Source organism: Mesorhizobium sp. M0185 (assembly GCF_040322175.1).
Lineage (GTDB): Bacteria > Pseudomonadota > Alphaproteobacteria > Rhizobiales > Rhizobiaceae > Mesorhizobium.
The window spans coordinates 56,737-170,141 of sequence record NZ_JAMYSY010000004.1; the positions used below are offsets into that span (position 1 = coordinate 56,737).

Genomic DNA, 113,405 nt, shown 5'->3' on the forward strand with positions numbered 1-113,405 from the left:
GCCGCACGATGCGCGAATCGATCGACCGATCGAAGGCTTCGGCATTTTCGGCGGGCGCGGCGGCGATGATGTCGTCCCGCGTCAGCACCTTGCGCGGGCTGGCCAGGAACAGCCTGAGCAGCGCCACCTGCCCGGGGGACAGCTGTTCTTCCGTGCCCGAGCGGTGCATGACGATGGCCGATCGGAGATCGACCGTCGCGTTCTCCAGCACGATCAGTTCCCCGGCGCTCCTGCCGCGCCGAGCCAGAAGGCCGCCTACGCGAGCGGCAAGCTCCCTGACATTGAGCGGGCTTTCGACGACATCGGCGGCGCCGAGTTCGAGCGCCAGAACCTTGTCGACCAGATCGGCCGGGCGGCAGATCAGGATGAAATCCGGTCCACCTTCGCCGCCATGTCGCCTGAGCAGGTCGCGCCCCTCTGCCTGGCTGACGCTGTCGCCGACAACCACGACATCGATACCCTTTTCCGAAAGCAGCGATTCGGCCTCCCACGGCTGTCGCGCCGCGCGGACGTCATGACCGCGCCGCTCGAGATGATCGGCGAGATCGGTCGCAATTACTTCAGCGACGGAAACAAGCGCGATAACGGATCGTGCAGCCATGTTTTTCTACCCCGCATACGGCAACCCAAGAAGAGTGCTGGACATCATGTTTATACCCAATCTACTTTCCGCTGAAAGCGGGAGCGAAAGCATCGTGCGGGCACGAATTGTTATTGTCGAGGACGAGCCCGACCTGAGGGATGCGGTCGCCGAGTATCTCGGCGCCAGCGGCTATGATGTGGCCACGGCCGAAAGTGCGGCGGCGGCGCGCGACCTTTTGAAAACCCAGTCCTTCCATCTGGCCATTCTCGACATCGCCATGCCGGGCGAGGACGGCCTGTCGCTCGGCCGCTGGATGCGGTCGAAAATGCCGATCGGCATCATCTATGCGACGGCGGCCGGTACCGCGCTGGACCGCATCGTCGGACTGGAGCTCGGCGCTGACGACTACATCGTCAAGCCTTACGAATTGCGCGAAGTGCTGGCCAGGGTGCGCAGCGTGCTGCGCCGCGTTCCGGAGCCGACGGAGCCACAAAAGGCCAAGGCTGAAACATCCGGCCGCCGGTCCGTGAGCTTCGGACCCTTTCACGCCGATCTCGACGGCAGGCTCGTCACCGGCGCCAACGGCGCGGTCATCGACATGGCCAAGAGCGAGTTCGACGTGCTGGAGGTGTTCCTGACGCGCGCCAACCGGCTGTTGACGCGGGCGGCGATCTCCGAGGCGATCGGTTTCGTCGAGGACCCGGAGTCGTCCCGCGCCGTCGACATCCGCATCATGCGGCTGAGAAAGAAGATCGAGGCGGATCCGGCCAATCCGAAATTCCTGCGCACGGTGCGCGGCGAAGGCTATATCTTCTCACTGCCAGTCGGGGAGAACAACTAAGGCCCGGCGGCTTGAGCAAGCCACGGCCAGGAAATGACGGCTGACCATGACGGCTGAAACAACACGCGCGGACATGCAGGGCGCCAGGCAGGGCGCGGCGATGGTGGCCGTGCATGTGGTTCGCCGGCTGCGCGAAGCCGGCGATTGGCAGCGCGAGATGGAAGGTATTCTCCAAACGCTTTGCGAAGCCATGGATTGTCACCGCGGCATCCTGTTTCGCCTGCGCGAACTGCCCGGCCAGGGCTTCGCCCAGTCGGTCGCCGCTTATTGGATCGCCCCCCGGTTTGGCGGCGAACTGGCGTCACCGACCGTCATCATGCAGTCGGTCGTCGATTCGGACCCATTGCTGGAACGGCTGGCGGAGGACGAGCGTCAAGGCAAGATCTTCGCCGGGCACACACGCGATCTCGAAGGCTTTCTGCGGACCGATTTCGAAAAGCAGAACATCAAGTCATTCCTGTCGGTGTCGGTCTTTTCGCACGGCAATTTGTGGGGCACGCTGGCGGTCAACGACTGCATCCACGAACGCGAATGGACCGACCAGGAAGAGGCGGCGCTGCACATGGTGGCACTCGCCATCGGCGATGCCATCGAACGGTCGCCCTCCGACGCGCATGCCAGCGACGTCATTCGCCGCACCATGCTGCAGGCCTCTCTCGACGCCATCATCGTCATCGACGAGACCGGCTCGATCATCGAATTCAATCCGGCCGCCGAGAAGATGTTCGGCTATCGGCGCAGCGATATCCTCGGCAAGGACCTGCTCGATACGGTCGTGCCGGAATATTACCGCAAGGGCTATGCGTCGGGTGCCGAATACATGTCGGGCCGCGGCGCGCCGATGGTCGGCCAACGGCTTGAAACGGTCACCCAGAATGCCGCCGGCGAGGTTTTTCCGATCGAGCTGACGGCAACCGAGATGCGGGTCGCCGATCGCCAGCTGATCTTCGGCTCCATCCGCGACCTGCGCGACAGATTGCGGGCCGAGGAGGAAATCAACCGCCAGCGCGAAAAACTGCACCAGAACGAGAAGATGGCGGCAATGGGCTCGCTGCTTGCCGGCGTTTCGCACGAGCTCAACAATCCGCTGGCCGTGGTTGTCGCCCAGTCGACGCTGCTGCACGAATTCGCCGCCGATCCCCAGACCAAGGTGCGCGCCGAAAAGGTGCGCGCCGCTGCCGAGCGCTGCGGCCGTATCGTCAAGAGCTTCCTGTCGATGGTCCGCCTGCACCCGGCCGCACAAGCCGAAACCGACCTCAACCAGGTGATCCGCGCCGCACTCGAAGTGACCGCCTATGGTGCACGGTCGAGCGGCATCATCATCGACACCGATTTCGCCGGCGGCCCGTTGCTGGCCATGGCCGATGCCGATCACGTGACGCAGGTGGCCGCCAACTTCCTCATCAACAGCCAGCACGCCTTGGCCGGCGTTGCCGGCGACCGCAGGATCAAGGTCCGGACGTTTCGCAGCGACCGCGGCAATCCCGGATTCTCGGTCGAGGACAACGGGCCAGGCGTGCCGGAAGCGATACGCTCACGCATATTCGAATCCTATTTCACCACCAAGCCGGTCGGTGTCGGTACCGGCATCGGCCTGTCGATCTCGAAATCGATCATCGAGCGGCACAATGGCAATATCTGGTTCGAGGAGGTTTCGCCGAGAGGTGTGCGTTTTGTCGTGCAGCTGCCGGCGATCGCTGCCGGCGCGGCCGCCGCCGGCGAAGCTCCGTCGCGGTCCAGCGGCTTGCGTCACGCGCTGATCATAGACGATGAGCCGGATGTCGCCGCGTCGCTGTCCGATATTCTGGAGCTGATGGGCATCAAGTCGCGGGTCGTGCCGGCCTGGATCTCGGCCGCCGCGACGCTGAGCGGCCATGTGCCGCCGGACATCGTGTTTTCCGATTTGCGCATGCCCGGCAGCAGCGGCATAGCCGCCTATCGCGAGCTACTCGCCGAAATGCCGGGTCTGGCGCGGCGCTTCGTGCTTGTCACCGGCGATCTGATCGGCGCGAAAGGCGAGATCGAAGCGCTGCCGGCGCAGCAGCGACCGCCGATCCTCGAAAAACCGTTCAGCACGCTGGATGTGCGCGGCGTGCTCTCGGCCATTGCCGAGCAGGCCGCTCTGGGCGGCTAGACTCCGCGATCTCGCCCCGGAAGAAAAAGGCTCCCGGCCGACATTGCGGCGGGAGCCTGACTGGAGTGCTGGAGGGCGCTCGCAAAAAAATCAAAAAACGTTCGGCGTATCAGCCAACGGGGCGGTATTGGCGATCATGCGGACCGGTCGTGCCTTGCCCGACTGGGCAGCGATGACACGCAGGCAATCCAGGCTCTCGGCGCCCCAGGCCTGCCCCTTGCAGGCAAAATCGATCTCCGGCATCGGCAGGCGCGCCGTCTTGGTGGTGGTTGTCGCGCCATCGATGAGGTTGGCCGGCGGGTTCAGTGAGGCGAAGGCCGGACCGACGGTCGGCGTCAACGCCATGCCGGCAAATGCGGCAGCCGCCAGCAGCATGAACATCGCCATCGGATGATCACTGGCGCGCTGGCGCAGCGCCAGCTTCGGGCGTCGGTCGTTACGCTGGGGACCCTGCTGGCGAAGGTCGGTATCGGTGATCTGGATTTTCGTACGCATCGTCGTTTCCTTCGGTCTTCTTCTTTTCCCTGTTGAAACGAACTTAATCGCACCTTGTAACCGGCTAACGGTGATGGATTAACGATTGTGTAACCGGCATGAAACCAAGCCCGCGGCCATTCCTGGGCAAACCGATCCGGCGTAGCTGGCAGCACCGGTGGCATTCTCGTTTTCCGCTACCCACGGCACCAGATCCACGTCGCCTTTCCAGGCCCACAGAGCGTCGGGCGCTCAACAAGCGTAAGGGGATTAACGTCTGGAATTCCCGGGATTTTCCCGGCTTCGATCGTTCGGACTGGGCTCTCGAATCCCGCTCGATTTCCCGTCAAGAATTCGCCCCGTTTTTCCAAGCCATTGCATTTCAACGGAAAATATGCTTTTATTGAACGATCATTCAATAAATGAAGAGCCTTTTATGAACCCGCATCTGCGTGACGTGGCAATCCCCAACGATTGGGATCGGCGGGGGCTGCCGGGCTGGAGCTATCATTCCGACGCCTTGTTCGAACTCGAGAAAGAGCACGTCTTCCGCAACCATTGGCAGATCGCCGGCCATGTCTGCGACGTGCCGAACGCCGGCGACTATCTCACGATGGATGTGGTCGGCGAGCGGGCGCTGATCGTGCGCGGCAAGGATGGCGTTGTGCGCGCCTTCAACAATATGTGCCGCCACCGCGGCAGTCGCGTCGTTGCCGACAGCCAAGGCACTTGCAAGAATGCGCTGGTCTGCCCCTTTCATGGCTGGGTCTACAATCTCGACGGCACGCTGCGCGGTGCTGCCCGCCCCCGTTCCTTCCCCGACCTCGACAAGACCGATTTCGGCCTGATGCCGCTCGAGCTCGAAATCTGGATGGGCTTCATCTTCATCCGTTTCCGCAAGGGTGGGCCGCAGCCATCGGTGGCCGAGCTGTTGAAGCCGATCGAAGCCGAGATTGCCCATTACGGCGTCGCCGAGATGGTGCCGTCCTGGGGCATCTGGACCCAAAAGACGCCGGTCAACTGGAAGTCGGTGCGCGATGTCGACAATGAAGGCTACCACGTCGCCATGGCGCATCCGGCGCTGCAGGACCTTTACGGTGCGACCTATTTCGACGAGCCGTTCGTCAACGGCGTGTCGCGCTCGTTCGCCACCTACAATCCGCATGCCGGACGGCGCTGGAGCGTCGCGCAGTACATCAAGCTCGCACCCGAGGCGAAGCACCTGCCGGAACACCTGCGCAAGGCCTGGATCTACTACGGCATCTTCCCGAACAACGTGCTGTCGATCATGCCGGAATCGGTGCAGTTCTATCAGGAATTTCCGCTGTCGACGGGTGAGACGCTGCTGCGCGGCGCCATCTACCGCTATCGCGACGAGACCAGGGAACAGGCGGCAGCCCGCTACCTATCCTACCGCATCGACCGCGACACGCTGGCCGAGGACGTGCAGCTTTCGATATGGTCCAACGAATCCATGCTGTCCGAAGCCTTCGGAGGTTTTTACCTCTCCGATCTCGAATATGGCGTGCGCACCCACCACGACCATTTGCGTAAGCAAGTTCCCGTGCTCGGATTGGAGACCGCGCCCGAGGAGAAGGATATGTGGGCACTCAACGAGGCGCTCAGATCACGCTCCTGACGCCCCCGGTCCTCAGGCCCAAATGGCGACCGGAATGCCGAAACGATCGGCGAGCGGCGGATCCGGAAACGGCATTGCCTCGCCTCTGACGATGCGTCCGGCAACCACCATCATCGCCGCGGCATCGAGGAAATCGTCGGCGGCCGCGCCGCGCGGCGGCGTCTGGTCGAGAAAATCCTGGCTATAACCATGCCGGGCAAGCAGCGCCTTGCGTTCGGCCATGCCGGCCGGATTGATGTTGCCCCTGATCTTCTTTGGCAGGCGCATCGCCCGGTCGCCGTTCAGTTTGCAGAAGGCAACTTCCGGATGCGATTCGAACACGCGGCTGCGTAGTTCGGGGCGCGCGATCAGCAGCGAATCGATCTCACGGATCTTGGCGAAGATGCCGAAGGCCTGGATCGAGACACCGCGCGGCGGATCTGAGGTCGTCTTGGCTACCTCACTTGCCTTGCGATGTGCGGCGTACCAGGCGTCGACCGTGGTGAAGGCTTCGATCTCCGCGTAGAGCGCGGCGCGGGAGGGGGTGGCAAAGACACTGGACTGCCGGGCCCCAAGCAGCGGCCGCACCAGCGCCTCCGGGCCGCGACCGCCTCTTTGGGAGAAATCGGGCAGGCCGATTGGCATATCGACCGCTACCAACGAGTCGGCGGGCAGTCGGTCGAGCAACGCCGCGAAGCTTGGGAAAACGGCTGTCGACGGTGCCGCACCGGGATCGCGGCGGACGGCTATCCAGCCGGCCTTGCAACCGTCGACGCCGACAAGCACAACACCCCAGGGCATAACATCGTCGGGCGCAACGTCCTTGGGCGCACCATCCTGGGGCACGGCGTCTTCGGCCTGCGTCACGCCCGGCGGTCCCGTTCCGGATGCAGGAGATGGCGAAGCTGCACCATCGCCATCGGGTGCGACAGGCTCTGGGCATCGGTCTCGAGCTGCAACTCGTCGCCGCCGCGCTTGGCGGTCCGCGCCAGGATCTCGTAGACCGCCGCCGTGGTCGATTGCAGCGCCTTGGCGGCCGCCTGGCCGGACAGGATCCGCGCCAGGTAGACGGCCGCCGTTAGGTCGCCGAGCCCATTCGGCGGCTTGTCGATGAGCCGGTGTTCGGCAAGCAGTGCCTCTCTGCCGGCGAGCAGTAAATTGCCGGTGCCGCCGGCCATCATCGCCGGCGCCGATGTGACCAGCATGGCCGGTGGGCCAGCCTGCAGGGCTGCAGCCATTGCCGATTTCAAGTCGGGCAGCGGCGCTCCGGCCATCCATTCCAGCTCGTAGCGGTTGGGCGTGGCGATATCGGCGATCGGCATCAGCCGGTCGCGCATGGCGATTGCGGTCGGCTCAGGTACGTAGAGCCCGCCCGAATCGCCCATCACCGGATCGCAGATATAGAGGGCGTCCGGCGTCTTCGCCTTCACTGCGCCGACCAGCGAAGCGACGGCTTCGGCCTGGCCAGCCTCGCCGAGATAGCCGGACAGCACGGCGCCGACCTCGCCCAGCCACGGCGCGCGCTCGAGGTCGGCCATCAGCGCCTTGAACTGGTCCAGCGGCGGCACGATGCGGGTGGCCCGGCCATGGCCCGGATGCCAGGGCAGGATGACGGTCGGTACCGCCCAAACCGGAAAGCCGAGCGTCTCCAGCGCAAAGACGGCGGCACGGTTGCCGACCGAGCCACGGGCGACATGGCTGGAGACGACGATGACCGCGCGCGGCGCCTCGGTTTTTTCGGCACTCATTGATTTTCCTAACTGCCCCTGGTGACGAAAAACACGAGCCAGATCAACAGGCCGATGGCAATAAGCAAGCCCGCTGCCCGACCGATGCGGGTGCCCCAATATTCGATCGGGTCCGACCGGTCGGCATCGGCCGCGGTGACGTGGTCGCGCGCGCCTTTAGTGGTTCGTGCAAGGAACGAGGTGCCCCCCGGGTCGGTCTCGCGCGCCACCCGTTCGATGATGCGGCGCGATTCCGCGTCGCTGTCGTGGCGTTTCGCCATGGTGATGTCCCGTTTTATGCCGAGCTTAACCCGTTCGCCTCGTCTGTCACAGGGCCCGACGGCGAATGGCAGAAACCAGTAACACTTCTCGGCCGAAGTCATTTTCTTACGCAAGGATTGTGCTAATGCTTCGCCTGCCAATGCTATCGAGGGGACTTATCATGCTTGCCCAGCGCCTTTCTTCGCCGCCAATCTTCCGTAATTTAGCTGCGTTCCTGGTTATGGCCGTCATGCTGCCGCTGCTTGCCGGCTGCGGCTACAACACCATTCCAACAGCTGAGGAAAACGCCAAGGCCGCATGGAGCGAGGTGTTGAATCACTACCAGCGCCGCGCCGATCTCATCCCCAATCTGGTCAACACGGTCAAGGGCTACGCGGCGCACGAGAAGGACACGCTCGATGCCGTGGTCGAAGCGCGCGCCAAGGCGACGCAGGTGACCGTGACGCCGGAAACGCTGAACAATCCGGAAGCCTTCAAGAAATTCCAGGACAGCCAGGCCGGCCTGACCAGCGCGCTGTCGCGCCTGCTGGCGGTGGTGGAGAACTATCCCGATCTCAAGGCCAACCAGAACTTTCTGGCGCTGCAAGCACAACTCGAAGGCACCGAGAACCGGATCACGGTCGCCCGCCGCGACTATATCCAGGCAGTGAGAGAGTACAATCTGACGCTGAGGACCTTCCCGTCGGTGATCTGGGCGACCTTGTGGTTCCGCGGCAACCAGCCGTTTGCGAATTTCACCATCGAGGAGGATAAGATGCAGCCGCCGAAGGTCGATTTCGGCACGCAGCAGGGCGGGTGAAGAACAGCCGGTGAGCGTGGTCCCTATTGGCCTTGCACTCCGTAGCGCCCCCCTCTGCCCTACCGGGCATCTCCCCCTCAAGGGGGGAGATTGGCAGCTTTGGCCTCACCGCCCATCCTGCAACGTTGGAGATTGGCGAAAACAGCCGTGACAGCCGATCTCCCCCCTTGAGGGGGAGATGTCCGGCAGGACAGAGGGGGGCGCGACAGAACGCCAGCCTGGCCTTCCTGCTCGTCTTCCAAAGCCTTCTCCTCCTCCCTCTCATCGCCTTCGCCGCCGACCTGCCAACCCTCACCGGACGGGTCGTCGACAATGCCGGCATCATCGATGCCGCGACCAAGGCGGCGCTGACGCGGAGGCTTGCCGAGTTCGAGACCAAAGGGTCCGACCAGATCGTCGTCGCGACCATCCCCAGCCTCGACGGCGAGGAGATCGAGCCTTACGCCAACCGGCTGTTCCGCGCCTGGAAACTGGGCCAGGCGAAGGAGAACAACGGCGTCCTGCTTCTGGTGGCGCCGAACGATCGCAAGATGCGCATCGAAGTCGGCTATGGGCTGGAAGGCACGCTGACCGACCTGCACACCAAGCTGATCATCGAAAACGACATGGTGCCGGCCTTCCGTGCCGGCGATTTCTCAGGCGGCATCAGCAAGGCCGTCGACGACATGATCATGGTGCTGGAAGGCAATCCCGAAGAACTGGAGGCGCGCGGCGAACGCAACCAGCAGCCGCCGTTCAACAGCGACGATCTGTTCTTCACGATTTTCATAGCCATCTGGGCAATCATCTTTTTCGGCGGCCTCGCAGCCTCCATCCTGCCGCCGATCTTCGGCCAGAAGATCGGTCCCGGCCGCTATCGCTGGCTGGGCATGACCTTCGAGCCAAACCGGCGGTCGTCCGGCGGCTGGTCGGGAGGTTCCGGCGGGGGATGGTCGTCGGGTTCAAGCGGTGGCGGGTTTTCCGGCGGCGGCGGTTCGTCCGGCGGCGGCGGCTCCTCGGGAAGTTGGTGACGAGATGACAAGACACGCCATCAGCCCGGTGGAATCCGGCCGTTTCATCAAAATAATCGGCACCGCACTGTTGGCCATGGCGGTGCTGCTGGTCGGCTTCGCGGCCTTCGCCGCCGCACTGCCGGCGCTGACCGGACGGGTCGTCGACAATGCCGGCATCATCGATGCCGCGACCGAGGCGGCGCTGACGCGGAGGCTTGCCGAGTTCGAGACCAAAGGGTCCGACCAGATCGTCGTCGCGACCGTCCCCAGCCTCGACGGCGAGGAGATCGAGCCTTACGCCAACCGGCTGTTCCGCGCCTGGAAACTGGGCCAGGCGAAGGAGAACAACGGCGTCCTGCTTCTGGTGGCGCCGAACGATCGCAAGATGCGCATCGAAGTCGGCTATGGGCTGGAAGGCACGCTGACCGACCTGCACACCAAGCTGATCATCGAAAACGACATGGTGCCGGCCTTCCGTGCCGGCGATTTCTCAGGCGGCATCAGCAAGGCCGTCGACGACATGATCATGGTGCTGGAAGGCAATCCCGAAGAACTGGAGGCGCGCGGCGAACGCAATCCGGCGAATGACAATCCTGTCGATCCCATCTTCATGCTGTTCATTGTCTTGTGGGCGACGATGTTCTTCGGCGGCTTGGCAATGGCGTTCCTGCCGCCGATCTTCGGCACGAAACTGTCGCCGGGCGTGTACAAGTGGCTGGGCATGACGTTCCGCTACGGCCGTGGGCCAGCTTCGTCATCCTCCGGTGGCGGTGGCTGGACGTCGGGGACCTCGTCCGGCAGTGGCTGGTCGTCTGGAAGTTCCGGCAGCGGTTGGTCGTCCGGAAGTTCGGGCGGCGGGTTTTCAGGCGGCGGCGGTTCGTCCGGCGGCGGCGGTTCTTCAGGAAGCTGGTGAGACATCAATCATGGCAACACGACCGATCAGCCCCGAGGATCATGAGCACATCGCCGGTGCGATCCGCGCTGCCGAATCAAAGACCGACGGCGAGATCTACTGCGTCGTGGCGTATGCCAGCGACGGCTATTTCTTCCCGGCCGCCTTCATGGCGACGCTCGGCATGCTCGTCGCCAGCCTCGCCGTCGGTTATGGGCTGGAAGCCTGGTGGCTGTCGATCCGCTTGCCGCATTTCGTCATCGCCGAGCTTCTGGCGCTTGCCAGTGTGCTCATCCTGTTGTGGGCATTGCCGGCATTGCGCATCCATTTGGTGCCGAGGCGGCTGCGCTACCAGGCCGCCCACGCCAATGCGATGAAGCAGTTCCTCGCCCGCAACGTCCACCGCACCACGGCGCGCACTGGCGTGCTGGTGTTCGTCTCGATTGCCGAGCGCTACGCCGAGGTGGTCGCCGACAGCGGGATCGATTCTCGTGTCGGCCAGCATGTCTGGGACGGTGTCGTCCGCGACCTTACGGCGCATGCCGGCGACGATCGGCTTGCCGAGGGGTTCGTCAAGGCGATCCAAGCAGTCGGTGCGGTACTGGCCGAGCATTTTCCGGTCTCGACCGGCGACAGCAACGAACTGGACGACCATCTGGTCGAGATTTGATCTCGCCAAAAGCGGTTTCGCAGCGTCTCAAGGACGCACCGTCCGGCTGTGTGAAAGCATCGCGGCGGTTGACCGGACTCTTGCAATCGGGCGCAGCGGGTTTATGGTTAACCAATCATGAATACGCTGAGCATCGACATCAGGAAAGCCGAACCGCGCGATGCAGCCGCCATCGCCGACGTGCATCTCGAGGCCTGGCGCGGCGCCTATTCGGGCATCATCCCGCACCGCACGCTGACATCGATGATCAACCGCCGCGGCGCCGACTGGTGGGCGAATGCCATTCGCCGCGCTGCCACCGTCCTGGTCGTCGAAATCGGCGGCAAAATTGCCGGCTATGCGACGATCGGCAAGAACCGCGCCCGCGAACTCAGGCAGCAGGGCGAGATCTACGAACTTTACCTGCGGCCGGAATATCAAGGCATCGGGCTCGGCAGCCGGCTGTTCTCGGCCGCGCGGGCACGGCTGGCCGACCATGGCCTGAAAGGCATGGTGGTCTGGGCGCTGGAAGACAATCAGAACGCACTTGCCTTCTATGCCGGCGCCGGTGGCCGCGATGTCGCCGAAGGCGTCGAGATATTCGAGCAGAAGGCGCTGAAGAAGGTCGCTTTCGTCTGGGAATGACGGCCAGCGTATGATCCGGCCGGTTTTCGGTTCGGACGATCTCCCCGTACCATTCGCCGCATTGCACCATTCGCCGTCGCCCGCTATCGATCTCCAATCGAGAGAGGGATAAAGCGATGCGTATCGAAGCGATTGCCAGCGGAAAGAACCCGCCCGAGGACGTTAACGTCATTATCGAGGTGCCGATCGGCGGCGAGCCGATCAAGTACGAGATGGACAAGGAGGCCGGCACGCTGTTCGTCGACCGCTTTCTGCACACCTCGATGCGCTATCCCGGCAATTACGGTTTCGTACCACACACGCTATCGGGCGACGGCGACCCGATCGACGTGCTAGTCTGCAACACGCGCGCGCTGGTGCCAGGCTGCGTTATCAATGTGCGGCCGATCGGCGTGCTGGTGATGGAGGACAATGCCGGCCAGGACGAGAAGGTGATCGCGGTGCCTTCACCCAAGCTGACCTTGCGTTACGAGGACGTCCACGAATACACGCAATTGCCTGACATTACCCGCCAGCAAGTGCAGCATTTCTTCGAGCACTACAAGGATCTCGAACCCGGCAAATGGGTCAAGATCGAAGGCTGGTACGATGCGGCCTATGCCAAGAAGATGATCGTCGAGGCAATCGAGCGGGCCAGGCGCAAGTAATTATCGGGCGCAAATAATCAGTTGTCGACGCGGCCGAAAGCGGGCGCGTCGCCAAGCACCTCACGCTTGTCCTTGCCGCAGGCGAAGGTGCGTGCCTTCTCGTCGGCAAGCTTGCGCGCCTGATCGTTGGCGGCGGGATTGCCGGTGGCGAGCACAAGGCCGATCGTGCAGCCTTCGTGGGCGTCAGGCTGGGCAACCTTGGCGACGATCAGCACTTCCGTCGACTTGTTCCCGCCCTCGGTATCGCTGATCGAGCGACGTTGAATGACGGCGAACGGAATGGTAGTTTTGCCGTTGGTTTCGATCCGCCACTCGACTTTGGGTCCAGCCGAATTGAGGCCCGAAAAGCTTTCCCAGACAGTGGTCATATCGCCGGGTGGAAAGCCGTAGAACAGCGATTCCCGCGCGTCGTCGTAGGAAACCAGCACCGGGTAGCCGCGATAGCCCGAACAGGCGAGATCGGCCCAGTCGCCGTCGCCTTCTTCCGCTTGGGCATAGATGACGCAGTCCTTCTCCCAATCGAGATCGGTATAGACGCTGGATATGTCGCCGGCCCGGGCCGCCTGGCAGAAACCGGCGAGGGCAAGCGGGATCAAGAGAGCGCGCATGGCGGAACAACTCAGTTCGGGGGGCGCAGCGTACCGTCAAATTTAGCAGCAGCCTAGAGGAAGTCAGGCTGCGCACAGTGGTCTGGTAAAACGGACCACTATTTCTTCAAGCTTGCCTCTATGAGAAGATCGGCGTTGCGGGCCACCGACTGCGCCGGTCCGCCGGCACCGAACAACTGACCGCTAATATAGGCGCCCTCGATCAGCAGCAGCAGCCCGTCGCCCAGCGTCTCGGCGTCGCCGGCGCCCATCGCCGCCGCCATGGCACGCAGGCGGCGGCGCAATTCCTGCTTGTTGGCCTCGCTCACGACGCGGGCCGGATGGCCATGTTCGGGATATTCGACCGCGGCATTGGTCATGCCGCAGCCACGATAATCGGGCCTTTGCGTACGCTTGCCGACACGCGTCAGGAAGGCGACGATCTGCGCGCGCGGATCGCCCGGATGGGCATTCACCGCCTCGTCGAAGCGCTCCCAGAATTCGAGGTCATAGTGCCGAAGGTAGGATGCGGCCAGCTCGTCCTTGGACGGAAAGCTGCGGTAGAGGCTGGGCTTGGTGACGCCGGCACGCCGCACGATCTCGTCGACGCCGATCGCCCTGATGCCTTGCCGGTAGAACAGATCGCGCGCCACCTGGAGAATCCGTTCGGCGGCGCGAGGCGGCGGTGCGTCATTGGCCTTGATCGTTGGTTCAATGCTTTTCATGCCTGGTCTGCCGATTAGCTGGTTGACAATGTTACCGGTCGGTACGTATGTTTCGCGCTCCTGCAACGTACCGGTCAGTAACATGATAACTCAATCCCGCCCGTTTGGCCAGCGCTACGCTTTCGTCGTGGTCGCCGTCATCTTCCTCTGCCTGCTGATCGCAGCGGGCCTGCGTTCGGCGCCGGCAGTCATGATGCTGCCGCTGGAGAACAGTTTCGGCTGGCGGCGCGACGTGGTGTCGCTGGCGGCGGCCACCGGCATCTTCCTCTATGGCCTGACCGGGCCGTTTGCCGCGGCGTTGATGGAGCGGATCGGGCTGCGCCGCACCTTGCTTGCCGCGCTGCTGTTGATGTCGGGATCGACCGCGCTCAGCCTGTTGATGACCAAACCGTGGCATCTGCTCCTCACCTGGGGCGTGTTTTCCGGCGTCAGCTCGGGCGCCGTCGCCACCGTGCTCGGCGCGACCATCGTCAACCGCTGGTTCAAGACCAATCGCGGCTTGGTGATGGGACTGATGTCGGCGTCCAGTGCCACCGGGCTGCTGGTCTTCCTGCCGCTGCTCGCCTCGCTCGCCCAGTCGGGCGGCTGGAGGCCGGTTGTCATCGCGGTCTCGGTTGCCACCGCCTGCCTGCTGCCGCTGGTCTGGCTGCTGGTGCCGGAGCGGCCGGCCTCCATCGGCATGGTGCGCTATGGCGCCGAGCTCGACGACGTGCCGCCGTCACCACCTGCCGCGCAAGGCAATTTCCTCGCGCATACGATGAGCACGCTGCGCCGCGCCGCCGGCACGCGCGTCTTCTGGTATCTGTTCGCCACTTTCTTCGTCTGCGGCTTCACCACCAACGGGTTGGTCGGCACGCACCTGATCGCCTTTTGCGGCGACATGGGCATAGGCGAAGTGCAAGCCGCCGGCCTGCTGTCGATGATGGGCATCTTCGATCTTATCGGCACGACGCTGTCGGGCTGGCTCACCGACCGTTTCGACCCGCGCAAGCTGCTCGGCGTCTATTACGGTATTCGCGGCCTGTCGCTGATCTATCTGCCCTATTCCGGCTTTTCGGCAACCAGCCTGATCATCTTCGCCGTGTTTTACGGACTGGACTGGATCGCCACGGTGCCGCCGACGCTCAGGCTTTCCAACGAGGCGTTCGGCGACCGCAGCGGACCGATCGTCTTCGGCTGGATCGTCGCCGGCCATCAGGTTGGCGCCGCGACAGCGGCCTTCTTCGGCGGCACCATGCGCGAGCTGCAAGGCAATTACGAGCTTGCCTTCCTGATCGCCGGTATGACGGCAATAGCCGCCGCCTGCATCTCGCTGCTGATCAATACCACCCGCCCGGCGTTTGATCCGGAACCGCAGGCGGCATAGGGCGCAATCGGCCGTGCTAATCTCCCCCTTGAGGGGGAGATGGCCGCGAAGCGGCCAGAGGGGGTCGGTCCGACTGGGCTCGGCCCCTTATCGCCGATGCAGGAGGCCGGCGCTCCGCGCGAGACGACCCCCTTCTGTCGCCTTCGGCGACATCTCCCCCTCAACGAGGGAGATTCGCCAGCCTGTTCACTGTTATCAAACCTTCATCGTTTCGAAATGTGCCTGAAACATTGAAGCTGGAGCTTGGCGGCGACGTTCAATGCCATCCAGGAGACAGCCATGAACAAGATTTCGATGACGCGGCGCGCTTTCGTCACGTCGGCCAGCGCCGTTGGCCTGGTCGGCGCCTCGGGCCTCGCCCTTCCCTATTACTCGCGCGCCAATCAGCGCCCGGCGTTCACCCATGGCATCCAATCCGGCGACGTCGATGCCACCAGCGGCATGGTCTGGACACGCACCGACCGGCCGTCGCGCGTCATGTTCGAGGTGTCGTCGACCGAAAGCTTCACCAATGCCGTCCGCCTGGCGCCGCTCGATACCTCGCCGGCCAGCGATTATACGGTGAAGCGGCTGCTTACCGATCTCGCCTCCGACCAGGACATCTTCTACCGCATGGTCGCGGCCGATCTTGCCGACATCAACGCCGTTTCCGAGCCGGTCGTCGGCCGCTTCCGCACGGCACCTGCCTCGAAGCGCGACATTCGCTTTGCCTGGTCGGGCGACACCGCCGGCCAAGGCTGGGGCATCGACGAGACCGGCATGAAGACCTACGCCACCATTGCCAAGCACACGCCCGACTTCTTCCTGCATTCGGGCGATACGATCTATGCCGATGGTGCGATGAAGGACGAGGTCGACCTGCCCAACGGCGGCAAGTGGAAAAACAAAGTGCTGATCGACGAGAAGCGCAAGGTTGCCGAAACGTTGGACGAATACCGGGCGCAGTGGAAATACAACATGATGGACAGGCATGTGCTGGCGCTCAGCGCCATCTGTCCGACCTTCTATCAGTGGGATGACCACGAGGTGCTGAACAACTGGTCGGACTCGAAGGACCTGAGCGCCGACGATCGCTACACTGAAAAATCCATCCATGTGCTGGCGGCACGTGCGGCGCGCGCCTTCCACGAAATGACGACGATCCGTTACGAGCCGTCGGAGCCCGGCCGCGTCTACCGCAAGATCGCCTATGGTCCGCTGCTCGACGTGTTCTTCCTCGACATGCGTTCCTACCGCGGCCCCAACGGTCCGGATATGCAGGAGACGATGACGCCGCAATCGCGCATCCTCGGTGAACAGCAGATCAAGTGGCTGAAGCGTGAACTGGCGAATTCCAACGCAACCTGGAAAATCATCGCCGCCGACATGCCGCTCGGCCTCGTCGTCTGGAACGACGGCACCAAGAAGGTAGGGGCCGAGGCGGTCAGCAATGGCGACAATGGCCCGGCCAAAGGGCGTGAGCTGGAAATTGCCGACCTTCTTCGCTATATAAAGAATGCGGGTATCAGCAACACTGTCTGGCTCACCGCAGACGTGCATTACACAGCCGCGCATTACTACAATCCGGACAAGGCGCAGTTCCAGGACTTCAATCCGTTTTGGGAATTCGTTTCGGGTCCGATCCATTCCGGCACGTTCGGGCCTAATGGTTTCGATATGACATTCGGCCCGGAGCTGAAGTTCATAAAGGCACCAACTGCCGAACAGGGTCAAAACCTGCCGCCTTCGGCCGGCCTGCAGTTCTTCGGGCTCGTCGAAATCGATGGCGCCACCGAGCAGTTGACGGTGCGGCTGATGGATCGCGACGACAGCGAACTCTACAAGGTCACGCTCGATCCGGTGCGGTCGGCGTGAGCGACGGCGTCACTACCCTCGGGCCAGCCCGAGGGTAGGACGTATATCAATCGGGATAGCAGACGACGGGAATGTTGGGCCAGACGGCGCTGTCGCATCCGGCATTTTGCTGCCGCTGCTTGAAGGCGGCGCTGACCGGCCCGGTCACCACCGGATCGACGCCATCGGGAGCATCGGCAAAAAGCTGCTCCGCCGACGGCTTGTCGGACGGCAAAGCAGACCGCGTCTCCTTGTACGACGCCGCCGACTGCGCCGCGCCGGCCGCGAGGAGGACGGCGAGCGCGGTACATGCCAAAATCGGCCGGAGTTTGATGCCTATCTCGATCATGAAATTCGAACTGTCCGGACCATGAAAGGTTCCGCCTTGGTTAATAATTCCACTTCACACCAAGACATTTAAGATTTGGTGACTTTATTTGGTGGCTCGCCTCCTCTTTCGCAATTGCGAAAAACCCTGTATGAGCCGCCCAACCGAAAGAGGCAGCGCCTTTTGGCCTGCTGCCTGCAACGCTCCCGAGACCGAAACATGAAAATCCGCAATATCGCGATCATCGCGCACGTCGACCATGGAAAAACCACCCTCGTCGACCAGCTTCTGAAACAGTCCGGCTCGTTCCGCGACAACCAGCGCGTCGCCGAGCGCGCCATGGATTCGAACGACCTCGAAAAGGAACGCGGCATCACCATCCTGGCCAAGGCGACCTCGGTCGACTGGAAGGACACCCGCATCAACATCGTCGACACGCCCGGCCACGCCGACTTCGGCGGCGAGGTCGAGCGCATTCTGTCGATGGTGGATTCGGCCATCGTGCTGGTCGACGCCGCCGAGGGGCCGATGCCGCAGACCAAATTCGTGGTCGGCAAGGCACTCAAGGTTGGACTGAAGCCGATCGTCGTCATCAACAAGATCGACCGGCCAGATGCCCGCCACGTCGAAGTGGTCAACGAGGTGTTCGATCTTTTTGCAGCACTTGACGCCACCGACGAGCAGCTCGACTTCCCTATCCTTTATGGTTCAGGCCGCGACGGCTGGGTCTCGGAAAACCCCGAAGGTCCGAAGGACCAGGCTCTGGCGCCGCTGTTCGACCTCGTCATCAAGCACGTGCCGGCGCCGACCGTTCATCCCGGCCCGTTCCGCATGATCGGCACCATCCTGGAAGCCAATCCGTTCCTCGGCCGCATCATCACCGGCCGTATCGAATCCGGCACGCTGAAATCCAACCAGGCGGTCAAGGTGCTGCACCATGACGGCACCCAGGTCGAAACCGGCCGAATCTCGAAAATCCTTGCTTTCCGCGGGCTCGAGCGCCAGCCCATCGACGAGGCGCAGGCGGGCGACATCGTCGCTATTGCCGGCCTGTCGAAGGGCACCGTCGCCGACACGTTCTGCGACCTGTCGGTGACCGAGCCGCTGCACGCGCAGCCGATCGATCCGCCGACCGTGACGATGTCTTTCCTGGTCAACGATTCGCCGCTGGCCGGTACCGAAGGCGACAAGGTGACCAGCCGCGTCATCCGCGACCGCCTGCTGCGCGAGGCAGAAGGCAATGTCGCGCTGAAGATCGAGGAATCACCTGACAAGGATTCGTTCTTCGTTTCCGGCCGCGGCGAATTGCAGCTGGCCGTGCTGATCGAGACGATGCGCCGCGAAGGTTTTGAGATCGCCGTGTCGCGGCCGCGCGTCGTCATGCAGAAGGGCGACAGCGGAGAATTGCTGGAGCCGGTCGAGGAAGTCGTCATCGACGTCGACGAGGAGCATGCCGGCGTCGTCGTGCAGAAGATGTCGGAGCGCAAGGCCGAGATGGTCGAGCTTCGCCCTTCGGGCGGCAATCGCCAGCGCATCGTCTTTCACGCACCGACGCGCGGGTTGATCGGCTACCAGTCGGAACTGTTGACCGACACGCGCGGCACCGCTGTGATGAACCGGCTGTTCCATGCCTATGAACCTTACAAGGGTGAGCTGCCGGGCCGTACCAACGGCGTGCTGATCTCCAACGAACAGGGTGAATCGGTGGCCTACGCCATGTGGAACCTGGAAGACCGCGGCCCGATGGTCATCGACCCCGGCGTCAAGGTCTATCAGGGCATGATCATCGGCATCCATTCCAGGGACAACGACCTCGAAGTCAACGTGCTCAAGGGCAAGAAGCTGACCAACATCCGCGCCGCCGGCAAGGACGAGGCGGTGAAGCTGACACCGCCGATCCGCATGACGCTGGAACGCGCGCTGGCCTGGATCCAGGACGACGAGCTGGTCGAAGTGACGCCGAAGACCATCCGCCTGCGCAAGCTCTATCTCGATCCGAACGAGCGCAAGCGTTTTGAGAAGTCGGCGAAAGTGGTCGGCGCGGCATAAAGGGCAATACCGCGCAATGAGCGGTAAACTCGTCATGGCTGTCATATACGACAATCGACCCGAGGCCGAAGTTTGCGTGTCGATGCTCGACGCTTATGGAATTTATGCTCTCGCGAATTATCTTCTCGACACGGGCAGGCTTGGCTTGATCCATGTGCAAGTCGCCGACAGCGATCTCGATACGGCCAAGGGTTTGATTGGCTCGGCCTCCAAAGAGGGCGACTGACCCCTGGCCGTAACTGTCTCTGATTACGGGTGCCCTTGCCGTCGCCTCATCCACCTGCAGCCGAAATGATTTCGTCCCGGTCTGGTTCGCCAGACAGGTGGATCCGGATCGCCGTTCCCGCCCGCGCCGGCCGGCGCAAGGCTTTGGCCCCGTCCGGACCAACCACCTGCAATCGCTTCTCTTCCCAAACCTGTAGCCGCGATCGCGGGACACCGAGTTCGCTGGCCAGCAACCGGTCGAGCCGCAGCGTTGTCGGCATTTCGAGCCAGAGCTGAAGTTCGAGAGCGCTGGTATTTTCCGGCCTGTCCCCGAGCACCTGCTTATGAACGATGGCTTCGGGAAACTCCTCGACGCGCCCGATACTGCTTCGCAATGCGGCAACATCGAAAGCATGGCGCCGCGCCAGGACCGGATCATTGCTTTCGAGCGCCTGCAATATTGCCGGTTCGATATCGCGGCGGCTGCAGCGCTCCAGAATGCCGAAATTCCAGGAATTGTCGCAGTCGATGCAGCGGTAGATCAACCAGGCGTGAATGCGCTTGCCGTTGGCATTGACCCGGAATTTGCCGCTGCAGCGATAGGCTTTCAGGCCGCCGCAGCGATTGCAGTTGAGGTGAGGTCGAGGTGCGGTCTTGGGTGTGATCGCCCAGCGGATACGCAGTATCGAAGGCATGCCGAAAAGCCCTTCCCGTCGGGAAGTTCGTCAGATCGGCGATATCGAGAACCCTTGCGGGCACGGCGTGGCGAGAGACTGCGGTAGTTGGAAATCAGGTGTCGCGGGTGGTTATGCGCGACAGCGGTTCAGCAGTGCCAAACCGGTCTCGAACCGCCACCCGAGGAACACATGATGTGAAAACAGGCATCGCGACTGCGACGCCCTGCTCTGTGTTGGGGGAGTTGACGAGACCGGCGGTTACGTAGGCAAAGTGAAGCTCGGAAAGGATTTCGGAACGACATCTCTAGCCGTGAGGTGCCTGGCCGACAAGCCTTCTTTCGGTAGACGCTACCGTCGCCGGAACAGTTGGGTTATGTTGAACGACCCAAACATTTCAAACGAGACCGCGTTATGCATTTCACGTCGCTGCTGATTTTTGCCGGCGCCCTGCTAGTTGCAGCCGGCTCGCCCGGCCCATCGATCGCCGCTCTTGTGGCGCGGGTCATCTCGAAAGGGTTTCGCGACGTGTTTCCGTTCCTGCTTGCCATGTGGATCGGCGAAGCGATCTGGCTGTCCCTGGCGGTGTTTGGCCTCGCCGTGGTGGCGCAGACGTTCCATTTAGCCTTTGTCGTCGTGAAGTGGGTCGGCGTCGCCTATCTCGGCTGGCTTGCCTGGAAGATGTGGACGGCACCGGTCGAGACCAAGGAAGGCGCGCTGCCGCGCGAAGATTCGCCCGTCAGACTGTTCTTTGCCGGCATGGCGGTGACGCTCGGCAACCCCAAGATCATGATGTTCTATCTGGCGCTGCTGCCGACCATCATCGACCTCGGTTCGGTCAGCATGATCGGCTGGGTCGAGCTGACCGCGACCATGGCCGTTGTCCTGGTCGCTATCGATTTGACCTGGGTGCTCGCCGCATCACAGGCGCGCAAGCTGCTCAAAAGCAAGCGGGCGATGAAGATCGCCAACCGCGTCAGCGCCGGAACCATGGCCGGCGCTGCGGCGGCTATCGCGGCGCGGTCCTGAGCCGGCGCGTCAACCCATTTCGATTATCGGCGCAATCTCGACGCTGAAACCCGGGTCCGTCAGGATAGGACAATCCTTGGCTTTGCCGACGGCATCGTCGATGTCTTTCGCTTCGATGATGGTGTAACCGGCGGTCGGATTGCTACCGCCATTGTTCTCGACCTTGCCGCCGGGCAGCAGGGTCTTCGACATGCCGACTGGATTGCCACCGTCGACCACCGCTGAGCCAAGCTTGCCGTACCAGCCGTTCCAGGCATCCATCGCTGCCTTCCGTTCGGCCTCCTCGGTCGGCATCTTGCCCGAGCCGTGATAGACGTAGAGAAATTTCGCCATGTTCTCCTCCTTTGATCGGCGGCATCGAACCGGCATGCGGTCATGCCGCATGCCGATCATCGGACCAAACCGGCAAACAAGCAACGAGAATGCGAAGTAGCTAATATAATGTGCGGTTGGCTCGCAACGGCGGTGCCCTATCGCGCCATCGCATGGTATTCATCGTTCGGCCGCATATCGATTGCCGATGCCAGCCGGTTCGACATGTTGAAGAACGCCGCGGTCGAGGCGACGTCCCAGATGTCGCGGTCGGAAAAGCCGACTTGCCGCAGCGCCGCCCGGTCCGCTTCGACGATCTTTGCCGGCTGCCCGGTCAGCTTCACCGCGAATTCGAGCATGGCGCGTTGCCTGTCCGAAAGCTCGGCGGCGCGAAAATTCATCACCATCATCTCGCCGAAGGCCGGGTCGCCGGAAAGCTGGCGCACCGCCGCGCCATGCGCGACCAGGCAATAGTAGCAATGGTTGACCGACGAGACGGCCACCGCGATCATCTCGCGCTCGAGTTTCGACAGGCCGGATTCACCCAGCATCAAATCATTGTACATGTCGGTGAAAGCGCGCAGCTTCTTCTCGTCGAAGGCATAGGCGAGCAGCACATTGGGAACGAGGCCGAGCTTCTCCCGGCACTTGGCGAAATAGGCCTTGGGTCGCGTCGCTCAGCTCCGCTGGTGCCAGGTCAAGCGCGGTAATTTTCTCCGTCATGGCGGATTTCTCCTCGTTTTCGCCAGGCTGCCGGTGAATTCCGACATTTCGTCGCAAGCCGTCAAACCTTTGTCGCCAAATACCCGTCATCTGTTAGCATAGCCGCAAAAACATGTGACGGGAGGGACTCATGGCCAGCGTAAAGTCAGCGAGCCGGTTGAAAAAAGCCGGCGTGACGAGGGGTGAAGCCGCGGGTGGCGAAAAGCCCGGCAGGCTTGCCGACTACTTGCTGGCCCGAGCTCCGGCCGAAGATGTCGCCGCCTATGACGTCATCGATCTCGAACGCGCTGCCGAACTCGCCGGCCGCGCAGTGGCCAGGCACAAGAAGGACGACTGCGTCGTTGCCATAGACGTCGATTCCGGTGTCGTCCGCCAGGGCCGGCCGATGACGGTGATCACCGTCGTCAACGACAACATGCCGTTCCTATTCGATTCCGTCCTCGGCGAGATTACAGAAAGCGCTGGCGAGCCGCTGCTGGTTACCCATCCGGTCATAGTCGTCAGGCACGGCAAGGACGGCGTCGAGGAAATCCTCGGCGATGGCGGTTATGCCAAGGGCGACCACAGCCATGACCGACTGAGCGTCATCCATGTCCATATCGGCCGCCTTTCGGCCGAGCAGGCCGAAGGCCTGGCCGCACGCCTGACCAAGCTGCTCGGCCAGGTGCGAGCCGCCGTCACCGACTGGAAGCCGATGCTTGCCCGCCTCGACCAGGCGATCTCGGAATTCCGCTACTCGCCAGTGCCGCTCGACAAGGCCCATGTCACCGAAGCGATCGCCTTCCTCGAATGGCTGCGCGACGACAATTTCACCTTTCTCGGCATGCGCGAATTCAACTACACCGGCGGCGAGACGAGCGGCATGCTCGAGCGCGCCGAAAAGCCCGGCCTCGGCATCCTTTCCGATCCCGACGTGCTGGTGCTCAGGCGCGGCACCGAAGCGGTGAGCACGACGCCGGAAATCCGTGCCTTCCTGCATGGGCCGGAACCGCTGATCGTCACCAAGGCCAACGCCAAGTCATCGGTGCACCGCCGCATCTACCTCGACTACATCGGCGTCAAGACCTACACCGGCAAAGGCGTGCTTTCAGGCGAGCTCCGTATCGTCGGCCTGTTCACCTCGACTGCCTATACGCGCTCGGTGATGAAAATCCCCTACCTGCGCTCGAAGGCGGAAACCGTCATTGCCAAATCCGGCTTCAATCCAAGCGACCATTCCGGCAAAGCTTTGATCAACGTGCTGGAGAGCTATCCGCGCGACGAGCTGTTCCAGGTTCCGGTGCCGATCCTGCGCAAGCATGCCGAAGCCATACTGGGCTTGATCGAGCGACCGCGCGTCAGGGCATTGGTGCGTGTCGACCAGTTCGACCGCTTCGTCTCCGTGCTCGTCTTCGTGCCGCGCGACCGCTACGACAGCGTCGTGCGCGAGAAGATCGGCACCTATCTGAAGACCGTCTTCGAAGGCCGGCTGTCGGCCTATTATCCGGCCTTCCCGGAAGGCGGGCTGGCGCGCGTCCATTTCATCATCGGCCGCTCCGGCGGCAAGACGCCGAAGGTCGAGCAGGCGACGATCGAGGCGGCGATCCGCGACATCGTACGGACCTGGGACGATGCACTGCGCGAGACCGCGACAGAGACCGGCGCCGATGCGAGACTCACGGCCATCGCCTCGCGTTTTTCGGAAAGTTATCGCGACAGTTTTCCGCCGGCCGTGGCGCTGGCCGACGCCGGGCGCATCGCCAAGCTCGATACGTCAAATCCGATCGCCATCGACTATTACCGTCACACCGTCCAGAAGCCGCATCAGGCTGCGCTGAAGATCTATCACCATGGCAGCCCGGTGGCGCTGTCGCGGCGCGTGCCCGTGCTGGAAAACATCGGTTTCCGCGTCATCAGCGAGCGCACTTTCGAGGTCGGCGACATTCAATCCGGCATGGTCTTCATCCACGACATGGAACTCGAGAACAGCTACGGCAGGCCGATCGACCTCGGCAATGGCGGCGCGCTGTTCCAGGATGCGTTCCTTTCCGTCTGGCGCGGCGATGTCGACAATGACGGCTATAACGGCCTTGCCCAGACCGCCGGCCTGTGGTCGGGCGAGATCACTGTCCTGCGCGCCTATGGCCGCTATCTGCAGCAGGCCGGCATCCCGCAGAGCCAGGATTTCATCGCCGCCGCGCTCAAACGTTATCCCGAGATCGCCCGCGGCCTGCATGCGCTGTTTGTCGCCCGCCTCAGCCCGACGGCCGAGACGGAAGGCGTCGTTCAGGCCAAACATCTGAAAGCCAAGATCACGGATGCGCTGGAAGACGTTCCCAACATTGACGACGACACCATCATCCGCCGTTATCTGAACCTGATCGAAGCCTCGCTGCGCACCAATCATTTCGTTGCCGATACGAAACAGAAAGGCCAATCGCTGGCGATCAAGCTCGATTCGCAATCGGTCGACGGGCTGCCGGCGCCGCGGCCATGGCGAGAGATCTTCGTCTACGGCTCCGAGGTCGAGGGTGTGCATCTGCGCTTCGGCCCGGTCGCGCGCGGCGGCCTGCGCTGGTCGGACCGTGCGCAGGACTATCGCACCGAGGTGCTCGGCCTGGTCAAGGCACAGCAGGTCAAGAATGCGGTGATCGTGCCGGTTGGCGCCAAGGGCGGCTTCTACCCGAAAAAGCTGCCGATGAGCGCCGGGCGCGACGCAATTTTCGAGGCCGGCACGGCCGCCTACAAGAATTACGTTTCCAGCCTGTTGTCGATCACCGACAATATCGGGCTGGACGGCGTCATCCCGCCAGCCGGCGTCGTGCGGCGCGATCAGGATGATCCGTATTTCGTCGTCGCCGCGGACAAGGGCACGGCGACCTTCTCGGACATCGCCAACGCCATCAGCGAAAGGCACGGCTTCTGGCTCGACGACGCTTTCGCCAGCGGCGGTTCGGCCGGCTACGACCACAAGAAGATGGGCATCACCGCCAAGGGCGCCTGGGAAGCGGTCAAGCGGCATTTCCGCGAGATGAACCGCAACATCCAAACCACGCCGTTCACCGTCGTCGGCGTTGGCGACATGTCGGGCGACGTGTTCGGCAACGGCATGCTGCTGTCGGAGCAGACCCGGCTGATCGCCGCCTTCGATCATCGCGACATCTTCATCGATCCCAATCCCGACATGGCGGCTTCGATGGCCGAGCGCCGGCGTATGTTCGCTCTCGCCCGCTCAAGCTGGCAGGATTACGACAAGACGAAGCTGTCCGAAGGCGGCATCGTCGTCTCGCGCAGCCAGAAGTCGATCACCTTGCCGGCCGCCGCGGCCGCAGCTATCGGCCTCGGCAAGACAACGGCCACGCCGGTCGAGATCATGAGTGCCATCCTCAAGGCGCCGGCAGATCTTTTGTGGTTCGGCGGCATCGGCACCTATGTCAGGGCATCGGGCGAGACCAACCAGGACGTCGGCGACCGTGCCAATGACGCGATCCGCATCACCGCGCTCGACCTGCGTGCCAAGGTCATCGGTGAAGGCGCCAATCTCGGCGTCACGCAGCGGGCGCGCATCGAATTCGGATTGAATGGCGGCCGCTGCAACTCAGATGCGATCGACAATTCGGGCGGCGTGAACTGCTCAGACGTCGAGGTCAACATCAAGATCGCGCTGGCTTCCGCCATGCGGAAGGGATCGCTGACGCGGCCGTCGCGCAACAAATTGCTGGCCGAGATGACCGACGAGGTCAGCGCCCTGGTGCTGTCCAACAATTACCAGCAGACGCTGGCGCTGTCCCTTGCTCGCAAGCGCGGCCTTGCCGACATTGCCCATCAGAGCCGCTTCATGGAGGCGCTCGAGGCGCGCGGGCTGCTCGACCGTGCCGTCGAGACGCTGCCGTCGCCGGCGGCTCTTGCCGAGCGCGAACCGCGCGGCGAGCCGCTCACCCGGGCCGAGCTCGGCGTGCTGCTTGCCTATGCCAAGATCGTGCTGTTTTCCGATATCGTCGCCAGCGACGTGCCGGACGATCCGCATTTCGACCGCGACCTGATGGGTTACTTTCCCGACCGCATGGCAAAGAAATATGCGGCGGAAATCCACGGCCATCGCCTGCGCCGCGAGATCATCGCCCGTGTCGTCGCCAATGATCTGGTCAATCGCGGCGGCCCGTCCTTCGTCAACAGGCTGCAGGAAGCGACCGGGCGCAGTGCCGCCGATGTCGTGCGCACCTTCGCCGTGGTGCGGGATGGCTTTGCACTGCCGGCGCTCTATCGCCAGATCGATGCACTCGATAACCAGATCGACGGGCAGATCCAGCTCGACCTCTATCAGGCGGTCAGCCGGCTGATCTATGTGACCAGCGGCTGGTACCTGAAGAACGATGCCGACACTGCACTGCTCGGGCAGCGGATTGCCGAGTTGCAGGATGCGCGCAAGGCGCTGGAGCCGAAGCTCGTTTCGCTGCTGCCGGCCTTCTCGCGCGAGCGGATCGAGGAGCGGCGGCACAGCCTGTCGAAGGGCGGCGCGCCCGAGAGCCTTGCCGAGCAACTGGCGTTGACCGATGTGGCGGAACTCATCCCCGACATAGCGCTGACGGCGCGGACGGCAAATGCCGGCATCGTCGCTGCCGCCAAGGCGTTTTTTGCAGTCAGCGATGTCTTCCGCATCCCGCGCGTCGAAGATGCGGCGCGCTCGATCACGCCCTCGGATTATTACGATCAACTGGCGCTTTCCCGCGCCACCGACACGATCGGCGCGGCCAGGCGCGGCATCGCGGTGGCGGCGCTGACCGGCCATGCCGAGGCGGCGGATCCGGTGTCGGCATGGTTGGAGGCCGGCGGCGAACGGGTCGGACGCATCCGCGAGCGGTTGCAGGCGCTGACCGAGGGCGGCGACATCACCGTGTCGCGGCTGTCGGTGGCATCCGGCCTGATGAGTGATCTGACGCAGCTGTGAGACGTCTTCCATATCGCGCGGGATTGCCGGGAAGAACTGCGCTATTGAGCGAACGGCGCCCTGCTTTGGGGGGCGCCGGAGCATGATCCCAAAAAGTGACGATCGGCTTTTGGACAAGATCGTGCTCAACAGAAGACGGAGCGTCATTCCGATTCGATCGGCATGGAGCAAGCTCCAGTGGAGGGGACATGGCTGAGATGGCAGTGCAGCGGGCATCGGGACGCGGCATCTGGGGATGGATGCTGTTCGACTGGGCGGCACAGCCGTTTTTCACGGTCGTTACCACCTTCATCTTCGGTCCTTATTTCGTCTCGCGCATGGCCAGCAATCCGGAGACCGGGCAAGCGGCCTGGGGCTACGGCATTGCCGCCGCCGGCCTCGTCATTGCCGTTTTGTCGCCGGTCCTCGGCTCGATCGCCGATCAGACCGGACCACGCAAACCCTGGATAGCCTTCTTCGCCGCGGTTAAAATCACCTGCCTCACCCTGCTGTGGTTCGCCGCGCCCGGCTCTAATCTTTTTCTGGTCGTGGCGTTGTTCTCGCTGGCGTCGGTCGCGGCGGAATTCTCGACCGTGTTCAATGATTCGATGATGCCCCGCCTGGTGCCGAAGAGCGACATCGGCAGGATCTCTAACATGGCCTGGGGACTCGGCTATCTCGGCGGCATGATCGCACTGATCTTCGTCGTTACCGTCATGGCCGGCTCGCCTGAAACCGGCAAGACCGTCGTTGGGCTCGATCCGATCTTCGGCCTCGACCCCAGGCTCGGCGAGGACGCGCGCGCTACCGGGCCGTTATCGGCCGCCTGGTATTTCCTGTTCATCCTGCCGATGTTCTTCTTCACGCCTGATGCGATCAAAGGCATTCCAATCGGGCCGGCGGTGCGCGAGGGACTATCGGAACTGAAGTCGACGCTGGCCGAAGTGCGCAAGCGCAGCGGCATTTTTCGCTTTCTCGTCGCCCGTATGATCTATCAGGACGGCGTCAACGCACTGCTGGCGCTGGGCGGAACGTTTGCGGCGGCAATGTTCCATTGGTCGATTACCGAGATCGGCCTGTTCGGCATCATCCTCAACGTCGTTGCCATCGTCGGCTGCCTGGTTGCCGCACGCCTCGACACAGCGCTGGGTTCCAAGACCATAGTGATGATTTCGCTGGTCATGCTGAGCATTGCCACGATCGGCATCGTTTCGACCGGACCGGGCTATACGCTGTTCGGCGCCTGGGTGATGCCCGGACTGGATGGTGGCGGATTGTTCGGCACGGCGGCGGAAAAAGCCTACATTTTCTACGGCCTGCTGATCGGGCTTGCCTTCGGGCCGGTGCAGGCATCGTCGCGCTCCTACATGGCGCGCAGCGTCTCCGCTGCCGAATCGGGCCGCTATTTCGGCATCTATGCGCTGGCCGGCCGGGCAACCAGTTTTGCCGCACCCTTCATGGTGGCCACGATCACCCTGGCCAGCGGCTCGGCGCGGCTCGGCATGGCGGCGATCGTGCTGTTCCTTGGCGCCGGCATGGCGATCCTGATCGGCACGCCCTATCCGGCGGATCGGCCGGCGGAGTGAGCTGCTCTTGCCTTCTCCCACAGCGGGAGGGTAACGCGTTCAATGCCGGAAATGCCTCACTCCGGTGAAGACCATGGCAATGCCGTGAGCGTCGGCGGCGGCGATGACATCATCGTCGCGCATCGAGCCGCCGGGCTGGATGACGGCTGTGGCGCCGGCTTCGATTGCCGACAAAAGCCCATCCGCGAACGGGAAAAAGGCATCCGAGGCGACGACCGAGCCCCTGGTCAAAGGCTCCGTCAGGCCGGCAGCCTCGGCCGCGTCGAGCGCCTTGCGCGCCGCGATGCGCGAGGAATCGACCCGGCTCATCTGGCCGGCGCCGATGCCGACTGTAGCGCCATCCCTGGCATAGACGATGGCGTTCGACTTGACGTGCTTTGCCACGCGAAAAGCGAATTTCAGATCGGCCAATTCGGCCGGTGTCGGAGCGCGCCTGGTCACCACTTTCAGCTCGAGGTCATCCACCACCGCGTTGTCGCGGCCCTGGACCAGCAAACCGCCAGCCACCGATTTCAAGCCAAGGCGCGCCGCGCGCGGGTCGGGCAGACCGCCGGTGACCAGCAGGCGTAGGTTCTTCTTGGCGGCAATGATGCGGACTGCTTCTTCGGACGCCTCCGGTGCGATGATCACTTCGGTAAAGGTCTTGACGATCTCTTCGGCGGTTCCGGCATCGAGGATGCGGTTCATGGCGACGATGCCGCCGAAGGCCGAGACCGGGTCGCAGGCCAGCGCCTTGGCATAGGCCGCCTGCAGCGAAGCGTCCTCAGCGACGCCGCACGGGTTGGCGTGCTTGATGATGGCAATTGCTGCGGAGCGCGACGGGTCGAACTCGCCGACCAGCTCGAAGGCAGCGTCGGTGTCGTTGATGTTGTTGTAGGAAAGCTGCTTGCCCTGAAGCTGGCGCGCCGTGGCGACGCCCGGCCGCCTGTCGCCGTTGACATAGAAGCCGGCGCCCTGATGCGGGTTTTCGCCATAGCGCATCACCGACTGCAGCTTGCCGCCGAAGGCGCGCCATGTCGGATGCTCGATCTCAAGCGCCTCGGCGAACCATCCCGAAATCGCCGCATCGTAGGTGGCGGTGCGGGCAAAGGCCTTGGCTGCCAGCTTCTTGCGGAAATCCAGCGACAACGACCCGAAATTCATCTCCAGCGCGTTGAGCACCGAGGCATAGTCATCGGGATCGGTGACGATGCCGACATAGGCGTGGTTCTTGGCCGAGGCACGGATCATCGCCGGGCCGCCGATGTCGATGTTCTCGACGATCGCCGCGTAGTCGGCGCCGGAGCGACGCACCTCTTCGAACGGATAGAGATTGGAGACGACGAGATCGATCGGCTCGATGCCGTGGTCGCGCATCGCTGCGGCGTGCTCGGGATCGTCGCGCACGCCAAGCAGTGCGCCGTGCACCGACGGGTGCAGCGTCTTGACGCGGCCGTCCATGATCTCGGGAAAGCCGGTGAGCTCGGACACGTCGCGCACCGCCATGCCTGCCTCGGCAAGGGCCCTTGCGGTGCCGCCGGTCGAGACTAGCTCGACGCCGGCCGAAGCCAGCGCCCTGGCGAAATCAATCAGGCCGGTCTTATCAAAGACGGAAAGGAGCGCGCGACGGATGGGTACAAGGTCGGGCGCGGGAATGTTCTTGGCGGCGACGGCCATGGGCTGGCGGCCTTTCCAGTTCTGGTTGGAGAGCGTCCGCGGGCCGTAGCATATGAGGCCCGGAAATCAAGCCGCAAGACTTGATCAGTGTCTGCCGTTGCCACCGGCTTCAGCTTTTTCCGGACGGCCGGCGATGATGGTGCGCGTCAATTGCCAGTGGACCTCGGCAATTTCCGAGGCCTTGAACGCAAGCACGATCTGGCGGCTGCGGCGCGGGCCGCCAAGCCCTGCGAAATAGATCGATTCCTCGACCTCGGGCACCACTTCGGTAGAGGTAAACACCCAGGTGTCGGCATGGTCGGCGGCCAGCACCAGACGGTCATGCTCATCCTGGAGCAGGCTTATATCGGGATGGACATGGAAACGCACCGTGACGAAGTCACGGCCATTGTTGCGGATAGAAGCGCCGCCCGGGCGCAGGAAACGGTCCCTGCCGGCAAGCACATTGCCTTCGGTCGATAATTTCAGCTCGCGCTCATGCAGGAAGCCGAAGCGCGCCACATAGCCGTCATGGCGGGCGATGAAGCCCTGGCTGCCCTTCTGGTCGGTGCGCTTGCAAGGCACATGCTGAGGCCCGCCGATCAAAGGCGTGCCGAGCAGGTCGTTGACGCGCAAGGAGTGATTGAAGCGCGCCGACGACGTGTCGTTGATGGTGGCGGTCGAGTGGGCGGCGGTGGCTCGGGCAAGCGGCCGGAACTCGGCGGCGCCATAAGTGTCTATTCCGGCGTTGACGATATAGTGCTGGCGGCCCGACGACAATTCGAAGGCGAGGCATCCGGCGTGAGCGGCATTGGATACGTCGACGGGGGGCGGCGGGCCGGTATCGGCGATCACAGTGACACCGCCCATCGACAGGCGCTCATAACCCGAATGCGGCGCGTGCAGCAACGGTGCGCCGGCGGTGTCGTCGTGATGCAGGATGCTGGCGATACGGTCGTGAATGGTGGCGCCCATGCCGTTGAAGCGGGCAAGGCTGCCGTCCTGATGGCGAAAGAAGCGCAGTGCCGGCAGCATCCGGTCGATGGCGCCGATCAGGGCGGCCGGCGGCGTCTCGGCCTGATTGGCGTATGTCTGGCGCAACGGGAGAAGGTCGGCGAGGATTTCAAGCACGGTCATCGGATTACGCGAGATATGGCCGCCGTCAGGCAGGATCTGGCGGTCGAGCTCCTCGGCGAGATTGCGGGTAGCACCGCGTAGCGCCGAGGCCGGCGCCGGCAGCGACAAAGCGGCAAAGGCCAGCGCAATGCGGGCGCGCAGCCTGTCCTTGCCGTCCGGCATCTCGCGCACCATGGCGCGCAGATAGCGGATCTGGACGGCGAGCGATTTCAAGAACGCGCGGTAGAACGGAAATTCGGCGCCCTGCAACACGATCGAGGAATGCTGCAGCCAGGCAATGACACGCTTGGCCGTCGTGCCGGGCTCCCACGCGACGCCGGAAATATGGCTGCCATGGATTGCAATCCAGTCGGAAACCAACGCCCGGGCGTTGGCGGCGGCGAGCTCGGTACCGGCGGCACGCATATGGCGCAGCCAGCGAAAGCCATGCAGCGTTTTTTGCCAGCCGGGATTGGGCACGTCGATCTGGAAGGGCGATTTGCCGCCGGTCTCGACCAGATGCCCCGAAAGCGGATAGCGGCCGTAATAGATCTCGAGCGCGATCTGAGGATCGGCGAGCCGCAGGTCCGGTGGGGCGATCAGGACGCGCTCCGGCGTGCGGCCTGAGTAGCGCCAGCGATAGAGTGGCCCGGCGCGCAAGCGCCGGCGCGTCTTGCGCCAGAACTCCCTCGCGACAAGCGTCCACAGACGCGTCGTGTTACCGGCAGCGATTGCCAAAACCCCTCCTGATCGTCCTCACCCAAGCACAAGTTTATATGATTCAAGAACTTGTGCGAAGGCGAATTCCGCGGCAGTGGGGCCGTTCAGCCTGTTTTCCATGCCTCCTCGCCCCAAGAAGCCGGACGGCGCTTCAGGATCGGCCCTTAGCCGGCTCTGCGCATGCGGGCGGCGAAGAAGCCGTCCAGCCCGGAGCGGCCCGGCGAGCCTAGCTCCAGATCGGCAGGCGTGGTGCGCAACGTGCCTTGCGGCGTCAGAAACGGGTCGATGCCGGCGATCTCACCCGGCCGAAGCGGGTCGTCGACAATCTCCGCATTGCCGGCGAGAAAGTCGCGATAGAGCTCTTCGCCTTCCAGCGGATCGAGCGAACAGTTGGAAAAGACGATGCGTCCACCAGGCTTGACCAGGGTGACGGCGCGGGCAAGCAGCCGGCGTTGCAGGTCGGCCAGTTTTTCGACGTCGGCCACCGTCTTCGTCCAGGGGACGTCGGGATGCCGCCGCACCGTGCCGGTCGAAGAGCAAGGTGCGTCGAGGAGGACGGCGTCGAAGAGGTCCTTCGGCTCGTATTTGAGCAGATCGGCCTGGACGATCTCGGCGGCCAGACCGAGCCGTTCGAGGTTCTGCGTCAGCCGTGCCAGCCGCGTTTTGGACATGTCGAGCGCGGTGACGTGGGCGCCGGCGAGGATCAGCTGGGCGGTCTTGCCGCCCGGCGCGGCGCAGAGGTCGGCGATTCGCAAACCATTGATGTCGCCGAACAGCCGGGCCGGCAGGCTGGCCGCTGCATCCTGAACCCACCAGGCGCCTTCCCCAAAGCCGGGCAGTTCGGTCACGGAAGCGCTGAGCTTTTCCACCCGCACCGTGCCGGTCGGCAAGACAAAGCCGCCGAGCCGTTCGGCCCACAGCGCCGGGTCCGACTTGACCGAGAAATCGACCGGTGCCTCATGGCGATGGGCGAGCAGTATCTGCCGGGCCTTGTCGAGGCCGTAGACTGTTTTCAAACGGTCGGAAAACCATTTTGGCGCCTCGTCGGTAGCGGCAAATGCTGCGGCGAGCTCGTCCTGCTTGGCCCGCGCCAGCGTGCGCAGCACGCCGTTGACGAGGCCGGAAAAGCGCGCCGTGCGCGGATCGGACTTGGCGTGTGTCACGGCGAGGTCGACGGCGGCGCTGTCGGGAACATCGAGGAACAGGATCTGCGCTGCCGCCACATGCAAAATGTGCGAAAGCGCCGTGGCGTTGGGCGGCAGCGGCTTTTCCAGGCGACGGGCTAAAAGGCCTGATATGGTCATGCGGTAGCGCAGGGCGGTGACCAGAATGGCGCGCACCAAAGCGCGGTCGCGCAGGTCGAGCGCCTTGTATTGTGGATGGCCGTTTTCATGGTCGGTCAGCCCGTCGAGCGGCGTTTTCGCGTCAATGACGGCGGCAAGCAGGCGCGCGGCTGCCTTGCGCGCGGCGAGACCGCGAGCTTCTGAAGCCTCACTGTGAGTTGGCCTCATTGTGTCGGCGATCGGTTGACTAGTTTAAATATGGCGCTGACAAAATCTTCTTTGCTTCCTAGGGGGGAGATCACCTGAATGTAGTCTTTTTCAACCGTGCCGACATAGTCCGCGACTTGCTTTGGAGATGCACCATCCCCGACAAGTCGGACGATGTGGCGGAGATAGGTGTCATATTCATCTTCAGGAAGTGGGCGAAAGCCCAGATCACTTGATGTTGCTATGCTCGCCATCGGTATGCCGATAGGGTTCCAGTGCCTTGCACAAAGATCGCGCATTTCCGCCAGCGAGATCCCGCCTTTTTTGTCTGTCGCGCTCGTCACGACCACGGACCTTTGGGTCCGGTCGGATTGCGTCCCCAGGGATTGGGTCTCGGCTTGGCCGGCTCAGGGGGCCTCTCGGGCCGCGCGGCCCTGTCCCACGGACCAGACGGCTGCTGCCCGGTCCCTTCCGGCGCCGGCCTTGACGTCGTGGCCGCTTCGGGTGCGCCGGCCATTTCGCTCGCCATCCTCTGCAACGCGGCGATGCGGTTTTCTGTGCTCGGGTGAGTGGAAAACAAACTGTCCATGCGCTCGCCGGAAAGAGGATTGATGATGAAGAGATGGGCGGTTGCCGGATTGCGCTCGGCATCCGGGTTGCGGATGCGTTCGGCGCCCCGCGCGATCTTGTCAAGTGCCGAGGCGAGCCACAGCGGGTGTCCACAGATTTCGGCACCGCGCCGGTCGGCCTCATATTCGCGGGTGCGGCTCACCGCCATCTGCACGATCATGGCGGCCAGGGGCGCGACTATCATCGCCACCAGCACGCCGACGATGCCAAAGGAATTGTTATTGTCGCGGTTGCCGCCGAAAAAGAAGGCGAAATTGCCGAGCATCGAAATTGCGCCGGCAAAGGTGGCGACGATCGTCATGGTCAGCGTATCGCGGTGCTGCACATGGGCGAGCTCGTGTGCCATCACCGCCGCGACTTCTTCATGCGATAGCCGCTCGAGCAGGCCGGTGCTGGCGGCGACAGCGGCATTTTGCGGATTGCGGCCGGTGGCGAAGGCATTGGGCTGCGGATTGTCGATGAGATAGGTTCTCGGCATCGGCAGGCCGGCACGTTGCGCGAGACCCTTCACGATGGCGTAATATTCAGGCGCGTTGCGTTCGTCGACTTCGATCGCACGGTGCATCGACAGCACCATCTTGTCGGCGTTCCAATAGCTGAACAAATTGGTGCCGGCGGCGATCAGCAAGGCAATCATCATGCCGCCGGATCCGGCGACCAGATAGCCGACGCCCATGAACAGGGCCGTCATTGCGGCCAAAAGCATGGCGGTGCGAAGGGTGTTCATCGTCTGCTCCATTTTGGCCCAACAAAGGGATCGATCCTTGTGGGCCCATCGCTATATGATGGGAAACAGCGGTTCCCGTTTCAATCGGGGCCTGTTTCAATCTAGCGGAAGATCGCATGATCGACAAAACCAGCCAAACGCATGCTAACGGCTCGCCGCAAAAGCCGCTGACCCCGGCAGCCAGGCGCGCCTTAGTCGAGGCCGAGGCCCGGCGGGAGAAATATCGCGAGCAGGAAGCCACGCTGCCGAGGGAGATCGGCGGGCGCGGCGGCAAGGAGCCTGGCCGCTATGGCGACTGGGAGGTCAAGGGCCTGACCAGCGACTTTTAGCGCAAGCAGGGTGCTAGTCAAACAGGCAGCGCGGCCCGCTCCACTCCGATGGCAATCCAGCCGCTGGAATCGACGGCGATGCCGATCGCGTCATAGCCGGCGATGGTGGCATGCGGCGTCTCCAACGGATGCCGGTGCGTGGCGCTGATCACCACGATTGCAGCGCCCGCGGCTTCGGCCGCCGCTATGCCGGCCGGCGCGTCCTCGAAGACGAGGCAGTCGCCCACATCGACGCCGAGCCGTTCGGCCGCCAGCCGGAAGCAGTCGGGCGCCGGCTTGCCGCGCGATACATCCTCCGCCGCAACAATCACGGCGGGAGCCGGAATACCCGCGGCCTGCAGGCGCAGCAGGGCGAGCTCGCGCGGTGCCGAAGTGGCGATCGCCCAGCTTCCAGGCGGCAGCGACGCCAGGAAGGCCGCGGCGCCGGCAATCGGGCGAATGCCCTCGACATCGGCCGCCTCGGCCTGCAAAAGCGAATCGGCTTCGCGGGCAGGATCGACGCCTGGGAGCGCCAGCCGGCCGATGGTCTCGATCGCCCGCACGCCGTGGATGGTCGGCAGGAATGCGGCGACGTCAAGACCTTGCCGATGCGCCCACGCTGCCCAGACCCTTTCCGCCGCGGCGATCGAATTGAGAATCGTGCCGTCCATATCGAACAGGAAGGCCGCGAATTTTCTGCCTGCAAACATCGGTTTCCCGGGGTCATCTTGGAGGGATTATTTCGAAAGACGCGTGTCAATCGACCGTAACGTTGCCGCGTCCGTATGGGAAGCCGCGAGGCGTCGTTTTTGACGACCACAAGGAACCGCCACGCACTGTCCCGCGTTGATCGGCACTATCTTCCATGACGATCGTAGGGGAGGGCGATGCTGATTCGGCTCGGCTATGAAATTGCCATTGAATGCGTTGCAGCAACGCCGGTCGTTTCATTGCTCGATATCCACAGGGATCGCCAGGCCGACATCAAGCGGCAGACGCGCGTGCTGACCTCGCCGTCGGTCCCGACCAGGGTCTACCACGACCTTTTCGGCAATAGCTGCCGCCGCTTCACGGCACCGGCCGGAAGCTTTCGCATCCTCTATGACGCGGTGGTCGAGGACAGCGGCGAGACGGACGAAGTCAACACGCTGGCCAGGGAAGTCCCGGTTGCCGAATTGCCGGACGAGGTGCTCGGCTATCTGCTCGGCAGCCGTTACTGCGAGACCGACCATCTCGGCGACCTGGCCTGGCAACTTTTCGGCCAGCTTCCGCCGGGCTGGGCGCGGGTGCAGGCCATCGTCGACTATGTCCACAACCGCCTGTCCTTCGGCTACGGCTATGCGCGCTCGACCCGCACGGCGGCGCAGGCGCATGAGGAACGCGTCGGCGTCTGCCGCGACTTTGCCCATCTGGCGATCACGCTCTGCCGCTGCATGAACATCCCGGCCCGCTACGTGAACGGCTATCTCGGCGATATCGGCGTGCCCGCCGATCCGGCGCCGATGGATTTCTCGGCGTGGGTGGAAGTGTTCCTCGACGGCAGGTGGTACACTTTCGATCCTCGCCACAATGTGCCGAGGATCGGCCGCGTCGTCATCGCCCGCGGCCGCGATGCCACCGACGTGCCGCTGCTGCACAGTTTTGGCCCGCATCGGCTCACCCTGTTCAAGGTCTGGACGCACGAGCAGGAAGGTAATCTGTTCAAGCCGCCTTATCGTGGCGTCGACAAGACGGTCAGCGCACGGATGCTGGCCTAGTCTTTCGGGACACATTCACAGTCCGTATTTCCATTTCCCGCCACCGCGATCGTGCTGAACCGGTTCGATACATCTCGTCTGTACCGGATTGGGACGCAGTCCAGTCGTCCTGAATTGCGAGCCTGTTCGTGGTAAGCGCTTTGTCAACAAAGCCGTGCCGGCGCAGCTTTCGTTTACCCGCTGTTTACCCTGCCGCCGCTCGAAACCGTTTGGAAACAATGACCTGATCGCGGGCCGGTCGCTTTCCCGGGCCTGGCGGCGCGATCCGGCCGGATTCCTGCAATGCGCGTTCGGACAGCTGCAGGCTGTAGCGAATGGAGGCGGAAGGAATGCGGCGTTTCGGGGGTCTTGTTCAGACGATCGGCGGCTTTGCCGGGGATCGCAGCGGAAATTTCGCGGTCCTGTTTGGGATAATCGGCTCAGTGCTGGCACTGAGTGTCGGCTTTGCGGTCAACGTGTCCCAACTCTACAATGTAAAATCGAGCCTGCAAGGCGTGGTCGATGCAGCGGTCACCTCGACGGCCCGCGACCTGACAACCGGCGTCATCAGCGAGGCCGACGCCGGCAAATCGGTGCAGGCCTTTCTCGATGCCAACAGCACGGCGGGTATCCTCCAGGACAACCAGATCGTCCTCGACAATCTGGTTGTCGACAGGACAGCCAAGACTGTCCAGGCGGACGTCCATGTCAACGTCAACTACTATTTCCCGCTTTTCAGCACGGGTGGCATGCAACGCGTCCCCGCATCGACGACGGCGCTCTATTCGGACAAGCAGATCGAAGTCGCGATGATGCTGGACGTGACCGGGTCGATGGCCGGCCAGAAAATCATCGATCTACGGGCGGCCGCGGCGAATGCCGTCGACAGTTTCCTGGGCGGCCAGGACCCTGCCAAGCCACGTGTGCGGGTTGCCATCGTGCCTTATGCCAATTCGGTGAATGCCGGTACACTTGCCGCCACCAGCGTCTATGTGGAAACCACCGCCAGTCAACGCAAACAGGCGCCGGCCAATGACGCCGTGCAGTATGTCTCGGGCTTTATCCGTCCCGATAATTGCGCCACCGAGCGCAAGGGGATTTATCAATATTCGGACGCGGGCCCCGACGCCAGCATGGTCAACCGCGACTACCTGCTGTCGTCCTTCGCGTGGCAAACCGGCACCGCCGCCTGCCCGAGCGCCGCGCTGATGCCGCTGACAGCGGATGCGACGGCGCTCAAGACGGTCATCAAGAATTTCGTCGCCTCCGGCGGCACCGCCGGCCATATCGGCGTGCAGTGGACCTGGTACATGCTCTCGGAGAACTGGGGGGGCATCATGAGGACTTCGCAGCGGCCGGCCAAGATGGATCCAAAGAAGGTTGCCAAGATTGCGATCCTGATGACCGACGGCGAATTCAACCTGTCCTACTTCGATGCGAGCACGGTGAGCGACGTCTACAATGACGCCGGCAAGGAGCCGACCCGCACGGCCGCCAAGACACTTTGCGCTGCCATGCGCGACAAGGGCATCGAGGTCTTCACCATTGGCTTTGACCTAAACGAAACGAATGCCAAGGCGACGCTCCAGGATTGCGCGAGCCCGGACACCGCCAAGATCAAGCACTTTTATCAGGCGGCCAATGGAACGGAACTCAACCAGGCTTTCCAGGATATAGCGCGCAACGTCGAGATGTTAACCGTAACCAAATAGGGGACAACAGCCCAAAAAGGAAAAGGCCGCCGCTTCTCGCGAAGCCGGCGACCTTCCGTGTTTCCGTCCATGGCGCGGCTCCTGGCGGCGACCCTGGTCGCCAGCCGCGCATCTCGCGCCTTAGCGGGAAGACTGCTTCCCGAAAGTGCGATCCGCTGAGGCCACGTTCTGGAAAACGAAATCACTCGACATCGGATCACCTCCTTTCGATTTGTTGAACACTTCCTCATGATGGGGTGTCATCCGGCAAATGGCAAGGCGCGGCACCCGAAAATCCTGAACAACCGTGCTTGCGCACCCAAGCGGCTTGCGGCCGGCCGATCGGGCAGGCAAGATCGAGCCGCTATTGTTCCGGGCCACTATTTTGCCGGGTAAGGGAGGACGGGGATGGAGGCAGCCGAGAGAGCGGCCCGGATTGTTCGGACGGTCATCGAGACGCTGAAGCCGGGTTTTGCGGTGAGGCTGTGGACAGGCGAGCGGATCGGCCCGGCTGCCGGCCCGGTGCTCACCATCAACGACCAGGACATCGTCTGGCAGATCGTACGTCGGCCCTCTTTATCGACGCTGATCGAGATGTGGATTGCCAAGGCGGTCGACGTCGAAGACGGATCGCTGTTCGATTTCTACGCCTTGCCCACGCAGGGCAAGCTCAGGACGAAGCTCAAGACATTGCCGAAGCTGGCGATCCTGCGCGACCTGCCGGCGGTGCTGTTTTCGCGAAAACAGATGACGACGCGAACCGATCTTTCCGGCCGCAATCCTTTCGTCAGCGGTTCGAGCAAGGAGGCGATCCAGCATCATTACGACATTTCCAACGCATTCTACCGGCTCTTCCTCGACGAGCGCATGGTCTATAGCTGCGGCTACTTCAAGGATTTCGCCAACGATATCGATCAGGCCCAGAGAGACAAGCTCGACCATATCTGCCGCAAGCTTCGGCTGAAGCCCGGCGATAGATTGCTCGACATCGGCTGCGGCTGGGGAGCGATGCTCATCCATGCGGTGAAGAATTATGGCGTCGTCGGCCACGGCGTCTCGCTATCGGAAGCACAGACCGAGCTCGCCCGTGAACGCATCCGCGCCGAGGGGCTGGAGGACCGCATCACCATCGAGATAAAGTCCTATGCCGAGCTGTCCGGCTCCTTCGACAAGATCTCGTCGATCGGCATGTTCGAGCATCTGGGGCTTGCCAACCATGCGGCCTATTTCTCGAGGATCCATCGCCTGCTCAAGCCGGGCGGCATCTATCTGCACCACGCCATCACCCGGCGCGACAAGGGCAGCTTGAAGAAGACGCTGCGCAAGGGGCCGGAATTCAAGGCGCTGATCAAATACATTTTTCCGGGCGGCGAACTCGATACGATCGGCATGACGCTGGGCAATCTCGAGGCGCACGGCTTCCTCGTCTACGACGTCGAAAATTTGCGCGAGCACTATGCGCGCACCTGCAGGCTATGGGCCGAGCGCCTCCACGCACGCTTCGACGAAGCTATCGCCGAGGTCGGCGAAGCCAAGGCGCGGCTCTGGCTGCTTTATCTCACCGGCTGCTCGATTACCTTCGAACGCGCATCGGCGCAGGTTTTCCAGACCGTCGCCACAAGGCGCGCGCGTGGGCCGAGCGGCCTGCCGCCGACGCGGGCGGATTTGTACCGATAGCTACAGGAGGCGCATCGTGGCGCCGATCTCGACGCGGCCCGGTCGATCGACGGTGCAGTAGACGCCGAGGTTATGGGCGTTGTGGCGGACCAGGCTGCGCAGGATTGCCGGGTCGTGGTCGAACCCGTCCTGGCCAATGATGGTGAAGCCGCAGCGGCGGCACGGCTCGGAGATGGTCAGGAGCAGGTCGCCGATTGCCAGCTTGCGCCCGATCCATTCCGTCTCGGGGAACGATCCCTCGACCTCCGGCATATCGACGACGATGTTGGGGCGGAAGCGGCGCGCGTCGGCGGTGCCCTCTGGATGCAGCACTTTCAAACGCGCCAGTGAGGCGGTGGTCAGCAGATGAATAGGGGCTTTGACGTAGCGTTCCGTCAGCAGAGGGCCGGCGTAATCCGGAGCCGCATTTTCCCGACGGAACGGCCGGATGGAAGCCGCAAAGCCGAGATAGGCGCAAATGGCGCGGTCACTTTGCGCGCCAGGTGCCGAAAGCCAGCGTCCGTCGGGGATGGCGACCTCCAGCCTGCCGGCCTGCGACAGCCGGGTGCGGATGCGGGGCACCTTGTGCCATTTCGCTTCGCGGTCGGGCCGTGCGATTTCATCGGTCGAGGTATCGACAAGACCAAACAGGCGGTCGCCTTCGACGGTATGCCAGTCGACGGAGATCGCCTGCTGAAACTCGCCGGCGAGCGAGCTCGCGGGATAGCGCCAAAGCTCGGTGACGGCGCCCAATGCGGGTTGCATCAGCCCTTCTTGTTTTGCCGGTTGGCGATAAGGTCGTCGACGACCGCCGGATCGGCCAGCGTCGAGGTATCGCCGAGCGCGGCAAAATCATCCTCGGCGATCTTGCGCAGGATGCGCCGCATGATCTTGCCGGAACGCGTCTTCGGCAGGCCGGGCGCGAACTGGATCTTGTCGGGCGAAGCGATGGCGCCGATCTCCTTGCGGACATGGGCGACGAGCTCCTGGCGCAATTCCTCGCTTGGCGTTTCGCCGGCCATCAGCGTGACATAGCAGTAGATGCCCTGGCCCTTGATATCGTGCGGGTAGCCGACGACGGCGGCCTCCGAGACCTTCCCATGCGAAACCAGCGCCGATTCGACCTCGGCGGTGCCCATGCGGTGGCCGGAGACGTTGATGACGTCGTCGACGCGGCCGGTGATCCAGTAGTAGCCGTCAGCATCGCGGCGGCAGCCGTCGCCGGTGAAGTATCTGCCCTTGTAGGTCGAGAAATAGGTCTGCACGAAGCGGTCGTGATCGCCATAGACGGTGCGCGTCTGGCCCGGCCATGAGTCGGCAATACAAAGATTGCCGCTGGCTTCGCCTTCGAGCACCTTGCCGTCGGTATCGACCAGCAGCGGCTTGACGCCAAAGAAGGGCCGCGTCGCCGAACCCGCCTTGAGGTCGGTGGCGCCCGGAACCGGCGTGATCATGATGCCGCCGGTCTCGGTCTGCCACCAGGTATCGACGATCGGCACCTTGCCGTTGCCGACGACGTTGAAATACCACTCCCAGGCTTCCGGATTGATCGGCTCGCCGACGGTGCCGAGCACGCGCAGCGACTTGCGCGACGTTTTGGTGACATGGGCATCGCCGGCGCCCATCAGCGCGCGCAGCGCCGTCGGCGCCGTGTAGAAGATGTTGACCTTGTGCTTGTCGATCACGTCCCAGAAACGCGACTGCGACGGGTAGTTCGGCACGCCTTCGAACATCAGCGTGGTGGCGCCGTTGGCGAGCGGCCCGTAGACGATATAGCTGTGGCCGGTGACCCAGCCGACATCGGCGGTGCACCAGTAGATATCGCCGTCATGATAGTCGAAGACATATTGGTGGGTCATCGAGACATAGACGAGATAGCCGGCGGTGGTGTGCAGCACGCCCTTCGGCTTGCCGGTCGAGCCGGATGTGTAGAGGATGAACAGCGGGTCCTCGGCGTTCATCTTCTCGGGCTTGCATTCGGCCTTAACCGTGGCGACCTCGTCATGGTACCAGACGTCGCGCCCGGCGGCCCAGCCGGTCTTGCCGCCGGTGCGGCGCACGACCAAGACCTTTTCGACTTTCGTTCCGGCCTTGGCGGCGATCTCGATCGCCTTGTCGGTGTTCTCCTTCAGCGGGATAGGCTTGCCGCCCCGCAGGCCTTCGTCGGCGGTGATGACGAAGGTCGACTTGCAGTCGTCGATGCGTCCGGCCAGCGCATCCGGCGAAAAGCCGCCGAAGACGACCGAATGAATGGCGCCGATGCGCGTGCAGGCGAGCATCGCATAAGCGGCCTCCGGGATCATCGGCATGTAGATGGTGACGCGGTCGCCCTTCTTGATGCCGTGCTTTTTCATCACATTGGCGAGGCGGCAGACATGCGCGTGAAGCTCGTTATAGGTGATCTTCCTGTCGTCGTAGGGATTGTCGCCTTCCCAGATGATGGCGGTCTGTTCGCCGCGCTTCTTCAGATGCCGGTCGATGCAGTTCCAGGAAACGTTGGTCTGGCCATCCTCGAACCATTTGATTGAGACCTGGCCGTCGAAGGACGTGTTCTTGACCTTGCTGTAGGGCTTGAACCAGTCGATGCGCTTGCCGTGCTTGCCCCAGAACTTGTCCGGGCTCTTGACACTGTCGGCGTACCATTTCAGGTAGGTGTCGTTGTCAATCAGCGCGTTCTTCTTCCACGCCGGCTGGACGCGATGGACATGAACATCGGACATTTCTTCGCCTTCCTCCCCAAAACCAAACCGCCGGCTTGACTGCCGGCAGGATCGCGGCGATGCGGCCGCGAATTCGCGCGCATTATTAACAGTTCGGCCGCGACGGCAACATTAGACGTTGGATTCGCGCGGCGGGATGCCGCAGGTGCTTTGCCGGGTCGTGTCAGCACTCTCGTGAGGCGGCTGCTAAGCGCATGTTTTTGCGGGAGGAATCTGGTTCGATCATAGAAATATCAATAGACGATTAAGCAAATGGGGTGCACAATTTCAGCCTGGGAGGAAGGAGAATCAACCAGGGGACCGCAATGCGCGACCATTCCGAAATGGACCTGATGCTCAAGGGCTATGGCTTGACCACGGCCAAGATTCTTTATCATTTTCCAGATCATCCGCATCTGCTGCAGAGCTTCATCTGGCAGGATTACGACATCGCCCCGAAATTTCCCGTGCTGATCCGTTTCATCGAGTTCTGGAAGGCCAAGCTCGAAGGCCCGCTGCATTCGGTCAGCTACACGCACCAGAAGCTGATCGCGCCGAACGAATGGCGCAAGGTCGACGGCGAGTTCGTTCTGCATTAGCCGGGCGGGCGGCAGCCTGGGAGCCGCCGCCCAGCTTTTGGAGCGTCAGACTGCGGGCGGGTTCAGCCGGGCAAAACCCTCCTGCCGGCGATAGGGAAAATACGGATAGGGTGCGGTGACCTCACTTGCCGTGTCGAGCTTCTTCATCTGCTCGGCTGTCAACGACCAGCCGACGGCGCCGAGATTCTGGCGCAACTGCTCCTCGTTGCGCGCGCCGACGATGACGGAGGCGACGGTCGGCCGCTGCAGCAGCCAATTGATGGCGATCTGCGGTATGGTCTTGCCGGCTTCCTCGGCGACAACATCAAGCGCGTCGACGACCCGATAGAGATGCTCATCCTCGACGGGCGGTCCGAAGCTTGCCGTGTCGTGCAGCCGGCTTTTCTCAGGCAGCTTCTGGCCACGGCGGATCTTGCCGGTCAGGCGGCCCCAGCCGAGCGGGCTCCACACCAGCGCACCGACACCCTGGTCGAGGCCGAGCGGCATCAACTCCCATTCATAGTCGCGTCCGACCAGCGAGTAAAAGACCTGATGGGCGACGTATCGGGGATAGCCGTATCTGCCCGCCAGGCCGAGCGATTTCATCACTTGCCAGCCGGAAAAATTGGAGACGCCGACATAACGCAGTTTGCCGGCGCGCACGAGACTGTCCAGTGTCGACAGCACCTCCTCGATCGGTGTTGCTGCGTCGAAGGCGTGCAGTTGCAGCAGGTCGATGTAGTCGGTGCCAAGGCGCCCCAGCGCGTCTTCGACGGCCTTGATCAGGCGTGAACGTGACGATCCGGCATCGTTGGGACCGTCGCCCATCGGCAGCGAGGTCTTGGTCGAGATCAGCACGGCGTCGCGGCGGCCCTTGATGGCAGCGCCGAGCACTTGTTCGGAAGCGCCATTCGAATAGACGTCGGCGGTGTCGAACAGGTAGACGCCGGCCTCAAGGCAGATGTCGACCAGCCGCCGTGCTTCCGTCGCATCGCTGTTGCCCCAGGCGCCGAACAGCGGGCCTGAACCGCCGAAGGTTCCAGCGCCGAACGAGAGCGCCGGGACCTTCAGGCCTGATGCGCCAAGATTTCGATAATCCATGGGTTTGCTCCTTGTGGAAGGATGGCTGTTTCAAAGATTGGTTGAGGTTTGCGTTCTATGACCGCGCGATTTCCGGTGTAGCGAGGACAGGATCTCGGTCGAGACGCAGCGCAAACGCCGCCACGGCAAGCGCTGAAAGTGGCAACAGCGCCGCGACCCAGGTGACGGCACCGAGGCCGGGACCATGGGCGATGACCACGCCGCCGAGCCAGGCGCCGGCCGCATTGCCGAGGTTGAAGGCGGCGATGTTGAAGGATGAAGCTAGGCTCTGGCCGGCGCCTTGCGCTTTCTGCAACACCCATAACTGTAGCGGCGCGACGGTGGCGAAGGCGGCGGCGCCGAGCAGGCCGACATAGATAACGGCCATGACCTGGCTGTGCAGGGCGAAGGTCATGGTGCCGAGCACCAGCGCCAGCACGACGAGACTGCCGAGAACGGACGGTACCAACCAGCGGTCGGCGAACTTGCCGCCGGCGAGGTTGCCGGCGATGAGGCCGCCGCCGAAGACCAGCAGGATCGGCGACACCGCTGCCTCGTCAAAACCGGTGATCTCGGTCAGCAACGGGGCGATGTAGGTGAAGACGGCGAAGACGCCGGCATAGCCAAGCACGGTGGTAGCAAAGCCAAGCAGGACCGGCGTGCGGCCGAGCAAGGCGAGATCGGCGCGCAAATTGCTCTTCTCAGGCTCTGTTCGGCTGCGCGGCACCAGCAGCAGAATGATGGCAAAGGCGGCGATGCCGACCAGGGTCACCGCCCAGAAGGTCGCGCGCCAGCCGAAGGCTTGGCCGAGCCATGTGCCGAAGGGCACGCCGAGGATGTTGGCGATGGTCAGGCCGGTGAACATCAGGGCGATCGCCGAGGCTTTCTTGTTGGGCGCCACCAGTCCGGTCGCCACGACCGAGCCGACGCCGAAGAAGGTGCCGTGGGCGAAGGCGGTCAGTACGCGCGCACCCATCAGCGTCCAGTAGTCTGGGGCAAGCGCACAAGCGAGGTTGCCCAGCGTGAAGATCGCCATCAGCGCCAGAAGCACGGTCTTGCGCGGCCAACGGCCGGTCGCGATCGTCAGCAGCGGCGCGCCGATGACGACGCCCAGCGCATAGCCGGAAATCAGCTGGCCGGAAGCCGAGATCGAGACGCCGAGATCAGTGCTGACGTCGAGCAGCAGGCCCATGATGACGAATTCGGTGACGCCGATGCCAAAGGCACCGGCGGCAAGAGCGTAAAGAGCAAGGGGCATGGCGGTTCCCACTTCGATGACGACCAGTTTTGACGACGGGCGCCGTGTCCTCCCACGCCCCGATCCGGAAGATCGTGCCGCGATGTGCTGTGAACCAGCCTTGCATCGGGCACATCGTCTGTGAAATAGATTCACCAATGGCCAGGCCCGACATCAATCGCTCCGGCGAGATCGAAGTGTTCGTCCGCGTCGTCGAGGCGGGCAGCTTTTCAGCCGCTGCCCGCGCGTTGCGGATGACGCCGTCGGCGGTGAGCAAGCTGATCGCGCGGCTGGAGGCGCGGCTTGGTACGCGGCTGGTCAGCCGTTCGACGCGCAAGCTGCAACTGACGCCGGAGGGGGCGGCATTCTTCGACAGCGGCGTGCGCGTCCTGGCCGACATGGCGGCGGCCGAGCGCGAGGCAGCGGCGGGTGCCGCGCCGCGTGGCCGGCTGCGGATCAACAGCTACGTGCCTTTCGGGCAGCATCGGCTGATCCCGCTTTTGCCGCGTTTCCTAGAGCGCTACCCCGAAATCTCGGTCGATCTGGTGTTGACCGACGATGTCATCGACCTGATGGAGGAGCGCGCTGACGTCGCCATCCGCGCCGGGCCGCTCGGCGAATCACGGCTGGTGGCGCGCAAGCTCGGGCAGAGCCGGGTGGTCGTCGTTGCGGCGCCATCGTATCTCGAAGCGCGTGGCACGCCCAAGACGCCCGCCGACCTCGATCGTCACAACCGGATGGGCTTCCGTTTCGTTCGTCACCTCGAGGGCTGGCCTTTTATCGACGCGGCCGGCAAACCGATCACCCTGTCGATCATCGGAAATACGCTGGTCAGCGACGGCGAGGCGATGCGGCTGATGGCGCTCTCGGGGGCGGGCATCGCCCGGCTGGCACGCTGGCATGTGGAGGCCGACATTGCCGCCGGCCGGCTGCTGCCGCTGCTGGAAGAGTTCAATCCCGGCGACGAGGAACTCACCCACGCCGTCTATGTCGGCCAAGGCAAGTATTTGCCGGCGCGGGTGCGGGCGTTTTTGGACTTTTTGGTCGAGACTGTCCGGCTGACTTGAGCCCAAAAAAAGATCGGGAGCCTGCCGGCTCCCGAAGCATCGAATCGAAGGTAAATTGAACTACTTTTTCGGCACAAAGGGCGCCGGCCGCCGGCCGGCCGCCTGACGCTCCAGCATCCAGCCGGGGTATTCGGCGGGCAGGGCACTGACTTCGTCGAGGCGAACAAGATCATCGGCATCGAGCTGCAACTCGGTGGCTGCAAGGTTCTGTTCCAGCTGCTCGATGCGGCTGGCGCCGATGATGACGCTCATCACGAATGGCTTGGCCAGGACATAGCCGAGCGCCACCGTGGCGACGCTGACGCCGTGCTTGACGGCGATCTCGCGCATGACAGCGACCGCTGCCCAGGCACGGTCCTCATTGACCGGCGGGAAATTGAAGCTGGCGCGGCGGCCCTCGCCATTGCCGGGGGCGCCCGGTCCGTATTTGCCGGAGAGCAGGCCGCCAGCCATCGGCGACCAGACCATCAGCCCGAGCTTCTCCTCGTTGAGCAGCGGCACGATTTCGCGCTCGAGATCGCGGCCGGCGATCGAGTAATACGACTGCACGGTCTCGAAGCGGGCAAAGCCCTTGCGCTCGGCAATACCCAGCGCCTTGGCGATGCGCCAAGCCTGCCAGTTCGAGACGCCGACATAGCGGACCTTGCCGGCGGCAACCAGGTCGTCGAGCGCCCGCAGCGTTTCGTCGATCGGCGTCACCGTGTCGGTGCCGTGCAGCTGGTAGAGATCGATGTGATCGAGCTGCAGCCGCTCGAGGCTGCCTTCGACCGAATCCATGATGTGGCCGCGCGAGGAACCGCGCTGGTTCGGGCCGCCGCCCATGGCGCCATGAACCTTGGTGGCGATGATCACGTCCTGACGGTTGACGCCAAGGTTCCTGAGCGACTGGCCGAGAAGCCGTTCCGAGGCGCCGAAGGAATAGACATCCGCCGTGTCGAAGAAATTGACGCCGGCGGCGAGCGAGCGGGCAACGATCTCGTCGACGCCCTTCTGGTCGAGGCTGGCGATCAGGCCCCATTGGGCATTCTCGCCGGCCGCGCCGAACGTCATCGTGCCGAGGCAAAGTTCGGAGACGAACATCCCCGTATTTCCAAGTTGATTGTAACGCATGGTGGCTCCAAACGGGTTGAGAATAACTCGACCGATATAGGAACGAAACGTTCCGTTTCTATACGCTGGCTTAGTCAATGTCAGCCTGTGGCCTAAGGTCGGCTGCGCCTCATCTGGCGCCGAAAATCGCCGATCCAACCCTGACACTGGTCGCGCCGAAGGCGATCGCGATTTCGTAGTCGCCGGACATGCCCATGGAGAGCTTGTCGACGCCGGCCTCGAGCCCAAGCTTTTCCAGCAGCGCGAAATGCGGACCGGGGTTCTCGTCGGCCGGCGGAATGCACATCAGCCCTTCGATGGCGAGGGCGTGAACCGAGCGGCAACGGGCCACGAAGGCGACAGCCTCGCGCGGCTCGATGCCGGCCTTTTGCGGCTCGGAGCCGGTGTTGACCTGGACATAGAGCCTTGGTGACCGGCCTTGCCTGGCGATCTCCTTGGCCAGCTCTGCGGCGATCTTTTCACGGTCGACGGTTTCGATGACGTCGAACAATGCCACCGCTTCCTTGGCCTTGTTCGATTGCAGCGGACCGATCAGATGCAGCTCGATGTCGGAAAATGCCTCCTTCAGCACCGGCCATTTGGCTTGTGCTTCCTGGACGCGGTTTTCGCCGAAGACGCGCTGGCCGGCCTCGATAATCGGGCGGATGTCGGCGGCGTCGAAGGTTTTCGAGACTGCGACCAGCGTCACCGCTCCGGCCTCGCGGCCTGCCTCGCGCTCGGCGGCAGCGATCCTTGCCTTGACCGTGAAAAGCTGTTCGACGGCGCTCGCCATGCCTATATCCTGCCTGTGTTTGGCTTTTCGCCGGATCGCCGCAGTTGACGGGTCCGGCAATCCATGGTGAACACCGCGACGACATTTCCTGAGCCGCCCGGGCATTGTCCGGCGGCTCGCGCATGCTTTTAAGTGAAAAACACCCGATGGCAACCGAACGATACAATCCGCGCGCGTCAGAGCCCAAATGGCAGAAGGCCTGGGACGCCAAGAAGCTGTTCGAAGCCGACAATGACGACCCGCGCCCGAAATACTACGTGCTGGAGATGTTCCCGTATCCGTCGGGGCGCATCCATATCGGCCATACCCGCAACTATACGATGGGCGACGTGGTGGCGCGCTACAAGCGGGCCAAGGGTTTCAACGTGCTGCACCCGATGGGCTGGGACGCCTTTGGCATGCCAGCCGAAAACGCGGCGATGCAGAACAAGGTCCATCCCAAGGACTGGACCTATCAGAACATTGCCGCCATGCGCGAGCAGCTCAAGGTCATGGGCCTGTCGCTCGATTGGGCGCGCGAGTTCGCCACCTGCGATGTCGACTACTATCACCGCCAGCAGATGCTGTTCCTCGATTTCGTCGAGAAGGGGCTGGTGACGCGCAAATCCTCCAAGGTCAACTGGGATCCGGAGGACATGACGGTGCTTGCCAACGAGCAGGTCATCGACGGACGCGGCTGGCGCTCAGGCGCGCTGGTGGAACAGCGCGAGCTGACGCAGTGGTTCTTCAAGATCACCGATTACGCGCAGGATCTGCTGGATTCGCTCGATCAGCTCGACGACTGGCCGGAAAAAGTAAAGCTGATGCAGGCGAACTGGATCGGCCGTTCGGAAGGGCTGCTGATCCGCTGGCCGCTGGCCAAGACAGTCGGCGGCGAGCATGAGCTCGAAGTCTATACGACCAGGCCCGACACCATCTTCGGCGCGTCCTTCATGGCGATTGCGGCCGACCATCCGCTGGCCAAAAAGGCCGCCGAGGACAATCCGGCGGTGGCAAAGTTCATCGACGAAGTCCGCCATATGGGCACTTCGGTGGCGGCATTGGAGACGGCCGAGAAGAAGGGTTTCGATACCGGCATTCGCGTCGTCCATCCGTTCGACGAGAGGTGGACGCTACCCGTCTACGTCGCCAATTTCGTGCTGATGGACTATGGCACCGGCGCCATCTTCGGCTGCCCGGCACATGACCAGCGCGACCTCGACTTCGCCAACAGATACGGCCTTCCGGTCATCCCGGTGGTGATGCCGGAAGGCGAGAATCAAGGAAGCTTCCAGGTCATCGACGAGGCTTATGTCGATGATGGCGCGATGATCAATTCGCGCTTCCTCGACGGCATGAAGCCGGATCAGGCATTCGACGAGGTGGCAAAGCTGCTGGAACAAAGGACCATCGGCAACCGGCCGATGGCAGAGCGCAAGGTGAATTTCCGCCTGCGCGACTGGGGCATTTCGCGCCAGCGCTATTGGGGCTGCCCGATCCCGATGATCCATTGCGAGGATTGCGGCGTGGTGCCGGTGCCGAAGGCCGACCTGCCGGTCAAGCTGCCGGACGACATCGAGTTCGACCGGCCGGGCAATCCGCTCGATCGCCATCCGACATGGCGGCACGTCAAATGCCCGCGTTGCGGCAAGGATGCGCGGCGCGAAACCGACACGATGGACACATTTGTCGATTCTTCGTGGTATTTCGCGCGCTTCACGGCGCCGTGGGCAAACAATCCGACCGACCCCGAGGCCGCGACTGAATGGCTGCCGGTCGACCAGTATATTGGCGGTATTGAGCATGCGATCCTGCATTTGCTCTATTCGCGCTTTTTCACCCGCGCCATGCGCGAGACCGGCCATGTCGATCTCGCCGAGCCGTTCAGGGGCCTGTTCACGCAAGGCATGGTGGTGCACGAGACCTATCGGGTTGGCGGCGCCTCGAACGGCCGCTGGCTTGCGCCAAGCGAGGTCAGGCTGGAAGACGCCGACGGCAAGCGCCGCGCCTTCGAAATCGCCACCGGCGAAGAGGCGGTGATCGGTCCGCTCGAAAAAATGTCGAAGTCGAAGAAGAATACGGTGAGTCCGGAAGAGATCACCGACGGCTACGGCGCCGATACGGCGCGCTGGTTCATGCTGTCGGACTCGCCGCCCGAGCGCGATGTCGAATGGACCGACGAGGGTGCGGCCGGCGCGCATCGCTTCATCCAGCGCATCTGGCGCCTGGTGTCGACGGCTGCCGAATCGCTCGCCGGAGTCCGGCCAGAGGCGGCGAAGGACGGCGAGGCCGGGACAGTGTCCAAGGCCGCGCACAAGATCCTGAAGTCGGTCGGCGAGGATATCGAAAAGCTCGCCTTCAACCGCGCCATCGCCCGCGTCTACGAGCTCGCCAATGCCTTGACCGTGCCGCTCAACGAGGCGGCAGAGGGCAAAGCCGGTCCGGCGCTGCAAGCGGCCTGCCGTGAGGCCGTCGAGATCCTGGTGCACCTGATCGCGCCGGTCATGCCGCATCTGGCCGAGGAGTGCTGGCAGACGCTCGGCGGCACCGACCTTGTCGCCGAACGGCCCTGGCCGGACTACGATGCCTCGCTTGTCGTCGACGCCGAGATCGTGCTGCCGGTCCAGGTCAACGGCAAGAAGCGCGGCGATTTGACAATTGCCCGCGACGCGGACCAAGGTGCGGTCGAAAAAGCGGTTCTGGCTCTCGACTTCGTGCAGAAAGCGCTCGAAGGTAAGGCGCCGCGCAAGGTGATCATTGTGCCGCAGAGGATCGTCAATGTCGTTGCCTGAGCCGCGAAAGACAGAGCTGACGCTGCGCCGTGTCGTGCTTTGCGGGCTGCTCGCCTCGGTGGCGCTGGTTTCCGCCTGCACGGTGCGGCCGCTCTATTCGAGCGCGCCGCTGATCGCCGGCTCGCAGGTCGGCGCCGCTGCCGAGCTGGCATCGATCTCGGTCAAGCCGGTCAAGACCCGCTACGCCCAGCAGGTCCGCAACAATTTGATCTTCGCGCTCGGCCAGGGCGCCGGCGAGCCGGCTTCGCCGGTCTATTCGCTTGATCTCGGCGTCTCCGAACTCGTCGAATCGGCGGCAATCGAGCAGGTCACGACCGACGAGGACGAGCCGACCGCCGGCACTGTAACGCTGACCGCCAACTATGTGCTCAGCGATGCCAAGACGGGCACGGTCATAGCGAGGGGCAAGCGCTCGATTCCGTCGTCATACGACAGGCCGCGCCAGGAATTCGCGTCATACCGGGCCCAGATCGACGCCGAGAACCGTGCGGCGCGCGAGCTGGCAGATGTGCTGCGGCTGTCGATCGCCCAGGATCTGATCAAGCACGGCAAGCCGGCGGCAAGCTAGGTCTTTCCGGAGTGCGCAATCTGCAAAAAAAGGCCGATTGCTCGGCTTTTTTTTGTTCGTAGGATAGTCGCTTCAGCCGATCTTCTGCCCGGTCTTTGCCCAGTCGGCGAGGAACAGTTCCAGGCCCTTGTCGGTCAGCGGGTGTTTGACCAGTGCCTTGAGCGTCGCCGGCGGCGCGGTGATGACATCGGCACCGATCAGCGCCGCCTGCTTGACATGGTTCACGGTGCGCACAGAAGCGGTCAGGATCTCGGTCTGGAAGTCATAATTGTCGTAGATGGTGCGGATATCGGCAATCAGCTCCATGCCGTCCCAGCCGCTGTCGTCGATGCGGCCGACGAAGGGCGAGATGAAGGAGGCGCCGGCCTTGGCGGCGAGCAGCGCCTGGGTGGCCGAGAAGCACAGCGTGACGTTGACCATGCGGCCGTCCGACCGGATGTCCTTGCAGGCTCGCAGGCCGTCGAGCGTCAGCGGCACCTTGATGCAGACATTGTCGGCGATCCTGGCCAGGATCTTGGCCTCCGCCATCATGTCCTTGTATTCGGTGGCGACGACTTCGGCCGAGACCGGGCCCTTGACGATCTCGCAGATCTCTCTTGTGACGTCGGCGATCTTGCCGCCGGATTTCAGGATCAGCGACGGATTGGTGGTTACGCCGTCGAGCAGCCCCAAATCGTTCAGCTCGCGGATTTCCTTGACATCGGCGGTGTCGACAAAAAATTTCATGGCGGTCTCCTGAAGATTTTTCATGTGCACGTCATGCACATTCGGGGTCGGACTTTGATCTAGACCAAAGTCGGGGCAAGGTCACGCCTCATGATCGAAGATTCGCCCTTTGTCGCGGCCGCACCGGTGCTGGTGCCGATGCCCGCCGAGCGCCCCTACACCTATGCCGTGCCGGCTGGCATGCGCGTGGTGCCGGGCTCGATCGTGCGCGTTCCGCTTGGGCCCCGCCAGGTCGCCGGCATCGTCTGGGACGGCGCCGTCGAAAAGGTCGACGCGAAGAAATTGCGGCCGATCGAGCAGGTTTTCGACTGCCCGCCGATCGACCGCGCGATGCGGCGTTTTGTCGATTGGGTGGCGCAGTACACGCTGTCGCCGCCCGGCATGGTGGCGCGCATGCTGCTCAGGGCGCCGGAGGCGTTCGACCCGGAGCCGTGGATCGAAGGGCTGCAGCGCACCTTCGCCAAGCCCGACCGGATGACGGAGGCGAGGACGCGCGTGCTGGAGACGGCCGAAGGCGGACTTGCCTGGACGCGATCCGGCCTGGCGCATGCGGCAGGCGTGTCGTCGACGGTGGTGGACGGGCTGAGGGCGCAGGGCGTATTCGAGACGGTGATGATACCCCCGCGGCCGGTGGTCGCAGCACCCGATCCCGGCTACACCGTGCCTTCACTGATGCCTGACCAGAGCGATGCCGCCGAGATGCTGCGCGCCAATGTCGCGACCGGCACATTCGGCGTCACCCTGCTCGATGGTGTAACCGGATCCGGCAAGACGGAGGTCTATTTCGAGGCGGTTGCGGCCGCGCTCGATCGCGGCAAGCAGGTGCTGATCCTGCTGCCGGAAATTGCGCTGACCCATGCCTTCCTCGAACGCTTCCAGGAGCGGTTCGGTGCCAAGCCGGCGGAATGGCACTCGGACCTGCCGCCAAGGATGCGCGAAAAGGTCTGGCGGCAGGTAGCGGAAGGCGGCGTGCGGGTCGTCGCCGGCGCGCGCTCGGCGCTGTTCCTGCCGTTCAGGGAGCTTGGATTGATCGTCGTCGACGAAGAGCACGACCCCGCCTACAAGCAGGAGGATCGCGTCTTTTACAATGCGCGCGACATGGCCGTGGTGCGCGGCCATATCGGCGGCTTTCCGGTCGTGCTCGCCTCGGCGACACCGTCGGTCGAAAGCCGGGTCAATGCCAGCCGGGGCCGCTACAGCAGGGCGGTGCTTTCGGCGCGCTTTGCCGAGGCGGCACTTCCCGATCTCAAGACGATCGACATGCGCCGCGCGCCGCCGGCACGCGGCGGTTTCCTGTCGCCGGTGTTGCTTGGACAAATGCGGCAGACACTGGCAAAACAGGAACAGTCGCTGCTGTTCCTCAACCGGCGCGGTTATGCGCCGCTGACGCTCTGCCGCGTCTGCGGCCACCGCTTTGGCTGTCCGGTCTGCTCGGCCTGGCTGGTCGAGCACCGCTTTCGCGGCCAGCTCGTCTGCCACCACTGCGGGCACAATGAACGCCGGCCCGAAGCCTGTCCGGAATGCGGCACGCTCGATCATCTGGTCGCCTGCGGGCCAGGCGTCGAGCGCATCGCCGAGGAGGTCGTCGCGCATTTCCCCGATGCCCGCACCATCGTACTGTCGTCCGACCTGATGGGCGGCGTGCGCCGGCTGCGGCTCGAGCTTGAAGCCATCGCCAATGGCGAGGCCGACATCGTCATCGGCACGCAACTCGTCGCCAAGGGCCATAATTTTCCCAACATGACGCTGGTCGGTGTGGTCGATGTCGATCTCGGCCTTGCCAATGGCGACCCGCGCGCCGCCGAGCGCACCTTCCAACTGCTCAGCCAGGTGACCGGCCGCGCCGGCCGCACCGGCAAGAAGAGCCTTGGCCTGCTGCAGACTTTCCAGCCCGACCATCCCGTAATGCGGGCGATCGTCTCCGGCGATGCCGAGGCCTTCTACGAACGTGAGATCGCCGAACGCGAGCGGGCGGGGCTGCCGCCCTTCGGTCGGCTGGCCGGCGTCATCGTCAGCGCCGCGACCCGGGCGGAAGCCGAAGGGCACGCCCGCGGCCTGCGCCGCGCCGCGCCGCAGGCCAGCGACCTGTTCGTGCTCGGCCCGGCCGAGGCGCCGCTATCATTGATCGGCGGGCGCCATCGCTTTCGCCTGCTGATCCAGGGCGAACGGCGCGCCGACATGCAAGGATTCATCCGCACCATGCTGGCTGAGGGACCGAAGATACGGGGTTCGGTACGCGTCCAGGTCGACATCGACCCGCAGAGCTTTTTGTGAAGGGGCTCAGAGGATAGGCTTCCGTAAATTGCCGATGCCCATCTGGCGTATGTCTCTTGCTTCGTTAGAATGCCCGAAATTTTGAATATCCATTTACGAGGGGACAACATGGAATTTGCGTTTCCGTGGCCGATGAGCCAGGGCGAGTGGCTGGCATGGTCGAGTGCCGTGGTGACCTTGCTGTTCGGCCTGCTGCTGTTCCTGGCGCCAGGGTTGGCCTTCCGGATCCTGCGGCTGCAGGTCAGACCGGAGAAGGCAGCGGCGATCGCCGAGGGGCGCGGCCGGATGTCGGGCTTCTATCTCGGCCTCAGCCTGTGCTGCATCCTCCTGGCGCAGCCGCTGCTCTATATGGCGCTCGGCTTCTCCTGGCTGTTCACCGCCTTCGGCCGGCTGCTGTCGATGATGTCGGACGGCGCCAACACGCCGTTCAACTGGGCATCCATCGTCGTCGAGCTGGTGCTGGCGGCGCTGCCTCTGGCCTTCGCCTTCGGCTTTTTGCCCTGAATCAGGGATCAATCCGGGGTTGGTTGCTGAACTCGCCCGGCGGATGCGACAATAGTGCCTGAAAACCATGCCGGACGACGCATTGCGGTCTGAAAATGCCTGTGCTAGACGGCAATCGACTTTCGATCGGGGATAGCGGAAGCCGCGCCTCCGTGCTTGGAAAAATGCAGTAAGGTCAAAGATTTAGCCAGAGTTTTTGCTCGCGCCAACAATCTGCGGCCTGTCAGACAAGAGAAAAGACGGTCCGTGGCCCAATCGTCATCGCCAATCTCAGGTGTCGCAGAACGCTATGCGGGTTCGCTGTTCGAACTCGCGCTGCAGACCAATTCGGTCGCCAGCGTCGAGGCCGACCTCAACAGTTTCGAAGCGATGCTCGAAGGCAGCGCTGACCTTTCGCGGCTGATCAGGAGCCCTGTCTTCTCCAGCGAGGACCAGGCCAAGGCGATCGCCGCGATCGCCGACAAAGCGGGGATCGCCGGCCTCACCGGCAATTTCCTGCGCGTCGTTGCCCAGAATCGCCGGCTGTTTGCCGTGCCCGGTATGATCAAGGCGTTCCGCCAGATCGCCGCCGAACACCGCGGCGAGACCGCCGCCGAGGTCACCTCGGCGCATGCGCTGACGCCTGCCCAGGAAACCGAGCTGAAAGCAGCGCTGAAAAGCGTCGCCGGCAAGGATGTGGCGATCACGGTCACCGTCGATCCGTCGCTGCTCGGCGGACTGGTGGTCAAGATCGGCTCGCGCCAGATCGATACGTCGCTCAAAACCAAACTCAATTCGCTCAAGCTTGCACTGAAAGAGGTCGGCTGATGGACATCCGCGCCGCGGAAATTTCCGCAATTCTGAAAGACCAGATCAAGAATTTCGGCAAGGAGGCCGAGGTCTCCGAAGTCGGCCAGGTGCTGTCCGTCGGTGACGGTATCGCCCGCGTCTACGGCCTCGACAATGTCCAGGCCGGCGAGATGGTCGAGTTCCCCGGCGGCATCCGCGGCATGGCGCTCAACCTCGAAGCCGACAATGTCGGCGTCGTCATCTTCGGCGCCGACCGCGACATCAAGGAAGGCGACACCGTCAAGCGCACCGGCGCCATCGTCGATGCGCCCGTCGGCATGGGCCTGCTCGGCCGCGTCGTCGACGCGCTCGGCAACCCGATCGACGGCAAAGGCCCGATCCAGGCCACCGAACGCAAGCGCGTCGACGTCAAGGCGCCCGGCATCATCCCGCGCAAATCGGTGAACGAGCCGATGTCGACCGGCCTCAAGGCCATCGACGCGCTGATCCCGGTCGGCCGCGGCCAGCGCGAGCTGGTCATCGGCGACCGCCAGACCGGCAAGACCGCGATCATCCTCGACACCATGCTCAACCAGAAATCGGTGCACGACAACGGCCCTGAGAAGGAAAAGCTGTACTGCGTCTATGTCGCCGTCGGCCAGAAGCGCTCGACGGTGGCGCAGTTCGTCAAGGTCCTGGAAGAGCGCGGCGCGCTCGACTATTCGATCATCATCGCCGCGACCGCCTCCGATCCGGCGCCGATGCAGTTCCTGGCGCCGTTCACCGCCTGCACCATGGGCGAATATTTCCGTGACAACGGCATGCACGCGCTGATCAGCTACGACGACCTGTCGAAGCAGGCCGTCGCCTATCGCCAGATGTCGCTGCTGCTGCGCCGTCCTCCGGGCCGCGAGGCCTATCCCGGCGACGTCTTCTACCTGCACTCGCGCCTGCTCGAGCGCGCCGCCAAGCTCAACGACGAAAACGGCGGCGGGTCGCTGACGGCGCTGCCGATCATCGAAACGCAGGCCAACGACGTTTCGGCCTATATCCCGACCAACGTCATCTCGATCACCGACGGCCAGATCTTCCTGGAAACCAATCTGTTCTTCCAGGGCGTCCGTCCGGCGGTCAATGTCGGCCTGTCGGTGTCGCGCGTCGGCTCCTCGGCGCAGATCAAGGCGATGAAGCAGGTTGCCGGGTCGATCAAGGGCGAGCTCGCGCAGTACCGCGAAATGGCTGCTTTCGCGCAGTTCGGCTCCGACCTCGATGCCGCCACGCAACGCCTGCTCAACCGCGGCTCGCGCCTGACCGAGCTGTTGAAGCAGCCGCAATTCTCGCCTCTCAAAGTCGAGGAGCAGGTCGCGGTGATCTTCGCCGGCGTCAACGGCTATCTCGACAAGCTGACGATCAACCAGGTCGGCAAGTTCGAGCATGGTCTGTTGTCGCATATGCGCTCGGCCGGCAAGGACGTGCTCGACGGCATCCGCAAGGAGAAGGCGTTGTCCGACGATCTGCGCGCCAGGCTGAAGGCAGAAATCGACGCCTTCGCCAAGACCTTTGCTTGAGCAGGACGGACGGGATCAGGTTTGAAGCATGCCTTCGTTAAAAGACCTTCGTAACCGTATCGCCTCGGTCAAGGCGACGCAGAAGATCACCAAGGCGATGCAGATGGTCGCCGCGGCGAAGCTGCGTCGCGCGCAGGAAGCGGCGGAAGCGGCGCGTCCCTATTCGGAGCGCATGGGCGCGGTGCTGGCCAATATCACCCAGGCGATCGGCGGCGGCGGCGATGCCCCGGCGCTGATGACCGGCACCGGCAAGGACGACGTGCATCTGCTTGTCGTCTGCACGGCCGAACGCGGTCTGTGCGGCGGTTTCAATTCGCAGATCGCCCGCTTTGCCCGCGACCACATCCGCAAGCTTCTGGCCGACGGCAAGCAGGTCAAGATCATCTGCGTCGGCAAGAAGGGGTTCGACATATTGCGCCGCGACTACGGGGCGCTGATCATCGAGCGTGTCGACCTGCGCGAGGTCAAGACGCTGGGCTTCGTCAATGCCGATGCCATCGCCAAGAAGGTGATCCACCTGTTCAACGAAGGCGGCTTCGACATCTGCACGCTGTTCTATTCGCAGTTCAAGTCGGTGATCAGCCAGATCCCGACGGCGCAGCAAATTGTCCCGGCGGGCGCGCCTGCGGCTGGCGCGGAAGTGAAGGACGGCGGCAGCGCCGTCTACGAATACGAGCCGGAGCCGGGCGAGATCCTCTCCGATCTCATCCCGCGCAACATTTCCGTGCAGGTTTTTCGCGCGTTGCTCGAGAATGCTGCCGGCGAGATGGGCGCCAAGATGAGCGCCATGGACAATGCGACGCGCAACGCCGGCGACATGATCAACAAATTGTCGATCACCTACAATCGCCAGCGGCAGGCGCAGATCACCAAGGAATTGATCGAAATCATTTCGGGCGCCGAGGCGCTCTAGGCACGCCCACAAGGAGGTCATCGACCTCAAGCGTGTGAGAAACAAAGAGACGAAAAGGGTAAAGACGATGGCGAAAGCAGCGACCCCCAAGACGGCAGCCTCTAAGGCCGCGGCACCAGCGAAGGCTCCGGCAGCAGCAAAGGCCGCTCCGGCCAAGAAGGCGGCAGCAACCAAGGCCGCCGCTGTGAATACGCCGGCCGCCACCATCAAGAAAACCGGCCTGGCAGGCAAGGTTCGCCAGGTCATCGGCGCCGTTGTCGACGTCCAGTTCGGCGAACATCTGCCGGCGATCCTGAACGCGCTTGAGACGATCAATGTCGGCAATCGCCTGGTGCTAGAGGTGGCCCAGCATCTGGGCGAAAACACCGTGCGCTGCATCGCCATGGACTCGACCGAAGGTCTGGTCCGCGGCCAGGACGTCTATGACACCGGTGCACCGATTACCGTGCCGGTCGGCCCGGGCATGCTCGGCCGCATCATCAACGTCATCGGCGAGCCGGTCGACGAGGCAGGCCCGGTCGACGGCATCGAGATGCGCTCGATCCACCAGCCGGCGCCGACCTATGTCGAGCAGTCGACGGAAGCGCAGATCCTGGTCACCGGCATCAAGGTGCTCGACCTGCTGGCCCCCTATGCCCGCGGCGGCAAGATCGGCCTGTTCGGCGGCGCCGGCGTCGGCAAAACGGTGCTGATCCAGGAACTGATCAACAACGTCGCCAAGGCGCATGGCGGCTTCTCGGTGTTCGCCGGCGTCGGCGAGCGCACCCGCGAAGGCAACGATCTCTATCACGAGTTCATCGAGTCCGGCGTCAACAAGAAGGGCGGCGGCGAAGGCTCCAAGGCCGCGCTCGTCTATGGCCAGATGAACGAGCCGCCGGGCGCCCGTGCCCGCGTCGGCCTGACCGGGCTGACGGTCGCCGAATATTTCCGCGACCAGGGCCAGGACGTGCTGTTCTTCGTAGACAACATCTTCCGTTTCACGCAGGCGGGCTCGGAAGTGTCGGCGCTGCTCGGCCGCATTCCTTCGGCCGTGGGCTACCAGCCGACGCTGGCTACCGACATGGGCGCGCTGCAGGAGCGTATCACCACGACGACCAAGGGTTCGATCACCTCGGTGCAGGCGATCTATGTGCCGGCCGACGACCTGACCGACCCGGCACCGGCGACCTCGTTCGCCCACCTCGACGCGACGACCGTGCTCAACCGCGCGATTTCGGAAAAGGGCATCTATCCGGCCGTCGATCCGCTCGATTCGACCTCGCGCATGCTCGACCCGATGGTTGTCGGCGAAGAGCATTACCAGGTCGCCCGCCAGGTGCAGTCGATCCTTCAGCGTTACAAGTCGCTGCAGGACATTATCGCCATCCTTGGCATGGACGAGCTGTCGGAAGAGGATAAGCAGACCGTGGCCCGCGCCCGCAAGATCGAGCGCTTCCTGTCGCAGCCCTTCTTCGTCGCCGAAGTGTTCACCGGCGCACCGGGCAAGCTGGTCGACCTCGCCGACACCATCAAGGGCTTCAAGGGCCTTTGCAACGGCGATTACGACCATCTGCCGGAGGCCGCCTTCTACATGGTCGGCGGCATCGAGGAAGCGGTCGAGAAGGCACAGCGCCTGGCCGCCGAAGCGGCCTGATGGTGAATGGTCAATAGTGAATTGTGAATGGGGAGTAGCGGACAGGAAATCGGGGCTGAGTGAAGGTCATTCTTTCTGACCGTTCACCATTCACCATTCACCAGTCGCTAAACTGATCATGCCTGAAGCTTTCAAATTCGAACTGGTCTCGCCGGAGCGCCTCTTGGTTTCCGAGCAGGTCGAATCCGTCATCATTCCGGGCGCCGAAGGCGAAATGACTGTCATGGCGCATCACGCGCCGGTCATGACCACAATCAAGCCGGGCGTCGTTACGCTGAAGACCGCGCAAGGCAAGGAAGAGCGCTATGTGGTGTTCGGCGGCTTTGCCGACATCGTTCCGGCCGGCTGCACGCTGCTCGCCGAATCGGCTGTGGCCGTCGGCGACATCGACCGCGCCGACCTTGCCCGCCGCATCCAGGAGGCCAGGGAAGACGCCGCCGACGCCAAGGACGATCAGACCCGCAGCAAGGCCGAGCAGTTCCTCAACCAGCTCACCACGCTCGAAGGTGCGCTGTTGCCGGCTTAACAGGCGCCCCTTGCCTTCTCCCACAAGACAAGGGGAGAAGGGGGCTGGTCACACCGCCAGTGCCTCTACTGCGCGCATCACGCCGCGCAGTTCGGCGAGGCCCTTCAGGCGGCCGATGCAGGAATAGCCGGGGTTCACCTTCTTGCCGATGTCGTCGACGATGGCGTGGCCATGGTCGGGACGCATCGGCACCTGCCAGTCCGCCCTGCCTGCCGCCTTGCGCCGCCGCTCTTCGCCAATCAGCGCCGACACGACCGCCACCATGTCGGTGTCGCCGTCGAGGTGCTCGGCTTCGTGGAAGGAGCCGTCTGGCTCCTTGGTGACGTTGCGCAGATGGGCGAAATGGATGTTTTCGGCGAAGGCCTTGGCCATTGCCGGCAGATCGTTCTGCGCGCCCGCGCCGTACGAGCCGGTGCACAGCGTCAGCCCGTTGGCCGGCGAAGCGACCGCGTCGAGCAGCGCGCGGGCATCATTGGCGTTGGAAACGATGCGCGGCAGGCCGAACAGCGAAAAGGGCGGATCATCGGGGTGGATCGCCATCCTGACGCCGGCCTCTTCGGCCACCGGCACGATCTCGCGCAGGAAGGCAAACAGGTTTTCGCGCAGGCCTTCGGTGGAGACGTCCTTGTAGAGGTCGAGGGCGCGGCGGAAGCTTGCCCGATCGAAGATGAATTCGCGCGCCGGGACCCAGCCGATCAGGTTGCGCTCCAGCCTTGCCTTGTCGCTGTCGCTCATCCCTTGCAGTCGCACACGCGCGGCCTCGATACGGGCCGGTGGGTGATCGGCCTCCGCCCCTTCTCGCTCAAGGATGAAGACGTCATAGGCGCAGAGCTCGACGACATCGAAGCGCAGCGCCGTGCCGCCATGCGGCATCGGGTAATCGAGGTCCGTCCGCGTCCAGTCGGTGATCGCCATGAAATTATAGCAGACGGTGTTGATACCGGCGGCGGCGACGGCGCGGATCGAGGCCTTGTAATTGTCGATCAGGCTGCGCCAGTCGCCGCTGCGGGTCTTGATGTCCTCGTGCACGACGATGCTCTCGACCACGTCCCAGGTCAGCCCTGCTGCCTCGATCTCGGCCTTGCGCCTGGCGATCTCGTCTGCCGGCCAGGCGCGGCCGTCGTTGAGGTGGTGCAGCGCGCTGACGATGCCGACGGCGCCGGCCTGACGGACATGGGCAAGCGTCACCGGATCGTCCGGCCCGAACCAGCGCCAGGTCTGTCTCATGGCTTCTCACTCCCTATGCCAAGCGCCGCCAAAGCTGCGGCAGTGCCGCCCCGCCGCAGGCGCTCGAGATGGGCTGCCGTCAGATCGATCAGTGTCATGCGGTGGGCATGGTCCTTGGCGAAGCCGGCGAGATCGAATATCGCTGTCACCGTTTCATCAGCCGGCCGGCTGCCGAGCGCCGTAAGCCGAGCGTCGATCGGGTCGGCAAAATGGGCTTCCGGCAAGGTTTTGCCGCGCGCCTCGCAAGCGGCGATCCAGGCCGCCACCACCAGCATGAGATGCGCGGGCGGGTCACCGGCGCCCAGTCGATCGAGGGCCGAGGCGACGATGCGCTGCGGCAGCTTCTGGCTGCCGTCATTGGCGATCTGCGCCGTGCGATGGGCGAGCGCGGTGTTCGAATAGCGTTCGGCGAGCTGGGCCGTGTAGCCGGCCGTATCGAGCCCGGCGTCCTGCGGCAGCGTCGGGATGGCCTCGGCCCATAGTCCGTCGACGAATTGCCGGATCGCCGGATCGGCAAAGGCGCGGTCGACCGTGTCGTAGCCGCTGAGCAGGCCGAGATAGGCGATTGCCGAATGCGAACCGTTGAGCAGCCGCAGCTTCATGTCCTCGAAGGGCCCGACGTCGCCGACCATGGTGACGCCGAACTTTTCCCAGGCCGGCCTGCCTGCCGGGAAATCATCCTCGACCACCCATTGGCAGAACGGCTCGGTCATCACCGGCCAGGCATCCTCGACGCCGAGCTCGACGGCGATACGCGCCCGGTCGGCATCGGTGGTCGCCGGCACGATGCGGTCGACCATGCTCGACGGGAAGGCGACGCCGTCGGCGATGTGTGCGGCGAGCCTGGCATCGCCTGAAGTGGCGAGCCTGGCATCGCCTGAAGTGGCGAGCCTGGCATCGCGCAGTGCGGCGAATTCGACCAGCAGGCGGTGCAGCGTGGCGCCATTGGCCGGAAGGTTGTCGCAGCAGAGCACGGTGAAAGGCTGGATGCCGGCGGCACGGCGGCGCGACAGCGCCTCGGTCAGGAAACCATGCGCCGTCCGTGGCATTTGCGGGTTAGCCAAATCATGGGCGATGTCCGGATGGGTGCTGTCCAGACCGCCGCCGGCTGCTCTCAGATAAGCCTTTTCGGTGATCGTGAGCGTGACGATGCGGGTGCGCTGATCTGTCAGAGCGGCGAGCACCGCAGCCGGATCTTCCGGCGCCACCAGCAGCGACAGGATCGAACCGATGACGCGTAGCTCTTCGCCGATGCTGCTCCTGATCGCCAGCGCGTAGAGGCCATCCTGCGGCGCCAGTGCGTCGCGCGTGTCTGGACTGCGCAAGGACACGCCGACAATGCCCCAGTCCGCCTCGCCCGCCGCCAGGCAGTCGTCGATATAGGCCGCCTGGTGGGCGCGATGGAAGGCACCGACGCCGAGATGGACGATGCCAGGTGCGACGCCGCCGCGGTCGTAGCGCGGGGCCGCGACCGAAGCCGGCAGTGCCTTCAGCGTGCTGTTGGAAAGGCGTCTATTGGTCATTGCGCCACGTGTCTGATCGAGATTGTTGGGTCACTGCTGGCAGGCGGCGTAACACCCGATGCCGTCACGCACAATGGGCAATGGCCGTCGAAAAGTCATCATACAACAACCCAGTTTTTGTATGTTGACATTATTTCTTTTCAACCCTACCGATGTCCGGATTGGGAGGATTTGCGTGGCCGCATTGACGGATCCGGATTTGCTGTTTGCCGCCGACGAGGCGCGCCCGCTTTCGCTGGCCCGCGATCTCTACGCCACGGTCAAGGACCTGCCGATCGTCAGCCCGCACGGCCACACCGATCCGCGCTGGTATGCGCTCAACGAGGCGTTTCCCGATCCGGCGCAGTTGCTGATCGTGCCGGACCACTACATTTTCCGCATGCTGTTCAGCCAGGGCGTTCGGCTTGAGGAGCTTGGTGTGCCGACGCTTGACGGCTCGCCGGTGGAAACCGACGGCAGAACGATCTGGCGGCGCTTCGCCGAGCATTATTACCTGTTCCGGGGTACGCCGACCCGGCTGTGGTTCGACCATGTGCTTGCCCACCTGTTCGGCATCGACGAGCCGTTGACGGCCGCAACCGCCGACCGCCATTACGACATGATCTCGACCTTGCTGCAGTGGGAGAATTTTCGCCCGCGAGCGCTGTTCGAGCGCTTCAACATTGAAGTCATCGCAACGACCGAAGGCGCGCTCGACGATCTCAGATGGCACCAGATGATCCGCGACAGCGGCTGGGAGGGCCGCGTCGTCACCGCCTATCGGCCGGATGCGATCGTCGATCCCGACTTCGAAGGGTTCTCGGCCAATCTCGACCGGCTTGGCGAGATCACCGGCTGCGACACCGGCAATTGGGCCGGCTATCTCGATGCGCATCGCCAGCGGCGCGCCTTCTTCAAGAGCTTTGGCGCGACTTCCTCCGATCACGGCCATCCGACGGCCGAAACCGCCAATCTCTCGGATGCCGCCGCGCAGGAGCTGTTCAACCGCATCCGCCGGGGCTCGGACGACGAGCGCGAGCGAAAGCTGTTCCGCGCCCAGATGCTGACCGAGATGGCCAAGATGAGCCGCGACGACGGGCTGGTCCTGCAGATCCATCCCGGCTCCTGGCGCAATCATTCGCCGGCTATCTTTCGGAAGTTCGGCAGGGACAAAGGCTTCGATATTCCGACGCGAACCGACTATGTGACGGCGCTGAAGCCGCTGCTCGACTGCGTCGGGCTGGAGCGCGACCTCACCATCATCCTCTTCACCCTCGACGAGACCAGCTATGCGCGCGAGCTGGCGCCGCTCGCCGGCGTCTACCCGGCATTGAAGCTCGGGCCGGCCTGGTGGTTCCACGACAGCCCCGAAGGCATGCGCCGGTTCCGTGAGATGACCACCGAAACGGCCGGTTTCTACAACACCGTCGGTTTCAACGACGACACCCGCGCCTTTCCATCCATACCGGCCCGCCATGATGTGGCGCGCCGGGTCGATTGCGCATATCTGGCGCGTCTCGTCGCCGAGCATCGGCTCGGCGAGCACGAGGCGCACGAGCTGGCGCAGGAACTTGCCTATACGCTCGCGAAAAAGGCGTACCGGCTCTAACGGCGCTTGCCGCCATCGTTCAAACGGGAGGAAACCAATGCTGCATTTTTCAAGACTGGCGGGAGCTACGCTAGTTGCCGCCGCACTGCTGGCCGGAACGGCAAGCGCCCAGACGGTCCTGCGCTCGTCCGACACCCACCCGGATGGCTATCCGACGGTCGAGGCGGTCAAATATTTCGGCGAGCTGGTGAAGGAGCGCACGGCCGGCCGCTATGTGATCGAGATCTATCCTTCCGCGCAACTCGGCGAGGAAAAGGACACGATCGAGCAGGTGCGTACCGGCGTGATCGATCTCAACCGCGTCTCGATGGCGCCGTTCAACGGGCTCATCCCGGAGACCACCGTGCCCTCGCTGCCCTACATCTTCCGTTCGGAAGAGCATATGCACAAGGTCATGGACGGGGCGATCGGCGACCAGATCGCGGCGGCGTTCGACCAGGTCGGGCTGGTGCTGCTCGCCTTTTACGACGGCGGCTCGCGCTCCTTCTACAATTCGAAGAAGCCGATCAACACCGTAGCCGACATGGCCGGGATGAAGTTCCGCGTCATCCAGTCCGACATCTTCGTCGACATGGTGGCGGCACTCGGCGCCAACGCGACGCCGATGCCGTATGGCGAGGTGTATTCCGCGATCGAGACCGGGGTGATCGACGGCGCGGAGAACAATTTTCCGAGCTACGACACTGCCAAGCATGCGGAAGTCGCCAAGTACTATTCGCTCGACGAGCACACGATGGTGCCGGAAGCCTTCGTCATGGCGAAGTCGAGCTGGGACAAGCTGACGCCGGAAGACCAGGCGATCTTCAAGGCGGCCGCCAAGGAGAGCGTCGCCAAGCAGCGCGAGCTGTGGACCGCCAAGGTCAAGGAATCGCGCGCCAAGGTCGAGGCGGCCGGTTCGCAGATCACGACGCCGGACAAGCAGCCCTTCATCGACGCGATGGGGCCGGTCTATGAGAAGCACGTCAAGGACGACAAGCTGAAGGCGATGGTCGAAGCCATCAAGGCCGTGCAGTGATCAAGCGGCGGCGCGGACATTCCGCGCCGCCATCCTCCTGGGGAGAAAACCGGTGACTTCCAGCCCAAGACCAACACCGCTCCTGTCCGGCGTCGCGCAAGTGATGTCGCGCGTCAGCACGGCGGCGCTGTCGATCGCCGGCATCGGGCTGGTGCTGATGACCGCCTTCGTCGCCTGGCAGGTGTTCGGCCGCTATGTTCTGAACCGCTCGCCGAGCTGGACCGAGCCGGGCTCGGTGATGCTGATGAGCTGGTTCATTTTCCTCGGCGCTGCCGTCGGCGTGCGCGAGAACTACCATCTTGGCTTCGACGTACTGCTCTACGTGCTGCCGAAAGGCGGCAAGCGCTGGCTGCGGATGATTTCGGATATTGTCGCGCTCGCCTTCGGCATCGGCATGATCTGGTATGGCAGCCAGCTGGTCGCATTGACCTGGGGCTCCGTCTTGCCGTCACTCGGCATATCGGGGGGCTGGGACTACGTCCCGCTTGTCGCGGGAGGCGCGCTCATCGTGCTCTTCACGCTGGAGCGCATCGTGCTTCGCCTCTCCGGCGCGCCGATCGACGATGCCCTCGATGAACTGCCGCCGGCCGAAGTCGCGGCCGAACTCGACACCGCCAACGTGAAGGTCTGACGCCATGGAACTGTGGATTCTCTTCGGCGTCTTCACCCTGCTGATGCTTATCGGCACGCCGATCGCTTTCTGCCTCGGCGTTGCAAGCCTCGCCACCGTCCTCTATATGGGCCTGCCGCCGCTCATCGTGTTCCAGCGCCTGAATTCCGGCATGAGCGTCTTTTCGCTGCTGGCCATTCCGTTTTTCATCTACGCCGGCGACTTGATGGTGCGCGGCGGCATCGCCAGCAAGATCGTTGCCTTCGCCGGCTCGCTCGTCGGCCATTTGCGCGGCGGCCTCGGCCAGGTCAACATTGCAACCGCTACACTGTTCGGCGGCATTTCCGGCTCAGCGGTTGCGGAGGCAGCGGCGGTAGGCGGCCTGATGATCCCGCAGATGAAGGCGCGTGGATATGGAGCGGACTACGCAGTCAACGTCACGTCGATGGCGGCACTGATCGCGCTGCTGCTGCCGCCGTCGCACAACATGATCATCTACTCGATCTCGGCAGGCGGAAAGATCTCCATCGCCGACCTGTTCACGGCCGGCATCATCCCGGGCCTGCTGCTGGCCCTGTCGCTGATGGTCACCGCCTATATCGTCGCGCGCTCCCGCGGCTATCCGACCGAGGCGTTTCCGGGCTTCAGCGCGGTCGCGCATCTTTTCGCCGTCGCCGTGCCCGGCCTGCTGCTGATCGCGATCATCTTCGGCGGCGTGCGATCGGGCGTCTTCACCGCCACCGAGAGTTCCTGTATCGCCGTCATCTATGCGCTGCTCGTGACCGTCTTCGTTTACCGGCAGATGACCTGGGAAGGGTTCGTTCATGCCACCCATGGCGCCGTGCGCACCACGGCCATGGTGCTGCTCATCATCGGCATGGCGGCGGCGTTCTCGTGGCTGATGGCCTTCCTGAAAGTGCCGGCAGCGCTCATCGCCTCCATGAATGCGATCTCGGACGATCCGCTGGTCGTGCTTCTGCTGCTCAACCTCTTGATGCTGTTCCTCGGCACGTTCATGGACATGGGGCCGACGATCATCATTTGCACGCCGATCTTCCTGCCCGTGGCGCAGGCCTACGGTGTCGATCCGGTGCATTTCGGCGTCATCATGATCCTCAATTTTGGCATCGGGCTGAACACGCCGCCGGTGGGCGCAGTGCAGTTCGTGGCGTGTGCCGTGGGCAAGATATCGGTCTGGGAATCGATGCGCTCGATCTGGCCATTCTATGGCGCAGGCCTCGTGGTGCTGGCGCTCGTCACTTACATTCCGGCCATTTCGCTATGGCTGCCGAGCGTCTTCAAATAGGAGGTGCGACATGGCATCGGACACTGCCGTCGGGCTCCGCGTCGAACGAAGACCGAAGCTTTCGGAAACCGTCGTCGCGGCGATCCGCAAGCAGCTGCAGGCGGGCGAGATCCAGCCTGGGCAAAAGCTGCCGACCGAGGGCCAGCTGACGGAAACCTTCGGGGTCAGCCGCACCGTGATACGCGAGGCGCTGGCCAAGCTTGCCGCGGACGGCCTGGTCGAGCCGCGCCAGGGCGCCGGCGTTTTCGTCACCGAACATATCTCGACAGCGTTCGGTGCTCTGGCAGCGGAGATGGGCAGCAAGGATTCGATTGCCCTCAACGTGCTCGAAGTCAGGTTGGCGATCGAGATCGAATCCGCCGGGCTCGCCGCCATCCGGCGCAACGCCGCGCAGGAAGCGGCAATCCAGGAAGCCTTTTTCGAGTTCGAACGGCTGCTCCTCAACAGCGAGCCGACTGGACCGGCCGACCTTGCCTTCCACCGCGCAATCGCCAGCGCCACCAACAATCCGTTCTATGTCGAGATGCTCGACGTGCTCGGCCGGCGCGCCATTCCTTGCGATGTGACCTCGCCCTGGTCGACCGAGTTCGCACAGTCCGACGCCTACCAGCGCGGCCTGCAGCGCGAACACCTGATGATCCTCAACGCTATCTCGGCAGGCGATGCCGAAGCGGCGCGGGAGGCGATGCGCGCGCATCTCGGTGCCAGCCAGCAGCGCTATCGCGAGCGCCTGCACGCGCGCCAGATTTTTTATGCCGACTCGGTCAAGGCCGCGGCAACCGAATGAGCAATTGAGGCAGCCCCATGGGACAGCAATGAATCACACCGACAATCATACCGATTTCACCTCCCGCTTCGCCATCGACCCTGTTTCTGCCGCGGTGATGGGCACGGACGAGCTGCGACACAATTTTCTCATCGAAGGCCTGTTCCGGCCCGGCAGCATCAGCCTGACCTACACCCATTACGACCGCATGATCGTCGGCGGCGCCATGCCCGCCGGCACACCGCTGCCGCTGCAGGCGATCAAGCCGACCGGGACCAAGAATTTTCTCGACCGCCGTGAGATGATCATCGTCAACATCGCCGGGGCAGGCGTCGTGCAAGCCGGCGGTCAATCCTACGAGCTGCAGGCACGCGACATGCTCTATCTCGGCATGGGCACCGATGAGGTGTCGTTCGCTGCGACCAATCTGGCTGAGCCGGTTAAGTTCTACCTGCTCAGCGCGCCGGCGCATCAGAGCCATCCCAACCGGCTGATCCGCATCGGCGATGCCAAGCGGCTCGATCTCGGCAGCCAGGCAACCTCCAACGAGCGCTCGATCTTCCAGTTCATCCATGCCGATGGGGTAAAGACCTGTCAGCTTGTCGTCGGCATGACGCAGCTTGCCTCCGGTTCGGTCTGGAACACCATGCCATGCCATGTGCATGACCGGCGCATGGAAGCCTATCTTTATTTCGATCTGCCGGAGGCGGCGCGGGTGTTTCATTTCATGGGCGAGCCGGACGAAACGCGCCATCTCGTCATGCGCAACGAGGAGGCGGTGCTGTCGCCGGGATGGTCGATCCATTCGGGCGCCGGCACCTCCAACTACGCCTTCATCTGGGCGATGGCCGGCGATAATGTCGACTATACCGATGTCGACCTGGTGGCGATGGAGGAGCTCAAGTGAGCGATCTCTCGGCCTTCAGCCTTGCCGGCAAGCGCATCCTCGTCACCGGCGCCAATACCGGCATCGGCCAAGGCATCGCCGTGTCGATCGCGCGCGCAGGCGGCGCGGTCGCCGGCGTCGGCCGGTCGGCGATGGACGAGACGGCGGAGAAGATTGCGGCTGTCGGCGGCCGCTTCGAGGCGGTCCTCTGCGACCTTGGCGACGATGCCGCCGCCCAGGCGATGCTTGACCGCGTCTGGGCGGATACGGGGCCGCTCGATGGCCTGGTCAACAATGCCGGCATCATCCGGCGTGCCGACGCGGTCGACCTCACCGAAGCCGACTGGGACGGCGTCATGGGCGTCAATCTCAAGACGGTGTTCTTCCTCAGCCAGAGTTTTGCCAGGCGCGTGCTTGCCGAATCTGGACGGCGTGGCAAGATCGTCAACATCGCTTCGGTGCTGAGCTTTCAGGGCGGCATTCGCGTCGCCTCCTACACCGCCTCCAAACACGGCGTGCTCGGCATCACCCGCCTGCTGGCATGTGAATGGGCGGCAAAGGGCATCAACGTCAACGGCATTGCGCCGGGCTATATCGAGACCAACAACACCGAGGCGCTGCGCACCGATCCCGACCGCAGCGCTTCGATCCTGGCGCGCATTCCGGCCGGCCGCTGGGGCGCGCCGGAAGACATCGGCGACGCAGCCGTCTTCCTGCTGGCGCCGGCGTCCAACTACATGCACGGCGCGGTGGTGCCGGTGGACGGCGGCTGGCTGGCACGATGAATAACAAAAGGTGAGAGTTTGGCGATGACCGGAACCAAAATCTTCTCGCATGCCGGCGAGGCTGCGTGGACGCCGACGCCGGATGGCAACCGCAGGCGCGTGCTCCTGCACACGGATGAGCTGATGATGGTCGAATTCGGTTTCGACAAGGGTGGCGTCGGCGCGCTACACTCGCACCCGCACGTCCAGGCGAGCTATGTCGCCGAAGGCCGCTTCGAAGTCACCATCGACGGCAGGACCGAGATCCTGGAAACCGGCAGCAGCTTCATCGTTCCTTCCAACCTTGTCCATGGCGTCAAGGCGCTGCAGGCGGGACGGCTGGTCGACAGCTTTACGCCGCACCGCGCCGATTTCCTCGACTGAGCTGCGGGCCTGAAGATCAGGTAGCCGGTTCTCGGAACGAAAAAACCCGCGCCTCCGGAGAGACGCGGGCGTGTTGCCTGGGCGCTTGTGGCGCCGCGGTACTCAAAACATCACCGCAGAACCTGAACCTGCCGAATGATGGTGAAGATAGGATTAACCGCTCCGAAGCGGTGCGATATTCACAGTCAAAGCGAATAGGGGCTGGAACGACGGCCTCATATCGGCCAATGAGTGAGAAGTTCGCCTCAGGCGGTGCCGCGGACAGGATCAGAGGGGTCGATAAATGTTCGAATCTGCTGTCCAGGCAATCACCTGGCGATTCGCCGGGGAATTTCGGCAGGTCGTATCCCCCAAAGTTCTGTAATGCAGGTAGCAGCGAGCATCCCGACAGAGGATTCCAAGCGGCGCGTCCTCAGGGATGTATTCGGCTTCGATGACTTTCGTCTCGGCCAGGCGGCCGTGATGGAGGCGCTACTGGCCGGGCATCATGTGCTGGCTGTCATGCCGACCGGCGCCGGCAAATCGCTCTGCTACCAGGTCCCGGCGCTGGTGCTGGGCGGGCTCACCATTGTCGTTTCGCCGCTGGTGGCCCTGATGCAGGATCAGGTCGCCGCATTGCGCCTTGCCGGTGTGGCGGCCGATACGATCAATTCCTCGCTCGACCGCGATGCCAATGTCGCTGCATGGCGCCGCGTCGCGGCAGGCCAGACGCGCTTGCTCTATCTTGCACCGGAGCGGCTCATGACGGTGCGAATGCTCGAGGCATTGACCAAGCTCGATGTCCGGCTGATCGCCATCGACGAGGCACATTGCATCTCGCAATGGGGACCGGCGTTCCGGCGCGAATACGAAGAATTGTCACGGCTGCGCGGCATCTTCCCCGATGTGCCGATCATTGCACTAACGGCGACGGCGGACGAGGCGACGCGCACCGACATTGCCGCGCAACTGTTCGACGGGCGCGTCGATACCGTGGTGCTCGGCTTCGACCGGCCGAACATCAAGCTAGGCATTGAGCCCAAGCAGGACAGCAAGCGCCAACTGCTCGGCTTCGTGCAGCGCCATGCGGGCCGCAGCGGGATCGTCTATTGCCTGTCACGCAAAAAGACCGAAGAGATGGCGGCGTTCCTCGAGCGCAGCGGCGTACGCGCGCTCGCCTATCATGCCGGCATGAGCAAGGACGCGCGTGAAGCGAATCAAAACGCTTTCATGACCTTGTCCGGCGTGGTGATGGTGGCGACCATCGCCTTCGGCATGGGGATCGACAAGCCGGACGTCGCCTATGTCTTCCACACCGACCTGCCGGGCAGCTTGGAGGCTTATTACCAGGAAATCGGGCGCGCGGGCCGCGACGGGCGGGCGGCCGAGGCACATATGCTGTTCGGTCTCGGCGATATCCGCATGCGCCGGCTTTTCATCGAAGACGAGGACGCACCGGCTGAGCACAAAAGGCGCGCGCATGGCCGGCTCGAAACGCTGATCGGTTATTGCGAGACGACGCAGTGCCGCCGCCAGATTCTGCTTGGCTATTTCGGCGAAAACGCCTCGCCTTGCGGCAATTGCGATAATTGCCTTGATCAGGCGCCGCATGCGGATGGCGAGGCGGAGGCGCGGATCATCCTGGCGGCGATCGCACAGACCGGCGAGCGCTTCGGCGTCGCCCATGTCGTCGATGTCCTGCTCGGCCATGAGACCGAGAAGGTCCTGGACAGGAACCACCACAGGCTTGCCAGCTTCCGCACCGGTGTGGCGCATAAAAAGAGTTTCTTGCTGTCGCTGCTCCGCCAGCTCGTAGCGGGAGGGTTCCTGACATTGGACTCAGCCGGCCATGGCGGCCTCGCCATTGCCGAGAAGGGCCGTGCGCTGGCCCGGGGCGAGGCCTCGTTCCGGTATCGCGTGGACGCGCGCCAGTCGTCGCGAGGCAAGATACGTCCTGAGCATACCGCAGCAGGCACGGAAGGTCTGGATTCGGCGCTGCTGGCCGCGCTCAAGGCTGTACGGCTGCGTCTTGCCCGGGAACGCCAGGTGCCGGCCTTCGTGATCTTTTCGGATCGTACACTGATCGATATGGCCGAACGCTGCCCGCGTGACCTGAACGCCTTCGCCGCGGTCAACGGCGTCGGCGCCGCCAAGCTCAAGGATTTCGGCGAGATATTCCTCGGCGCGATCGCTGCGCATCAATCCGCTGGATCGATCTGAAGATATGTCGCTCTTCGCCAACGTTTTGCTGGAACAGCAGACTACCTTGCTGGTGCCGGCCAAGTTCCAGTTATAGTTATAGTTATAGTTATAGTTATAGTCTTGGACGGCATTCAGGGAGGTGCAATTGAGTGGAAGCCCGGTATTAAGGTGCGATTCCGTTTTCGTGTTGCCAAGATGCTTGCCCTTGAGAAGGTCGAACATGAGTTTGAGATCAGTGGAAGGACTGCCACGCTGACGGGCCTTAACAAGGAGGAGCTTATCTCCGAAAGCTATTGGTTGGTCGTCGGAGTGAGTGGTTTTAAATCTGAGGAGGAAGCCAAGGAATTTGGGCAAAAGCTTAAGATAGCCACCTCAATTTCGTCCCTGTTTGTAAGATTAGGCATAGATGTTGGGCACGACCGCGGTTCGGGTCAGATGAGTGCAGACATTCTCGCCGCAATGAAAGCAGTAGATGGAAAGGACCGTCGCTCTGATGTCCATGGAATTGACGTTTATGTGGATGACGGGACAGTGGGCCTGTTCAAAGTGTCTGCGACAGGCGTTGTGCGCACGCAGCCCGATCCCTTTCTGCCTAACATTGGCCAACTGATTATCGATCAGTCTTTAAAGCTGCCAGACTCCTTTGAAAAGGCTGTCCTCTTGTTGAATGCGGCACTTATGAATCCGGAGCCTCTCGCGCAATTGGTTTTGGCACTCTCGACCGTTGAGGGCCTTGGCCAACAAGAGGAATGGAGCCTTGGACAAAAGCAACTTATCACGCATGCGGCTGAGGTGGCTAAAAGGGACACAAAACTATCGCAGACTGAAACAGAGGAAGTCGTGAAAACGATCATGAACCACTCGCATCGTCTAAGCCTTCGCCAAGGTGTACTTAGAGTGCTGGAAAAGTCGGGTCTCTCAGATTTGAAAAAGGAGTGGGACGACGTTTATGGATATCGCAGCGTGATATTTCACGAGGGGAGAGTTGGACCGAACGCTGAATACTCCGCCTTCGCCAATCGAGCGGTGGCTCTCTGCGGCCATATCATCCTAAAAAACCTCGAACCTCATCTCAAAGGGGCCGCTGACATGGCTGATAGTTATTTTCCGATCCAGAAAGCGACTTGATCAATAATCGGGATGAGGAGGCTTGCGATCAGCGCTCTCCAGTGCACGAGCCTGCTCAGCCGACACGCCAAATTTGGATGGCCTTTTGGGTTATTGAAACGCTTGTCCATGTAAGAGCGGTGAATATCACAATCAGATAGATTTGCGTCAAACGCCAGCGAGCCAAGTGTGTGCGACCCATCGACAACGCTTCGAAATACTCTTCTCGCCCGTCAATAACGATCTGCGAGAAGATTGCCTCGAAGGCTCGCCTGGAGAATACAGCCCGCAAGAGGCCAACTAGGCGTTCGGCTGGAGCGCGATCGAGTTTGATACGAGGCTCGGCGAGGAATTCGGTCGCAATGTTAATGTGAAAATCAACTGACGTGATCTCGTCAGGCCGTCCACCCTTTAGTCGCAAATTGGCTGGCTTTAAGTCCCGATGTAAAGCGCTCAGAGCGTTGACGCGAATATGAAGCTCAAGGTTTTCTGCTGCAATCCTTTGTCGATCCCGAATTAGGAAGATAGCGGAGACAAGTGCCGCTCCCATCACGACCACAAACAATACCAACTGCGCGACCTCCACAACTCGAACTGAGGGCACACTATTAGTCGAAACAACGAAGGCCATAGCGAAGGCGACCACTGCAACGGCTGCGACGATTCCCCTAATCCATCTCATGCCGGTGCCCCCAAGGCAAAAGCAGCTTCAGCAGCCTGCCTAGCTCTCAAGACGCGCTGACCAAGAGCGGTGATCGAGTAGACTCGACGCGCCATTCCCGGTTCATTAGGATTGCGGATTGCGCGCGAAGTTACGAAGCCTTTGGCCATCATGCGATCAAGTGTGACATAGACCGTACCGCGCTTCAGCACAGCAGAGGCACGCACCATCTCCAGACCGTATTTCTCGCCGGATCGGAGCAGTTCCAAAATCTCGTGCTCGATGTTCGATAGTCTCGGCAAATCGTTCATGGGCAGACTTCCTCAACACCCAAAGTAACAAGTTGTAAGAGTGAGTCTTACAAAACGAAAGCCTCTCCGTCAATCAAATTGAACCTCGCAACGAGGCGGTCCAGATGAAGGCGAAGGCCGAAGCGGAGAAGGCTATGAGAATCATCGGCCCATGGAGGGCGATTCGCATGTAGCAAGCGAGCTGCGGGCGCTCGTTCAGGATCGCCAGGCGTTGCAGACCTCGGCGGCTCGACCCGCCGTCGCTCCGCGCTCGGCCGTCGAACTGCGAGCCCGTGCCGAGGCGATCCGTCAGGCCCGCGAGCGCGCGCAGGAGGAGCAACGAGAGGCTGAAAGAAAACGGCAGGCGGCGGAAGAGGCGCGCGCCCGCCGTATTCGGCTCGATGCGCTCTCGCGGCGCGGCGAAAGCGTCTGGCGTGAGGTGGAGAGCGAGATCGAACGCCGCAACCCTCCCGGCTACGATGAGGCCGCCAGCCTTCTGCTCGACCTCAAGGCAATTGCCGAGGAATGTGGCACGACCCACGATTTTGCTCGCAGGCTGCAGGCGGTCCGCGATCGGCATATCCATAAGAGGCGTTTTATCGAACGGCTAAGAGACGATTAGCACCGGCTTCGTCTCGCCGCTGCAATCGCAGCCTCCTGCTGCCGCAAGTGCTCGATCTTCGCACTCTGGCGGGCAGCTACGGTCGAGGCGACACGCTGCCCTCCCAACAGCCAGCCCGGAATGTTGGTGTGGACGACTTTGCCACGAGCGATGGCTGTCGCCGACATTTCGTCGGCGACAGCGCCGATCGCCACGTTGAGCTCGACGCAACTCATCTTGTCGTATTTCGCAGCATCAAAGGATGCCGGCAAAGGCGATGCGCAACTTCCGACAAACATGAGGCTGCATATCAGAGGCGTGGCCGTGGAGATCGCCTTCATTCCCTTATCAAGCACATTGATGCCGGACGGGCGGATTTTCGGAGGGTTCTCGATCTAGGGCCGCGAAGCACTCGCGAGGTTCCGCGTAACTGAAGCATGTGACCTCTACAATACTCTGTGCTGACCGACCTGTTTGTCTTCAAAGAATTCCGAGAGAGCCGCTGCCGTCTTGTCGGGGTGCTCTTCCGGGAAAAAGTGCCCGCCTTGGACAGCGCGTCCTGCCACTCTGTCGGCCCATTTCCTCCAGATGGCCAGCGGCCCGCCTTCTCGCGCATACCAGTTCTCCAGGGCGCCTTCGCCACTCCATAGCGCCAGTAGCGGACAGTCGATGCGACGACCGTTTGCGCGGTCCAACGCGTCATGTTCACGATCGATCGTCGCAGCGGCGCGATACTCTTCGCAGATGGCATGAATATGCGCGGGATCGCGAAGCGCATCAACATAGGCGTTCCGGACCTCTTTGGAGACCATTTTCGCTGACGATCCCCACTGCGTTATTGCATCGTCGACGACAGCATCGGGAGCCGCGCCGATCAGACGCTCCGGCAGGGGCTCCGGCTGGGCAAGAAGGTTCCAGGGCCAGAAGCCAAGCGCCAGTCTGGCATCCGCCCGATCCCATGTTGCGGCGGTGGGGATGATGTCGAGGACGGCGATTTTGAGCACTTTGTCGGGATGGTCCAGCGCCAGGCGATAGGCAACCCGCCCGCCGCGATCATGCCCGGCAATCATGAACCGCTCAAACCCTAGTTGCTTCATGGCTTGAACCATGTCGCCGGCCATGGCGCGCTTGGCGTATGGGCTATGATCGGCAGAGGAAATCGGACATCCGCTTTGCCCATAGCCTCGAAGGTCGGCGGCGACCACCGTGAAGCGGGGCGCCAAGGCTGCGGCGATATCCCTCCACATCAGATGCGTTTCTGGAAAACCGTGAAGAAGCAGCAGCGGCGGACCGGTGCCTCCGACCCTTGCGAAAATCGTCGTATCGTCCAGTCGTAGGCTGGTGGCTCTGAAACCTGCAAACACCGTCAGCTTTCTCCGCGCCCTTAGGAAAGCTCCCTAAGGGCGCTAACGGCCGCCTGAGGCGAAAACCCCGGCCGCGATGGCCAGGGTTCAAGCCGGCCAGTTGCTAGAATCGAAACCAGACCCAGACGCGCCTGCGGAAGCACCGCCTGCGCCGATAGCCGTTTCGCCAGTAAACGCGACAGACCCTTCTCCAAGCGCGCCGGCGGCGCCGGCGCGGCCGGTGCCACCGGCGATGATAAACTGGTTGCAACTCTGCTTGAGTTTCGTCGTCGTCGAAGGTCTCGACATCCGGCGCCTCGAGTTCATCGAGAATGCCGCTTCTGGCAGTTGGAACGCCGGCCACTGCGTTGATTGGCCGAACTGTGCTTGCAAGGGCCGCGGCCCCGGCAATGCCAAACATTCCTGTCAAAAATAGTCGCCGATCCATGGAAACCTCCCAGTCTTCAACCAGCGATAGAACAAGCTAACGATGGGGAGATAGCGCAGTCGGTGCAGACGCCTAGTGCCGCACGGCTATTAGCGGTGGTCCGGTCGGCCGGAGGGTGTTGCCTCGTCCTCGAAGTGGGATGGCTACCTCGATCGACAAACACCCGGAGCTTTTTGAATTGATGGCGGGCCGAAAACAATGAAGATCGAATGAGGTCTACGCCATAGCCACGCAATTCACGCTACTCGCGGTGCAAGGAGGCTTGACTGCCATCCTACCAGAAGGTAGGTAAAAGCATGAGCAACTTGTCTACCACCTCTGACGACATCCTGGCTTGTGCACGTTCACTGATCGTGGCTGGCGGCTACAACGGTTTCAGTTATGCCGACATTGCTGAAGTGGTCGGGATCCGTAAGGCGAGCATTCATCACCATTTCCCAAGCAAGGTCGATCTGGTTCGGACGCTGGTTGCGCGGTATCGCGAAGAAACTGAAGCGGGGATGGCAAATGTCGAACTTCACGAATCCGATCCGCTCGAACAGTTGCGGATCTATGCCGGGTATTGGGAAGCCTGCATCGCGAACGCCAGCGCCCCGTTTTGTATCTGCGCGCTGTTGGCAAGCGAGCTCCCCGTGCTGCCCGAGGAAGTTAGCCTTGAGGTCCGGGCGCATTTCCGCTCGCTGTCAGGGTGGCTTACATCGGTGATGGAGCGCGGCGTGCGGCACGGCCAATTTCGACTGATGAGCACCCCTCGTGCCGAGGCTGAAGCGTTCATGGCGACCGTTCACGGCGCGATGCTTTCAGCACGGGCCTATGGCGATCCGAAGATATTCGGCGTCGTGACAGGCCCGCTCCTGGAGCGGCTCCGCGCTTCCCCCCGGATGCGGGCCTAGATCTCAACTAACCATAATAGCAATCACTCTGCGACATTCGTCGAGAGCCCTACCTACTAGTCGAAAGGATGATCCAATGACGATTCACGATGGCGATCTTTCCCGCGCCAGCCAGGAACAATGGCTCAAGCTCTATTACTTCGCTCGGACGGCATTCTCGGCTGTCTGGGTGGCGGCTGCCTTTATGGTGGGACAGCATTCCGGGGTGGTCGCGGCGGTTTTGCTCGTGGCTTATCCTGCATGGGATGCCCTGGCCAATTTTGTCGACGCATCGCGCAGCGGAGGATTGGGACAGAATCGCACCCAGACCATCAACGTCGTGGTCAGTGTGGCGACAACGCTCGCGGTCATTGTTGCGCTGAAGATGAGCATGAATTGGGTGCTCGGCGTGTTCGGCCTATGGGCGATCCTGTCCGGCCTGCTTCAACTCGGCACCGCCGTCCGCCGTTGGAAGAGCTCTGGTGCGCAGTGGGCGATGATCCTGAGCGGAGGGCAATCAGCACTGGCAGGCACGTTTTTCATCGCGCAGACGCGGATGCCGATGCCGCCATCGATCTCCAACGTGGCCGGCTATGCCGCAGTAGGCGCCCTGTATTTCCTGGTTTCGGCGGTGTGGCTGAGCGTGAGCCAATTGCGGCGGAAGGCTGCATAGCGTGCCATCTTAAGCCATTACCGGCGCGATGAGAGATGCTGTTACCTATGGGTCCGGAATGGACACATTCCGAAGTGGCGGAGAGGGAGGGATTCGAACCCCCGATGGGCTTGCACCCATGCCGCATTTCGAGTGCGGTGCATTCGACCACTCTGCCACCTCTCCGCGGTCATGGTCCGCCGTTGCCGGCGCGGCGCACTAGATAACGGCTGGACAGGCAGGTTACAAGGGCCAATCTGCCCCGGCGCCGCAGCTTCTGTCCATGCTTCTTCGAGGCTCCGGTGGCCGTTGCTCGATATTTGCAAGGTCTGGGCTTAACCCATTCGCAGCTTGCCCGCGGCGCTTGCCTTGACTCAAGCCGGACCTTCGGTTAGGGACAGCGCGCAATCGGCGTGGAGGGGTCTTCCGCGCCGCTTGTTTTTTGAACCCGCAGACTGACAAAAAGACGGCCGAACCGCCTGAAGCGGTTCATCAAGGCCGACCGAACAGCGAAAGGCAAAAAATGTTCGCAGTCATCAAAACGGGCGGCAAGCAGTATCGCGTTGCCGCCAACGATCTCCTGAAGATCGAAAAACTCGAAGCCAATGTCGGCGACATCGTCGAGATCGGTAATGTGCTCGCGCATGGCGAAGGCGAAAACGTCACGTTCGGTGCGCCGTTCGTGGATGGTGCGATGGTCACCGCCGAAGTCGTCGAGCAAGGCAAGAACCGCACCGTCATCGCCTTCAAGAAGCGCCGTCGGCAGAATTCGCGCCGCAAGATCGGCCATCGCCAGCTTTTGACCACCGTCAGGATCGCCGAAATCCTGCTGGGTGGCGCCAAGCCGGCGAAGAAGGCCGCCGCCAAGACCGAAGCCAAGGCCGAGGTCGCCGCCAAGACCGAGGCGAAGGCTGAAGCCGCGCCGAAGGCAGCAGCGAAGGCAGAGGCTGCGCCGAAGAAGGAAGCCAAAGCCGAGACGACCGAGGACAAGGCTGCCGAAGCCGCCGCGCCGTTGTTCAAGGCGCCGAAAGGCGAGCCGGACGACCTGACCGTGATCAAGGGCATCGGCCCGGTCGCCGCCGGCCAGCTCAACGAACAGGGCATCACCACCTTTGCCCAGATCGCCAAGCTGTCCGACAAGGACGTCGCCAAGATCGACGAGCACATGCCGTTCAGCGCCGACCAGATCAAGGACTGGCGCGAGCAGGCCAAGGAATTGGCGAAGAAGTAGAACGAACCGGCGCAATCGTCGCCGGATCGGACTTGAAACGGAACGCGAACGCGTTCATAAGATCGTTTAGGCGCCTCGCGGCGCATCGGAGTAGTTAGATGGCACACAAGAAAGCTGGCGGATCGTCGCGCAATGGTCGCGACTCCCATTCCAAGCGGCTCGGCGTGAAGAAGTTCGGCGGCGAAGCCGTGATTCCGGGCAACATCATCATTCGTCAGCGTGGCACGACGTGGCATCCCGGCACCAATGTCGGCATTGGCACGGACCACACGCTGTTTGCGCTCGAAGCTGGCGCAGTCACCTTCAACAAAAAAGCCAATGGCCGAACCTACGTATCGGTGAACCCGATGACGAAGGCAGCGGAGTAGCCGGTTCCGCACGAGAACACCGGCACCCATCTCGGGAACCGGTGTCTGGCCAAGCCAGGAAATGGATCAGGGGAGATGGGTTTCCATCTCCCCTTTTTCTTGTGCCTGGAGGACTTTGATATGGTTGCCGAAGCGGAAGCGACAGACGACGAAAGTTACGCGATAGATTGCCCGGTCCTGATCACCGAGCGGCTAGTCATGCGGCCCCCGCGTGAGAGCGACATCGAGCAATTGGTGGCGCTCGCCGACAACCGCCATGTCGCGGAAATGCTGGCTCGCATGCCGCATCCCTATGGCGAGGCGGAGGCACGCGCTTTCCTGGCCATGACTGCATCGCGCCGGGCCGGAATCGCCTATGCGTTGACGCTGGCCGGCACCGAGACCTTCGTCGGCTGTGCCGGGCTCAACACCACGGATCGTGGGCTGGAGCTCGGCTACTGGATCGGCGAGCCGTACTGGAAACGCGGCTACGCGACGGAGGCAGCGCACGCACTGGTCGACCTTGCCTTCCAGAGAACCACGATCCAGGTGCTGCACGCCTCGACGCGGGTTATCAATCCGGCCTCGCGCCGGGTCATCCACAAATGCGGCTTCCAGTATGCCGGCCAGGGCATGCTGAACTCGATCGTTGCCGGTCAGGTGCCGGTCGAGCGCTACCGTCTCGATCGCAAGACCTGGACCAGCCTGCGGAACTGGGTGCATTTTTGATGGATGCGGCTCACGTCATCTCGAGCCAGACCGGCAAGTGATCCGAACCGGCCGCTTGCCGGTCGACCCACAGGCGCCTCAGCGATTTGGCAAGCGAGGCGCTGGTGAAGACGTAGTCGATGCGCTTGTAGCGGCTGGTATCGCCCGGCCGCTTGGGGTCGACCCAGGTGACGAGATCGGCGCCGGCGGCGCCGAGGCGCGTGGCAGCATCGATGGCGAGGTCGGCGGTCACCGGCATGCCGAATTCATGGTCAGGCTGGCCGGCGAGTTCGACATGTTCCGGCGATCCAGCCAGCATGTTGAAGTCGCCCATGACGACGAAGGCGTCGGGACAAGGCAGGTCCGGCAAGCCGATCTCGGCGACGCCGGAGAGCCCGCCGCCCTCGAGCGGGTATTTCAACAGACGCTGGCGCAGAAAGCGGATCTGGCTCAGGCGTTCAACCGGGCTGCGGTGGTCGAGATGGGTGGAATAGAAGCGGATCGGACCAAGCGGCGTTTCGATCAGCGCCTCCAGCGCGCCGCGCTGGAAGTTCATCGCCTCGACACTGCGGCTGCGCGGCAAAAGGAGATTGCGCGACAGATGGATCGGCGTCCTCGACAGCACCATGTTGCCGAGCTGGAAGGTGGTCGTGATGGCGCGGCCGTTCTCCAGGCGCGAGCCAGCGTCGGCTTCGAAATTGCTGCCGTAGACGGCAAAATAGTCGGGCAGCGCCTCGCCGAGGTCGGCCACCATGTCGCGGCCGCCATTCTTCGGGTTAGCGCGGGTGACCTCCTGCAGCGCGATCACGTCGGCGCCGCGCACGGCATCGGCGATACGGCCGATATCATAGCGGGCGTCGAGGCCGACGCCGTAGTGGATATTGTAAGTTACCAGCTTCATTCCGACATCTCGCGCTTGGAAAGCCGAGGATCGATTTTTCGGCAAGGGTCAACCAAATGGTACGCGTCCAGAGCTACGCGCGACGTTACAGTAGCAAAAACGGCCCTCGCCCTTCGACCCGCCTTGGTTTAGAGCAATCCCGCAAAGCCAATAGCAGAAACCATACAATCCGATGAAATTTCTCGATCAAGCCAAGGTCTACATCCGCTCCGGCGACGGCGGCGCCGGTTCGGTGTCGTTCCGGCGCGAAAAGTTCATCGAGTTCGGCGGCCCGGACGGCGGCGACGGCGGTCGCGGCGGCGATGTCTGGGTCGAGGCGGTCGATGGGCTGAACACGCTGATCGACTATCGCTACCAGCAGCATTTCAAGGCCAAGACCGGGACGCACGGCATGGGCCGCAACATGACCGGCGCCAAGGGTGCCGACGTAACGCTGAAAGTGCCGGCCGGAACACAGGTCTTTGCCGAGGACAATGAGACGCTGATCTGCGATCTGACGGTCGTCGGCCAGCGCTTTCTGTTGGCCAAGGGCGGCAATGGCGGTTTCGGCAACCAGCACTTCAAGACCTCGACCAACCAGGCGCCGCGCCGCGCCAATCCCGGACTGCCGGGCCAAGAGCTCAACATCTGGCTCAGGCTGAAGCTGATCGCCGATGCCGGCCTTGTCGGGCTGCCCAACGCCGGCAAGTCGACCTTCCTGGCGGCGGTCACCGCGGCCAAGCCGAAGATCGCCGACTATCCCTTCACCACGCTGCATCCGGGCCTTGGCGTGGCCCGCATCGACGGTCGCGAATTCGTCATTGCCGATATTCCGGGCCTGATCGAAGGCGCGCATGAAGGTGTCGGCATCGGCGACCGCTTCCTTGGCCATGTCGAGCGCACGCGCGTCCTTCTGCACCTCGTCTCGGCGCAGGAAGAAAATCCGGGCAAGGCCTACAAGACCGTGCGCGCCGAACTCGGCGCCTATGGAAACGGGTTGACCGACAAGGTCGAGATCGTCGCGCTTTCCCAGGTCGACATACTCGATGCCGCCGCGCGCAAGGCGAAAGCCGCCTCGCTGAAACGCGCCGCCGGCCGCGCGCCGATGCTGCTTTCCGCCGTCACCGGCGAGGGCGTCGAGGCGGTGCTGCGCGCGCTGATGGGGGTGGTGGCGGAGGCACGCGAAGCCGTCGCCGCGCCGGTCGAGACGCGCTGGAACGCATAGCCATGGCCGCGCAATCGCTGAAAAATTATCGGCGCATTGCCGTCAAGATCGGCTCGGCGCTGCTTGTCGACCGCACGACGGGCCTGAAGCGCGACTGGCTGGCCTCGCTTGCCGACGACATCGCCGTGCTGGCCAGTGGCGGCGCCGAAATTCTCGTCGTGTCTTCCGGGGCGATTGCACTCGGCCGCACCATCCTCGGCCTCGGCAAGCGGGCGCTGAAGCTCGAGGAGAGCCAGGCTGCTGCTGCCGTCGGGCAGATCGCCTTAGCCGGCGCCTGGTCGGATGCGCTCGGCAAGAATGGCTTGAAATCGGGCCAGATCCTGCTGACGCTCGGCGACACCGAAGAGCGCCGCCGCTATCTCAACGCGCGGGCGACGATCTCGACACTGCTCAAGATGAAGGCGGTGCCGGTCATCAACGAGAACGATACGGTGGCCACCTCCGAAATCCGCTATGGCGATAACGACCGGCTGGCGGCGCGCGTCGCCACTATGATGGGCGCCGACCTTTTGGTGCTGCTCTCCGACGTTGACGGGCTCTACACGGCACCGCCGGCGCGTGACCCGCAAGCTCGATTCATTCAGGTCGTCGACCGCATCACTCCCGACATCGAAGCGATGGCGGGTGCCGCTGCTTCGGAATTGTCGCGCGGCGGCATGCGCACCAAGCTCGACGCCGGCAAGATCGCGACCGCCGCCGGCACCGCCATGATCATCACATCGGGCACGCGGCTGTCGCCGCTGCTGGCAATCGAGCGCGGCGAGCGTGCCACCTTCTTCCGGCCGAGCGCCAATCCGGTCAAGGGCTACAAGACCTGGATCGCCGGGCAGCTCGAACCTGCAGGACGGCTGACCGTCGATGCCGGCGCCATCGGCGCGCTGCTCTCCGGCAAGTCGCTGCTGCCGGCCGGCGTCAAACTGGTCAGCGGCAATTTTGCGCGTGGCGACACGGTGGCGATCCTGTCGCCCGAGGGCCGCGAGATCGCGCGCGGGCTGGTTGCCTATGATGCCGCCGATGCCGTAAGGATCGCTGGCCTGAAGACGGCCGAGATCGAAACCGTGCTCGGCTACGAGGCGCGTTCGGCGATGATCCACCGCGACGATCTTGTGGTGAGCCATGCCGGTGGCGAGCAAGTAGTCGGTGACCAGGTTACATAGCGGAGGATGAGCCATGCTGACGCTGCATGAAAAATCCCGGGATGATACCGTGGCGCTGATGGCCGATATCGGCCGCCGCGCGCGTGCCGCGGCCCGCCCGCTGGCCATAGCTGCGGCCGAGCGCAAGCACGCGGCGCTGTTCGGCATGGCTCAGGCGATCCTTCGGCATGAGCAGGACATCCTCGACGCCAATGCCATCGACATCAGAAATGGCAGGGAGGCTGGCCTATCGGCAGCGTCGATGGATCGGCTGAAGCTCGATCCCGCCCGCATCCGCGCCATGGCAGACGGTATCAGCGAGATCGCCGGGTTACGCGATCCGGTCGGCGATGTCATTGCCGCATGGGACCGGCCGAACGGGTTGCATATCGAACGGGTGCGCACGCCGCTCGGCGTCGTCGGCGTCATCTATGAGAGCCGGCCTAACGTGACCGCCGATGCCGGCGCGCTCTGCCTCAAGGCGGGCAATCCGGTGATCCTGCGCGGCGGCTCGGATTCGGCGAATTCTTCCGCCGCTATCCATGCCTGCCTGGTCGAGGGGCTGAAGGCAGCCGGGCTGCCGGAGGATGCCATACAATTGGTGCCGACCACCGATCGCGCCGCCGTCGGCGAAATGCTGAAAGGACTTTCCGGCAATCTCGAGGTCATCATTCCGCGCGGCGGCCGCAGCCTGGTCGAGCGTGTGCAGAACGAGGCACGGGTGCCGGTCTTCGCGCATCTCGAGGGCATCTGCCATCTCTATATCGACCGATCGGCTGATCTCGACATGGCGGTCAAGATCGCGGTCAATGCCAAGATGCGGCGCACCGGGGTGTGCGGTGCTGCCGAGACGCTGCTGGTCGACCGTGCCGCCGCCGGCACGCACCTGGTGCCGATCCTCGAGGCCTTGCGGGCGGCAGGCTGCGAGATCCATGCCGATGCCGAGGCGCTGAGGCTATATGCCGATGCCCAGCCCGCGACCGATGCAGACTGGGTGACCGAGTATCTCGATGCCATCATTGCGGTGAAGCTGGTCGACGGCATTGGCGGCGCCATCGAGCATATCGAGACGTTTTCCTCGCATCACACCGAGGCGATCATCGCCGAGGACGCCACAGCGGTCGACCGGTTCTTCAACGAGGTCGATTCGGCGATCCTTCTGCACAACGCCTCGACCCAGTTTGCCGATGGCGGCGAGTTCGGCATGGGCGCCGAGATCGGCATCGCCACCGGCAAGATGCATGCACGCGGGCCGGTCGGCGTCGAGCAACTGACCTCGTTCAAATACCGCGTACGCGGGTCGGGACAGGTGAGGCCTTGAGCGCCGGTCTTACCCTCCCCCTTGTGGGGAGGGTGGCGAGCATCGCGAGCCGGGTGGGGGTGCGACGCTGAACTCTGCAACACCCCCACCCCGCTCCGCTTCGCGGATCGACCCTCCCCACAAGGGGGAGGGTAAGGAATCCGTATCCTCCCACTATCTGCACATGCCGCATGCCGGGAAAGGCGTGGCGGTCGGGCTGTTCGGCGGTTCGTTCAACCCGCCGCATGCCGGCCATGCGCTGGTCGCCGAGATCGCACTCAGACGCCTTGCGCTCGATCAGCTGTGGTGGATGGTGACGCCCGGCAATCCGCTCAAGAATGCCGGAGACCTGGCGCCGCTGGCCGAGCGGCTGCAGCTATCCGAAAAGATCGCGAAGAACCCGAAGATCAAGGTCACCGCATTCGAGGCGGCCCACCGCGTCCGCTTCACCGCCGACACGCTGGCGCTGGTCAAGGCGCGTAACCCGGGCGTCGATTTTGTCTGGATCATGGGCGCCGACTCGCTTCGCGACTTCCACCGCTGGCAGCGCTGGCGCCGCATCGTCATGACGTTCCCGATCGCGGTGGTCGACCGGCCAGGTGCGACGCTGTCGTTCCTGTCGTCGGTGGTCGCCAAGACCTTCGACTATGCTCGCGTCGACGAGGGCGACGCACCGCGGCTCGCCCGCATGACGGCGCCGGCCTGGACCTTCATCCACGGCCCGCGTTCGTCGCTGTCGTCGAGCGCGATCCGCAAGGTGGCAAAGGGATAGGAGCCTCCTTTTCCCCTGTACAAGGGGAGAAGGCAAGTCCGGTGATGTCGCTTTTGCCGCTGCCTTGACCTGCTTGATGGGCGATCCTCGGTCATGACGATTCTCGAGCGCGACCAGGACAAGAACGGTCTACGGCAGCCGGCGCCGTCGATCGCCATTGCCAGCATCCTCTTGTCGATGGCGCTGATCGCCGTCGGCAATGGGCTGATGTTCGCCTATATCCCAGTCCGGCTCGGCGCCGAGGGCTTCGATCCGACATGGGCGGGGCTGATCGTCACCGGCCTTTCGGCTGGCGGCCTTGCCGGCTGCATCCTGACCGGGCCGCTGGTGCGGCGTGTCGGCCATGCCCGCGTGTTCATGGTGCTGTCGGCACTGATCGTGCTGTCCAACGCCGCGGTCGGCGCCGGGCCGCACCCATTGCCATGGATCGCTGCACGAGCGCTCTACGGCTTTGCCATATGCGGCCTGTTCATTGTCGCGCAGAGCTGGCTGAACGATGTCGTCGCCAACGCCATCCGCGGCCGGGTCATGGCTATCTTCTACGTTGCCTATGTCGCCGGACTCGGCGTCGGCTACTCGACGCTGGCGTTGATCGATATCCGCGCGGCCGACGCGCCGCTGATCGGCATTGCCTTCACCGCGCTGTCGATCCTTCCCGTCGGGCTGACGCGGCTCGCGCAGCCACCGGCGCCGCAAGCGGCTTCCGTGGCGCTTAGCCGCGCCTGGCGGATCTCCCCGGTCGGCGTTGCCGGCATGCTTGCCGTCGGCGGCCTGTCGATGACGATCTCGGGCTTTGCGCCGATCCATGCCACAGCCAAGGGCTACAGCCAGGCCGACGTCGCCTTGCTGCTTTCGGCAATGCCAGTCGGCACGCTGATCCTGCAGATCCCGCTCGGCTGGATTTCCGACCGCACCGACCGGCGCTTTGTGCTGATCGCGGCGTCTGCGCTTGCCGCCGCGGCGGGCCTGTTTGCCCTCGGTTTCGACGGCGGCGCGCTGGCGGCGCTGCTCGTCATCTATGTGGTCTGGGACGGCGCCTCGGAATCGATCTATTCGCTTGCCAGCGCCCATGCCGGCGACCGCGCCGGCAAGGACGACATGGTGGCGCTGTCGAGCTCGCTTTTGTTTGCCTGGTCGCTGTCCGGCTTCGTCGTACCCGGCATTGTGACCGGACTTTCCGCCGTCTACGGCACGCAGGCCTTCATCTATGTGGCAATCGTCATTGCCACCGCCTACTGCCTGTTCGTTCTCTGGCGCGTCGTCATGGTCCGGCCGGTGCCCGCCACCGAGACCGGCAGTTTCGCGCCAATGACGGCGCAGGCGCCGCTGCCTGTCGATCTCGCCTTCGCGCCCGAAGATCAGCGCCGGCGCGAAGGACTTTGAACACCCTCCAGCTGGTTTCAAATGCTCTATTGCCGCGTGGCCGAGGCATCCGGCTGAGGCGCTTTCGGTGCCGGCGCCGGGACCGAAAGGCCCTCGGCATCGAACGCCTGCTTGACGCTCTTGGTGAGGTCGATCTGGGCGGCGAAGAAATCGGCAGCCGCCGTCCAGTAGCGCAAGGTGATGGCGACGGTGCTGTCGCCGACAGTCGCGACAAAGGCGATCGGCGCCGGCTGCCGCCTGACGCGCCGGTCGGCGGCGGCGACACCGAGCATGGTCTTCTGCGCAAAATCGATGTCGTTCCAGGAGCCGATGCTGAGCGTGATGTCGCCGCGGCGCACACCGTTGCGGGTGAAGTTGCGGACCGGCTGGTTCCACAGGGTCGAGTTGGGTGCAAGCACGTAGACGCCTTCGACCGTCCTCAGCGTTGTGGCAAACAGCCCGATCTCCTCGACGGTGCCGGATATCGCGCCGACTTCGACATATTCGCCGATGCGGAACGGCCGCAGCGCCAGGAGCATGATGCCGGCGGCAATGTTCTGCAGCGTGCCTTGCAGCGCCAGGCCGATGGCCAGGCCGGCGGCACCGATAGCGGCAATGATCGAAGCCGTCTGCACGCCGAACTGGCCGAGAACCATGATCACGACCAGTCCCAGGATGGCGTAGCGGACGACCTGCGAGAAGAAATGGCGGAGCGTTTCGTCGAAGCCGCTGATATGGCCGAGGCCGGCATAGATCGAACGCTCGGCGAGGCCGGCGACGATGTAGCCGATGACCAGCAGGATGACGGCGCCGACCGCCGAAAGCGAGTAGGAGACGATCAGCGTGCTGAGTTGCGCCAGGCCGGATTGCACGGTGAGGAGGGCGTTGTGGGGATCGATCGGCATGTCGGGATTCCGGTTCGTGGATGAGCCGATAACCGCTGCGGGGCGAGGCGGTTCCGATTTTCTGGCCCGAAAAGCCGGATATTCGGCCGCTGCCGGGTGCCTGCTTGCGAGCGGTGTCTTGAAACTGCAACCTAACTCTGCCTATCTAAGCAGTGTCACCTGATTTCAGAGGTGATTTGGTTGTTCTTGCTGCGAAAGGAAATACACTGAGAACAGCACTGCGGAAGAAGGCCGACATCGTGCCTTCGCCGGCCGGGATCAGCGTAAACGACGCCGTGTCCCGCGCCATCAAGACAGTCCTTGCCAGTCTGGAAGACTCCAAGGCCGAAAACATCGTCTCAATCGACATTCAGGGGAAATCGAGCCTCGGCGACTACATGGTCGTCGCGTCTGGCCGATCGCACCGTCATGTCTCGGCTGTTGCCGATCATCTCCTTAAGGCGCTCAAGGATGCCGGGCTCGGCACTGCGCGCGTCGAGGGGCTGGCTGGCGCCGACTGGGTCCTGATCGATTCGGGCGACATCATCGTCCATGTCTTCCGTCCCGAGGTCCGCGACTTCTACAATCTCGAAAAGATGTGGCAGGCGCCCGATCTCGAGGAGGAGACCCTCCACTGAGCCGTATTCGTCTTGATGCATGTCGTTGTCCGACATGCATCAGCGGCTCTTCGAGGCAGGGATGAAGATTACGGTTCATGCCGTGGGCCGAATGAAAGCCGGCCCCGAGAAGCAGTTGGCCGACCGCTATTTCGAGCGTTTTGCCAGGAGCGGTCCTGCCGTAGGCCTCGAATTCGCCGGGATCGTCGAGATTGCCGAAGGTCGCGCGCAGACGGCCAATGAGCGCCGGCGCGAGGAAGGCCAGAAGCTGCAGACGCACTTGCAACCGGGCACGGCGCTGATGCTGCTGGATGAGCGCGGCAAGAACCTTTCCTCCGAGGATTTCGCCGGCCGCATAGGTTCGCTGCGCGATGGCGGGCGCAAGGCGCTGGTGATCGCCATTGGCGGCGCCGACGGCCATGACCAGTCACTGCGCGACCTGGCTGATCTGACGGTGTCGCTCGGCGCGCTGACCTGGCCGCATCAGCTGGTCCGCGTGATGCTGGGCGAGCAGCTTTACCGGGCGGCCACGATCCTTTCCGGTCACCCCTACCATCGTTCATGAAGTCGGCTCCGTCGGCGAATTGATGCCAGCCGCCCGGATTTTTGCCCCAATGCTCATCGACAGTTTGGCCTCATGGGGTTTGTCGATGACGGCCGGGGCTCGAACATGGTTGATGGTTCGTTAACGAAGCCGCGCATAGAGTTGGGCTTCAATGTCTGAAGACTGGAAATCACGAACGGGCTCCTGGCGCGTGCGCTACGGCATCGCCGTGGCGACGATCGCGCTTTCGCTCGGCGTCGCGCGGGCCGAGAACACGCTCGACCTGGCGCCCGACCCGGACCAGAGCCGCGCCGAATACGAAAAAGTATCGAAAGAGATCACGCTGTCGTCCGAGCGGCTGGCCAAGCTCGCCGCCGACATAGCGGCTGTCAAGAAGGACCACGCCTCGATCACCGCGGCGCTGATCCAGTCGGCGATGACCGAGCAGAAGCTCGGCCAGGACATCGAGGACATTGGCGGCAAGCTGGAAGGGCTGAAGGCGCAGGGGCAGAAGATCCGCGCCTCACTGGCCGCCAGACGCGACGTTCTGGCCGAAGTGCTCGGCGCGCTGCAGCGCATGGGGCTCAATCCGCCGCCGGCGATCCTGGTCAAGCCGGAGGACGCATTGTCGTCGGTGCGCAGCGCCATCCTGCTCGGTGCCGTGGTGCCGGAACTGCGCCAGCAGACCGACATGTTGCTGGCCGACCTCAAGGAGCAGTCGCGGGTGACGGCCTCGATCGAGGCCGAGCGGGCGCGGCTGACGGCAGCTGTCGGCGAGCAGGCGGCGGAAAAAAAGCGGCTCGGCATGCTGCTCGAAGCCAAGCAGAAGCTCGCCGCCGATACGCAAACCGCGCTGACCGCCGAAAAGCAGCGGTCCGCGACGCTGGCGGCCAAGGCCGGCAGCCTGAAAGAACTGATCGCCTCGCTCGAGGCCGACAGAGCCCGCAAGGCGGCGGATGCGGCCAAGGCAGCCGAGCAAAAGACGGCCGACGCCGACAAGGGCCCGGTATCGGCTGCGGCGCCGACGGAATTGGCCTCGCTGCCGGTGCCGGAGAGCAACAGGCTCACCGCTGCCGCGCCGTTTTCCGCGCTTCAAGGGCAAATCGCGCTGCCGGTCACCGGCAGGATCAAGCGGCGCTTCGGGGCCGACGACGGTAACGGCGCGGTGATGCTCGGTGACATGGTTGCGACACAATCGGGAGCCATCGTCACAGCGCCGGCGGATGGAAATGTGCTTTATGCGGGGCCTTTCCGCTCTTACGGTCAACTCTTGATCCTGAATGCGGGTGACGGCTATCATGTCGTCCTGGCGGGGATGAGCAGAATCAGCGTCGCGTCTGGCCAGTCGGTGCTCGCAGGTGAGCCGGTCGGCGCGATGGGAGAGGCCCGGGTGGCGAGCACCTCGGCATCGAAGAATGGAAATGCCACGCCGGAGCTCTATGTCGAGTTCCGCAAGGATGGAAAACCCGTCGATCCGGCCCCATGGTGGGCGGACCGTTTTTCTGGAAGGACGTGAATGATGCGGAAACTGTCGCTTCTGTTTGCCGGTGCGCTGATGGGTGCATCGGCGATGAGCCTGGTCTATGGCGCGCCCGGCTCGACAGCGAAGGCTGCGGGCTCCGAGACCTATAAGCAACTGGCGATCTTCGGCGATATCTTCGAACGGGTACGGGCGAATTATGTGACGCCGCCCGACGACAAGTCGCTGGTTGAAAATGCCATCAACGGCATGCTGTCGTCGCTCGACCCACACTCCTCCTACATGAATGCCGAAGAAGCGCAGGACATGCGCGTGCAGACCAAGGGCGAATTCGGCGGCCTCGGCATCGAGGTCACCATGGAGAACGACCTGGTCAAGGTGATCACGCCGATCGACGATACGCCGGCCGCCAAGGCAGGCGTGCTCGCCGGCGACTATATCGCCAAGATCGACGGCGAGGAGGTCCGCGGCCTGACGCTCAACGACGCTGTCGAGAAGATGCGCGGGCTGGTCAATACGCCGATCAAGCTCACCATCCTGCGCCAGGGCGCCGACAAGCCGATCGAACTGACCGTCGTGCGCGATATCATCAAGGTCAAGGCCGTCAAGTTCCGGGTCGAAAACGACATCGGCTACATGAAGATCACCTCCTTTACCGAAAAAACCTATGACGACCTCGAGAATGCCATCGACACCATCAAGAAGCAGGTGCCGAACGACAAGCTCAAGGGCTACGTGCTCGACCTGCGCCTCAATCCGGGCGGTTTGCTCGACCAGGCGGTGAGCGTGTCGGATGCCTTCCTCGACCGTGGCGAGATCGTCTCGACGCGCGGCCGCGACCCGAAGGACGTCACCCGCTTCGACGCGCGGGCCGGCGACGACATCGGCGGCAAGCCGCTGATCGTGCTCGTCAATGGCGGCTCGGCCAGTGCCTCGGAAATCGTCGCCGGCGCGCTGCAGGATCTGCGCCGCGCCACGGTGGTCGGCACGCAGTCCTTCGGCAAGGGTTCAGTGCAGACCATCATTCCGCTTGGCGAGAACGGGGCGCTGCGGCTGACGACGGCGCTCTATTACACGCCGTCCGGCAAGTCGATCCAGGGCAAGGGCATCACGCCCGACATCAAGGTCGACCAGCCGCTGCCGGCCGAACTGCAGGGCAGGGACCTGACGCGCGGCGAATCGGACCTCAAGGGCCATATCAAGGGCGCCGACGAAAGCACGACCGGTTCGGGTTCGGCAGCCTATGTGCCGCCGGAACCGAAGGACGATTTGCAGCTCATCTATGCCGAGCAGCTGCTGCGCGGCCAGAAGACGGATCCGGCGTTCCCGCCGAATCCGCAAAAGGCCGTGTTGAACCAGTAAGGGCGGGCAAGCCGGGCCAAACAGGTCTGGCTGCCTGAGCGAAGCGATGCGATGCTGCCGGGGCCGCGAGGCTCCGGCAGTTTGATTCGGGGGCCGCGGCCGGCATGCTGCGCGTCCAGTGAAGCAAGGGGACGCGCCGACATTTTGGATTTTGCGCCTCCGGAGAAGGTTTACTTCGGGGATGCGCGCCGGGGGGTGCGGGCTTGGCTGATATCGGCAAGGACATAGAACGACCTCTCGGACAGGCGATCCGGCTGCCGCGCTCAGGCAGCGGGATCAGCGCCGGTGCGGTCGCGGCCGCGCTTGTCGTGCTGTCCGTGGTCGGCGTCTCCAGCGCGATCGCCTTGCGAGACAAGCCGTTCCGGAAGCTGCAAGAAGTAGCCGTTTTGACGCCGAAGACGCCGGCGGCGGATACCGCCGCCGCGCCCGCCAAGGCGACGCCCGAAATGGCTGCGCCAGGCAACGCAAGCGGGGCCAACATAAGCGGGCCGAAGACGGGCGGTCCGCAGATCATCCATGTCCAGACCGAGGGGGGCGACGGTCCACCCGAGGCGGCCATAGTCATTCGCGACCCTTCGACGATCGGCCAGAACCTCAGGATCGCGCACATTCCCGACAAGGCGCTGGTCGAGGCCAGCGAAACCGGTCCGTTGCCGATCCGCGCCGCCGACGGCAGGCGCCCGTTCGATGTCTATGCGCGGCCGTGGTCCGGGGCTCGCGGTGCACGCGTCGCGCTCGTCATCGGCGGGCTTGCCGTGTCGCAGACCGGCACGCAGGCAGCCATAGCCAAGCTGCCGGCGGAAGTGACGCTGGCCTTCGCGCCGCAAGGCAACAGCATCGGCCGCTGGATGCAGGTGGCGCGGCAGAGCGGCCATGAGGTCATCATGCAGGTACCGCTTGAGCCGTTCGACTATCCGAACGTCAATCCCGGCCGTAACACGCTGACCGTGGCTGCAACGCCGGACGAGAATTTGAAGAATTTACGCTGGGCGCTGTCGCGAACGACCAACTACACCGGCGTCATGAACTATATGGGCGCCCGCTTTTCGGCCGACGCGACGGCGATGGGGCCGTTGATGGCCGAGCTTGGCAAGCGTGGTCTGGCCTATGTCGACGACGGTTCGTCGGCGCGCAGCCTGGCACCCGAACTGGCGCTGAAGGACGGCGTGCCGTTCGTCGGCGGCGATACGGCGATCGATGCGGTGCAGGACCGCGGCGCCATATTGAAGAAACTGGATGGGCTGGAAGCGACGGCACGGGCGAAAGGGTTTGCCGTCGGCATCGGCTCGGCTTTCGACCTGACGGTGGATACCGTGTCTTCCTGGGTGACCGAGGCCAAGAAGCGTGGCATCGAGATCGTGCCGGTTTCGGCGGTGGCCATAGATCCGGAAAAAGGCTGAGATGGCAAAGAACAAGCTCGTTGAGCCCGAGACGCTGCCCTACCGGCCCTGCGTAGGGGTGATGGTCCTCAATGAAGCCGGCCTGGTTTGGGTCGGCCGTCGCATTGCCGAGCCGGACAGCGAATTCGCTGGAACGACGCAGCTCTGGCAGATGCCGCAGGGCGGCATCGATGATGGCGAGGAGCCGCTGCCCGCGGCGGCGCGTGAACTTTACGAAGAGACCGGCATGCGCTCGGTGTCGCTGCTGGCCGAGGCGCCGCACTGGATCAAATACGACCTGCCGGCGCATCTGGTCGGCGTCGCCTTCAAGGGACGATATCGCGGCCAGACGCAGAAATGGTTTGCCTTCCGTTTCCACGGCGACGAAAGCGAGATCGCGATCTTTCCGCCGCCGGGTGGCCACAAGGCCGAGTTCGACCGGTGGGCGTGGCGGCCGATGCTGGAATTGCCGGGCCTGATCGTGCCGTTCAAGCGCAAGGTCTACGAAGACGTGGTGGCGGCGTTCCGGCACCTGGTGGCGTAGCCGCCGGCCTTCCGTTAAAACAGGTCGGCATGAACAACATCTCCAGCAAATCTCTTCCGCCGACCGTCACCCTGGGCGAACCGATCAGCGAAGCCGCGGCAGGGGCGATCCTGACCATCGATCTCGGCGCCGTCCGTGAGAACTACCGGCGGCTGAAGGCGCGGCTGGGCGGCGTCGGCTGTGCTGGAGTGGTCAAGGCCGACGGTTACGGGATTGGCGCGGCGCCGGTGGCGGCGGCGCTGATGGGTGAGGGCTGTAATACTTTCTTTGTTGCGCATTTGGCCGGCGGCATCTTGCTGCGTAAGGCGCTCGGCTCAGACCCGGCCATTTATGTGCTGAACGGCATTCCGCCGGGTGCGGAAAGGGAAGCGGTTGCGGCAGGGCTTTGCACCGTACTCAACAGCGTCAGCCAACTCGCGGCATGGCGCGAGATGGCCGGGCGGGTGGGCCGTAAGTTGCCGGCCGCCCTCCAGGTCGACAGCGGCATGTCGCGGCTCGGCATGACGCCATCCGAGGTGCAGGCAGTCGCGCAGGATCCGCAGGCTTTCGACGGTGTCCAACTGACGTTCGTGATGAGCCATCTCGCCTGCGCCGATGAACCCGAGCAGCCGGCCAACGAGCGGCAGCGGCTGGAATTCGAACGGCTGCGCCGGATGCTGCCGGAAGCGCCGGCTTCCTTTGCCAATTCATCAGGCATTTTTCTCGGGCAGCGCTATCACTACGACCTCGTTCGTCCGGGTGCCGCTCTCTATGGCGTCAATCCGACGCCGGCGAAGGACAATCCGATGCTGCCGGTGGTGCGATTGCAAGCCAAGGTCATCCAGACGCGGATATTGGAGGCCGGCGCCGGTGTCGGCTACGGTCACACTTTCCACACCAAGGCTCCGCTTGCCGCGGCGACGATTTCGCTCGGCTATGGCGATGGCTGGCATCGACTGGCCGCTTCCTCCGCCTGGCTCGAAAATGTGCGGCTGCCCTTCGTCGGCCGGGTTTCGATGGATTCGATCATCCTCGACATTTCCGCATTGCCGCCCGGCAGGCTGAAGGCCGGCGACCTCGTCGAACTCATCGGACCGTCGTCGCAGACGGTGGACCAGGTAGCCGGCCAAGCCGGCACCATCGGCTATGAGGTCTTGACCAGCCTCGGCCACCGTTTCCACCGGCGATATGTGAATGGCTAGGACGCAAGGTTGTTGTCCTCACGCATGTCTTTTCCCTAAGCATCGGCACTTGGCTGACGCCACAGAATCCGGCAGACATGAGGCGGCGATGATCCCGGTCTCGAATCCCGACGAGATGCCGCCGCGGAGAACCAAACGATGAAGATCTTCGTGCTGGGCGGCGGCGTGATCGGGGTCACCACCGCCTATTTTCTTGCCGAGGCCGGTCATCAGGTGACGGTGATCGATCGCCAGAAAGGCCCGGCGCTGGAAACCAGCTTTGCCAATGCCGGCGAGATCTCGCCCGGCTATGCCTCGCCCTGGGCCGGGCCCGGCGTTCCGTTGAAGGCCATCAAATGGCTTTTGATGAAGCACGGTCCACTGGTGGTGCGACCGGCCCTCGATCCGCATATGTGGATATGGCTGGTCAAGATGCTGCGCAATTGCACGGCTGAACGCTACGCGCTGAACAAGGCGCGCATGGTGCCGCTGGCCGAGTACAGCCGCGACACGCTGAAGGCGCTGCGCGAGGCGACCGGCATCGCCTATGAAGAGCGCGCCAAGGGCACGCTGCAGCTCTTCCGAACGCAAAAGCAGCTCGACGGCGTCGGCGGCGATGTCAAGGTGCTGAAGGCCTATGGCGTCCCCTACGAGGTCCTCGACCCCGACGGCTGCATTGCGGCCGAGCCTGGGCTGGCCGGCGTGCGCGAAAAATTCGTCGGTGGCCTGCGGTTGCCCGGCGACGAAACCGGCGACTGCAAGATGTTCACCGACAGGCTTGCCGAGCTTTGCGCGGCACGCGGCGTCACCTTCGAATACGACACGGAGATACGGCGCGTCGTCAAGAAGCGCGATCGCATCACCAACGTCAGCACCAGCAAGGGCTGGATGGTCGCCGATGCCTATGTGATGGCGATGGGCAGCTATTCGGCACGGTTCATGCGCATGCTGAAGCGGCCCATCCCGGTCTACCCGGTCAAGGGCTATTCGATCACCCTGCCGATCAAGGACGCCGCCGCCGCACCGGTCTCGACCGTGATGGACGAGAGCTACAAAGTAGCGATCACCCGGCTCGGCGACCGTATCCGGGTCGGCGGCACGGCGGAGATTTCCGGCTTCGACCTGCGGCTGCACGAATCGCGGCGGCGCACGCTCGAACATTCGGTCGGCGACCTGTTTCCGGGCAGCGGCGACATGCGATCGGCGACCTTCTGGTGCGGACTGCGGCCGATGACACCGGACGGGCCGCCGCTGATCGGCCGCACCGATTTCTCCAATCTCTATCTCAACACCGGCCATGGCACACTCGGCTGGACCATGGCCTGCGGCTCGGCCAAAGTTCTGGCCGACATCATCTCCAGCCGGGTGCCCGAGATCGACGTCGGCGATCTCGGGCCCGGACGATACGCCAAGTAAGACGCCCACCAGCTAAGACAGCCAGCGGCCGGCAGGCTCACGCGAACAAACCCCTGTCCCGTTCGACGGCCTTGGTAATGAAGCTCGCGACGACCTGAACGCGGCGCAGCGGCCTGACCGATTCATGATAGACCAGCCAGTAGGCGCGGCGTATGGGTGCGACGATATCGAGAGGCACCAGCTCCGGCATCGAGCGGGCAACGAAGGTGTGCAGGATGCCGATGCCGGCGCCGGAACGCACTGCTTCGGCCTGGCCGAGCGCGGAGGAAATAGCGAAGCTGGTGCGCCAGTCAGCGCTGAATTCGGCCGCGTAGTCGAGCGAGCGACTGACGATCAGGTCCGGCACGTAGCCGATCAGCGTATGCTGGCCTAGCTCGGCGGCGGTTCCGGGCAGGCCATGGGTGTCGACGTAGGCCCGCGACGCGAACAGGCCGAGCGTGTAGTCGACCAGCTTTCCCGCCACCAGGCGGCCTTCCGTCGGCCGTTCGACGGTGATGGCAATGTCGGCCTCGCGCCGGGACAAAGAGAAGGAGCGTGGCACCGGCACCAGCTGGATGGTGAGCTCACGGTGCAGAGCGGTCAACGCGCCGAGGCGCCTGGCCAAGAAGGCGACGCCAAAGCCGTCCGGCGCGCCGATGCGAACGGTGCCCGAGACGTCGTCGCCTTCGCCTGAAACGGTCGAGCGCGCGGCGATCATGTCGCCCTCCATGCGTTCGGCAATCTCGAGGAAACGCTCGCCCGCCGGCGTCAGCTCGCTGCCGGTGGTAAGCCGGCGAAACAGTTTTGTCCTGAGCGCATCCTCGAGGGCGGCAATGCGGCGCGAGACGGTCGCGTGATTAAGCTCCAGCCGCCTGGCGGCGCCGAGGATCTGGCCGGCCCGCGCTACGGCAAGGAAGATACGGGCATCATCCCAGTTCATGAGGGTGGTCCTGGCGATAACGATCAAAACCGCGTTCCTTCGTGCCCCCCTCTGTCCTGCCGGACATCTCCCCCTCAAGGGGGGAGATTGGCAGTTTCGCCGCAGGCGTCTTTCTTGCCGCGGTGAAGATTTCCGAAGGCGGGCGTGACAGCCAATCTCCCCCCTTGAGGGGGAGATGTCCGGCAGCACAGAGGGGGGCGGTGAAGGAACTCAATCTCAATCCTTGCTGCTGGGGACCTGCATTCTTCCTATTTGCGAGAATTGATGCTCTGCCGTCAACCGCTATCTATTCTCCGCACAACGGTTGCGTTTTCGCTCGCGTTGCCATCGCTCCCGCAAAGGCGGACAATGCCTCATCACGAACCAGGGAGAGAGACCATGATCGAATACGGTCATTTCATCGGCGGCAAGCGCGTCGCCGGAACCAGCGGCCGCAAGCAGGACGTCATGCAGCCGATGGACGGCACGGTGCGCGGCACGGTGGCGCTGGCTTCGCAGGCGGAATTGCGCGCGGCGGTCGAAAACGCCAAGGCCGCACAGCCCGGCTGGGCGGCGACCAATCCGCAGCGACGCGTACGCGTCCTGATGCGGTTCCTCGAGCTGGTCGCCAAGGAGTATGACGCGCTGGCCGAGATATTGGCGCGCGAACACGGCAAGACCATTGCCGACGCCAAGGGCGACATCCAGCGCGGCCTCGAAGTGGTCGAGGTCTGCATCGGTGCGCCGCATATGATGAAGGGCGAGTTCACCGATGGCGCCGGCCCCGGCATCGACGTCTATTCGATGCGCCAGCCGCTCGGCGTCGTCGCCGGCATCACGCCGTTCAATTTTCCGGCGATGATCCCGTTGTGGAAGATCGCGCCGGCCATCGCCTGCGGCAATGCCTACATCCTCAAGCCGTCGGAGCGCGATCCGGGCGTGCCGATGCGGATTGCCGAACTGTTCATCGAGGCCGGTCTGCCGGCGGGCATCCTCAATGTCGTCAACGGCGACAAGGAAGTGGTCGACGCCATCCTCGACGATCCCGACATCAAGGCCATCGGTTTCGTCGGCTCGACACCGATCGCCCACTACATCTATTCGCGCGGCTGCGCGGCCGGCAAGCGCGTGCAGTGCTTCGGCGGCGCCAAGAACCACATGATCATCATGCCCGATGCCGACATGGACCAGACCGTCGACGCGCTGATCGGCGCCGGCTACGGCTCGGCCGGCGAGCGCTGCATGGCGATCTCGGTGGCCGTCCCGGTCGGCAACGACACCGCCAACCGGCTGATGGAAAGACTGGTGCCGCGCGTCGAGAGCCTGAAGGTCGGTCCGTCGACGGATTCTTCCGCCGATTTCGGCCCGCTGGTGACGGCGCAGGCGCTGGAGCGGGTCAAGTCCTATGTCGACACCGGCGTCAAGGAAGGCGCCAAGCTGGTCGTCGACGGCCGCGGCTTTTCCATGCAGGGCTACGAGAACGGCTACTATATGGGCGGCTGCCTGTTCGACAATGTGACCGCCGACATGCGCATCTACAAGGAAGAGATCTTCGGGCCGGTGCTCTCGGTCGTTCGCGCACCGACCTACGAGAACGCAATCAAGCTCGCCAACGAGCACGAGATGGGCAATGGCGTCGCCATCTTCACCCGCGACGGCGACGCGGCGCGCGACTTCGCCTCGCGGGTTCAGGTCGGCATGGTCGGCATCAACGTGCCGATCCCGGTGCCGATCGCCTACTACACCTTTGGCGGCTGGAAGGCGTCCTCCTTCGGCGACCTCAACCAGCACGGGCCGGACGCGTTCCGCTTCTACACCAAGACCAAGACGGTAACGTCGCGCTGGCCGTCCGGCGTGAAGGATGGTGCCGAGTTCGTCATCCCGACGATGAATTAGCCGGACGGTTTTCTGTCTGCGCGTCCTCGCCTTCGGCTTGGGGCGCGCGGGCCGGCGTGAAGGATGGCGCCGAGTTCGTCATCCCGACGATGAATTAGCCGGACGGTTTTCTGTCTGCGCGTCCTCGCCTTCGGCTTGGGCGCGCGGGCCGGCGTGAAGGATGGCGCCGAATTCGGCATTCCGACGATGAACTGATCCAAATCGCAGAAAGCAAGAAAAGGCCCGGGCACCAAGCTCGGGCCTTTTTGTCGCGGTCTTCATCGGCATGAACACTAATGTGATGGAACCAAGAAGGCAGCAATCTTCTTAGGTTGCAGTCCTGCCGCGAAGGAGACGCTGGCAGATCAACCAACGGCGCTGGTGACGGCTCCGGGGGATATGTCCGGCGCAAAGGAGGTGTCAGATGACACGTCTCATGGCGACTATAGCTTGCGCTGCGATGGCCCTTTCCGCCGTCCCGGCAATGGCTGCCGAGCAATGCGCGGCTCGCGCCGATATGGTCAAGGCGCTCGGCGAGAAGTTTCATGAAAACCCAAGCGCGGTCGGCGTCGTCAATCCGAATGTGGTGCTTGAAGTCTTCGTTTCCGACAAGGGCACCTGGACCATCCTCGCCAGCGACACAAAAGGTCAAAGCTGCGTGATTTCAGTCGGCGAAGGCTGGGAAAGCGCGATGACGATAGCGGCGCTGCCAGGCACCTGAACGATTTATCACGGGTCTGCGCGCCTCGGCATGGCCGCGCAGCCTGTGGCCCATTCTTTTCGGCGACAGCCGTAAAACGGATCTGCAGGCGCCCGCTTGGGCGCCTGCTTGCGCTTTTCCATTGCCGATACCATATATCGAGAACATAATGGGAACATCTGGAATCGTTCCCACCAATGGCAGACCGGAACACAGAAAGGAACGACGCGATGATGATGACGTCGGAACCGGCCTGAATCGCTCCGGCAAAATGAGGCCGTCAAACCCCTCCTTTGCCGGAACGTGATGGCAAAGGAGGTGCCCTATGGCACGCAAATCGCTGTTGAGATGGGTGAAAACCCTGGTTCTTGCTGGCGCATTGGCGGTGGGTACGAACACCGCAGGCGCGCAATATCAATACTGCGTTGAACATGGCGAGCTCGTCGCCCATTTGAGCGAGAAGTTCCAGGAAAGGCAGTTTGCTTTGGGGCTGATCGGTCATGAGGCGGTCATGGAAGTCTTTGTCGCCGAGACCGGAACCTGGACCATCGTCGTCACCGATATCGCCGGCAGAAGCTGCATCGTCGCGGCCGGCGACAATTGGGAAAACGTGATGCCCCTGCCCGGCCAGGGCGCATGACGAAATGGCAGGCTCAGCGCGTAGCAGCCGCCTCGGCATGGCCGCGCAAAAGCGCCATCAGCCGCTTGGCGTCCTTGGCCGCGGCCTCTTCGTCGCTGGCGAGGATCGAACGGATCAGCGCGACATGATGCTCGGCGGATTCGGCCAATCCGGTATCGGCCTTGTAGCGGAACCAGAAGCGACGGCTATGGGTTTGCAAGGGTGCCGCCAGGCGCGCGGCGAACGGGTTGTCGGCAGCCAGCGCCAGCGCCTCGTCGAGCGCCTTGTCGGCCTGGATGAAGTAAAACACATTTTCCGAAATCACCGCTTTCTGCATGGCCAACGCTGCGTCATGAAACAGGTCGGCGGCCTCGCGGGTGACGAAGCGGGCGGCCGAGCGGGCAAGCACCACCTCGACGCCACGGCGGGCGTCGAGGACACGCAGCCAGTCGCCAGGGTGAAGCGGGGCAATGGCAATGCCGGCACGCGGCCGGACCTCGAGCAGCCCCTCCCAGGCCAGCCGCTGGATCGCTTCGCGCACCGGGGTGCGGCCGAGGCCGAGCCTGTCGATCAGCGCCCCCTCGGTGATGAAGCTCGCCGGCGCCAGTTCGAGAGTTACGATCATGTGCTCGAGCCTGCGGTAGGCCTTCGCGGTCGCCGGCTCGGAGCCAGGTCTGTCATATACCAATGCGAACATCTCCTGATATATTGTTGATATATCACATCAGATTCAACGTTGACAGCCGGCTTCTTAAGAAATATACGGCTGATATATCAGATGGAGCGATCGACATGTGGGCCGGAGTCTTCCCCGCCGTTACGACCAAATTCACCGAGGACGACGGCCTCGACCATGCCGAGATGGAGCGCTGCTTTGCGCTGCAGATGGAGGCCGGCTGTGACGGCATCATCGTCTGCGGGTCGCTCGGCGAAGGCCCGATGCTGTCGCACGACGAGAAGATCGCGGTGCTGAAGACCGCGCAGAAGATCGCCGGCAACAAACCGGTGCTGTTGACGGTCAACGAGGCCGGTACACGCGAGGCGGCGGCGATCGCGCGCCGCGCCGCCAAGGAAGGCGCCAATGGTTTGATGGTGGTGCCGAGCCCGATCTACCATACCAATGCCGAGGAGACGGTCGCGGCACTCAGCGCCGTCGCCGCGGCCGGCGACCTGCCGGTGATGATCTACTCCAACCGGCTTGCCTACCGCGTCGACGTCACCGTCGACCAGATGGAGGAGTTGGCGAAGGACCAACGCTTCGTCGCCATAAAAGAGTCCTCCGACGACATCCGCCGCTCGACCGAGATCATCAACCGCCTCGGCGACCGCTACGACCTGTTCACCGGCGTAGACAATCTCGCCTTCGAGGCGCTGTCGGTCGGCGCCATCGGCTGGGTGGCGGGCCTGGTCACCGCGTTCCCGCGCGAGACCGTCGCCATCTACCAGCTGATGAGACAGGGCCGCCGCGAGGAGGCGTTGAAGATTTACCGCTGGTTCCGGCCGCTGCTCGACCTCGACGTCTCGACCTATCTGGTGCAGAACATCAAGCTCGCCGAAGTGTTGGCGATCAACACCAACGACCGCGTGCGCATGCCGCGCCAGCCATTGTCGGGCGAGCGGCGCAAGGCAGTCGAAAAGATCGTCAGGGATGCGCTGGTGGTGCGGCCAGAGCTGCCGACATTCTGATCCGGTCGCTTTGAAGGCATTTGCAGATGTGCAGCGCGGCGCATGGCAATGAATGATAATGCTACGCTCGATGTCGCCATCATTGGTGGCGGCATCATCGGCATCTGCGCCGCCGCCTTTCTGGCCGAGGCGGGGCGAAACGTCACGATCTTCGATCGGACGGGGATCTGTGAGGAAACCAGCTCCGGCAATGCCGCTGCCTTTGCCTTCTCCGATGTGCTGCCGCTCGCCCACAAGGGCATGATCAAGCAGTTGCCGAAATGGCTCGCCGACCCGCTCGGCCCGCTCAGCATCCCACCCGCGTATCTGCCGAAGCTGCTGCCCTGGCTGGTCCGCTTCTGGCGCGCCGGCCGAAGCGACCGCTTTGAAGCCGGCCTTGCCGCGCAGGCCGGGATGATGAAGCTCGCCGAGGCGGAATGGATGGGCTTGCTCGACCGTTCCGGCACACGGCCGATGCTGCATGAGGACGGCTCGCTCGAACTCTACGACAGCGAGGCCGAGTTCAAGGCCTCGCTGACCGGCTGGGCGGCAAGGCAGCGCTTCGGCATCGGCTTCAGCCATGTCGAGGGGAGCGCTCTCACAGCCCTGCAGCCCGGTCTGTCGCCGCGCTTCGTCAAGGGAACGTTCGTGCCGGGGTGGAAAACCGTTGCCGATCCCAAGCTGCTTGGAAAGGCCTTGTGGGCCTATGCCGAGAGGTTGGGCGCCGGGTTCGAAAGGGCCCGGATCGAGCGTGTCAAGGCGGGACAGGACGGCGCGATCTTGACAACGGCCGACGGCACGCGGCGACGGGCGAAGCACGTCGTCATCGCTGCCGGGGCCTGGTCGCATCTGCTGGCGAGACATCTCGGCGACGGAATCCCGCTGGAGACCGAGCGTGGCTACAACACGACGTTGCCGAAGACTGCCTTCGACGTAAAGCGGCAATTGATCTTCTCCGGGCATGGCTTCGTCATCACGCCGCTCGAGACGGGCCTGCGCGTCGGCGGCGCGGTCGAACTCGGCGGCCTTGAGAGGCCGCCCAATTATGCGCGCTCGAAAGCGCTGCTCGAAAAGGCGCAGAAATTCCTGCCGGGACTGGATCCGGCCAATGGACGCGAATGGATGGGGTTCCGGCCGTCGCTGCCGGATTCGCTGCCGGTGATCGGGCGGTCGCAACAAACGCCGTCGGTGGTGTATGGTTTCGGCCACGGTCACCTCGGCCTGACCCAGGCTGCGGCGACCGGGCGCTTGATCCGCGAGCTCGTTCTCGGGCAGAATCCATCGCTCGATCTCGGCCCGTTCAGCCCGCAACGGTTTTGAGTTCGAAGACATTCAGTTGGGAGCCGGCATGGCCAAGAATTCCTTCTTCTGCATAGACGGCCACACCTGCGGCAATCCGGTGCGGCTGGTCGCCGGCGGTGGGCCTTTGCTCAAGGGCTCAACGATGATGGAGCGGCGAGCGTATTTCCTGGCCGAATATGACTGGATCCGCACCGGGCTGATGTTCGAGCCGCGCGGCCATGACGTGATGTCCGGCTCGATCCTCTATCCGCCGACGCGTGAAGATTGCGACATCGCCATCCTGTTCATCGAAACCTCGGGCTGCTTGCCGATGTGCGGCCACGGCACCATCGGCACGGTAACTTTTGCCGTCGAGCATGGGCTGATCAAGCCGAAGACACCGGGCGTGCTCAGGCTGGATACGCCGGCGGGCCTGGTCGTAGCGGAGTACAGCCAAGTCGGCGACTATGTCGAGGAGGTGCGCATCACCAATGTGCCTTCCTTCCTCTATGCCGAGGCACTGACGGTCGAATGCCCCGGGCTCGGCGAGATCAGCGTCGATGTCGCCTATGGCGGCAATTTCTACGCCATCGTCGAACCGCAAAAGACCTATCGCGACATGGCCGACCATTCGGCCGGCGAACTGATCGCCTGGAGCCCGGTGGTGCGGCAGCGGCTCAACGAAAAATATACTTTCGTGCATCCGGAGAATCCCGGCATCAACACGCTGTCGCACATATTGTGGACCGGCGCGCCGACCAACCCGCAAGCCGATGCCCGCAACGCCGTCTTCTACGGCGACAAGGCAATCGACCGGTCGCCCTGCGGCACCGGCACCTCGGCGCGGATGGCGCAGCTTCACGCCAAGGGCAAGCTTGGGGTCGGCGACGACTTCGTCCATGAATCGATCATCGGTTCGTTGTTCAAGGGCAGGGTCGAGAAAGAGGTCACCGTCGCCGGCAAGCCGGCAATCATTCCGTCGATCGGCGGGTGGGCGCGGATGACCGGATTGAACACGATCTTCATCGACGACCGCGACCCGTTCGCGCACGGCTTCGTCGTCAAATAGAGAAAACGCTGACGCAGGGGAAAGAAAGAGAGCGCAAACGGATTGCCTTCGACGGCGCAACGATCCCGCTCATCAACTTATTTTGACGGCGATTTCTTCGAAATGGAGCGCATGCTGCGATTGAATCGTCAAAGACATTGCGTTAGGCCAATGGTAGGGTCCGCGATGGTCCAGGGGCCGGATAGGAAAAAACGGGCAATCCGATGGCGTGCGACGAAAACACCCATGGCGATTGAAAAATCACGTTGCAATCCGGGCTCGAAACTTTACGACTAGGGGCAATACGAAAAGGAATGCGTCTGCATGGGCGACATTCCAGGGGAGCCACGACAGCATGCAGTATTTTGTCCAGCAGCTTATCAATGGGCTGACGCTGGGATCGATCTATGGGTTGATTGCGATCGGCTACACGATGGTGTACGGCATCATCGGCATGATCAATTTCGCCCATGGCGACATCTTCATGGTCGGCGCTTTCACCGCCCTCATCGTTTTCCTTATCCTCGGTGCGTTGTTCTATTCGGTGCCGATCGTCGTTGCGCTGCTGATCATGATGATCGTGGCGATGCTTTTGACCGGCCTCTACAACTGGACTATCGAGAAAGTGGCTTACCGGCCGCTGCGCGGTTCGTTCCGGCTGGCGCCGCTGATCACCGCCATCGGCATGTCGATTGCCCTGTCCAATTTCGTCCAGGTCACGCAAGGGCCGCGCAACAAGCCCGTCCCGCCGATGGTCTCCAAGGTTTATTCGATCGCGGGCATCAGCGTGTCGCTGAAGCAGATCATCATCGTCCTGGTCACCATAGTCCTGCTGGCGCTGTTTTGGTATCTGGTCAACAAGACCTCGCTCGGCCGGGCGCAGCGCGCCTGCGAGCAGGACCGCAAGATGGCGGCACTGCTCGGCGTCGACGTCGACCGCACCATCTCGATCACCTTCATCATGGGCGCCGCGCTTGCCGCCGTCGCCGGCACGCTGTTCCTGATGTATTACGGCGTGGTGGTGTTTTCCGACGGTTTTACGCCCGGTGTGAAGGCGTTCACCGCCGCGGTGCTCGGCGGCATCGGCTCGCTGCCCGGCGCCGTGCTCGGCGGGCTGATGATCGGCTTCATCGAGAGCATGTGGTCGGCTTATTTCTCGATCGACTACAAGGATGTCGCGGCGTTCTCGATCCTGGCGATCGTGCTGATCTTCCTGCCTTCCGGCATTCTCGGCCGGCCAGAAGTCGAAAAGGTCTGAGATCATGGCGGTTACCGTGTCTCCGGAAAGCACCGTCGTCGCCACCCCGGTCCAGCGCGCTTTTCGCGAAGCGCTCTATGCCGGCGCCGTCGCGCTTGGCCTGTTCGTGCTGTTCATCGGCCTGAAGACCGACCAGAACATCTCCAACGAGTTGATCCTGGTGCAGCGCTGGGGCCTGCTCGCCGCCGTGGTGATCGCCACCATGATCGGCCGGTTCCTCTACGTCGCCTATGGCCAGCCTTTCATGGCCAACCAGAAGATCGCCGATGTCGCCACCGGCCTGCTGCCAGACAGTGTGGCGACGCGGTTCTTCCGGTTACCATATTTCTTCGCGGCGATCGGTATTGCGGTCGTTCTGATTCTTCTGGCCAGCTCCCTTGACGGGCTGGTGGGGCCGGATCTTGCAGGTTATGCACGTTTCGTGCGAGCGCTAGCGATCATCTATGCGCTGGCTTGGGTGATCTACTATTTCCGTGCCTTCATCCATGCCCATTTTTCGGCGCTCGGCATAACCGCGCTGGCGCTCTATCCGATCATCGTCGTGCTGGTGCTTGCTCTCTATACGGGTTCGATGGTGGGCGGCTTCCAGGGCTCGCTGAAATGGGTCGACAATTTCGGCATCCAGATCCTGATCTACGTGATGCTGGCCTGGGGACTGAACATCGTCATCGGCCTCGCCGGCCTGCTCGATCTCGGCTATGTCGCTTTCTACGCGGTCGGTGCTTACGCCTACGCGTTGCTCGGCACGCATTTCGGCCTGTCGTTCTGGATCCTGCTGCCCGCCGCCGGCCTGATGGCTGCGTTCTGGGGCGTCATGCTCGGCTTCCCGGTGCTGCGCCTGCGCGGCGACTATCTGGCCATCGTGACGCTCGCCTTCGGCGAGATCATCCGGCTGGTGATCATCAACTGGCGCGAAGTGACCAACGGTTCGGCCGGCATATCCGGCATCCCGAAGGTTTCATTCTTCGGCCTGATATCGTTCAATGTCTCGGACCCCAACTACATCGCCAAGGTGTTCGGCATTGCCCAATCGGGCGCCTATTACAAGATCTTCCTCTATTACCTGATCCTCGGGCTCTGCCTGCTGACCGCCTTCGTCACAATAAGGCTGAGGCGCATGCCGGTCGGCCGCGCCTGGGAAGCGCTGCGCGAGGACGAGATCGCGTGCCGCTCGCTCGGCATCAACACCACCACCACCAAGCTCACCGCCTTTGCCACGGGCGCCATGTTCGGCGGCTTCGCCGGCTCGTTCTTCGCCGCACGGCAAGGCTTCGTCAGCCCGGAATCCTTCGTCTTCCTGGAATCGGCGATTATCCTCGCCATCGTCGTGCTCGGCGGCATGGGCTCGCTGGTCGGTATCGCCGTCGCCGCGCTGGTGATGATCGGCGGCACCGAAGCGCTGCGTGAACTCGATTTTCTGAAGCGGATATTCGGCCCCGATTTCACCCCGGAACTCTATCGCATGCTGTTGTTCGGCATGGCGATGGTCATCGTCATGCTGTGGAAGCCGCGCGGCTTCGTCGGCAGCCGTGAACCGACAGCCTTCCTCAAGGTTCGCAGGGCCGTGTCGGGGTCCTTCACCAAGGAGGGGCACGGCTGATGAACGCGAGCCCCTCCGTGACCGACGCCATCCTCCAGGTCGAGCATCTGTCGATGAAGTTCGGCGGTCTCGTCGCCATCGGCGACCTGTCCTTCCAGGCCAAGCGCGGCGAGATCACCGCGCTGATCGGTCCGAACGGCGCCGGCAAGACCACTGTGTTCAATTGCATCACCGGTTTCTACAAACCGTCCGAAGGCATGATCACGCTCAACCGGCGCGACGGCTCCAGCTTCCTGCTCGAACGTCTGCCGAACCATGAGATCCCGGCGCGCGCCAAGGTGGCGCGCACGTTCCAGAACATCCGCTTGTTCTCGGGCATGACGCTGCTGGAGAACCTTCTCGTCGCCCAGCACAACAAGCTGATGAAGGCGTCCGGCTATACCATTCTCGGCCTGTTCGGCTTCAGCGGCTATAGGCAGGCCTCGGCGGAGTCGGTCGAACTGGCCAGGCACTGGCTGGAGAAGGCCGATCTTGTCGAACGCGCCGACGATCCGGCCGGCGATCTGCCCTATGGCGCACAGCGGCGCCTCGAAATTGCGCGCGCCATGTGTACCGGCCCCGAACTTCTGTGTCTCGACGAGCCGGCCGCCGGCCTCAATCCGAAGGAATCGGCGGCGCTCAATGCGCTGCTGATGGACATCAAGAAAAACACGTCGATCCTTTTGATCGAGCACGACATGTCCGTGGTGATGCAGATTTCCGACCACGTTGTGGTGCTCGAATATGGGCGCAAGATCTCCGACGGCAGTCCGCAATCGGTGCGGACCGATCCGCGCGTCATCGCCGCCTATCTCGGTGTTGACGACGAGGAGGTCGAGACAGTGCTGAGCGAAGTCGGCGACGAAGACGTCATCGAGCAATTGGATACGGGTCCGGATGCCGCCCACGGCCCAGGCACATCGTCTTCGTATCTCGCCGGACCGGTTACCGACACGGTCGGCCACAGCGAGGGCGAGCGCGTCACCGTGTCAAAGGGCGCTTCGAAGGCCGGCCAGATCGATGCAAGGTCGAGCGCTGCTGCAAAGTCCGGATCGCCGGCCAAAGCCAAATTGGCCGCGAAATCTTCCACGGCAAAGCCGGGCAAGGCTCCGGCGAAGTCGAAAACTCCCGGCACCTCCAATCGGCGTGGAGGGCGTAAATGATGGCCGGCACAACGCTGCTCGATATCAAGGGCGTCCAGACCTACTACGGCAATATCAGGGCGCTGAACGGCGTCGACGTCACCGTCAACCAGGGCGAGATCGTGGCGCTGATCGGCGCCAACGGCGCCGGCAAGTCGACGCTGATGATGACCATCTTCGGTGCTCCCCGCGCCCGCGCGGGTACCATCACATTCGCCGGTACCGACATCACCCAACTGCCGACGCATGAGATCGCGCGCATGCGCATCGCCCAGTCGCCGGAGGGTCGGCGCATCTTCCCGCGCATGACGGTGATGGAAAACCTGCAAATGGGCGCCAGCCTCGACAACCTCGAGCATTATGACGAGGACGTCGAGAAGGTGTTCACGCTGTTCCCACGCCTCAAGGAACGCACTGCCCAGCGTGGCGGCACGCTATCCGGCGGCGAGCAGCAGATGCTGTCGATCGGCCGCGCGCTGATGGCCCGGCCGAAGCTGCTCTTGCTGGATGAGCCGTCGCTTGGCCTGGCGCCGCTGATCGTCAAGCAGATCTTCGACGCCATTCGCGAGCTGAACCGCACGCAGGGGCTGACCGTGTTCCTGGTCGAGCAGAACGCCTTCGGGGCGCTAAAGCTCGCCACGCGCGGCTATGTCATGGTCAACGGCAATGTGACGATGAGCGGCACCGGCAAGCAACTGCTTGCCAATCCGGAAGTGCGCGCCGCCTATCTCGAAGGCGGTCACCACTGAGTTCAGGAGACATCAATCATGCAGGGCATTCTCTATGAGGAACCCTCGATCTGGCAATTCTTCTTCGTCACCTGCCTGCTTGGCGGGTGGGCAGTGTGGATGACGGGCAAGGCCAGTGCCCAGACATGGCGCGGCTTTGGGCATTTGTTCGCCTATATCCTAGGCCTGGGCATCGCCGTCAGGTTCATTCACCACGCGCTGTTCGGCGGCACGATGTTCTCGCTGCATTATTATGTCGTCGACACCATAGTGCTGATGATATTGGGTTTCGTCGGTTATCAATACACGCGCACCAATCAGATGGTAACGCAGTATAATTGGCTCTATGAAAGAGCATCGCTTTTGAGCTGGAAACCAAAAGGTGACGTTCATCATTAACGTCGTCTCGGGGATGAATCGGCGTGACAAGTGCCTGAAAATCGGCAAAGTACCTTTTCTGCGAGTAAGAGTGGGCATCGCATGAAAGAAACATCCACGCCCACTCGGTAAATGGGAGCGTTTTACATGAAAAAGTCACTCTTGTCCGCCGTCGCCGTGATCGCGCTTGTCGCGTTCAGCGGCAGCGCGTGGGCTGACATCCTGATCGGCGTTGCCGGTCCGATCACTGGCCCGAACGCAGCATTCGGCGCGCAGTTGCAGAAGGGCGCCGAACAGGCTGCCGCCGATATCAACGCGGCTGGCGGCATTAACGGCGAGCAGATCAAGATCGAGGTCGGCGACGACGTGTCGGATCCGAAGCAGGGCATCTCGGTCGCCAACAAGTTTGTCGCCGATGGCGTCAAATATGTCGTCGGCCACTTCAATTCGGGCGTCACCATTCCGGCGTCAGAGGTCTATGCCGAGAACGGCATTCTCGTCATCACGCCTTCCGCTACCAACCCGAAGCTGACCGAGCGGGGCCTGTGGAACACGTTCCGTACCTGCGGACGCGACGATCAGCAGGGCAAGGTTGCCGGCGACTACCTCGCCGCGCACTTTAAGGACGGCAAGATCGCCGTCGTCCACGACAAGACGCCTTACGGCCAGGGTCTCGCCGACGAAACCAAGAAGGCACTCAATGCTGATGGCGTGACCGAAGCCATGTATGAGGGCATCAATGTCGGCGACAAGGACTTCTCGGCGTTGATCGCCAAGATGAAGGATGCCGGCGTCAACGTCGTCTACTATGGCGGCCTGCACACCGAGGCCGGCCTGATTATGCGCCAGCTCGCCGATCAGGGTCTCAAGGCCCAGTTCATGTCCGGCGACGGCATCGTGTCGAACGAATTGGCCTCCATCGCCGGCGATGCCGTCGACGGCACGCTGATGACGTTCGCTCCCGATCCGCGCAAGAACCCGAACGCCAAGGAACTCGTGGAGAAGTTCCGCGCCGCCGGTTTCGAGCCTGAAGCCTATACGCTCTACTCCTACGCCGCGCTGCAGATCGTCGCCGCCGCCGCCGACAAGGTCGGCTCTTCCGACGACGCGCAGAAGGTTGCGGAAGAGATCAAGAAGAGTGGCCCGTGGAAGACCGCCATCGGCGACATCGGCTATGACGCAAAGGGCGACATCACCCGTCCCGACTACGTCATCTACACTTGGAAGAAGGGTGACGACGGCAAGTACACCTACTTCGAACAATAAGCCGGCAAACGCCTGCAGCCCAAAAAATGCCCGGCGCCTCGCGCCGGGCATTTTTCATTTGTCTTTTGCTTCATCGCATGGGCGCAAGATTTTAAATCGGTTTAGTGACGTATCCATTTTTGTTTGCACTGCAGCATTTTCGCGCTAATCATGTCCGGCAGTTCCCTTCCCCGCGTCCGGAGCCCTGTCCTTGGCAATCTCGAAGATCCTTGTCGCCAACCGCTCCGAAATAGCCATCCGCGTCTTCCGCGCGGCAAACGAGCTCGGCCTCAAAACCGTGGCGATCTGGGCAGAGGAGGACAAATACTCCCTGCATCGCTTCAAGGCCGACGAAAGCTACCAGGTCGGGCGCGGGCCGCATTTGGCCAGGGATATGGGGCCGATCGAAAGCTATCTGTCGATCGAGGAGGTTATCCGCGTCGCCAGGCTATCGGGCGCCGATGCCATACATCCAGGGTACGGCCTGCTGTCGGAAAGCCCGGAATTCGCCGAAGCCTGCGCCAAGGCCGGCATCATCTTCATCGGGCCAAAGCCGGATACGATGCGCAGGCTGGGCAACAAGGTCGCCGCCCGCAATCTCGCAATCGAAGTCGGTGTGCCGGTAATTCCCGCTACCGATCCCTTGCCGGATGACATGGCGGCGGTGAAAGAACTCGCCAAGACGATCGGCTACCCGGTGATGCTCAAGGCATCCTGGGGCGGCGGCGGCCGCGGCATGCGCGCCATCCGCTCCGAGGCCGATCTCGCGCGCGAGGTGATGGAAGGCAAGCGTGAGGCGAAGGCGGCTTTCGGCAAGGACGAGGTCTATCTCGAAAAGCTGATCGAGCGCGCGCGCCATGTCGAGGTGCAGGTGCTGGGCGACACGCATGGCAACGCCGTGCACCTGTTCGAGCGCGATTGTTCGATCCAGCGCCGCAACCAGAAAGTGGTCGAGCGGGCGCCGGCGCCTTACCTCGAAATGTCACAGCGCGAGGAGCTTTGCGGCTACGCGCTGAGGATCGCGCGCGAGACCAGCTATATCGGCGCCGGCACGGTCGAGTTCCTGCAGGATGCCGATACCGAAAAATTCTATTTCATCGAGGTCAATCCGCGCATCCAGGTCGAGCACACCGTCACCGAACAGGTGACCGGCATCGACATCGTCAAGGCGCAGATCCATATCCTCGACGGCTTTGCCATCGGCACGGCGGAATCGGGCGTGCCGGCGCAGAAGGACATCAGGCTCAACGGTCACGCGCTGCAGTGCCGCATCACCACGGAAGATCCCGAGCATAATTTCATCCCCGACT

At 63.3% G+C, this 113,405-nt stretch carries 105 protein-coding genes, 1 tRNA gene and 2 pseudogenes (2 of these 108 only partly in view); 72 read left to right on the forward strand and 36 right to left on the reverse strand.

The features are described 5' to 3' along the window. A protein-coding gene (locus NKJ20_RS04825) for a response regulator transcription factor (protein ID WP_023678149.1) crosses the window boundary here: on the reverse strand, positions 1-601 show its 5' portion. Its footprint begins 86 nt before the window's first position; 601 of the gene's 687 nt are visible here — the first part of the coding sequence; its start codon is at positions 599-601; its stop codon lies off the left edge, out of view. Positions 602-647: 46 nt separating this feature from the next. Between NKJ20_RS04825 and NKJ20_RS04830 the strand changes: the two genes are divergently transcribed. Further along, positions 648-1,424 carry a response regulator gene (locus NKJ20_RS04830; protein WP_352681923.1) on the forward strand — a complete coding sequence of 259 codons (777 nt, stop codon included), beginning with the start codon at positions 648-650 and terminating at the stop codon, positions 1,422-1,424. 46 nt (positions 1,425-1,470) lie between these two features. Further along, the gene (locus tag NKJ20_RS04835) at positions 1,471-3,558 is read left to right on the forward strand and encodes a PAS domain S-box protein (RefSeq protein WP_352681844.1); all 2,088 of its coding nucleotides are present in this window, start codon (positions 1,471-1,473) and stop codon (positions 3,556-3,558) included. Positions 3,559-3,648: 90 nt separating this feature from the next. On the opposite strand, the gene NKJ20_RS04840 is transcribed toward NKJ20_RS04835, so the two are convergent. After that, positions 3,649-4,053, reverse strand: coding sequence for a hypothetical protein (locus NKJ20_RS04840; RefSeq protein ID WP_352681843.1), 405 nt, complete (start codon positions 4,051-4,053; stop codon positions 3,649-3,651). 415 nt (positions 4,054-4,468) lie between these two features. On the opposite strand from NKJ20_RS04840, the gene NKJ20_RS04845 reads away from it, so the two are divergent. Further along, entirely contained in the window at positions 4,469-5,671 is a 1,203-nt protein-coding gene (locus tag NKJ20_RS04845) for an aromatic ring-hydroxylating oxygenase subunit alpha (protein ID WP_352742848.1), read from the forward strand. A gap of 12 nt (positions 5,672-5,683) precedes the next feature. Here the strand turns inward: NKJ20_RS04845 and NKJ20_RS04850 are convergent, their stop codons facing one another. The 3 genes from NKJ20_RS04850 to NKJ20_RS04860 form a co-directional block, all read right to left on the reverse strand. Then, entirely contained in the window at positions 5,684-6,451 is a 768-nt protein-coding gene (locus NKJ20_RS04850; protein ID WP_352743007.1) for a DUF429 domain-containing protein, read from the reverse strand. A 62-nt stretch (positions 6,452-6,513) separates the two neighbouring features. Then, a complete protein-coding gene (gene pdxY, locus NKJ20_RS04855; RefSeq protein ID WP_352742850.1) occupies positions 6,514-7,398 on the reverse strand; it encodes a pyridoxal kinase PdxY in 885 nt (294 codons plus the stop codon). Positions 7,399-7,406: 8 nt separating this feature from the next. After that, the gene (locus tag NKJ20_RS04860; RefSeq protein WP_352742851.1) at positions 7,407-7,658 is read right to left on the reverse strand and encodes a hypothetical protein; all 252 of its coding nucleotides are present in this window, start codon (positions 7,656-7,658) and stop codon (positions 7,407-7,409) included. Between the two features lie 161 nt (positions 7,659-7,819). On the opposite strand from NKJ20_RS04860, the gene NKJ20_RS04865 reads away from it, so the two are divergent. The 6 genes from NKJ20_RS04865 (at position 7,820) to ppa (ending at position 12,283) form a co-directional block, all read left to right on the forward strand. Continuing rightward, positions 7,820-8,458, forward strand: a complete 639-nt coding sequence (locus tag NKJ20_RS04865; protein WP_352742853.1) for a LemA family protein — start codon at positions 7,820-7,822, stop codon at positions 8,456-8,458. A gap of 167 nt (positions 8,459-8,625) precedes the next feature. Next, positions 8,626-9,468: a TPM domain-containing protein gene (locus NKJ20_RS04870; RefSeq protein WP_352742855.1), complete on the forward strand. Its 843-nt coding sequence runs from the start codon at positions 8,626-8,628 to the stop codon at positions 9,466-9,468. Between the two features lie 76 nt (positions 9,469-9,544). Then, positions 9,545-10,363, forward strand: a complete 819-nt coding sequence (locus NKJ20_RS04875; RefSeq protein WP_502902796.1) for a TPM domain-containing protein — start codon at positions 9,545-9,547, stop codon at positions 10,361-10,363. Between the two features lie 10 nt (positions 10,364-10,373). Next, positions 10,374-11,012, forward strand: a complete 639-nt coding sequence (locus NKJ20_RS04880) for a TPM domain-containing protein (protein WP_352742858.1) — start codon at positions 10,374-10,376, stop codon at positions 11,010-11,012. Positions 11,013-11,129: 117 nt separating this feature from the next. Continuing rightward, on the forward strand, positions 11,130-11,636 hold the full coding sequence (locus tag NKJ20_RS04885) for a GNAT family N-acetyltransferase (protein WP_023678138.1): 507 nt from the start codon (positions 11,130-11,132) through the stop codon (positions 11,634-11,636). Positions 11,637-11,752: 116 nt separating this feature from the next. After that, positions 11,753-12,283 carry an inorganic diphosphatase gene (gene ppa / locus NKJ20_RS04890; protein ID WP_352451245.1) on the forward strand — a complete coding sequence of 177 codons (531 nt, stop codon included), beginning with the start codon at positions 11,753-11,755 and terminating at the stop codon, positions 12,281-12,283. 17 nt (positions 12,284-12,300) lie between these two features. On the opposite strand, the gene NKJ20_RS04895 is transcribed toward ppa, so the two are convergent. Further along, on the reverse strand, positions 12,301-12,891 hold the full coding sequence (locus tag NKJ20_RS04895; RefSeq protein ID WP_352742860.1) for a hypothetical protein: 591 nt from the start codon (positions 12,889-12,891) through the stop codon (positions 12,301-12,303). A gap of 98 nt (positions 12,892-12,989) precedes the next feature. Further along, positions 12,990-13,595: a TetR/AcrR family transcriptional regulator gene (locus NKJ20_RS04900; protein ID WP_292664336.1), complete on the reverse strand. Its 606-nt coding sequence runs from the start codon at positions 13,593-13,595 to the stop codon at positions 12,990-12,992. A gap of 82 nt (positions 13,596-13,677) precedes the next feature. On the opposite strand from NKJ20_RS04900, the gene NKJ20_RS04905 reads away from it, so the two are divergent. Then, positions 13,678-14,961 carry an MFS transporter gene (locus NKJ20_RS04905; RefSeq protein WP_352451243.1) on the forward strand — a complete coding sequence of 428 codons (1,284 nt, stop codon included), beginning with the start codon at positions 13,678-13,680 and terminating at the stop codon, positions 14,959-14,961. Positions 14,962-15,240: 279 nt separating this feature from the next. Beyond that, entirely contained in the window at positions 15,241-16,815 is a 1,575-nt protein-coding gene (locus tag NKJ20_RS04910; protein WP_352742862.1) for an alkaline phosphatase D family protein, read from the forward strand. Positions 16,816-16,861: 46 nt separating this feature from the next. Here NKJ20_RS04910 and NKJ20_RS04915 read toward each other — a convergent pair whose 3' ends face one another. Continuing rightward, positions 16,862-17,143: a hypothetical protein gene (locus NKJ20_RS04915; protein WP_352742864.1), complete on the reverse strand. Its 282-nt coding sequence runs from the start codon at positions 17,141-17,143 to the stop codon at positions 16,862-16,864. Positions 17,144-17,341: 198 nt separating this feature from the next. On the opposite strand from NKJ20_RS04915, the gene typA reads away from it, so the two are divergent. Next, the gene (typA, locus tag NKJ20_RS04920) at positions 17,342-19,171 is read left to right on the forward strand and encodes a translational GTPase TypA (RefSeq protein WP_352451241.1); all 1,830 of its coding nucleotides are present in this window, start codon (positions 17,342-17,344) and stop codon (positions 19,169-19,171) included. Between the two features lie 34 nt (positions 19,172-19,205). Next, on the forward strand, positions 19,206-19,397 hold the full coding sequence (locus tag NKJ20_RS04925) for a hypothetical protein (protein WP_352742865.1): 192 nt from the start codon (positions 19,206-19,208) through the stop codon (positions 19,395-19,397). Positions 19,398-19,443: 46 nt separating this feature from the next. Here the strand turns inward: NKJ20_RS04925 and NKJ20_RS04930 are convergent, their stop codons facing one another. Then, positions 19,444-20,070 carry a DUF1062 domain-containing protein gene (locus NKJ20_RS04930; RefSeq protein ID WP_352451239.1) on the reverse strand — a complete coding sequence of 209 codons (627 nt, stop codon included), beginning with the start codon at positions 20,068-20,070 and terminating at the stop codon, positions 19,444-19,446. A gap of 393 nt (positions 20,071-20,463) precedes the next feature. On the opposite strand from NKJ20_RS04930, the gene NKJ20_RS04935 reads away from it, so the two are divergent. After that, entirely contained in the window at positions 20,464-21,078 is a 615-nt protein-coding gene (locus tag NKJ20_RS04935) for a LysE family translocator (protein WP_352451238.1), read from the forward strand. 9 nt (positions 21,079-21,087) lie between these two features. Here the strand turns inward: NKJ20_RS04935 and NKJ20_RS04940 are convergent, their stop codons facing one another. Together NKJ20_RS04940 and NKJ20_RS04945 are read right to left on the reverse strand one after the other, a co-directional pair. Then, a complete protein-coding gene (locus tag NKJ20_RS04940; protein ID WP_023678126.1) occupies positions 21,088-21,411 on the reverse strand; it encodes a YciI family protein in 324 nt (107 codons plus the stop codon). Between the two features lie 137 nt (positions 21,412-21,548). After that, positions 21,549-22,113 (reverse strand): annotated as a pseudogene (locus tag NKJ20_RS04945) (peroxidase-related enzyme). 130 nt (positions 22,114-22,243) lie between these two features. Here NKJ20_RS04945 and NKJ20_RS04950 point away from each other — a divergent pair. Together NKJ20_RS04950 and NKJ20_RS04955 are read left to right on the forward strand one after the other, a co-directional pair. Further along, positions 22,244-27,040, forward strand: coding sequence for an NAD-glutamate dehydrogenase (locus NKJ20_RS04950; RefSeq protein WP_352742867.1), 4,797 nt, complete (start codon positions 22,244-22,246; stop codon positions 27,038-27,040). Between the two features lie 188 nt (positions 27,041-27,228). Further along, a complete protein-coding gene (locus tag NKJ20_RS04955) occupies positions 27,229-28,605 on the forward strand; it encodes an MFS transporter (protein ID WP_352451235.1) in 1,377 nt (458 codons plus the stop codon). A 39-nt stretch (positions 28,606-28,644) separates the two neighbouring features. Here the strand turns inward: NKJ20_RS04955 and purH are convergent, their stop codons facing one another. The 5 genes from purH to htpX form a co-directional block, all read right to left on the reverse strand. Next, complete coding sequence (gene purH, locus NKJ20_RS04960) at positions 28,645-30,261, reverse strand: bifunctional phosphoribosylaminoimidazolecarboxamide formyltransferase/IMP cyclohydrolase (protein ID WP_352742869.1); 1,617 nt, start codon at positions 30,259-30,261, stop codon at positions 28,645-28,647. 84 nt (positions 30,262-30,345) lie between these two features. Beyond that, positions 30,346-32,094 (reverse strand): heparinase II/III family protein, encoded by a 1,749-nt coding sequence (locus NKJ20_RS04965; protein WP_352742871.1) that lies wholly within the window; start codon positions 32,092-32,094, stop codon positions 30,346-30,348. A gap of 146 nt (positions 32,095-32,240) precedes the next feature. Then, positions 32,241-33,587, reverse strand: a complete 1,347-nt coding sequence (locus NKJ20_RS04970) for an RsmB/NOP family class I SAM-dependent RNA methyltransferase (RefSeq protein WP_352683673.1) — start codon at positions 33,585-33,587, stop codon at positions 32,241-32,243. Next, entirely contained in the window at positions 33,584-33,910 is a 327-nt protein-coding gene (locus NKJ20_RS04975; RefSeq protein WP_352451231.1) for a hypothetical protein, read from the reverse strand. The genes NKJ20_RS04970 and NKJ20_RS04975 overlap by 4 nt, the downstream gene beginning before the upstream one ends. Further along, complete coding sequence (gene htpX, locus NKJ20_RS04980; protein WP_352742873.1) at positions 33,907-34,923, reverse strand: zinc metalloprotease HtpX; 1,017 nt, start codon at positions 34,921-34,923, stop codon at positions 33,907-33,909. Before htpX ends, NKJ20_RS04975 begins: the two co-directional genes overlap by 4 nt. 116 nt (positions 34,924-35,039) lie before the next feature. Between htpX and NKJ20_RS04985 the strand changes: the two genes are divergently transcribed. Beyond that, a complete protein-coding gene (locus tag NKJ20_RS04985; protein ID WP_352451229.1) occupies positions 35,040-35,252 on the forward strand; it encodes a DUF1674 domain-containing protein in 213 nt (70 codons plus the stop codon). A gap of 17 nt (positions 35,253-35,269) precedes the next feature. Here the strand turns inward: NKJ20_RS04985 and NKJ20_RS04990 are convergent, their stop codons facing one another. Continuing rightward, complete coding sequence (locus NKJ20_RS04990) at positions 35,270-35,941, reverse strand: HAD-IA family hydrolase (RefSeq protein ID WP_352742875.1); 672 nt, start codon at positions 35,939-35,941, stop codon at positions 35,270-35,272. A 177-nt stretch (positions 35,942-36,118) separates the two neighbouring features. Between NKJ20_RS04990 and NKJ20_RS04995 the strand changes: the two genes are divergently transcribed. The 3 genes from NKJ20_RS04995 to NKJ20_RS05005 all read left to right on the forward strand — a co-directional run bounded on the left by NKJ20_RS04995 (position 36,119) and on the right by NKJ20_RS05005 (position 40,335). Next, positions 36,119-36,988 (forward strand): transglutaminase-like domain-containing protein, encoded by an 870-nt coding sequence (locus tag NKJ20_RS04995; protein WP_352742876.1) that lies wholly within the window; start codon positions 36,119-36,121, stop codon positions 36,986-36,988. Positions 36,989-37,317: 329 nt separating this feature from the next. Next, positions 37,318-38,679 (forward strand): pilus assembly protein TadG-related protein, encoded by a 1,362-nt coding sequence (locus NKJ20_RS05000; RefSeq protein WP_352742877.1) that lies wholly within the window; start codon positions 37,318-37,320, stop codon positions 38,677-38,679. A gap of 387 nt (positions 38,680-39,066) precedes the next feature. Next, entirely contained in the window at positions 39,067-40,335 is a 1,269-nt protein-coding gene (locus NKJ20_RS05005) for a class I SAM-dependent methyltransferase (protein WP_352742879.1), read from the forward strand. Here NKJ20_RS05005 and NKJ20_RS05010 read toward each other — a convergent pair whose 3' ends face one another. Next, complete coding sequence (locus NKJ20_RS05010; protein WP_352742881.1) at positions 40,336-41,079, reverse strand: MOSC domain-containing protein; 744 nt, start codon at positions 41,077-41,079, stop codon at positions 40,336-40,338. Continuing rightward, positions 41,079-43,034 carry an acetate--CoA ligase gene (acs, locus tag NKJ20_RS05015; RefSeq protein WP_352742883.1) on the reverse strand — a complete coding sequence of 652 codons (1,956 nt, stop codon included), beginning with the start codon at positions 43,032-43,034 and terminating at the stop codon, positions 41,079-41,081. Before acs ends, NKJ20_RS05010 begins: the two co-directional genes overlap by 1 nt. A gap of 305 nt (positions 43,035-43,339) precedes the next feature. Here acs and NKJ20_RS05020 point away from each other — a divergent pair, with 305 nt between their 5' ends. Next, positions 43,340-43,612 (forward strand): usg protein, encoded by a 273-nt coding sequence (locus tag NKJ20_RS05020; RefSeq protein WP_023678111.1) that lies wholly within the window; start codon positions 43,340-43,342, stop codon positions 43,610-43,612. A gap of 45 nt (positions 43,613-43,657) precedes the next feature. On the opposite strand, the gene NKJ20_RS05025 is transcribed toward NKJ20_RS05020, so the two are convergent. Further along, a complete protein-coding gene (locus NKJ20_RS05025) occupies positions 43,658-44,692 on the reverse strand; it encodes an aldo/keto reductase (protein ID WP_352742885.1) in 1,035 nt (344 codons plus the stop codon). Positions 44,693-44,747: 55 nt separating this feature from the next. After that, a complete protein-coding gene (locus NKJ20_RS05030; protein ID WP_352742886.1) occupies positions 44,748-45,929 on the reverse strand; it encodes an MFS transporter in 1,182 nt (393 codons plus the stop codon). 137 nt (positions 45,930-46,066) lie between these two features. Between NKJ20_RS05030 and NKJ20_RS05035 the strand changes: the two genes are divergently transcribed. Further along, positions 46,067-46,975 carry a LysR family transcriptional regulator gene (locus tag NKJ20_RS05035; protein WP_352450906.1) on the forward strand — a complete coding sequence of 303 codons (909 nt, stop codon included), beginning with the start codon at positions 46,067-46,069 and terminating at the stop codon, positions 46,973-46,975. 60 nt (positions 46,976-47,035) lie between these two features. Here the strand turns inward: NKJ20_RS05035 and NKJ20_RS05040 are convergent, their stop codons facing one another. Both NKJ20_RS05040 and NKJ20_RS05045 read right to left on the reverse strand, forming a co-directional pair. Then, positions 47,036-48,085, reverse strand: a complete 1,050-nt coding sequence (locus NKJ20_RS05040; RefSeq protein ID WP_352450905.1) for an aldo/keto reductase — start codon at positions 48,083-48,085, stop codon at positions 47,036-47,038. A 109-nt stretch (positions 48,086-48,194) separates the two neighbouring features. Further along, positions 48,195-48,857: a YggS family pyridoxal phosphate-dependent enzyme gene (locus NKJ20_RS05045; RefSeq protein WP_352450904.1), complete on the reverse strand. Its 663-nt coding sequence runs from the start codon at positions 48,855-48,857 to the stop codon at positions 48,195-48,197. Positions 48,858-49,003: 146 nt separating this feature from the next. Between NKJ20_RS05045 and leuS the strand changes: the two genes are divergently transcribed. Together leuS and NKJ20_RS05055 are read left to right on the forward strand one after the other, a co-directional pair. After that, a complete protein-coding gene (leuS, locus tag NKJ20_RS05050) occupies positions 49,004-51,628 on the forward strand; it encodes a leucine--tRNA ligase (RefSeq protein ID WP_352742889.1) in 2,625 nt (874 codons plus the stop codon). Then, positions 51,615-52,196, forward strand: a complete 582-nt coding sequence (locus tag NKJ20_RS05055; protein WP_352742891.1) for an LPS assembly lipoprotein LptE — start codon at positions 51,615-51,617, stop codon at positions 52,194-52,196. Before leuS ends, NKJ20_RS05055 begins: the two co-directional genes overlap by 14 nt. 72 nt (positions 52,197-52,268) lie before the next feature. Here NKJ20_RS05055 and fsa read toward each other — a convergent pair whose 3' ends face one another. Next, the gene (gene fsa / locus NKJ20_RS05060) at positions 52,269-52,922 is read right to left on the reverse strand and encodes a fructose-6-phosphate aldolase (protein WP_023678103.1); all 654 of its coding nucleotides are present in this window, start codon (positions 52,920-52,922) and stop codon (positions 52,269-52,271) included. A gap of 90 nt (positions 52,923-53,012) precedes the next feature. Here fsa and NKJ20_RS05065 point away from each other — a divergent pair, with 90 nt between their 5' ends. The 7 genes from NKJ20_RS05065 (at position 53,013) to NKJ20_RS05095 (ending at position 61,108) form a co-directional block, all read left to right on the forward strand. Beyond that, positions 53,013-55,196, forward strand: a complete 2,184-nt coding sequence (locus NKJ20_RS05065) for a primosomal protein N' (protein ID WP_352742892.1) — start codon at positions 53,013-53,015, stop codon at positions 55,194-55,196. 108 nt (positions 55,197-55,304) lie between these two features. After that, the gene (locus tag NKJ20_RS05070; RefSeq protein ID WP_023678101.1) at positions 55,305-55,700 is read left to right on the forward strand and encodes an AGROH133_08824 family phage infection protein; all 396 of its coding nucleotides are present in this window, start codon (positions 55,305-55,307) and stop codon (positions 55,698-55,700) included. Positions 55,701-55,946: 246 nt separating this feature from the next. Then, entirely contained in the window at positions 55,947-56,507 is a 561-nt protein-coding gene (locus NKJ20_RS05075; protein WP_352742894.1) for a F0F1 ATP synthase subunit delta, read from the forward strand. Beyond that, positions 56,507-58,036 (forward strand): F0F1 ATP synthase subunit alpha, encoded by a 1,530-nt coding sequence (atpA, locus tag NKJ20_RS05080; protein WP_352471281.1) that lies wholly within the window; start codon positions 56,507-56,509, stop codon positions 58,034-58,036. Before NKJ20_RS05075 ends, atpA begins: the two co-directional genes overlap by 1 nt. Positions 58,037-58,064: 28 nt before the next feature. Then, complete coding sequence (locus NKJ20_RS05085) at positions 58,065-58,949, forward strand: F0F1 ATP synthase subunit gamma (RefSeq protein WP_023678098.1); 885 nt, start codon at positions 58,065-58,067, stop codon at positions 58,947-58,949. Between the two features lie 67 nt (positions 58,950-59,016). Further along, positions 59,017-60,582, forward strand: coding sequence for a F0F1 ATP synthase subunit beta (atpD, locus tag NKJ20_RS05090; protein ID WP_352742896.1), 1,566 nt, complete (start codon positions 59,017-59,019; stop codon positions 60,580-60,582). Positions 60,583-60,700: 118 nt separating this feature from the next. Beyond that, the gene (locus NKJ20_RS05095; RefSeq protein ID WP_352742897.1) at positions 60,701-61,108 is read left to right on the forward strand and encodes a F0F1 ATP synthase subunit epsilon; all 408 of its coding nucleotides are present in this window, start codon (positions 60,701-60,703) and stop codon (positions 61,106-61,108) included. Between the two features lie 48 nt (positions 61,109-61,156). Here the strand turns inward: NKJ20_RS05095 and uxuA are convergent, their stop codons facing one another. Together uxuA and NKJ20_RS05105 are read right to left on the reverse strand one after the other, a co-directional pair. Further along, a complete protein-coding gene (gene uxuA, locus NKJ20_RS05100) occupies positions 61,157-62,335 on the reverse strand; it encodes a mannonate dehydratase (protein WP_352742899.1) in 1,179 nt (392 codons plus the stop codon). Next, complete coding sequence (locus NKJ20_RS05105) at positions 62,332-63,858, reverse strand: mannitol dehydrogenase family protein (protein ID WP_352742901.1); 1,527 nt, start codon at positions 63,856-63,858, stop codon at positions 62,332-62,334. The genes uxuA and NKJ20_RS05105 overlap by 4 nt, the downstream gene beginning before the upstream one ends. Positions 63,859-64,033: 175 nt before the next feature. On the opposite strand from NKJ20_RS05105, the gene uxaC reads away from it, so the two are divergent. From uxaC to NKJ20_RS05155, 10 genes are all read left to right on the forward strand, one after another. After that, positions 64,034-65,446 (forward strand): glucuronate isomerase, encoded by a 1,413-nt coding sequence (gene uxaC / locus NKJ20_RS05110; protein ID WP_352742903.1) that lies wholly within the window; start codon positions 64,034-64,036, stop codon positions 65,444-65,446. A gap of 37 nt (positions 65,447-65,483) precedes the next feature. Beyond that, positions 65,484-66,461 (forward strand): TRAP transporter substrate-binding protein, encoded by a 978-nt coding sequence (locus NKJ20_RS05115; protein ID WP_352742905.1) that lies wholly within the window; start codon positions 65,484-65,486, stop codon positions 66,459-66,461. A 103-nt stretch (positions 66,462-66,564) separates the two neighbouring features. Then, positions 66,565-67,092 (forward strand): TRAP transporter small permease, encoded by a 528-nt coding sequence (locus NKJ20_RS05120; protein WP_023678090.1) that lies wholly within the window; start codon positions 66,565-66,567, stop codon positions 67,090-67,092. Positions 67,093-67,096: 4 nt separating this feature from the next. Next, positions 67,097-68,377 carry a TRAP transporter large permease gene (locus NKJ20_RS05125; RefSeq protein ID WP_352742907.1) on the forward strand — a complete coding sequence of 427 codons (1,281 nt, stop codon included), beginning with the start codon at positions 67,097-67,099 and terminating at the stop codon, positions 68,375-68,377. 10 nt (positions 68,378-68,387) lie between these two features. After that, positions 68,388-69,164, forward strand: a complete 777-nt coding sequence (locus NKJ20_RS05130; RefSeq protein ID WP_352618125.1) for a FadR/GntR family transcriptional regulator — start codon at positions 68,388-68,390, stop codon at positions 69,162-69,164. A 28-nt stretch (positions 69,165-69,192) separates the two neighbouring features. Continuing rightward, on the forward strand, positions 69,193-70,050 hold the full coding sequence (kduI, locus tag NKJ20_RS05135) for a 5-dehydro-4-deoxy-D-glucuronate isomerase (RefSeq protein ID WP_352742909.1): 858 nt from the start codon (positions 69,193-69,195) through the stop codon (positions 70,048-70,050). Further along, positions 70,047-70,814, forward strand: a complete 768-nt coding sequence (gene kduD, locus NKJ20_RS05140; protein WP_352742910.1) for a 2-dehydro-3-deoxy-D-gluconate 5-dehydrogenase KduD — start codon at positions 70,047-70,049, stop codon at positions 70,812-70,814. The genes kduI and kduD overlap by 4 nt, the downstream gene beginning before the upstream one ends. Positions 70,815-70,838: 24 nt before the next feature. Further along, on the forward strand, positions 70,839-71,177 hold the full coding sequence (locus tag NKJ20_RS05145) for a cupin domain-containing protein (protein ID WP_352450889.1): 339 nt from the start codon (positions 70,839-70,841) through the stop codon (positions 71,175-71,177). A gap of 363 nt (positions 71,178-71,540) precedes the next feature. Beyond that, positions 71,541-73,376: a DNA helicase RecQ gene (gene recQ / locus NKJ20_RS05150; protein WP_352742912.1), complete on the forward strand. Its 1,836-nt coding sequence runs from the start codon at positions 71,541-71,543 to the stop codon at positions 73,374-73,376. 102 nt (positions 73,377-73,478) lie between these two features. Next, positions 73,479-74,486 carry a hypothetical protein gene (locus NKJ20_RS05155; protein ID WP_352742914.1) on the forward strand — a complete coding sequence of 336 codons (1,008 nt, stop codon included), beginning with the start codon at positions 73,479-73,481 and terminating at the stop codon, positions 74,484-74,486. A 55-nt stretch (positions 74,487-74,541) separates the two neighbouring features. Here the strand turns inward: NKJ20_RS05155 and NKJ20_RS05160 are convergent, their stop codons facing one another. The 5 genes from NKJ20_RS05160 to NKJ20_RS05180 all read right to left on the reverse strand — a co-directional run bounded on the left by NKJ20_RS05160 (position 74,542) and on the right by NKJ20_RS05180 (position 77,381). Then, on the reverse strand, positions 74,542-75,147 hold the full coding sequence (locus NKJ20_RS05160) for a hypothetical protein (RefSeq protein ID WP_352743013.1): 606 nt from the start codon (positions 75,145-75,147) through the stop codon (positions 74,542-74,544). Beyond that, the gene (locus NKJ20_RS05165) at positions 75,144-75,437 is read right to left on the reverse strand and encodes a PadR family transcriptional regulator (RefSeq protein WP_352742916.1); all 294 of its coding nucleotides are present in this window, start codon (positions 75,435-75,437) and stop codon (positions 75,144-75,146) included. Before NKJ20_RS05165 ends, NKJ20_RS05160 begins: the two co-directional genes overlap by 4 nt. 73 nt (positions 75,438-75,510) lie before the next feature. After that, positions 75,511-76,002, reverse strand: coding sequence for a hypothetical protein (locus tag NKJ20_RS05170; RefSeq protein ID WP_352742917.1), 492 nt, complete (start codon positions 76,000-76,002; stop codon positions 75,511-75,513). A gap of 32 nt (positions 76,003-76,034) precedes the next feature. Then, on the reverse strand, positions 76,035-76,289 hold the full coding sequence (locus NKJ20_RS05175) for a hypothetical protein (protein WP_352742919.1): 255 nt from the start codon (positions 76,287-76,289) through the stop codon (positions 76,035-76,037). A 174-nt stretch (positions 76,290-76,463) separates the two neighbouring features. Next, positions 76,464-77,381 carry an alpha/beta fold hydrolase gene (locus NKJ20_RS05180; RefSeq protein ID WP_352742921.1) on the reverse strand — a complete coding sequence of 306 codons (918 nt, stop codon included), beginning with the start codon at positions 77,379-77,381 and terminating at the stop codon, positions 76,464-76,466. A gap of 723 nt (positions 77,382-78,104) precedes the next feature. On the opposite strand from NKJ20_RS05180, the gene NKJ20_RS05185 reads away from it, so the two are divergent. Together NKJ20_RS05185 and NKJ20_RS05190 are read left to right on the forward strand one after the other, a co-directional pair. Next, positions 78,105-78,701: a TetR/AcrR family transcriptional regulator gene (locus NKJ20_RS05185; RefSeq protein WP_352742923.1), complete on the forward strand. Its 597-nt coding sequence runs from the start codon at positions 78,105-78,107 to the stop codon at positions 78,699-78,701. Positions 78,702-78,777: 76 nt separating this feature from the next. After that, positions 78,778-79,353 (forward strand): DUF308 domain-containing protein, encoded by a 576-nt coding sequence (locus NKJ20_RS05190; RefSeq protein WP_352742924.1) that lies wholly within the window; start codon positions 78,778-78,780, stop codon positions 79,351-79,353. Positions 79,354-79,428: 75 nt separating this feature from the next. Here NKJ20_RS05190 and NKJ20_RS05195 read toward each other — a convergent pair. Next, positions 79,429-79,518: transfer RNA gene (locus tag NKJ20_RS05195), tRNA-Ser, on the reverse strand. Positions 79,519-79,855: 337 nt separating this feature from the next. On the opposite strand from NKJ20_RS05195, the gene NKJ20_RS05200 reads away from it, so the two are divergent. From NKJ20_RS05200 to NKJ20_RS05210, 3 genes are all read left to right on the forward strand, one after another. Then, positions 79,856-80,563 (forward strand): 50S ribosomal protein L21, encoded by a 708-nt coding sequence (locus tag NKJ20_RS05200; RefSeq protein ID WP_352450883.1) that lies wholly within the window; start codon positions 79,856-79,858, stop codon positions 80,561-80,563. A 98-nt stretch (positions 80,564-80,661) separates the two neighbouring features. Further along, a complete protein-coding gene (gene rpmA, locus NKJ20_RS05205; protein ID WP_023678077.1) occupies positions 80,662-80,931 on the forward strand; it encodes a 50S ribosomal protein L27 in 270 nt (89 codons plus the stop codon). Positions 80,932-81,051: 120 nt separating this feature from the next. Further along, on the forward strand, positions 81,052-81,639 hold the full coding sequence (locus NKJ20_RS05210; protein ID WP_352613307.1) for a GNAT family N-acetyltransferase: 588 nt from the start codon (positions 81,052-81,054) through the stop codon (positions 81,637-81,639). A 10-nt stretch (positions 81,640-81,649) separates the two neighbouring features. Here NKJ20_RS05210 and NKJ20_RS05215 read toward each other — a convergent pair whose 3' ends face one another. Continuing rightward, the gene (locus NKJ20_RS05215) at positions 81,650-82,519 is read right to left on the reverse strand and encodes an endonuclease/exonuclease/phosphatase family protein (RefSeq protein WP_352683292.1); all 870 of its coding nucleotides are present in this window, start codon (positions 82,517-82,519) and stop codon (positions 81,650-81,652) included. 172 nt (positions 82,520-82,691) lie between these two features. Here NKJ20_RS05215 and obgE point away from each other — a divergent pair, with 172 nt between their 5' ends. The 5 genes from obgE (at position 82,692) to NKJ20_RS05240 (ending at position 88,314) form a co-directional block, all read left to right on the forward strand. After that, positions 82,692-83,723: a GTPase ObgE gene (gene obgE, locus NKJ20_RS05220; RefSeq protein ID WP_352742925.1), complete on the forward strand. Its 1,032-nt coding sequence runs from the start codon at positions 82,692-82,694 to the stop codon at positions 83,721-83,723. Positions 83,724-83,725: 2 nt separating this feature from the next. Further along, entirely contained in the window at positions 83,726-84,880 is a 1,155-nt protein-coding gene (gene proB, locus NKJ20_RS05225; RefSeq protein ID WP_352504903.1) for a glutamate 5-kinase, read from the forward strand. A gap of 13 nt (positions 84,881-84,893) precedes the next feature. Further along, positions 84,894-86,180: a glutamate-5-semialdehyde dehydrogenase gene (locus NKJ20_RS05230; RefSeq protein ID WP_023678072.1), complete on the forward strand. Its 1,287-nt coding sequence runs from the start codon at positions 84,894-84,896 to the stop codon at positions 86,178-86,180. 163 nt (positions 86,181-86,343) lie between these two features. Continuing rightward, the gene (locus NKJ20_RS05235) at positions 86,344-86,931 is read left to right on the forward strand and encodes a nicotinate-nucleotide adenylyltransferase (protein ID WP_031212055.1); all 588 of its coding nucleotides are present in this window, start codon (positions 86,344-86,346) and stop codon (positions 86,929-86,931) included. A gap of 93 nt (positions 86,932-87,024) precedes the next feature. After that, on the forward strand, positions 87,025-88,314 hold the full coding sequence (locus tag NKJ20_RS05240; RefSeq protein ID WP_352742927.1) for an MFS transporter: 1,290 nt from the start codon (positions 87,025-87,027) through the stop codon (positions 88,312-88,314). Positions 88,315-88,340: 26 nt separating this feature from the next. Here NKJ20_RS05240 and NKJ20_RS05245 read toward each other — a convergent pair whose 3' ends face one another. Beyond that, complete coding sequence (locus NKJ20_RS05245; protein WP_352742928.1) at positions 88,341-89,198, reverse strand: mechanosensitive ion channel family protein; 858 nt, start codon at positions 89,196-89,198, stop codon at positions 88,341-88,343. A 239-nt stretch (positions 89,199-89,437) separates the two neighbouring features. On the opposite strand from NKJ20_RS05245, the gene rsfS reads away from it, so the two are divergent. From rsfS to NKJ20_RS05285, 8 genes are all read left to right on the forward strand, one after another. After that, on the forward strand, positions 89,438-89,815 hold the full coding sequence (rsfS, locus tag NKJ20_RS05250) for a ribosome silencing factor (RefSeq protein WP_023678068.1): 378 nt from the start codon (positions 89,438-89,440) through the stop codon (positions 89,813-89,815). A 61-nt stretch (positions 89,816-89,876) separates the two neighbouring features. Further along, entirely contained in the window at positions 89,877-90,359 is a 483-nt protein-coding gene (gene rlmH / locus NKJ20_RS05255; RefSeq protein ID WP_023678067.1) for a 23S rRNA (pseudouridine(1915)-N(3))-methyltransferase RlmH, read from the forward strand. A 151-nt stretch (positions 90,360-90,510) separates the two neighbouring features. Beyond that, entirely contained in the window at positions 90,511-91,854 is a 1,344-nt protein-coding gene (locus NKJ20_RS05260) for a murein hydrolase activator EnvC family protein (protein ID WP_352742929.1), read from the forward strand. Further along, positions 91,855-93,180, forward strand: a complete 1,326-nt coding sequence (locus NKJ20_RS05265; protein WP_023678065.1) for a S41 family peptidase — start codon at positions 91,855-91,857, stop codon at positions 93,178-93,180. A gap of 203 nt (positions 93,181-93,383) precedes the next feature. Further along, positions 93,384-94,580, forward strand: a complete 1,197-nt coding sequence (locus NKJ20_RS05270; RefSeq protein ID WP_352742930.1) for a divergent polysaccharide deacetylase family protein — start codon at positions 93,384-93,386, stop codon at positions 94,578-94,580. A 1-nt stretch (position 94,581) separates the two neighbouring features. Further along, on the forward strand, positions 94,582-95,103 hold the full coding sequence (locus NKJ20_RS05275; RefSeq protein ID WP_352742931.1) for an RNA pyrophosphohydrolase: 522 nt from the start codon (positions 94,582-94,584) through the stop codon (positions 95,101-95,103). 29 nt (positions 95,104-95,132) lie between these two features. Further along, positions 95,133-96,284 carry an alanine racemase gene (alr, locus tag NKJ20_RS05280; RefSeq protein ID WP_352742932.1) on the forward strand — a complete coding sequence of 384 codons (1,152 nt, stop codon included), beginning with the start codon at positions 95,133-95,135 and terminating at the stop codon, positions 96,282-96,284. A gap of 138 nt (positions 96,285-96,422) precedes the next feature. Beyond that, the gene (locus NKJ20_RS05285; RefSeq protein WP_502894785.1) at positions 96,423-97,679 is read left to right on the forward strand and encodes a D-amino acid dehydrogenase; all 1,257 of its coding nucleotides are present in this window, start codon (positions 96,423-96,425) and stop codon (positions 97,677-97,679) included. A gap of 37 nt (positions 97,680-97,716) precedes the next feature. On the opposite strand, the gene NKJ20_RS05290 is transcribed toward NKJ20_RS05285, so the two are convergent. Further along, positions 97,717-98,598, reverse strand: a complete 882-nt coding sequence (locus NKJ20_RS05290; RefSeq protein ID WP_352742934.1) for a LysR family transcriptional regulator — start codon at positions 98,596-98,598, stop codon at positions 97,717-97,719. 378 nt (positions 98,599-98,976) lie between these two features. On the opposite strand from NKJ20_RS05290, the gene NKJ20_RS05295 reads away from it, so the two are divergent. The 3 genes from NKJ20_RS05295 to NKJ20_RS05305 all read left to right on the forward strand — a co-directional run bounded on the left by NKJ20_RS05295 (position 98,977) and on the right by NKJ20_RS05305 (position 101,792). Then, on the forward strand, positions 98,977-100,473 hold the full coding sequence (locus NKJ20_RS05295) for a CoA-acylating methylmalonate-semialdehyde dehydrogenase (RefSeq protein WP_352704739.1): 1,497 nt from the start codon (positions 98,977-98,979) through the stop codon (positions 100,471-100,473). Between the two features lie 403 nt (positions 100,474-100,876). After that, entirely contained in the window at positions 100,877-101,173 is a 297-nt protein-coding gene (locus NKJ20_RS05300; protein WP_352450871.1) for a hypothetical protein, read from the forward strand. A 304-nt stretch (positions 101,174-101,477) separates the two neighbouring features. Continuing rightward, the gene (locus NKJ20_RS05305) at positions 101,478-101,792 is read left to right on the forward strand and encodes a hypothetical protein (protein WP_352450870.1); all 315 of its coding nucleotides are present in this window, start codon (positions 101,478-101,480) and stop codon (positions 101,790-101,792) included. Positions 101,793-101,805: 13 nt separating this feature from the next. Here the strand turns inward: NKJ20_RS05305 and NKJ20_RS05310 are convergent, their stop codons facing one another. Further along, positions 101,806-102,396 (reverse strand): GntR family transcriptional regulator, encoded by a 591-nt coding sequence (locus NKJ20_RS05310; RefSeq protein WP_502900811.1) that lies wholly within the window; start codon positions 102,394-102,396, stop codon positions 101,806-101,808. 167 nt (positions 102,397-102,563) lie between these two features. Between NKJ20_RS05310 and NKJ20_RS05315 the strand changes: the two genes are divergently transcribed. The 10 genes and pseudogenes from NKJ20_RS05315 to pyc all read left to right on the forward strand — a co-directional run. Further along, entirely contained in the window at positions 102,564-103,457 is an 894-nt protein-coding gene (locus NKJ20_RS05315; RefSeq protein WP_352450868.1) for a dihydrodipicolinate synthase family protein, read from the forward strand. A gap of 48 nt (positions 103,458-103,505) precedes the next feature. Continuing rightward, the gene (locus tag NKJ20_RS05320) at positions 103,506-104,756 is read left to right on the forward strand and encodes an NAD(P)/FAD-dependent oxidoreductase (RefSeq protein WP_352742937.1); all 1,251 of its coding nucleotides are present in this window, start codon (positions 103,506-103,508) and stop codon (positions 104,754-104,756) included. Positions 104,757-104,784: 28 nt separating this feature from the next. Continuing rightward, a complete protein-coding gene (locus NKJ20_RS05325) occupies positions 104,785-105,786 on the forward strand; it encodes a 4-hydroxyproline epimerase (RefSeq protein ID WP_352742939.1) in 1,002 nt (333 codons plus the stop codon). Between the two features lie 334 nt (positions 105,787-106,120). Next, positions 106,121-107,023 (forward strand): branched-chain amino acid ABC transporter permease, encoded by a 903-nt coding sequence (locus tag NKJ20_RS05330; protein WP_352450865.1) that lies wholly within the window; start codon positions 106,121-106,123, stop codon positions 107,021-107,023. An 82-nt stretch (positions 107,024-107,105) separates the two neighbouring features. Continuing rightward, positions 107,106-108,623: pseudogene (gene livM / locus NKJ20_RS05340) on the forward strand (high-affinity branched-chain amino acid ABC transporter permease LivM); the annotation flags it as partial. Beyond that, positions 108,623-109,765, forward strand: coding sequence for an ATP-binding cassette domain-containing protein (locus NKJ20_RS05345; protein ID WP_352742941.1), 1,143 nt, complete (start codon positions 108,623-108,625; stop codon positions 109,763-109,765). The pseudogene livM and the gene NKJ20_RS05345, both read left to right, overlap by 1 nt. Continuing rightward, positions 109,765-110,493 carry an ABC transporter ATP-binding protein gene (locus tag NKJ20_RS05350; RefSeq protein WP_352743009.1) on the forward strand — a complete coding sequence of 243 codons (729 nt, stop codon included), beginning with the start codon at positions 109,765-109,767 and terminating at the stop codon, positions 110,491-110,493. Before NKJ20_RS05345 ends, NKJ20_RS05350 begins: the two co-directional genes overlap by 1 nt. Positions 110,494-110,511: 18 nt before the next feature. Then, complete coding sequence (locus NKJ20_RS05355; RefSeq protein WP_352450863.1) at positions 110,512-110,871, forward strand: DUF6867 family protein; 360 nt, start codon at positions 110,512-110,514, stop codon at positions 110,869-110,871. Between the two features lie 126 nt (positions 110,872-110,997). Then, complete coding sequence (locus tag NKJ20_RS05360; RefSeq protein ID WP_352742943.1) at positions 110,998-112,116, forward strand: branched-chain amino acid ABC transporter substrate-binding protein; 1,119 nt, start codon at positions 110,998-111,000, stop codon at positions 112,114-112,116. A gap of 190 nt (positions 112,117-112,306) precedes the next feature. Then, positions 112,307-113,405, forward strand: the 5' portion of a protein-coding gene (pyc, locus tag NKJ20_RS05365; protein WP_352742945.1) for a pyruvate carboxylase. Its footprint extends 2,360 nt past the window's final position; only the first 1,099 of its 3,459 coding nucleotides appear in the window; its start codon is at positions 112,307-112,309; the stop codon falls past the right edge of the window.

Coding starts and splice junctions, on each gene's coding strand:
- NKJ20_RS04885 (WP_023678138.1), top strand. CDS start 11,130: ATGAATACGCTGAGCATCGACATCAGGAAAGCCGAACCGCGCGATGCA.
- NKJ20_RS05355 (WP_352450863.1), top strand. CDS start 110,512: ATGCAGGGCATTCTCTATGAGGAACCCTCGATCTGGCAATTCTTCTTC.
- NKJ20_RS05160 (WP_352743013.1), bottom strand. CDS start 75,147: ATGAGATGGATTAGGGGAATCGTCGCAGCCGTTGCAGTGGTCGCCTTC.
- NKJ20_RS05240 (WP_352742927.1), top strand. CDS start 87,025: ATGACGATTCTCGAGCGCGACCAGGACAAGAACGGTCTACGGCAGCCG.
- NKJ20_RS05330 (WP_352450865.1), top strand. CDS start 106,121: ATGCAGTATTTTGTCCAGCAGCTTATCAATGGGCTGACGCTGGGATCG.
- NKJ20_RS04950 (WP_352742867.1), top strand. CDS start 22,244: ATGGCCAGCGTAAAGTCAGCGAGCCGGTTGAAAAAAGCCGGCGTGACG.
- NKJ20_RS05285 (WP_502894785.1), top strand. CDS start 96,423: ATGAAGATCTTCGTGCTGGGCGGCGGCGTGATCGGGGTCACCACCGCC.
- NKJ20_RS05300 (WP_352450871.1), top strand. CDS start 100,877: ATGACACGTCTCATGGCGACTATAGCTTGCGCTGCGATGGCCCTTTCC.
- NKJ20_RS05275 (WP_352742931.1), top strand. CDS start 94,582: ATGGCAAAGAACAAGCTCGTTGAGCCCGAGACGCTGCCCTACCGGCCC.
- NKJ20_RS05265 (WP_023678065.1), top strand. CDS start 91,855: ATGATGCGGAAACTGTCGCTTCTGTTTGCCGGTGCGCTGATGGGTGCA.
- NKJ20_RS04925 (WP_352742865.1), top strand. CDS start 19,206: ATGGCTGTCATATACGACAATCGACCCGAGGCCGAAGTTTGCGTGTCG.
- NKJ20_RS05310 (WP_502900811.1), bottom strand. CDS start 102,396: ATGATCGTAACTCTCGAACTGGCGCCGGCGAGCTTCATCACCGAGGGG.
- NKJ20_RS05325 (WP_352742939.1), top strand. CDS start 104,785: ATGGCCAAGAATTCCTTCTTCTGCATAGACGGCCACACCTGCGGCAAT.
- uxuA (WP_352742899.1), bottom strand. CDS start 62,335: ATGAGACAGACCTGGCGCTGGTTCGGGCCGGACGATCCGGTGACGCTT.
- rpmA (WP_023678077.1), top strand. CDS start 80,662: ATGGCACACAAGAAAGCTGGCGGATCGTCGCGCAATGGTCGCGACTCC.
- NKJ20_RS05085 (WP_023678098.1), top strand. CDS start 58,065: ATGCCTTCGTTAAAAGACCTTCGTAACCGTATCGCCTCGGTCAAGGCG.
- htpX (WP_352742873.1), bottom strand. CDS start 34,923: ATGAACACCCTTCGCACCGCCATGCTTTTGGCCGCAATGACGGCCCTG.
- NKJ20_RS04840 (WP_352681843.1), bottom strand. CDS start 4,053: ATGCGTACGAAAATCCAGATCACCGATACCGACCTTCGCCAGCAGGGT.
- NKJ20_RS04990 (WP_352742875.1), bottom strand. CDS start 35,941: ATGTTTGCAGGCAGAAAATTCGCGGCCTTCCTGTTCGATATGGACGGC.
- NKJ20_RS05305 (WP_352450870.1), top strand. CDS start 101,478: ATGGCACGCAAATCGCTGTTGAGATGGGTGAAAACCCTGGTTCTTGCT.
- rlmH (WP_023678067.1), top strand. CDS start 89,877: ATGAAGATTACGGTTCATGCCGTGGGCCGAATGAAAGCCGGCCCCGAG.
- NKJ20_RS05245 (WP_352742928.1), bottom strand. CDS start 89,198: ATGCCGATCGATCCCCACAACGCCCTCCTCACCGTGCAATCCGGCCTG.
- NKJ20_RS05190 (WP_352742924.1), top strand. CDS start 78,778: ATGACGATTCACGATGGCGATCTTTCCCGCGCCAGCCAGGAACAATGG.
- NKJ20_RS04865 (WP_352742853.1), top strand. CDS start 7,820: ATGCTTGCCCAGCGCCTTTCTTCGCCGCCAATCTTCCGTAATTTAGCT.
- NKJ20_RS05185 (WP_352742923.1), top strand. CDS start 78,105: ATGAGCAACTTGTCTACCACCTCTGACGACATCCTGGCTTGTGCACGT.
- NKJ20_RS05360 (WP_352742943.1), top strand. CDS start 110,998: ATGAAAAAGTCACTCTTGTCCGCCGTCGCCGTGATCGCGCTTGTCGCG.
- NKJ20_RS04955 (WP_352451235.1), top strand. CDS start 27,229: ATGGCTGAGATGGCAGTGCAGCGGGCATCGGGACGCGGCATCTGGGGA.
- NKJ20_RS04835 (WP_352681844.1), top strand. CDS start 1,471: ATGACGGCTGAAACAACACGCGCGGACATGCAGGGCGCCAGGCAGGGC.
- NKJ20_RS05200 (WP_352450883.1), top strand. CDS start 79,856: ATGTTCGCAGTCATCAAAACGGGCGGCAAGCAGTATCGCGTTGCCGCC.
- NKJ20_RS05290 (WP_352742934.1), bottom strand. CDS start 98,598: ATGAACTGGGATGATGCCCGTATCTTCCTTGCCGTAGCGCGGGCCGGC.
- NKJ20_RS05295 (WP_352704739.1), top strand. CDS start 98,977: ATGATCGAATACGGTCATTTCATCGGCGGCAAGCGCGTCGCCGGAACC.
- NKJ20_RS04995 (WP_352742876.1), top strand. CDS start 36,119: ATGCTGATTCGGCTCGGCTATGAAATTGCCATTGAATGCGTTGCAGCA.
- obgE (WP_352742925.1), top strand. CDS start 82,692: ATGAAATTTCTCGATCAAGCCAAGGTCTACATCCGCTCCGGCGACGGC.
- proB (WP_352504903.1), top strand. CDS start 83,726: ATGGCCGCGCAATCGCTGAAAAATTATCGGCGCATTGCCGTCAAGATC.
- NKJ20_RS04910 (WP_352742862.1), top strand. CDS start 15,241: ATGAACAAGATTTCGATGACGCGGCGCGCTTTCGTCACGTCGGCCAGC.
- fsa (WP_023678103.1), bottom strand. CDS start 52,922: ATGAAATTTTTTGTCGACACCGCCGATGTCAAGGAAATCCGCGAGCTG.
- NKJ20_RS05145 (WP_352450889.1), top strand. CDS start 70,839: ATGACCGGAACCAAAATCTTCTCGCATGCCGGCGAGGCTGCGTGGACG.
- NKJ20_RS05070 (WP_023678101.1), top strand. CDS start 55,305: ATGGAATTTGCGTTTCCGTGGCCGATGAGCCAGGGCGAGTGGCTGGCA.
- NKJ20_RS05055 (WP_352742891.1), top strand. CDS start 51,615: ATGTCGTTGCCTGAGCCGCGAAAGACAGAGCTGACGCTGCGCCGTGTC.
- NKJ20_RS05315 (WP_352450868.1), top strand. CDS start 102,564: ATGTGGGCCGGAGTCTTCCCCGCCGTTACGACCAAATTCACCGAGGAC.
- NKJ20_RS04970 (WP_352683673.1), bottom strand. CDS start 33,587: ATGAGGCCAACTCACAGTGAGGCTTCAGAAGCTCGCGGTCTCGCCGCG.
- NKJ20_RS05095 (WP_352742897.1), top strand. CDS start 60,701: ATGCCTGAAGCTTTCAAATTCGAACTGGTCTCGCCGGAGCGCCTCTTG.
- NKJ20_RS05260 (WP_352742929.1), top strand. CDS start 90,511: ATGTCTGAAGACTGGAAATCACGAACGGGCTCCTGGCGCGTGCGCTAC.
- NKJ20_RS04845 (WP_352742848.1), top strand. CDS start 4,469: ATGAACCCGCATCTGCGTGACGTGGCAATCCCCAACGATTGGGATCGG.
- NKJ20_RS05125 (WP_352742907.1), top strand. CDS start 67,097: ATGGAACTGTGGATTCTCTTCGGCGTCTTCACCCTGCTGATGCTTATC.
- NKJ20_RS04860 (WP_352742851.1), bottom strand. CDS start 7,658: ATGGCGAAACGCCACGACAGCGACGCGGAATCGCGCCGCATCATCGAA.
- NKJ20_RS04875 (WP_502902796.1), top strand. CDS start 9,545: ATGGCGGTGCTGCTGGTCGGCTTCGCGGCCTTCGCCGCCGCACTGCCG.
- NKJ20_RS04915 (WP_352742864.1), bottom strand. CDS start 17,143: ATGATCGAGATAGGCATCAAACTCCGGCCGATTTTGGCATGTACCGCG.
- NKJ20_RS04895 (WP_352742860.1), bottom strand. CDS start 12,891: ATGCGCGCTCTCTTGATCCCGCTTGCCCTCGCCGGTTTCTGCCAGGCG.
- NKJ20_RS05130 (WP_352618125.1), top strand. CDS start 68,388: ATGGCATCGGACACTGCCGTCGGGCTCCGCGTCGAACGAAGACCGAAG.
- NKJ20_RS05010 (WP_352742881.1), bottom strand. CDS start 41,079: ATGCAACCCGCATTGGGCGCCGTCACCGAGCTTTGGCGCTATCCCGCG.
- NKJ20_RS04900 (WP_292664336.1), bottom strand. CDS start 13,595: ATGAAAAGCATTGAACCAACGATCAAGGCCAATGACGCACCGCCGCCT.
- NKJ20_RS05030 (WP_352742886.1), bottom strand. CDS start 45,929: ATGCCCCTTGCTCTTTACGCTCTTGCCGCCGGTGCCTTTGGCATCGGC.
- NKJ20_RS05045 (WP_352450904.1), bottom strand. CDS start 48,857: ATGGCGAGCGCCGTCGAACAGCTTTTCACGGTCAAGGCAAGGATCGCT.
- NKJ20_RS05215 (WP_352683292.1), bottom strand. CDS start 82,519: ATGAAGCTGGTAACTTACAATATCCACTACGGCGTCGGCCTCGACGCC.
- atpD (WP_352742896.1), top strand. CDS start 59,017: ATGGCGAAAGCAGCGACCCCCAAGACGGCAGCCTCTAAGGCCGCGGCA.
- NKJ20_RS04985 (WP_352451229.1), top strand. CDS start 35,040: ATGATCGACAAAACCAGCCAAACGCATGCTAACGGCTCGCCGCAAAAG.
- NKJ20_RS04940 (WP_023678126.1), bottom strand. CDS start 21,411: ATGGCGAAATTTCTCTACGTCTATCACGGCTCGGGCAAGATGCCGACC.
- NKJ20_RS05230 (WP_023678072.1), top strand. CDS start 84,894: ATGCTGACGCTGCATGAAAAATCCCGGGATGATACCGTGGCGCTGATG.
- pdxY (WP_352742850.1), bottom strand. CDS start 7,398: ATGAGTGCCGAAAAAACCGAGGCGCCGCGCGCGGTCATCGTCGTCTCC.
- purH (WP_352742869.1), bottom strand. CDS start 30,261: ATGGCCGTCGCCGCCAAGAACATTCCCGCGCCCGACCTTGTACCCATC.
- acs (WP_352742883.1), bottom strand. CDS start 43,034: ATGTCCGATGTTCATGTCCATCGCGTCCAGCCGGCGTGGAAGAAGAAC.
- NKJ20_RS05005 (WP_352742879.1), top strand. CDS start 39,067: ATGGAGGCAGCCGAGAGAGCGGCCCGGATTGTTCGGACGGTCATCGAG.
- NKJ20_RS05035 (WP_352450906.1), top strand. CDS start 46,067: ATGGCCAGGCCCGACATCAATCGCTCCGGCGAGATCGAAGTGTTCGTC.
- NKJ20_RS05120 (WP_023678090.1), top strand. CDS start 66,565: ATGTCGCGCGTCAGCACGGCGGCGCTGTCGATCGCCGGCATCGGGCTG.
- NKJ20_RS05020 (WP_023678111.1), top strand. CDS start 43,340: ATGCGCGACCATTCCGAAATGGACCTGATGCTCAAGGGCTATGGCTTG.
- NKJ20_RS05350 (WP_352743009.1), top strand. CDS start 109,765: ATGGCCGGCACAACGCTGCTCGATATCAAGGGCGTCCAGACCTACTAC.
- NKJ20_RS05345 (WP_352742941.1), top strand. CDS start 108,623: ATGAACGCGAGCCCCTCCGTGACCGACGCCATCCTCCAGGTCGAGCAT.
- NKJ20_RS04935 (WP_352451238.1), top strand. CDS start 20,464: ATGCATTTCACGTCGCTGCTGATTTTTGCCGGCGCCCTGCTAGTTGCA.
- NKJ20_RS04830 (WP_352681923.1), top strand. CDS start 648: ATGTTTATACCCAATCTACTTTCCGCTGAAAGCGGGAGCGAAAGCATC.
- NKJ20_RS04880 (WP_352742858.1), top strand. CDS start 10,374: ATGGCAACACGACCGATCAGCCCCGAGGATCATGAGCACATCGCCGGT.
- NKJ20_RS05025 (WP_352742885.1), bottom strand. CDS start 44,692: ATGGATTATCGAAATCTTGGCGCATCAGGCCTGAAGGTCCCGGCGCTC.
- ppa (WP_352451245.1), top strand. CDS start 11,753: ATGCGTATCGAAGCGATTGCCAGCGGAAAGAACCCGCCCGAGGACGTT.
- NKJ20_RS05320 (WP_352742937.1), top strand. CDS start 103,506: ATGAATGATAATGCTACGCTCGATGTCGCCATCATTGGTGGCGGCATC.
- recQ (WP_352742912.1), top strand. CDS start 71,541: ATGCAGGTAGCAGCGAGCATCCCGACAGAGGATTCCAAGCGGCGCGTC.
- NKJ20_RS04905 (WP_352451243.1), top strand. CDS start 13,678: ATGATAACTCAATCCCGCCCGTTTGGCCAGCGCTACGCTTTCGTCGTG.
- NKJ20_RS05065 (WP_352742892.1), top strand. CDS start 53,013: ATGATCGAAGATTCGCCCTTTGTCGCGGCCGCACCGGTGCTGGTGCCG.
- NKJ20_RS05000 (WP_352742877.1), top strand. CDS start 37,318: ATGCGGCGTTTCGGGGGTCTTGTTCAGACGATCGGCGGCTTTGCCGGG.
- NKJ20_RS04850 (WP_352743007.1), bottom strand. CDS start 6,451: ATGCCCTGGGGTGTTGTGCTTGTCGGCGTCGACGGTTGCAAGGCCGGC.
- typA (WP_352451241.1), top strand. CDS start 17,342: ATGAAAATCCGCAATATCGCGATCATCGCGCACGTCGACCATGGAAAA.
- alr (WP_352742932.1), top strand. CDS start 95,133: ATGAACAACATCTCCAGCAAATCTCTTCCGCCGACCGTCACCCTGGGC.
- atpA (WP_352471281.1), top strand. CDS start 56,507: ATGGACATCCGCGCCGCGGAAATTTCCGCAATTCTGAAAGACCAGATC.
- kduI (WP_352742909.1), top strand. CDS start 69,193: ATGAATCACACCGACAATCATACCGATTTCACCTCCCGCTTCGCCATC.
- NKJ20_RS05165 (WP_352742916.1), bottom strand. CDS start 75,437: ATGAACGATTTGCCGAGACTATCGAACATCGAGCACGAGATTTTGGAA.
- NKJ20_RS05115 (WP_352742905.1), top strand. CDS start 65,484: ATGCTGCATTTTTCAAGACTGGCGGGAGCTACGCTAGTTGCCGCCGCA.
- NKJ20_RS05235 (WP_031212055.1), top strand. CDS start 86,344: ATGCCGCATGCCGGGAAAGGCGTGGCGGTCGGGCTGTTCGGCGGTTCG.
- NKJ20_RS04930 (WP_352451239.1), bottom strand. CDS start 20,070: ATGCCTTCGATACTGCGTATCCGCTGGGCGATCACACCCAAGACCGCA.
- NKJ20_RS05105 (WP_352742901.1), bottom strand. CDS start 63,858: ATGACCAATAGACGCCTTTCCAACAGCACGCTGAAGGCACTGCCGGCT.
- NKJ20_RS05210 (WP_352613307.1), top strand. CDS start 81,052: ATGGTTGCCGAAGCGGAAGCGACAGACGACGAAAGTTACGCGATAGAT.
- leuS (WP_352742889.1), top strand. CDS start 49,004: ATGGCAACCGAACGATACAATCCGCGCGCGTCAGAGCCCAAATGGCAG.
- NKJ20_RS05040 (WP_352450905.1), bottom strand. CDS start 48,085: ATGCGTTACAATCAACTTGGAAATACGGGGATGTTCGTCTCCGAACTT.
- NKJ20_RS05170 (WP_352742917.1), bottom strand. CDS start 76,002: ATGGATATGCCGATCGCGGACCGCCTGCAGCCTGCGAGCAAAATCGTG.